The organism is Stenotrophomonas sp. GL_111 (assembly GCF_057835245.1).
The window spans coordinates 417501-530403 of record NZ_CM174421.1; the positions used below are offsets into that span (position 1 = coordinate 417501).

The 112903-nt window shown below is 65.9% G+C and carries 104 protein-coding genes and 3 rRNA genes (2 of these 107 only partly in view); 59 read left to right on the forward strand and 48 right to left on the reverse strand.

The window, feature by feature from the left end; all coding sequences use genetic code 11:
- From AC3IPM_RS01820 to rrf (AC3IPM_RS01830), 3 genes are all read left to right on the forward strand, one after another.
- Nucleotides 1–1783: ribosomal RNA gene (locus tag AC3IPM_RS01820) — 23S ribosomal RNA — on the forward strand (it extends 1096 nt beyond the left edge of the window).
- A 170-nt stretch (nt 1784–1953) separates the two neighbouring features.
- Nucleotides 1954–2068: ribosomal RNA gene (rrf, locus tag AC3IPM_RS01825) — 5S ribosomal RNA — on the forward strand.
- 134 nt (nt 2069–2202) lie between these two features.
- Nucleotides 2203–2317: ribosomal RNA gene (rrf, locus tag AC3IPM_RS01830) — 5S ribosomal RNA — on the forward strand.
- Between the two features lie 174 nt (nt 2318–2491).
- On the opposite strand, the gene AC3IPM_RS01835 is transcribed toward rrf (AC3IPM_RS01830), so the two are convergent.
- The 3 genes from AC3IPM_RS01835 to AC3IPM_RS01845 all read right to left on the reverse strand — a co-directional run bounded on the left by AC3IPM_RS01835 (nt 2492) and on the right by AC3IPM_RS01845 (nt 5147).
- On the reverse strand, nt 2492–2623 hold the full coding sequence (locus AC3IPM_RS01835; RefSeq protein WP_489302221.1) for a hypothetical protein: 132 nt from the start codon (nt 2621–2623) through the stop codon (nt 2492–2494).
- 83 nt (nt 2624–2706) lie between these two features.
- On the reverse strand, nt 2707–4431 hold the full coding sequence (locus AC3IPM_RS01840) for a M28 family metallopeptidase (protein WP_489302222.1): 1725 nt from the start codon (nt 4429–4431) through the stop codon (nt 2707–2709).
- Nucleotides 4432–4484: 53 nt separating this feature from the next.
- Nucleotides 4485–5147, reverse strand: a complete 663-nt coding sequence (locus AC3IPM_RS01845; RefSeq protein ID WP_489302223.1) for a DUF4097 family beta strand repeat-containing protein — start codon at nt 5145–5147, stop codon at nt 4485–4487.
- A 98-nt stretch (nt 5148–5245) separates the two neighbouring features.
- On the opposite strand from AC3IPM_RS01845, the gene AC3IPM_RS01850 reads away from it, so the two are divergent.
- Nucleotides 5246–6568 (forward strand): murein hydrolase activator EnvC family protein, encoded by a 1323-nt coding sequence (locus tag AC3IPM_RS01850; protein ID WP_489302224.1) that lies wholly within the window; start codon nt 5246–5248, stop codon nt 6566–6568.
- Nucleotides 6569–6704: 136 nt separating this feature from the next.
- On the forward strand, nt 6705–8228 hold the full coding sequence (locus tag AC3IPM_RS01855) for a S41 family peptidase (protein ID WP_489302225.1): 1524 nt from the start codon (nt 6705–6707) through the stop codon (nt 8226–8228).
- A 113-nt stretch (nt 8229–8341) separates the two neighbouring features.
- Here AC3IPM_RS01855 and AC3IPM_RS01860 read toward each other — a convergent pair whose 3' ends face one another.
- Nucleotides 8342–9034, reverse strand: a complete 693-nt coding sequence (locus AC3IPM_RS01860; protein WP_489302226.1) for a rhomboid family intramembrane serine protease — start codon at nt 9032–9034, stop codon at nt 8342–8344.
- A gap of 229 nt (nt 9035–9263) precedes the next feature.
- Between AC3IPM_RS01860 and AC3IPM_RS01865 the strand changes: the two genes are divergently transcribed.
- Nucleotides 9264–10607 carry an outer membrane protein transport protein gene (locus AC3IPM_RS01865; protein WP_489302227.1) on the forward strand — a complete coding sequence of 448 codons (1344 nt, stop codon included), beginning with the start codon at nt 9264–9266 and terminating at the stop codon, nt 10605–10607.
- A gap of 82 nt (nt 10608–10689) precedes the next feature.
- Here AC3IPM_RS01865 and AC3IPM_RS01870 read toward each other — a convergent pair whose 3' ends face one another.
- Nucleotides 10690–11649, reverse strand: a complete 960-nt coding sequence (locus tag AC3IPM_RS01870; RefSeq protein WP_489302228.1) for a GlxA family transcriptional regulator — start codon at nt 11647–11649, stop codon at nt 10690–10692.
- A gap of 95 nt (nt 11650–11744) precedes the next feature.
- Between AC3IPM_RS01870 and AC3IPM_RS01875 the strand changes: the two genes are divergently transcribed.
- Together AC3IPM_RS01875 and AC3IPM_RS01880 are read left to right on the forward strand one after the other, a co-directional pair.
- Entirely contained in the window at nt 11745–12137 is a 393-nt protein-coding gene (locus AC3IPM_RS01875) for a GFA family protein (RefSeq protein ID WP_489302229.1), read from the forward strand.
- A 237-nt stretch (nt 12138–12374) separates the two neighbouring features.
- Nucleotides 12375–13022, forward strand: a complete 648-nt coding sequence (locus AC3IPM_RS01880) for a hypothetical protein (RefSeq protein WP_489302230.1) — start codon at nt 12375–12377, stop codon at nt 13020–13022.
- A gap of 241 nt (nt 13023–13263) precedes the next feature.
- Here the strand turns inward: AC3IPM_RS01880 and putA are convergent, their stop codons facing one another.
- Nucleotides 13264–16488: a bifunctional proline dehydrogenase/L-glutamate gamma-semialdehyde dehydrogenase PutA gene (putA, locus tag AC3IPM_RS01885; protein WP_489302231.1), complete on the reverse strand. Its 3225-nt coding sequence runs from the start codon at nt 16486–16488 to the stop codon at nt 13264–13266.
- A 277-nt stretch (nt 16489–16765) separates the two neighbouring features.
- Between putA and AC3IPM_RS01890 the strand changes: the two genes are divergently transcribed.
- From AC3IPM_RS01890 to AC3IPM_RS01915, 6 genes are all read left to right on the forward strand, one after another.
- Nucleotides 16766–17242: a DUF2244 domain-containing protein gene (locus AC3IPM_RS01890; RefSeq protein ID WP_489303996.1), complete on the forward strand. Its 477-nt coding sequence runs from the start codon at nt 16766–16768 to the stop codon at nt 17240–17242.
- Between the two features lie 11 nt (nt 17243–17253).
- A complete protein-coding gene (gene coxB, locus AC3IPM_RS01895; RefSeq protein WP_489302232.1) occupies nt 17254–18186 on the forward strand; it encodes a cytochrome c oxidase subunit II in 933 nt (310 codons plus the stop codon).
- 64 nt (nt 18187–18250) lie between these two features.
- Complete coding sequence (gene ctaD / locus AC3IPM_RS01900) at nt 18251–19861, forward strand: cytochrome c oxidase subunit I (protein WP_489302233.1); 1611 nt, start codon at nt 18251–18253, stop codon at nt 19859–19861.
- 7 nt (nt 19862–19868) lie between these two features.
- Nucleotides 19869–20102 (forward strand): hypothetical protein, encoded by a 234-nt coding sequence (locus tag AC3IPM_RS01905; RefSeq protein ID WP_489302234.1) that lies wholly within the window; start codon nt 19869–19871, stop codon nt 20100–20102.
- A complete protein-coding gene (locus tag AC3IPM_RS01910) occupies nt 20099–20692 on the forward strand; it encodes a cytochrome c oxidase assembly protein (RefSeq protein WP_489302235.1) in 594 nt (197 codons plus the stop codon). The genes AC3IPM_RS01905 and AC3IPM_RS01910 overlap by 4 nt, the downstream gene beginning before the upstream one ends.
- A 20-nt stretch (nt 20693–20712) precedes the next feature.
- Complete coding sequence (locus tag AC3IPM_RS01915) at nt 20713–21588, forward strand: cytochrome c oxidase subunit 3 (protein WP_489302236.1); 876 nt, start codon at nt 20713–20715, stop codon at nt 21586–21588.
- A gap of 42 nt (nt 21589–21630) precedes the next feature.
- On the opposite strand, the gene AC3IPM_RS01920 is transcribed toward AC3IPM_RS01915, so the two are convergent.
- Nucleotides 21631–21849, reverse strand: coding sequence for a twin transmembrane helix small protein (locus tag AC3IPM_RS01920; protein WP_489302237.1), 219 nt, complete (start codon nt 21847–21849; stop codon nt 21631–21633).
- A 57-nt stretch (nt 21850–21906) separates the two neighbouring features.
- Here AC3IPM_RS01920 and AC3IPM_RS01925 point away from each other — a divergent pair, with 57 nt between their 5' ends.
- The 5 genes from AC3IPM_RS01925 (at nt 21907) to AC3IPM_RS01945 (ending at nt 26840) form a co-directional block, all read left to right on the forward strand.
- The gene (locus tag AC3IPM_RS01925; RefSeq protein WP_489302238.1) at nt 21907–22641 is read left to right on the forward strand and encodes an SURF1 family protein; all 735 of its coding nucleotides are present in this window, start codon (nt 21907–21909) and stop codon (nt 22639–22641) included.
- Between the two features lie 27 nt (nt 22642–22668).
- On the forward strand, nt 22669–23244 hold the full coding sequence (locus tag AC3IPM_RS01930) for a hypothetical protein (protein WP_489302239.1): 576 nt from the start codon (nt 22669–22671) through the stop codon (nt 23242–23244).
- A 10-nt stretch (nt 23245–23254) separates the two neighbouring features.
- Nucleotides 23255–24463, forward strand: coding sequence for a COX15/CtaA family protein (locus AC3IPM_RS01935; protein ID WP_489302240.1), 1209 nt, complete (start codon nt 23255–23257; stop codon nt 24461–24463).
- Between the two features lie 4 nt (nt 24464–24467).
- The gene (cyoE, locus tag AC3IPM_RS01940) at nt 24468–25361 is read left to right on the forward strand and encodes a heme o synthase (RefSeq protein WP_489302241.1); all 894 of its coding nucleotides are present in this window, start codon (nt 24468–24470) and stop codon (nt 25359–25361) included.
- A 744-nt stretch (nt 25362–26105) separates the two neighbouring features.
- Entirely contained in the window at nt 26106–26840 is a 735-nt protein-coding gene (locus AC3IPM_RS01945; RefSeq protein WP_489302242.1) for a hypothetical protein, read from the forward strand.
- A gap of 42 nt (nt 26841–26882) precedes the next feature.
- Here AC3IPM_RS01945 and AC3IPM_RS01950 read toward each other — a convergent pair whose 3' ends face one another.
- The 6 genes from AC3IPM_RS01950 to rpsU all read right to left on the reverse strand — a co-directional run bounded on the left by AC3IPM_RS01950 (nt 26883) and on the right by rpsU (nt 32084).
- Entirely contained in the window at nt 26883–27857 is a 975-nt protein-coding gene (locus AC3IPM_RS01950; RefSeq protein WP_489302243.1) for a bile acid:sodium symporter family protein, read from the reverse strand.
- A gap of 52 nt (nt 27858–27909) precedes the next feature.
- Nucleotides 27910–28380, reverse strand: coding sequence for a protein tyrosine phosphatase family protein (locus AC3IPM_RS01955; protein WP_489303998.1), 471 nt, complete (start codon nt 28378–28380; stop codon nt 27910–27912).
- A 74-nt stretch (nt 28381–28454) separates the two neighbouring features.
- Nucleotides 28455–30185 (reverse strand): DNA primase, encoded by a 1731-nt coding sequence (gene dnaG, locus AC3IPM_RS01960; protein ID WP_489302244.1) that lies wholly within the window; start codon nt 30183–30185, stop codon nt 28455–28457.
- 63 nt (nt 30186–30248) lie between these two features.
- Nucleotides 30249–31178, reverse strand: coding sequence for a YihY/virulence factor BrkB family protein (locus AC3IPM_RS01965; protein WP_489302245.1), 930 nt, complete (start codon nt 31176–31178; stop codon nt 30249–30251).
- 101 nt (nt 31179–31279) lie between these two features.
- Entirely contained in the window at nt 31280–31726 is a 447-nt protein-coding gene (locus tag AC3IPM_RS01970) for a GatB/YqeY domain-containing protein (protein ID WP_489302246.1), read from the reverse strand.
- Between the two features lie 142 nt (nt 31727–31868).
- On the reverse strand, nt 31869–32084 hold the full coding sequence (gene rpsU / locus AC3IPM_RS01975; RefSeq protein WP_002808376.1) for a 30S ribosomal protein S21: 216 nt from the start codon (nt 32082–32084) through the stop codon (nt 31869–31871).
- 167 nt (nt 32085–32251) lie between these two features.
- Here rpsU and tsaD point away from each other — a divergent pair, with 167 nt between their 5' ends.
- Nucleotides 32252–33277 (forward strand): tRNA (adenosine(37)-N6)-threonylcarbamoyltransferase complex transferase subunit TsaD, encoded by a 1026-nt coding sequence (gene tsaD, locus AC3IPM_RS01980; protein WP_489302247.1) that lies wholly within the window; start codon nt 32252–32254, stop codon nt 33275–33277.
- 11 nt (nt 33278–33288) lie between these two features.
- On the opposite strand, the gene AC3IPM_RS01985 is transcribed toward tsaD, so the two are convergent.
- Complete coding sequence (locus AC3IPM_RS01985; RefSeq protein WP_489302248.1) at nt 33289–33936, reverse strand: hypothetical protein; 648 nt, start codon at nt 33934–33936, stop codon at nt 33289–33291.
- Nucleotides 33937–34306: 370 nt separating this feature from the next.
- On the opposite strand from AC3IPM_RS01985, the gene folB reads away from it, so the two are divergent.
- The 4 genes from folB (at nt 34307) to AC3IPM_RS02005 (ending at nt 39008) form a co-directional block, all read left to right on the forward strand.
- The gene (gene folB, locus AC3IPM_RS01990) at nt 34307–34681 is read left to right on the forward strand and encodes a dihydroneopterin aldolase (protein WP_489302249.1); all 375 of its coding nucleotides are present in this window, start codon (nt 34307–34309) and stop codon (nt 34679–34681) included.
- Between the two features lie 3 nt (nt 34682–34684).
- Complete coding sequence (locus AC3IPM_RS01995) at nt 34685–35959, forward strand: mechanosensitive ion channel family protein (RefSeq protein ID WP_489302250.1); 1275 nt, start codon at nt 34685–34687, stop codon at nt 35957–35959.
- Between the two features lie 137 nt (nt 35960–36096).
- Entirely contained in the window at nt 36097–38271 is a 2175-nt protein-coding gene (locus AC3IPM_RS02000) for a glycoside hydrolase family 3 N-terminal domain-containing protein (protein ID WP_489302251.1), read from the forward strand.
- A gap of 101 nt (nt 38272–38372) precedes the next feature.
- Nucleotides 38373–39008 carry a hypothetical protein gene (locus AC3IPM_RS02005; protein ID WP_489302252.1) on the forward strand — a complete coding sequence of 212 codons (636 nt, stop codon included), beginning with the start codon at nt 38373–38375 and terminating at the stop codon, nt 39006–39008.
- Between the two features lie 82 nt (nt 39009–39090).
- Here the strand turns inward: AC3IPM_RS02005 and AC3IPM_RS02010 are convergent, their stop codons facing one another.
- The gene (locus AC3IPM_RS02010; protein ID WP_489302253.1) at nt 39091–40239 is read right to left on the reverse strand and encodes a PQQ-dependent sugar dehydrogenase; all 1149 of its coding nucleotides are present in this window, start codon (nt 40237–40239) and stop codon (nt 39091–39093) included.
- Nucleotides 40240–40415: 176 nt separating this feature from the next.
- Between AC3IPM_RS02010 and yiaA the strand changes: the two genes are divergently transcribed.
- A complete protein-coding gene (gene yiaA, locus AC3IPM_RS02015) occupies nt 40416–40853 on the forward strand; it encodes an inner membrane protein YiaA (RefSeq protein WP_489302254.1) in 438 nt (145 codons plus the stop codon).
- Nucleotides 40854–40875: 22 nt separating this feature from the next.
- Here the strand turns inward: yiaA and AC3IPM_RS02020 are convergent, their stop codons facing one another.
- The 6 genes from AC3IPM_RS02020 to AC3IPM_RS02045 form a co-directional block, all read right to left on the reverse strand.
- The gene (locus tag AC3IPM_RS02020; protein WP_489302255.1) at nt 40876–41223 is read right to left on the reverse strand and encodes a hypothetical protein; all 348 of its coding nucleotides are present in this window, start codon (nt 41221–41223) and stop codon (nt 40876–40878) included.
- A gap of 134 nt (nt 41224–41357) precedes the next feature.
- The gene (locus AC3IPM_RS02025; protein WP_489302256.1) at nt 41358–42656 is read right to left on the reverse strand and encodes an APC family permease; all 1299 of its coding nucleotides are present in this window, start codon (nt 42654–42656) and stop codon (nt 41358–41360) included.
- The gene (locus tag AC3IPM_RS02030; protein ID WP_489302257.1) at nt 42653–43429 is read right to left on the reverse strand and encodes a L,D-transpeptidase family protein; all 777 of its coding nucleotides are present in this window, start codon (nt 43427–43429) and stop codon (nt 42653–42655) included. The genes AC3IPM_RS02025 and AC3IPM_RS02030 overlap by 4 nt, the downstream gene beginning before the upstream one ends.
- A 15-nt stretch (nt 43430–43444) precedes the next feature.
- Nucleotides 43445–44293, reverse strand: coding sequence for a MurR/RpiR family transcriptional regulator (locus tag AC3IPM_RS02035; RefSeq protein WP_489302258.1), 849 nt, complete (start codon nt 44291–44293; stop codon nt 43445–43447).
- Nucleotides 44294–44371: 78 nt separating this feature from the next.
- Complete coding sequence (locus AC3IPM_RS02040) at nt 44372–45478, reverse strand: dipeptide epimerase (protein ID WP_489302259.1); 1107 nt, start codon at nt 45476–45478, stop codon at nt 44372–44374.
- A complete protein-coding gene (locus tag AC3IPM_RS02045) occupies nt 45479–46924 on the reverse strand; it encodes a C40 family peptidase (protein WP_489302260.1) in 1446 nt (481 codons plus the stop codon).
- 132 nt (nt 46925–47056) lie between these two features.
- Here AC3IPM_RS02045 and AC3IPM_RS02050 point away from each other — a divergent pair, with 132 nt between their 5' ends.
- The 9 genes from AC3IPM_RS02050 to hglS all read left to right on the forward strand — a co-directional run bounded on the left by AC3IPM_RS02050 (nt 47057) and on the right by hglS (nt 58009).
- Entirely contained in the window at nt 47057–48544 is a 1488-nt protein-coding gene (locus AC3IPM_RS02050) for a transglutaminase-like domain-containing protein (RefSeq protein ID WP_489302261.1), read from the forward strand.
- Nucleotides 48545–48587: 43 nt separating this feature from the next.
- Nucleotides 48588–51614, forward strand: coding sequence for a TonB-dependent receptor (locus tag AC3IPM_RS02055; RefSeq protein WP_489302262.1), 3027 nt, complete (start codon nt 48588–48590; stop codon nt 51612–51614).
- A gap of 50 nt (nt 51615–51664) precedes the next feature.
- The gene (locus AC3IPM_RS02060; RefSeq protein ID WP_489302263.1) at nt 51665–53263 is read left to right on the forward strand and encodes a serine hydrolase domain-containing protein; all 1599 of its coding nucleotides are present in this window, start codon (nt 51665–51667) and stop codon (nt 53261–53263) included.
- Entirely contained in the window at nt 53217–53951 is a 735-nt protein-coding gene (locus AC3IPM_RS02065) for a M15 family metallopeptidase (protein WP_489302264.1), read from the forward strand. Before AC3IPM_RS02060 ends, AC3IPM_RS02065 begins: the two co-directional genes overlap by 47 nt.
- Nucleotides 53952–54022: 71 nt before the next feature.
- Complete coding sequence (locus tag AC3IPM_RS02070) at nt 54023–54400, forward strand: hypothetical protein (RefSeq protein WP_489302265.1); 378 nt, start codon at nt 54023–54025, stop codon at nt 54398–54400.
- A gap of 220 nt (nt 54401–54620) precedes the next feature.
- Nucleotides 54621–55040, forward strand: coding sequence for an EF-hand domain-containing protein (locus AC3IPM_RS02075; protein ID WP_489302266.1), 420 nt, complete (start codon nt 54621–54623; stop codon nt 55038–55040).
- Between the two features lie 135 nt (nt 55041–55175).
- On the forward strand, nt 55176–55925 hold the full coding sequence (locus AC3IPM_RS02080; RefSeq protein ID WP_489302267.1) for an HAD family hydrolase: 750 nt from the start codon (nt 55176–55178) through the stop codon (nt 55923–55925).
- Between the two features lie 31 nt (nt 55926–55956).
- The gene (locus tag AC3IPM_RS02085) at nt 55957–56505 is read left to right on the forward strand and encodes a hypothetical protein (RefSeq protein ID WP_489302268.1); all 549 of its coding nucleotides are present in this window, start codon (nt 55957–55959) and stop codon (nt 56503–56505) included.
- A gap of 136 nt (nt 56506–56641) precedes the next feature.
- Nucleotides 56642–58009, forward strand: a complete 1368-nt coding sequence (gene hglS, locus AC3IPM_RS02090) for a 2-oxoadipate dioxygenase/decarboxylase HglS (RefSeq protein WP_489302269.1) — start codon at nt 56642–56644, stop codon at nt 58007–58009.
- 187 nt (nt 58010–58196) lie between these two features.
- Here hglS and scpC read toward each other — a convergent pair whose 3' ends face one another.
- Entirely contained in the window at nt 58197–59711 is a 1515-nt protein-coding gene (gene scpC, locus AC3IPM_RS02095; protein WP_489302270.1) for a succinyl-CoA:acetate CoA-transferase ScpC, read from the reverse strand.
- A gap of 320 nt (nt 59712–60031) precedes the next feature.
- Between scpC and glnE the strand changes: the two genes are divergently transcribed.
- Nucleotides 60032–62854 carry a bifunctional [glutamate--ammonia ligase]-adenylyl-L-tyrosine phosphorylase/[glutamate--ammonia-ligase] adenylyltransferase gene (gene glnE, locus AC3IPM_RS02100; protein WP_489302271.1) on the forward strand — a complete coding sequence of 941 codons (2823 nt, stop codon included), beginning with the start codon at nt 60032–60034 and terminating at the stop codon, nt 62852–62854.
- 138 nt (nt 62855–62992) lie between these two features.
- Here glnE and AC3IPM_RS02105 read toward each other — a convergent pair whose 3' ends face one another.
- The 5 genes from AC3IPM_RS02105 to AC3IPM_RS02125 form a co-directional block, all read right to left on the reverse strand.
- Complete coding sequence (locus AC3IPM_RS02105) at nt 62993–63547, reverse strand: queuosine precursor transporter (protein WP_489302272.1); 555 nt, start codon at nt 63545–63547, stop codon at nt 62993–62995.
- A gap of 75 nt (nt 63548–63622) precedes the next feature.
- Complete coding sequence (locus tag AC3IPM_RS02110; protein WP_489302273.1) at nt 63623–64144, reverse strand: hypothetical protein; 522 nt, start codon at nt 64142–64144, stop codon at nt 63623–63625.
- Between the two features lie 31 nt (nt 64145–64175).
- Nucleotides 64176–64682 carry a hypothetical protein gene (locus AC3IPM_RS02115; RefSeq protein WP_489302274.1) on the reverse strand — a complete coding sequence of 169 codons (507 nt, stop codon included), beginning with the start codon at nt 64680–64682 and terminating at the stop codon, nt 64176–64178.
- Between the two features lie 34 nt (nt 64683–64716).
- Nucleotides 64717–65580 carry a DUF2145 domain-containing protein gene (locus AC3IPM_RS02120; protein ID WP_489302275.1) on the reverse strand — a complete coding sequence of 288 codons (864 nt, stop codon included), beginning with the start codon at nt 65578–65580 and terminating at the stop codon, nt 64717–64719.
- A 36-nt stretch (nt 65581–65616) separates the two neighbouring features.
- Nucleotides 65617–66585, reverse strand: coding sequence for a mitochondrial fission ELM1 family protein (locus tag AC3IPM_RS02125; RefSeq protein WP_489302276.1), 969 nt, complete (start codon nt 66583–66585; stop codon nt 65617–65619).
- Between the two features lie 130 nt (nt 66586–66715).
- On the opposite strand from AC3IPM_RS02125, the gene AC3IPM_RS02130 reads away from it, so the two are divergent.
- From AC3IPM_RS02130 to AC3IPM_RS02140, 3 genes are all read left to right on the forward strand, one after another.
- Nucleotides 66716–67306, forward strand: a complete 591-nt coding sequence (locus AC3IPM_RS02130) for a malonic semialdehyde reductase (protein ID WP_489302277.1) — start codon at nt 66716–66718, stop codon at nt 67304–67306.
- Nucleotides 67307–67392: 86 nt separating this feature from the next.
- On the forward strand, nt 67393–68097 hold the full coding sequence (locus tag AC3IPM_RS02135) for a YceI family protein (RefSeq protein WP_489302278.1): 705 nt from the start codon (nt 67393–67395) through the stop codon (nt 68095–68097).
- Nucleotides 68098–68205: 108 nt separating this feature from the next.
- Complete coding sequence (locus tag AC3IPM_RS02140; protein ID WP_489302279.1) at nt 68206–69033, forward strand: hypothetical protein; 828 nt, start codon at nt 68206–68208, stop codon at nt 69031–69033.
- Here AC3IPM_RS02140 and AC3IPM_RS02145 read toward each other — a convergent pair.
- The 3 genes from AC3IPM_RS02145 to AC3IPM_RS02155 all read right to left on the reverse strand — a co-directional run bounded on the left by AC3IPM_RS02145 (nt 68984) and on the right by AC3IPM_RS02155 (nt 70870).
- A complete protein-coding gene (locus AC3IPM_RS02145; protein WP_489302280.1) occupies nt 68984–69421 on the reverse strand; it encodes a hypothetical protein in 438 nt (145 codons plus the stop codon). The two genes, AC3IPM_RS02140 and AC3IPM_RS02145, sit on opposite strands and share 50 nt — an antisense overlap.
- A gap of 58 nt (nt 69422–69479) precedes the next feature.
- The gene (locus AC3IPM_RS02150; protein WP_489302281.1) at nt 69480–70277 is read right to left on the reverse strand and encodes a siderophore-interacting protein; all 798 of its coding nucleotides are present in this window, start codon (nt 70275–70277) and stop codon (nt 69480–69482) included.
- 83 nt (nt 70278–70360) lie between these two features.
- The gene (locus AC3IPM_RS02155) at nt 70361–70870 is read right to left on the reverse strand and encodes a PadR family transcriptional regulator (protein WP_489302282.1); all 510 of its coding nucleotides are present in this window, start codon (nt 70868–70870) and stop codon (nt 70361–70363) included.
- A 506-nt stretch (nt 70871–71376) separates the two neighbouring features.
- On the opposite strand from AC3IPM_RS02155, the gene aceE reads away from it, so the two are divergent.
- A complete protein-coding gene (aceE, locus tag AC3IPM_RS02160) occupies nt 71377–74064 on the forward strand; it encodes a pyruvate dehydrogenase (acetyl-transferring), homodimeric type (protein ID WP_489302283.1) in 2688 nt (895 codons plus the stop codon).
- A gap of 214 nt (nt 74065–74278) precedes the next feature.
- On the opposite strand, the gene AC3IPM_RS02165 is transcribed toward aceE, so the two are convergent.
- The 3 genes from AC3IPM_RS02165 to AC3IPM_RS02175 form a co-directional block, all read right to left on the reverse strand.
- On the reverse strand, nt 74279–74833 hold the full coding sequence (locus tag AC3IPM_RS02165; protein ID WP_489302284.1) for a hypothetical protein: 555 nt from the start codon (nt 74831–74833) through the stop codon (nt 74279–74281).
- Nucleotides 74830–75459 carry a hypothetical protein gene (locus AC3IPM_RS02170; protein ID WP_489302285.1) on the reverse strand — a complete coding sequence of 210 codons (630 nt, stop codon included), beginning with the start codon at nt 75457–75459 and terminating at the stop codon, nt 74830–74832. The genes AC3IPM_RS02165 and AC3IPM_RS02170 overlap by 4 nt, the downstream gene beginning before the upstream one ends.
- A gap of 199 nt (nt 75460–75658) precedes the next feature.
- Complete coding sequence (locus AC3IPM_RS02175; RefSeq protein ID WP_489302286.1) at nt 75659–77542, reverse strand: DEAD/DEAH box helicase; 1884 nt, start codon at nt 77540–77542, stop codon at nt 75659–75661.
- A 311-nt stretch (nt 77543–77853) separates the two neighbouring features.
- On the opposite strand from AC3IPM_RS02175, the gene AC3IPM_RS02180 reads away from it, so the two are divergent.
- Nucleotides 77854–78792, forward strand: a complete 939-nt coding sequence (locus AC3IPM_RS02180) for an HNH endonuclease (protein WP_489302287.1) — start codon at nt 77854–77856, stop codon at nt 78790–78792.
- 53 nt (nt 78793–78845) lie between these two features.
- Here the strand turns inward: AC3IPM_RS02180 and AC3IPM_RS02185 are convergent, their stop codons facing one another.
- Nucleotides 78846–79061 (reverse strand): hypothetical protein, encoded by a 216-nt coding sequence (locus AC3IPM_RS02185; RefSeq protein WP_489302288.1) that lies wholly within the window; start codon nt 79059–79061, stop codon nt 78846–78848.
- Between the two features lie 334 nt (nt 79062–79395).
- Here AC3IPM_RS02185 and AC3IPM_RS02190 point away from each other — a divergent pair, with 334 nt between their 5' ends.
- Complete coding sequence (locus AC3IPM_RS02190; RefSeq protein ID WP_489302290.1) at nt 79396–79695, forward strand: SymE family type I addiction module toxin; 300 nt, start codon at nt 79396–79398, stop codon at nt 79693–79695.
- Between the two features lie 358 nt (nt 79696–80053).
- Here AC3IPM_RS02190 and AC3IPM_RS02195 read toward each other — a convergent pair whose 3' ends face one another.
- The 4 genes from AC3IPM_RS02195 to AC3IPM_RS02210 form a co-directional block, all read right to left on the reverse strand.
- Nucleotides 80054–81367, reverse strand: a complete 1314-nt coding sequence (locus AC3IPM_RS02195) for an XVIPCD domain-containing protein (protein ID WP_489302291.1) — start codon at nt 81365–81367, stop codon at nt 80054–80056.
- Nucleotides 81368–81394: 27 nt separating this feature from the next.
- Entirely contained in the window at nt 81395–82261 is an 867-nt protein-coding gene (locus AC3IPM_RS02200; protein WP_489302292.1) for a hypothetical protein, read from the reverse strand.
- Between the two features lie 143 nt (nt 82262–82404).
- Nucleotides 82405–83073 carry a hypothetical protein gene (locus tag AC3IPM_RS02205; RefSeq protein ID WP_489302293.1) on the reverse strand — a complete coding sequence of 223 codons (669 nt, stop codon included), beginning with the start codon at nt 83071–83073 and terminating at the stop codon, nt 82405–82407.
- Between the two features lie 141 nt (nt 83074–83214).
- Entirely contained in the window at nt 83215–84639 is a 1425-nt protein-coding gene (locus AC3IPM_RS02210; protein WP_489302294.1) for an XVIPCD domain-containing protein, read from the reverse strand.
- Between the two features lie 203 nt (nt 84640–84842).
- On the opposite strand from AC3IPM_RS02210, the gene AC3IPM_RS02215 reads away from it, so the two are divergent.
- Together AC3IPM_RS02215 and AC3IPM_RS02220 are read left to right on the forward strand one after the other, a co-directional pair.
- Complete coding sequence (locus AC3IPM_RS02215) at nt 84843–85763, forward strand: XVIPCD domain-containing protein (RefSeq protein WP_489302295.1); 921 nt, start codon at nt 84843–84845, stop codon at nt 85761–85763.
- Nucleotides 85764–85913: 150 nt separating this feature from the next.
- Nucleotides 85914–87053: a YncE family protein gene (locus tag AC3IPM_RS02220; RefSeq protein ID WP_489302297.1), complete on the forward strand. Its 1140-nt coding sequence runs from the start codon at nt 85914–85916 to the stop codon at nt 87051–87053.
- Between the two features lie 67 nt (nt 87054–87120).
- Here AC3IPM_RS02220 and AC3IPM_RS02225 read toward each other — a convergent pair whose 3' ends face one another.
- Nucleotides 87121–87534, reverse strand: a complete 414-nt coding sequence (locus tag AC3IPM_RS02225; protein WP_489302298.1) for a hypothetical protein — start codon at nt 87532–87534, stop codon at nt 87121–87123.
- A gap of 402 nt (nt 87535–87936) precedes the next feature.
- On the opposite strand from AC3IPM_RS02225, the gene AC3IPM_RS02230 reads away from it, so the two are divergent.
- Together AC3IPM_RS02230 and AC3IPM_RS02235 are read left to right on the forward strand one after the other, a co-directional pair.
- Nucleotides 87937–88590 carry a hypothetical protein gene (locus AC3IPM_RS02230; RefSeq protein WP_489302299.1) on the forward strand — a complete coding sequence of 218 codons (654 nt, stop codon included), beginning with the start codon at nt 87937–87939 and terminating at the stop codon, nt 88588–88590.
- A 10-nt stretch (nt 88591–88600) separates the two neighbouring features.
- Nucleotides 88601–89623: an XVIPCD domain-containing protein gene (locus AC3IPM_RS02235; protein ID WP_489302300.1), complete on the forward strand. Its 1023-nt coding sequence runs from the start codon at nt 88601–88603 to the stop codon at nt 89621–89623.
- A gap of 425 nt (nt 89624–90048) precedes the next feature.
- On the opposite strand, the gene AC3IPM_RS02240 is transcribed toward AC3IPM_RS02235, so the two are convergent.
- Complete coding sequence (locus AC3IPM_RS02240) at nt 90049–90951, reverse strand: class I SAM-dependent methyltransferase (protein ID WP_489302302.1); 903 nt, start codon at nt 90949–90951, stop codon at nt 90049–90051.
- A 207-nt stretch (nt 90952–91158) separates the two neighbouring features.
- Between AC3IPM_RS02240 and AC3IPM_RS02245 the strand changes: the two genes are divergently transcribed.
- A complete protein-coding gene (locus tag AC3IPM_RS02245; protein ID WP_489302303.1) occupies nt 91159–91860 on the forward strand; it encodes a hypothetical protein in 702 nt (233 codons plus the stop codon).
- 95 nt (nt 91861–91955) lie between these two features.
- Nucleotides 91956–92441, forward strand: a complete 486-nt coding sequence (locus tag AC3IPM_RS02250; protein WP_489302304.1) for an REP-associated tyrosine transposase — start codon at nt 91956–91958, stop codon at nt 92439–92441.
- Here AC3IPM_RS02250 and AC3IPM_RS02255 read toward each other — a convergent pair.
- Nucleotides 92438–92860, reverse strand: coding sequence for a hypothetical protein (locus tag AC3IPM_RS02255; protein WP_489302305.1), 423 nt, complete (start codon nt 92858–92860; stop codon nt 92438–92440). The two genes, AC3IPM_RS02250 and AC3IPM_RS02255, sit on opposite strands and share 4 nt — an antisense overlap.
- Nucleotides 92861–92965: 105 nt before the next feature.
- Between AC3IPM_RS02255 and AC3IPM_RS02260 the strand changes: the two genes are divergently transcribed.
- Complete coding sequence (locus tag AC3IPM_RS02260) at nt 92966–93319, forward strand: hypothetical protein (RefSeq protein WP_489302306.1); 354 nt, start codon at nt 92966–92968, stop codon at nt 93317–93319.
- Nucleotides 93320–93369: 50 nt separating this feature from the next.
- Here AC3IPM_RS02260 and AC3IPM_RS02265 read toward each other — a convergent pair whose 3' ends face one another.
- On the reverse strand, nt 93370–93753 hold the full coding sequence (locus AC3IPM_RS02265) for a MerC domain-containing protein (RefSeq protein ID WP_489302307.1): 384 nt from the start codon (nt 93751–93753) through the stop codon (nt 93370–93372).
- A gap of 67 nt (nt 93754–93820) precedes the next feature.
- Here AC3IPM_RS02265 and AC3IPM_RS02270 point away from each other — a divergent pair, with 67 nt between their 5' ends.
- Nucleotides 93821–95149, forward strand: coding sequence for a GTP-binding protein (locus AC3IPM_RS02270; RefSeq protein ID WP_489302309.1), 1329 nt, complete (start codon nt 93821–93823; stop codon nt 95147–95149).
- 253 nt (nt 95150–95402) lie between these two features.
- Here AC3IPM_RS02270 and AC3IPM_RS02275 read toward each other — a convergent pair whose 3' ends face one another.
- Both AC3IPM_RS02275 and AC3IPM_RS02280 read right to left on the reverse strand, forming a co-directional pair.
- Nucleotides 95403–97013, reverse strand: coding sequence for an ABC-F family ATP-binding cassette domain-containing protein (locus tag AC3IPM_RS02275; protein WP_489302310.1), 1611 nt, complete (start codon nt 97011–97013; stop codon nt 95403–95405).
- A 174-nt stretch (nt 97014–97187) separates the two neighbouring features.
- Complete coding sequence (locus AC3IPM_RS02280) at nt 97188–98090, reverse strand: LysR family transcriptional regulator (RefSeq protein WP_489302311.1); 903 nt, start codon at nt 98088–98090, stop codon at nt 97188–97190.
- Nucleotides 98091–98396: 306 nt separating this feature from the next.
- Here AC3IPM_RS02280 and AC3IPM_RS02285 point away from each other — a divergent pair, with 306 nt between their 5' ends.
- Both AC3IPM_RS02285 and AC3IPM_RS02290 read left to right on the forward strand, forming a co-directional pair.
- Nucleotides 98397–99587 carry an MFS transporter gene (locus tag AC3IPM_RS02285; RefSeq protein WP_489302312.1) on the forward strand — a complete coding sequence of 397 codons (1191 nt, stop codon included), beginning with the start codon at nt 98397–98399 and terminating at the stop codon, nt 99585–99587.
- An 88-nt stretch (nt 99588–99675) separates the two neighbouring features.
- Nucleotides 99676–100647: a polysaccharide deacetylase family protein gene (locus tag AC3IPM_RS02290; RefSeq protein ID WP_489302313.1), complete on the forward strand. Its 972-nt coding sequence runs from the start codon at nt 99676–99678 to the stop codon at nt 100645–100647.
- A gap of 13 nt (nt 100648–100660) precedes the next feature.
- Here the strand turns inward: AC3IPM_RS02290 and AC3IPM_RS02295 are convergent, their stop codons facing one another.
- Nucleotides 100661–102265 carry an EAL domain-containing protein gene (locus tag AC3IPM_RS02295; RefSeq protein ID WP_489302314.1) on the reverse strand — a complete coding sequence of 535 codons (1605 nt, stop codon included), beginning with the start codon at nt 102263–102265 and terminating at the stop codon, nt 100661–100663.
- A 249-nt stretch (nt 102266–102514) separates the two neighbouring features.
- On the opposite strand from AC3IPM_RS02295, the gene AC3IPM_RS02300 reads away from it, so the two are divergent.
- Nucleotides 102515–103288 carry a lytic transglycosylase domain-containing protein gene (locus tag AC3IPM_RS02300; protein WP_489302315.1) on the forward strand — a complete coding sequence of 258 codons (774 nt, stop codon included), beginning with the start codon at nt 102515–102517 and terminating at the stop codon, nt 103286–103288.
- Nucleotides 103289–103303: 15 nt separating this feature from the next.
- Here AC3IPM_RS02300 and AC3IPM_RS02305 read toward each other — a convergent pair whose 3' ends face one another.
- Nucleotides 103304–104827, reverse strand: a complete 1524-nt coding sequence (locus AC3IPM_RS02305; protein ID WP_489302316.1) for a tetratricopeptide repeat protein — start codon at nt 104825–104827, stop codon at nt 103304–103306.
- Nucleotides 104828–104963: 136 nt separating this feature from the next.
- Between AC3IPM_RS02305 and AC3IPM_RS02310 the strand changes: the two genes are divergently transcribed.
- Nucleotides 104964–107042, forward strand: a complete 2079-nt coding sequence (locus AC3IPM_RS02310; protein ID WP_489302317.1) for an NHL repeat-containing protein — start codon at nt 104964–104966, stop codon at nt 107040–107042.
- On the opposite strand, the gene AC3IPM_RS02315 is transcribed toward AC3IPM_RS02310, so the two are convergent.
- Entirely contained in the window at nt 107029–107415 is a 387-nt protein-coding gene (locus AC3IPM_RS02315) for a YciI family protein (protein ID WP_489302318.1), read from the reverse strand. The two genes, AC3IPM_RS02310 and AC3IPM_RS02315, sit on opposite strands and share 14 nt — an antisense overlap.
- Before the next feature lie 174 nt (nt 107416–107589).
- Nucleotides 107590–107964 (reverse strand): YciI family protein, encoded by a 375-nt coding sequence (locus AC3IPM_RS02320; protein ID WP_489302319.1) that lies wholly within the window; start codon nt 107962–107964, stop codon nt 107590–107592.
- A gap of 212 nt (nt 107965–108176) precedes the next feature.
- On the opposite strand from AC3IPM_RS02320, the gene AC3IPM_RS02325 reads away from it, so the two are divergent.
- The 6 genes from AC3IPM_RS02325 to AC3IPM_RS02350 form a co-directional block, all read left to right on the forward strand.
- Entirely contained in the window at nt 108177–108596 is a 420-nt protein-coding gene (locus AC3IPM_RS02325) for a YciI family protein (protein ID WP_489302320.1), read from the forward strand.
- A 38-nt stretch (nt 108597–108634) separates the two neighbouring features.
- Nucleotides 108635–109057 (forward strand): VOC family protein, encoded by a 423-nt coding sequence (locus tag AC3IPM_RS02330; RefSeq protein WP_489302321.1) that lies wholly within the window; start codon nt 108635–108637, stop codon nt 109055–109057.
- A gap of 28 nt (nt 109058–109085) precedes the next feature.
- Nucleotides 109086–109493, forward strand: coding sequence for a VOC family protein (locus tag AC3IPM_RS02335; RefSeq protein ID WP_489302322.1), 408 nt, complete (start codon nt 109086–109088; stop codon nt 109491–109493).
- Nucleotides 109494–109562: 69 nt separating this feature from the next.
- On the forward strand, nt 109563–110825 hold the full coding sequence (locus AC3IPM_RS02340) for an RNA polymerase sigma factor (RefSeq protein ID WP_489302323.1): 1263 nt from the start codon (nt 109563–109565) through the stop codon (nt 110823–110825).
- 153 nt (nt 110826–110978) lie between these two features.
- Entirely contained in the window at nt 110979–112118 is a 1140-nt protein-coding gene (locus AC3IPM_RS02345) for a hypothetical protein (RefSeq protein WP_489302325.1), read from the forward strand.
- On the forward strand, nt 112109–112903 hold the 5' portion of the coding sequence (locus AC3IPM_RS02350; protein WP_489302326.1) for a hypothetical protein. It continues 306 nt past the right edge of the window; the window shows 795 of its 1101 coding nt (coding positions 1–795); its start codon is at nt 112109–112111; its stop codon lies off the right edge, out of view. The genes AC3IPM_RS02345 and AC3IPM_RS02350 overlap by 10 nt, the downstream gene beginning before the upstream one ends.

Here is a 112903-nt window from a genome sequence, read left to right on the forward strand (position 1 = left end):
GTCTGCGGGGAAGATTTAACGGGGCTAAGCAGTGAACCGAAGCTTGGGGTGTGCATATTTATATGTACGCGGTAGAGGAGCGTTCCGTAAGCCGTTGAAGGTGGATTGAGAAGTCTGCTGGAGGTATCGGAAGTGCGAATGCTGACATGAGTAACGATAATGCGGGTGAAAAACCCGCACGCCGAAAGCCCAAGGTTTCCTTGCGCAACGTTAATCGGCGCAGGGTGAGTCGGCCCCTAAGGCGAGGACGAAAGTCGTAGTCGATGGGAAGCAGGTTAATATTCCTGCACCTCGCGTAAGTGCGATGGAGGGACGGAGAAGGTTAGGTGTACCCGGCGTTGGTTGTCCGGGGGAAAGGAGGTAGGTTTGAATCTTTGGCAAATCCGGGATTCTTTAAGACCGAGCACCGAGACGAGCCTTTAAGGCGAAGTCACTGATACCACGCTTCCAGGAAAAGCTCCTAAGCTTCAGCTTACGCAGACCGTACCGTAAACCGACACAGGTGGGTAGGATGAGAATTCTCAGGCGCTTGAGAGAACTCGGGTGAAGGAACTAGGCAACATGGCACCGTAACTTCGGGAGAAGGTGCGCCCTTTTTGGTGGCTCATGCGAGCTATAGCTGAAGAGGGCCGCAGAAACCAGGCCGCTGCGACTGTTTATCAAAAACACAGCACTCTGCAAACACGAAAGTGGACGTATAGGGTGTGACGCCTGCCCGGTGCTGGAAGGTTAATTGATGGGGTCAGCCGCAAGGCGAAGCTCTTGATCGAAGCCCCAGTAAACGGCGGCCGTAACTATAACGGTCCTAAGGTAGCGAAATTCCTTGTCGGGTAAGTTCCGACCTGCACGAATGGCGTAACGACAGCGGCGCTGTCTCCACCCGAGACTCAGTGAAATTGAAATCGCTGTGAAGATGCAGCGTTCCCGTGGCAAGACGGAAAGACCCCGTGAACCTTTACTATAGCTTTACACTGAACGTTGAGTTCGTCTGTGTAGGATAGGTGGGAGGCTATGAAACTGTGGCGCTAGCTGCAGTGGAGCCAACCTTGAAATACCACCCTGTCGTGCTTGACGTTCTAACCTGGGTCCATAATCTGGATCGGGGACCGTGTATGGTGGGTAGTTTGACTGGGGCGGTCTCCTCCTAAAGAGTAACGGAGGAGCTCGAAGGTACGCTCAGCGCGGTCGGACATCGCGCACTGTGTGCAAAGGCATAAGCGTGCTTGACTGCAAGATCGACGGATCAAGCAGGTAGGAAACTAGGACTTAGTGATCCGGTGGTTCTGTATGGAAGGGCCATCGCTCAACGGATAAAAGGTACTCCGGGGATAACAGGCTGATACCGCCCAAGAGTTCATATCGACGGCGGTGTTTGGCACCTCGATGTCGGCTCATCACATCCTGGGGCTGTAGTCGGTCCCAAGGGTATGGCTGTTCGCCATTTAAAGTGGTACGCGAGCTGGGTTCAGAACGTCGTGAGACAGTTCGGTCCCTATCTGCCATGGGCGTTGGAGATTTGAGAGGGGCTGCTCCTAGTACGAGAGGACCGGAGTGGACGAACCTCTGGTGTTCCGGTTGTCACGCCAGTGGCATTGCCGGGTAGCTATGTTCGGAAGCGATAACCGCTGAAAGCATCTAAGCGGGAAGCGCGCCTCAAGATGAGATCTCCCGGGGCACAAGCCCCCTGAAGGAACCATATAGACTATGTGGTTGATAGGTCAGGTGTGTAAGTACAGCAATGTATTGAGCTAACTGATACTAATGATCCGTGTGGCTTGACCATATAACCTCAAGTTGCCTTGGCCGACATGACATGTCGATAGATCCAAGTGCACGCTACGTCACAAGACCAAACGAGAGGCAGGCGCTTAAGCGCGTCTCTTTGTAAAGCAGGCATACCCTTGCCTGCTCCCTGCAAAGAGCCGTAGCCCAAAGCGACACTCCAACTGTCTCCCTGGTGAAATTAGCGCTGTGGAACCACCCGATCCCATCCCGAACTCGGAAGTGAAACGCAGCTGCGCCGATGGTAGTGTGGCCTAAGCCATGCGAGAGTAGGTCATCGCCAGGGTTTATACCCAAAAACCCCGCTGCTCATGCAGCGGGGTTTTTCTTTAATTGTAGGCACCCGGTTTTTGAAGGTGCCCACTTCTCGGAAGAGACCTCTGCTGAGCTGGCGCATTGATGCGCTGCTCCAACCGTCTCCCTGGTGAAATTAGCGCTGTGGCACCACCCGATCCCATCCCGAACTCGGAAGTGAAACGCAGCTGCGCCGATGGTAGTGTGGCCTAAGCCATGCGAGAGTAGGTCATCGCCAGGGTTTATACCCAAAACCCCGCTGCTCACGCAGCGGGGTTTTTCTTTGTGCGCGTGGAAATCACATCCGGTTGTCGGTAGGCCGGCGGGTGTGCGCTGGCGACCGCCGACTGTTCGGCGGCGCCAGGCTGTTTGCCCCGAAGCCTCGGTAGCGCCCGACCGTTGGTCGGGCGACGGCTCACCGCGCCGGGGTGTTCGCACAGAGCCAAGGCAGTGCCGACCAACGGTCGGCACCCACCGCATCCTCGAGGTCCACCGCATCCTCCAGGCCCACCGCAACGTCCATGCCCACCGTATTTTTGTCACCCACCGCGGTCCTGGCGCCGTATCACCGCGCGCAAAAAAAACGGCGCCCCGTGGGGCGCCGTTCTGAACCAGACGATCGAACGTTGCTTACTTTGCCGTGGCCGGCGTTGCAGCTGCCGCGGGCTTCATCATCGCGTCGCGGGCTGCCTTGAACGGGTTGCCGTCGTACCAGTTCGGCCAGCGGTCGCCGCCCGACAGTTCCTTGCCCACGCCGTACAACACCTGCAGGTCCTCGACGGTGCCATCGAGCTTCCAGCTGGCCGCGTCGTACTCGTCCTTCGGGCCGTGATAACGGTCGCGACCGTAGGCCTCGGCCGCCTTGCGGCCGGCTTCGACGCCGCCGTCGCGCAGGTCTTCACCGCCGTCGGCATACAGCGCCGGAACGCCCGCCTTGGCGAAGTTGAAGTGATCCGAACGGAAGTAGAAGCCACTCTGCACCGAGGTTTCACCGTGCAGGGTGCGGCCCTGGTTGGCGGCCAGCGGCTTGAGGATGTCTTCCAGCTCGGAGCTGCCAAAACCAGTCACGGTCATGTCCTTGGCGCGGCCGGCCACCGACATCGCATCGATGTTGATCACGCCGGCGATCTTGTCCAGCGGGAAGGTCGGGTGGCTGACGTAGTACTTGGAACCGAGCAGGCCGGATTCTTCCAGGGTTACCGCCAGGAACACCACCGAGCGCTCCGGTGCCGGCTGCTGATGCACCATCGCATCGGCGATCTCCAGGATGCCTGCCACGCCGGTCGCGTTGTCGATCGCGCCGTTGTAGATGTTGTCGCCCTGCTCACCCTCGTGCTTGCCCAGGTGATCCCAGTGCGCCATGTACAGCACGGCCTCGTCGGCACGCTTGCTGCCCGGCAGGACGCCGACCACGTTGCGCGACTGCTTCTCGGCGATGGTGCTCTTCAGGTCGAAGGAAACCTTGGCCTTCAGCGACACCGGCTTGAAGCCGTGCTGGCTGGCGTCCTTGTAGGCCTTGTCCAGGTTCAGGCCGGCATCGGCGAACAACTGACGTGCCGCTTCGGCGCTCAGCCAGCCCTGTGCGGGCAGGCGTGCTTCCGGATCATCCTTGGCGGGCAGGTCGTACTGGGGGCCGGCCCAGGAGTTCTTGACCACGTCCCAGCCGTAGGAGGCACCGGCCGTGTCGTGCACGATCAGCGCCGCGGCCGCACCCTTGCGCGCGGCTTCCTCGAACTTGTAGGTCCAGCGCCCGTAATAGGTCATGCGCTTGCCGTCGAACAGCTTGGCGTCTTCGGTGTGGAAGCCGGGGTCGTTGACGAACATCACCACCGTCTTGCCCTTCCAGTCCTGGCCGGCATAGTCGTTCCACTTCTGCTCCGGCGCGTCCACACCGTAGCCGACGAACACCAGCTCACTGGCGTCCACCTTCACTTCCTTCTGGCCACTGCGGGTGCCGATCACCATGTCGGTGCCGAACTTCAGCGCACGGCTTTTGCCGGCCTGGTCCAGGGTGAGCACGGTCGACTCATCGGCCGTGGTCTCGGTCATCGCCACATCCTGGAACCAGCTGTCACCATTGCCCGGCTGCAGGCCGATGCGCTGCATCTGGTCGCGGATGTAGTTGACGGTCAGCTCCTCGCCCTTGCTGCCCGGGGCACGGCCTTCAAACGCATCGGAGGCCAGGGTCTTGGTCAGCTCGGCGAAGTCGCCGGCGTTGATCTCCGAGGAGAAGGCGTGGCCGGCGGCGGCCGGGGCGGTGTCGGCCGCAGGGGCCGCGGTCGGTGCAGTGGCTTCGCCCTTGCACGCGCTCAGCGCGGCGGTGGCAGCGAGGCACAACAGAAGTTTGCGGGACATCATCGATTCCTGGAAGCAAAGGGCCGGTGCCGGGAGGCACCGGGAAGAGGGTATCAATCCTGCGGCGCAGCGTCGGTATCGAACGGCAGCGCCTGCGCACCACTGATGGCGCCGGTGTGCGCGCTGCGGTGCACGTACAGGGTCACCTCGCGATCGAACTGCAGGCTGCCGTTGACGGTGGCATTCGGGCCGATGATCACCCGCGGCTTGCGGCCCGGGGTAAGCGACAGGCTGAAGCTGGGCTTCTTGATCCGGATCCCGCCTTCCACCTGCGTACCCACGCCTACGGTGATGTCGCCATTGACCGTCTCGATACCACCGGACAGGCGCGCTTCCACCAGGCCGATGCTGCCGTTCACGGTTTCCAGGTCGCCGTCGATCTGCGTACCGCGGTCGGCAAAGATGCTGCCGTTCACGGTTTCCACATTGCCGGTGGCCATGACCTCGCGGCCGATGCGGACACTGCCGTTGACGGTGGAAATGCTGCCGGTGTGCGCGCGGTCGGCGACACGGATGCCGCCGTTGACGGTTTCGATGTCGCCAGCGACGGCGCCCTCGTCCAGGGTGATACCGCCGTTGACGGTTTCCAGATCGCCATAGGTCTGGCCGGTTTCGGCGCGGATGCTGCCGTTGACCTTGCTGATGCTCTCGTTGGCGAAGGCGGGTGCGCACGGCAGCACCAGGGCCAACAGCAGCGCAAGCGGAATACGTTTCATGGGAACCTCGTTGTGCAGGATGCGGCTGGCAGGCCGCCTACTGGGATGTCACCATGCATCGGTACAATCCGCATCTGCCTGAAGTCACTGGAAAGCCCTTGCGCCACAACGCCTTATCCTCACGCCGGAATAACAATCCGACCGCCGGACACCGCGGGTCGGTACTGCGGACCGCGTGGCGTGCGCTGTTGCTGGCGGTGGCCGTGTTCGCACTGGCCCCGGCCGTGGCGCAGAACCCCAAGGATGCCGAGCGCAAGCTGCAGAAGCTGCGCACCGAATTGAAGGGTGTGGCGCAGGAACGGCGTGCCCTGGAAGGGCAGCGCGGGCAGGCGTCGCGACAGCTGCGCGAGGCCGATGAGAAGGTCGCCCGCACCGGCCGCGTGCTGGCCCAGACCGAAACCGCCCTGCAGCGCGAAACCCGCGCGATGGACGAGCTGCAACGTAAGCGCACGGAACTGCAGACCGGGCTGGCCAAGCAACACGATGAGCTGGCCTCGCTGCTGCGCGCCGCCTACCGCGTGGGCAACAACGCACCGCTGAAACTGCTGCTGTCCCAGGACCGGGTAGCTGATGCCAACCGCACGCTGGCCTATCACCGCTATCTGCAGCGCGAACGTGCGCGGCGGATCCAGGCGCTGACCCAGGACCTGGCCGCGTTGCAGTCGGTGGAGGCGCAGATCGTCGAACGGCGCCAGGCGCTGGAGGGCACCCGTCAGCAGCAGAAGCAGCAGGTGGTGGCGCTGGCGACCGACCGCAAGGATCGGGCCGAAACCGTGGCCAGCCTGGACGAGCGCTACAAGGACCGCAGCGAACGCGAGAAGGCGCTGGGCCAGGACGCCAAGGCACTGGAAACCCTGCTGGCCAATCTGCGTGCGGCCGCGGCCCGCGCCGAGGCCGAGCGCCGCGCGGCCGCACGCCGTGCCGCCGCTGAAAAGGCCGCGGCCGAGAAGGCCGAACGTGCTGCGGCCGCCAGCGGCACGCGGCCGCCGCCGCGCGCTACCAAGACACCGCCTGCGGTGGCCACCGCACCGCCGCCGAAGGTGGGCGGGCTGGGCTGGCCGTTGTCGGGCAACCTGCTGGCCCGCTATGGCGGCAAGCTGCCCGATGGGCGCACCAGCAGCGGCGTACTGATCGGTGCCGCGGCGGGCAGCACGGTCACCGCGGTCGCCGACGGCACCGTGGTGTTCTCCGATTGGATGACCGGCTACGGCATGATCCTGATCGTCGACCACGGCAACGGCTACATGAGCCTGTACGCACACAACGACACCTTGCTGCGTGATGCCGGCGCGACGGTGAAGAAGGGCGATGCGGTGGCCAAGGTCGGCAACTCCGGCGGCCAGGGCGTCACCGCGCTGTACTTCGAACTGCGCCGCAATGGCCAACCGGTCGATCCGGGCAGCTGGCTGCAACGCCGCTGAGGGCGGCCGTGGCACAACCCCGGCCCAACGCCGGGGCGCCACGAGAGGCGGTATTCAACGGGAATTTATCGTGGCTTCGCGCATAATCGGGCCACGCACCCTGGTGCGCCCGTTTCCGCTCACACTGGAGTGCTTCATGCGCGTAGCCCGTTCCGCCACCTTGCTGCTGGCCCTGCTGCCTGCGGTGTCCTGGGCGCAGCAGACCGCCGAAGCGCCGGCACGCGGCGCCGATGCAGCCACCACGGAAGAGGCGGTGACATCGCGGGTACCGCTCGAAGAAATCCGCCGCTACGTGGCCGTGTACAACGCGGTGCGCGCGGCCTATGTCGATCCGGTCGATGACAAGAAGCTGATGCAGTCCGCCATCCGCGGCCTGCTGCTGGATCTGGATCCGCACAGCACCTACTTCGACAAGGAAGACGCTGAAGCCTTCGACGAACAGGCCACCGGTGCCTACGACGGCATCGGCGTGGAGCTGCAGCAGCAGCCCGACAACAGCAGCCTGAAGGTGATCTCGCCGATCGACGACACCCCGGCCACGCGCGCGGGCATCCTGGCCGGTGATCTGATCATCGCCATCGACGGCAAGCCGATCAGCGCCATCGAGGCGACCGAACCGCTGCGTGGCGCGGCCGGCACCAAGGTGGTGCTGACCCTGGTGCGCACCGGCAAGGCCAAGCCCTTCGATGTCACCGTGACCCGGCAGACCATCCGCGTCACCAGCGTGCGCAGCCGGATGCTCGAACCCGGCTACGGCTACATCCGCCTGAGCACGTTCCAGGCCGATACCGGTGCGGATTTCCAGAAGCACGTGGCCCAGTTGCAGCAGCAGGCTGGCGGCAAGCTCAAGGGCCTGGTGCTGGACCTGCGCAGCAATCCCGGTGGCCTGCTGACCGCCGCGGTACAGGTGGCCGACGACCTGCTGGAGAAGGGCAACATCGTCAGCACGCGTGGCCGCATCGCGATCAGCGACGCGCGCTTCGATGCCACCCCGGGCGACCTGCTCAAGGGCGCACCGGTGGTGGTGCTGGCCGATGCCGGTTCGGCCAGTGCCTCGGAAGTGCTGGCCGGTGCGCTGCGTGACAACGGTCGCGCACGTGTGGTCGGCAGCCGCACCTTCGGCAAGGGCTCGGTGCAGACCGTGCTGCCTTTGGACAATGGCGATTCGGTCAAGCTCACCACCGCGCGTTACTTCACCCCCAGCGGCAAGTCGATCCAGGCCACCGGCATCGTGCCCGATGTGCAGCTGCAGCCGGACAAGCAGCCGGGCGATGACGAACTGCCCGCCAGCCTGGCCGACTACAGCGAAGCCACCCTGCCCGGCCACCTGCGCGGCGACGAGGAAGGCGGCGATGGCTACAAGGCCGGTGCCGTGCTGTCCGGCGATGGCCCGATCAACGACGCCCTGGCCGAGTTGAAGCAGCCCGGTTCGGTCACCGCGCGACAGAAGGCTGAAGCCGCCAAGGCCGCGGCGCAGAAGAAGCCGGAAGAGAAGAAGCCGGAAGAGAAGAAGCCGGAAGAGAAGAAGCCGGAAGAGAAGAAGCCGGAAGAGAAGAAGCCGGAAGAGAAGAAGCCGGAAGAGAAGAAGCCGGAAGAGAAGAAGCCGGAAGAGAAGAAGCCGGAAGAGAAGAAGCCCGCCGAACCGGCTGCCAAACCCTGATTCTCCGGGGGTAGAGCCACGCCATGCGTGGCTGCTCTTCTCGGCGGCAGTGCAATTGCTGCCGTCTGCGGACACGTTCCAGCCACGCATGGCGTGGCTCTACCCGCTATGGGTCAGAACCCGTGCCGCTTGCGCAGGCGCCGTGCGATCGCGGCGCGCACGTACACGCCGTAGGCCAGGCCGAACGCGAAACCGGCGATGTGTGCCCACCACGCCACCATGCCGAAGGTCGGGCCGATGTAGGCGAACACCACCTGCAGCGCCGCCCACACGCCGATCAACAGATAGGCCGGGGCGCGCACGAATTCCAGGAACAGACCGAGCGGGATCACCACGCCCAGCCGCGCGCCGGGGAACAGTGCCAGGTAGGCCCCGATCATCGCCGACACCGCGCCGCTGGCACCGATGATGATCTGGTCGGGGCTGCCCATGGTGTAGATCGCGGTCAAGTTGGACACCGCGCCCCCCACCAGGAACAGCAGCATCAGCCGCCACGGCCCCAGCACGCGTTCGGCCGGCAGCCCGAAAATCAGCAGGAACACCAGGTTGCCGAGCAGATGCGACCAGTCCGCGTGCAGGAACAGCGCGGTGAACAGGCGCAGCACGCTGCCGTCCTGCAGGGTGGCCCACCAGTCCAGCGGGTGGGTGAGCCCGGTGGACAGCGCGCCCCAGTCCATCCACAGGCTGCGTCGGGCATCGCCCGGGCGCGAGATCGACCACAGGAAGGCCAGCCACAGCGTCGCGAACAGCAGCGGGGTGGCCCAGCGGAAGGCGGACTTCTTGCGGGAAGGGATCGACACGAACATGGGTGGCGCTAGCCTAGCGCGCTGGCCCTCCCGGCGGGGGATTGACGGGTTCAGCCTGAATAGCCACAAGGGCGAAGGCCGTTATTGTTTCATTAACCGGTCTGGGTATACTCGCATACGGCGTCGTATGTCGGGAGGGGAATCCGGCGCGTTGTCTCCACCCTGAGAGGGGCAGGGATGACGCAGGCGCGCGTTGCCCAACATCACCGCTTTCCGGAGAGAACCAACCATGCATACCGCTTCCACGCTCGCCCGTGTCACCGCCCTGGCCGTCGGCATCGCCGGTGTCCTGGCCGTCGGCCACGTCAACGCCGCCGCCTTCCAGCTGAAGGAAAACAGCGCCAAGGGCCTCGGCCGCGCATTCGCCGGTTCCGGCAGCGCCCAGGGCGACGCCTCGATCATCGCGGTCAACCCGGCCGGCATGCGCCAGCTGGAAGGCATGCAGATCCAGGGTGACCTGAGCGCCATCAGCTTCTCGGCCGAGTTCAAGGGTTCCGGCCGCAAGCCGACCGGCGCCCCGCAGACCGGCGGTGACGGCGGCGACGCCGGCACCATCGCACCGGTCCCGGCCGCGTACTTCCACATGCCGATCGGCGAAAAGGCCCACTTCGGTGTGTCGCTGACCGCCCCGTTCGGCTTCAAGACCGAATACGACAATGGTTGGGTCGGCCGTTACAGCGGCCTGAAGACCGACATGAAGGTCATCGACCTGGGCTTCGCCGCCTCCTACGACGTCAACCCGTACGTGTCCTTCGGCGCGTCGGTGTTCGTTGAACACATGACCATCGAGCTGAGCAACAACATCGACTTCGGCACCGCGCTTGCGCAGTCCCGCGTGCCGGGCTTCGCCCCGGGCAGCGCCGATGGCAAGCTGACCGTGGAAGGCGACAACAATGCCGTGGGTTGGACCGTCGGCGGCTTGTTCAGCCCCGATGAGAACACCCACATCGGTATCAGCTACCGCTCCAAGGTCGAGCACAAGATCACCGGCGGCGATGCCACCTTCGACGTGCCGGCCAACGCCGCTGCCGTGCTGGCTTCGGCCCAGCCGGGCCGCTTCGTGACCACCTCGGGCAAGGCCACCCTGACCCTGCCGGCCTCGGCCACCCTGAGCGTGACCCACAACGTCAACGACCGTTGGACCGTGATGGGCGACGTCACCCGTACCGCGTGGTCGACCTCGTTCGATCAGGTCACCATCGACTACGCCTCGGCGCAGCCGGACTCGGTGCTCGACTTCGCCTACCGCGATACGACCTTCGTCTCGCTGGGTACCGACTTCAAGCTCAATGACACCGTCACCCTGCGTGCCGGTGTGGCCCTGGATCAGACCCCGACCACCAGCGCCCACCGCGACGTGCGCGTGCCGGACACCAGCCGCAAGTGGCTGTCGCTGGGCGTGGGCTGGACCCCGTCGGCGAACATGGAATACAACTTCGGTTACACCCACCTGTTCACCAGCGATCCGGACGTGAAGATCGGCGCTACCGCCAACAACCAGGGCAACTCGCTGACCGGCAAGTACAAGGTCCGCGGCGACGTGCTGGCTGCGTCGTTCAACTACAAGTTCTGATCCACCGATCAGCACCGGTTGTTTGACCTGCAGAAGGCCCCGCGCAAGCGGGGCCTTTTGTTTTTTCGGCTTGCCGCCAGATTCAGCGCAGTTGGCGCGGGGTGGCGTTCAAGCGCCGGCGCAGCAAGCGGCGCAGCGCTGTCGGGTCGCGATAGCCGACCAGTTCGGCCACGCGTTCCACCGTGTAGCGGCTGTTCTCCAGCAGCGCACGCGCGCGATTCAACTGCACGCTGCGGATCAACTGCAGCGGCCCATGGCCGAGCGCGCGGTTGACCTGCCGCGACAACGTACGCGGTGACATGCAGGCCTGCGCGGCCAGATCGGCGACGCTGACCGCAGACGGCAGGCAGGCCTCGATATGCGCGGTGAGTGCGGCGATCAAGGCGTTGCCCTGTGCCATCAGCACCGGCACCATGTACGGCGATTGCAGTTGGCGACGGTCCAGCAGCAGCGCACGGGCGACCGCGTCGGCCAACGCTGGTCCGAAGCGTTGCCGCAGCAGATACAGCATCAGATCGCCATGGCCGAGCGCGGCACCGGCACTGATCACCGGACCATCGTCGATCACCATGTGATCCGGCTCGACCCGACAGCGAGGTTCCAGCCGCTGCAGGGCAGGCGCCAGCCACCAGCTGGTGGTCACCCGCCGTTGCGCGAGCAGACCGGCAGCCTGCAGCACGAACAGCGAGGCGCACGATGCCGCGATCCGGCCACCCGCTGCGGCATGCATCTGCAGGGCGCGCAGCAGCGGTGGGATATCGGGCGCGGCCAACCGCTGCGTGATCGCCTGCGCATCGTCCATGCCCAGCCCCGGCAGGATCCAGCACGCGCTGCCGTCGCTGTGCCGCGGCAGCGGTTGCACCCGCAGCTGCAGGTGCGCGCCCAGCGGTACCGGCCCGCGCGTCGGCCCGCAGATCGACCAGCGCGGTGCTGGCAGGCCCAACCGCGGCGCCAGCGTGGCCGCCGTGCCGAGCAGGTCCAGGCTCAACGCGACACTGGAGGCGAAGGCACCGGGCAGCACGATGACGGTGAAATCCTGCATTGGCCGATTGTGCACGAAAGCTGTCGAATCGGCCGCTGGTGGCCGAGGGGGAACAGGGCTTCAATGGCACCCCATCCTGCTTGCGGAGCCTGCTGATGACCCTTCATACCGGTGCATGTCACTGCGGGGCGGTCCGCTTCGAATTCGACGCACCGCCGGCGCCGGCGTTCGAGTGCACCTGCTCGATCTGCCACGCGCGCGGTGCGATCTGGCTGGGTTGCGAAGCTGCGCAGTTCCGCCTGCTGCAGGGCGAGGCGGCGCTCGGCGTATACCGCTTCGGCACCCGCACCGCGCAGCACTTCTTCTGCCTGCAGTGCGGGGTGGCGCCGTTCAGTCATCCGCGCCTGGCCCCTGGCCAGTGGGTGATCAACCTGCGCTGCGTGGCGGGTATCGATCTGGCCGCGTTGAAGATCCATCGCTTCGATGGGCAGCATTGGGAGCAGGCGGCTGAGGAATTCATGCGGGCGCGCGGCGTGACAGCACCCTAGCGGCGACCGGAGCACCGGCGGTGCCCATCGGCCCATTGCCCCCATCAGGCTGCACTCCCCAAGCTCGGCCGGGCAAGGATCGACCCGGTGGGCGGACGACTGACCGACCACGCTCACGTATGGGCATGGGCATGGGCCAATGGTCAGCAGCGCCGACTGCGCATTGATCCGACGACGTACAATCCCGCCCCGGCCTGCGCCACTGCAGGCTGTTGGTCAACTGACAAGGATCTGTACATGTCGTCTGTTCTGCTTCGTTCCACGCTGGCCATCGGGCTTGCCGCGCTGTCCTGCCCGGCCTTCGCCGCGGCTGATTTCGCCACTTGTTTCACCCTCACCCCGGGCGTGTCCTGGTCCAATGCCGATGAGACGATCACGATTGCTGCGACGACCTTCGCCGGCCAGGATGCGATCACGGTGACCAACGCCGGTGGCGGTGTCAGCAGTGCCACCGTGCACGACCGCAGTGGTCGCCAGCAGCTCGGAACGCTCCGCTACGGCATTTCGGCCTGGGGCGGCGATGCCAGCGCGCCGGTGATGACCGATACCTACAAGCCGGCCCCCACCTTCCCGCAGAGCGCGAAGCCGGGCGAGCGCTTCGTGTACACCGGTCAGGGCGAGCGTACCAACCACGCTGAAGGCAGTACCGCGCCGCTCGCCTTCGACGGCTTCTCCGACTACACCTTCGTGGGCTTCGAGAATCTGGAGGTCGAGATCGACTATCAGCCGCGGACCTTCGCCAATACCTGTCACCTGACGGCCACCGGCGATGGCAATCGCATCGAGGTCTGGTACGCGCCGGGTTTCGGCCGCATCAAGTTCCAGCGCTACAGCGGCGACAGCCTGCTGATCGGTGATGAGATCGAGTCGATCCAGGCCGAGTGACGTGGTGCGACCTGGGGCGCATTCCAGGTTGCTGGCCAACGAATCAGGTTCTTCTCCTCTATGCGGGAAAAGTCTGCGGCGCATTTTTGCCGTGTAAGGCCCCGCGGTGAAGAAGATGGCTGGGGCGCGGGCCCCAACGCTCGCCTCACACCCAGAACGAAGCCAGAGCAGTTGCCCCTGGAAGAACCCAAAAAAAAGCCCCGCTTTCGCGGGGCTTTTCATTGCCGCATGGCGTGGACGATCAGTCGCCCAGGGTCAGCAGCGACGCGTTGCCGCCGGCCGCCGTGGTGTTCACGGTGACGGTCTTCTCGGTGGCGAAACGCAGCAGGTAGTGCGGGCCGCCAGCCTTCGGGCCGGTACCCGACAGGCCCTGGCCGCCGAACGGCTGCACCCCGACCACCGCACCGATCTGGTTGCGGTTGACGTACACATTGCCCACGTTGATCCGCGAGGAAATCCGGTCCACGGTTTCATCGATGCGCGAGTGCACGCCCAGCGTCAGGCCGTAACCGGTCGCGTTGATCTGATCGATCACCGCATCCAGCTGATCGCCCTTCCAGCGGATCACGTGCAGCACCGGCCCGAAGATTTCCTTGTGCAGCTGGTCGAGGTTCTTCAGCTCGTACGCACGTGGCGCGAAGAACGTGCCGTGTGCGGCGGCTTCGCTGAGCTCGGCGGCGGCAATCAGGCGCGCTTCTTTCTCCATGCGCACGGCATGGTCCTGCAGGATCTGCAGCGCATCGGCATCAATCACCGGGCCGACGTCGGTGGACAGCAGGCCCGGGTCGCCGACCTTCAGTTCGGCCATCGCACCGGCCAGCATCGTCATCACCTTGTCGGCGATATCGTCCTGCACGAACAGCACGCGCGCGGCCGAGCAACGCTGGCCGGCCGAGGTGAAGGCCGAGCCAATCGCGTCCTTGACCAGCTGCTCCGGCAGCGCCGAGGAGTCAGCAATGAAGGCGTTCTGGCCGCCTGTTTCGGCGATCAGCACACCAATGGCGGCATCGCGTGCAGCCATCGCGCGGTTGATCGCACGCGCGGTGTCGGTCGAGCCGGTGAAGGCGACGCCGGCCACGCGCGGATCGGCGGTGAGTGCGGCGCCGACCGTGGCACCGTCGCCCGGCAGGAACTGCAGCACGCCTTCCGGCACGCCCGCGTCGAGCAGCAGCTTCACCGCGTAGTAGCCGATCAGGTTGGTCTGTTCGGCCGGCTTGGCGATCACGCTGTTGCCGGCGGCCAGTGCGGCGCTGACCTGGCCCAGGAAGATCGCCAGCGGGAAGTTCCACGGGCTGATGCACACGAACACGCCGCGGCCATGCAGCTGCAGTTCGTTGGACTCACCGGTGGGGCTGGGCAGCTTTTCGGCGTGGCCGAACTGCTCGCGCGCCTGCTTGGCGTAATAGCGCAGGAAATCCACGGCCTCGCGCACTTCGGCAATGCCATCGGGCAGGCTCTTGCCGGCTTCCTTGACGCACAGTGCCATGAACTCCGGCATGCGTGCTTCGAGCTGGTCGGCGGCGTGTTCGAGGATCGCCGCGCGGCTGGCGGCCGGGGTGCGGTTCCACTGCGGCTGCGCGGCCACGGCATTGGCCAGCGCCTTCTCCACAGTGGCGCTGTCGGCCGGCTGCCACTGGCCGATCACCTGGCGGCTGTCGGACGGGTTGGTCACATTCAACAGCGCGCCGGTCGGGTTCGCACCCGGCACCAGCGGTGCGGCGTGCCAGGGCTTCACGGCTGCGTTGAGCTGCTCGGCCAGGGCGCGCAGATCGTTGTCGTTGGCGAGATTGACGCCCATGGAGTTCTTCCTGTCATGGTTCTGGCTGCGCAGCAGATCGACCGGCAGCGGGATTTTCGGGTGCGGAACGGAATCGAACGAGGACACCGCTTCGACCGGATCGCGGATCAGGTCGTCGATGGCCACGCTGTCATCGGTGATGCGGTTGACGAAGCTGGAGTTGGCACCGTTCTCAAGCAGGCGGCGCACCAGGTACGGCAGCAGGTCTTCGTGCGAACCGACCGGGGCGTACACGCGGCACGGCACGTTCAGGCGATCGGCCGGCACCACTTCGGCGTAAAGGTCATCGCCCATGCCGTGCAGTTTCTGGTGCTCGTACTGGCCGCCCTTGGCGATCGCCTTCACCGCCGCGATGGTGTGCGCGTTGTGGGTGGCGAACATCGGGTACAGCGCATCGGCGTGGGTGAACAAGCGCTTGGTGCATGCCAGGTAGGACACGTCGGTGTTCTGCTTGCGGGTGAACACCGGGTAGGCGGGCAGGCCGTCGATCTGCGCGCGTTTGATTTCCGCATCCCAGTACGCGCCCTTGACCAGGCGCACCTGCAGGCGGCGACCGATGCGACGGGCCAGGTCGGCCAGGTAATCGATCGTGTACGGGGTGCGCTTCTGGTACGCCTGCACCACCACGCCAAAGCCTTCCCAGTTGGCCAGCGAGGTATCGCTGACGACGGCTTCGATGATGTCCAGCGACAGTTCCAGACGGTCGGTTTCCTCGGCATCCACCGTGCAGCCGATGCCGTAGGACTTGGCCAGCTGCGCCAGTTCGAGCACGCCCGGAACCAGGTCGGCCATCACCCGTGCACGCTTGGCGTGCTCGTAGCGCGGATACAGCGCCGACAGCTTGATCGAGATGCCCGGCGCGGCATTGACGTCGCCATCAACGCGCCCGCCGCGTGCCTTGTGATCGCCACCGATGGAGTGGATCGCACGGCGGTAGTCTTCCAGGTAACGCTTGGCATCTTTCATGGTCAGCGCGCCTTCGCCGAGCATGTCGAACGAATAGCGGTAGCTGGCGTTGTCGCCCTTGTGCGAGCGCGACAGCGCCTCGTCGATGGTGCGACCCATGACGAACTGGTGGCCCATGATCTTCATCGCCTGGCGCACGGCCAGGCGGATCACCGGCTCACCGACGCGGCCGATCAGGCGCTTGAAGGCACCGGGCACATCGGCGCGGGTGACATCGTTGATCTGCACCAGGCGGCCGGTCAGCATCAGGCCCCAGGTGGAGGCGTTGACCAGCACCGAGTCGCTGCCGCCCATGTGCTTCTTCCAGTCGGCATCGCCAAGCTTGTCGCGGATCAGCTTGTCGGCGGTGTCCTGGTCGGGGATGCGCAGCAGCGCCTCGGCCACGCACATCAGCAACACGCCTTCTTCGCTGCCCAGGTCGTACTGGCGCATGAAGGCTTCGATCGCGCCCTGGTCCTTGGCGCGCACGCGCACGCGGGCCACCAGGTCGGCGGCGGTGGCCTGCACCTGCGCCTGCTCGGCGGCGGGCAGGCGGGCCTGCTCCAGCAGCTCGCGCACGTGGCTGGCCTCATCCTTCATCCAGGCATCGGTGATGGCCTGGCGGAAGGCGGGGGGAACGCCCGGCAGCTCGGGGGACAGCAGCGGCGGGCGGAGGGCGCCGGACGAGGCCGGGGCGGGGGGAAGCGCGGAAGGTGCGGTCATGCCGGTCGGCTCGTGGAAAACTTGACCATTTTAATCGTTTTTTGGGCGTTTCGAGTGATTTCGATGCGCCTTTTGATTGCGCCCATAGCCTTTCATATAGCGGGATTCGGGCGGATCGCAGGGCTTGGCCAATAGTGTGCTGAATTCGGCAAATCGGCCGCTGATGTTGATGCTGTGTTGCAACATTTCGCAAAATGTGAATGGACCCTTGCTACGCGCTGGAGAGCAGGGCTACCATCGAGACGTTTCCCGCGGCAGGAAAAAACGCGGTTGCGACATGATCGAGGTGCTGTCAGCTCCGGACGGATCAGGAACGCAACTGCGGCTGCGTCCCCCACGGGCGCTCGATGCCCGGCAGTTCGTCCTGTTGTTTGCGGTGTTGGCGGGGGCGATGTGGTTGGTGGCCAGCCTGGGCTGGTTTGCCGGCAACGTGTTGGCCCCCTTGTTCGCGCTGCTGTACAGCCTGTTGCTGGCAGTGGCACTGCGTAGTGTGTGGCGTAGTGGTGAACGGCAGGAAGAAATCCGGGTAGTGCCGGCGTGCGTGGAGGTCATCCCCGTACCCGGGCAGGCGCCGGTGTTCAGTGCCCACCCGTACTGGGTGCGTCTGATCGCTGACGAAGAGAGTGTCCGGCTGGTGTCCAGCGGTCGGCAGGTGCAGGTAGGAGCTTTCCTCGCACCGGTCGAACGCCAGGCACTGGCCCTGAAACTAGAAGGCTTGCTAGCGGCCAGCGATGGCTGCAACCGACGACGCTAAGGGTCTAGGCAATGAAGCAATGCAGAAAGTGGGGCAGTTCGTTCGGAAAGACAGTGATGTGCGGGGCGGCGCTGCTGGCGCCGGCAATGGCGTGGGCCCAGGCGGCCGACCCCAAACCCTGGCAGCTGAACATGGGCAAGGGGGTGACCCAGAGCTCGCGGTTGGCGTGGGAATCCAACCTGTTCTCGCTGTGGGTCTGCACGGTCATCGGCATTCTTGTGTTTGGCGCGATGTTCTACGCCATGTTCAAGTTCCGCAAATCCAAGGGCGCGGTCGCTGCCACCTTCAGCCACAACACCAAGGCTGAAGTCATCTGGACCGTGATCCCGGTGATCATCCTGGTGGTGATGGCCTGGCCGGCCACCGCCAACCTCATCAAGTTCTACGACACCCGGGACTCGGAAATGACCGTCAAGGTCACCGGCTACCAGTGGATGTGGAAATACGAGTATCTCGGCGAGGATGTCACCTTCACCAGCCGCCTGGACCGTGAATCGGACCGGGTGCGGCAGAGCGGCAAGGTGCCCACCCGCGAGAGCAACCCGCACTACCTGCTGGATGTCGACAACCGTCTGGTACTGCCGGTCGATACCAAGGTGCGCTTCGTGATCACCTCCGATGACGTCATCCACGCCTGGTGGGTACCGGCGCTGGGCTGGAAGCAGGACGCCATCCCGGGCTTCATCAACGAGGCCTGGACCAACATCGAAACCCCCGGCGTGTACCGCGGCCAGTGTGCCGAGCTGTGTGGCAAGGACCACGGGTTCATGCCGATCGTGGTCGAGGCGGTGTCCAAGCAGGAGTTCCAGAAGTGGCTGGCCGAGCGCAAGCCCAAGCCCGCTGCCGAACCTGCACCGGCGCCGGCCACACCGGCAGCCACCCCGGAGGCCGCGCCTGCACCGGCGGCCCCGGACGCTGCACCGGCCCCGGCCGGCAACGCCTGACATCGAGCCGCCTGCGCCGGCTGGCGCAGGCGGGTACCAGCGTAATCAAAGAGGTGTAGTTGCGATGGCGCATTCCGCAGTTGACCACGACGGGCACCACGGGCATCAGCAGGGTTTCTTCGAGCGTTGGTTGTTCTCGACCAACCACAAGGACATCGGCACGCTCTACCTGCTTTTCAGCTTCATCATGTTCATCATCGGTGCGGCGATGAGCGTGATCATCCGTGCCGAGCTGGCGCAACCGGGCCTGCAGTTCGTCAAGCCCGAGTTCTTCAACCAGATGACCACCGTGCACGCGCTGGTGATGATCTTCGGCGGTGTGATGCCAGCCTTCGTCGGGTTGGCCAACTGGATGATTCCGCTGCAGATCGGCGCGCCGGACATGGCCCTGCCGCGCATGAACAACTGGTCGTTCTGGTTGCTGCCGGTGGCCTTCTCGCTGCTGCTGGTCACCCTGTTCCTGCCCGGTGGCGCGCCGGCCGGTGGCTGGACGCTGTACCCGCCGCTGTCGTTGCAGGGCGGCTACAACGTGGCCTTCAGCGTGTTCGCCATCCACGTGGCCGGCATCAGCTCGATCATGGGCGCGATCAACATCATCGCCACTGTGCTCAACATGCGTGCACCGGGCATCGACCTGTTGAAGATGCCGATCTTCTGCTGGGCCTGGCTGATCACCGCCTTCCTGCTGATCGCGGTGATGCCGGTGCTGGCCGGTGCGGTGACCATGCTGCTCACCGACAAGTTCTTCGGCACCAGCTTCTTCAACGCCGCCGGTGGCGGTGACCCGGTGATGTTCCAGCACATCTTCTGGTTCTTCGGGCACCCCGAGGTGTACATCATGATCCTGCCGGCGTTCGGCGTGGTCAGTGAAATCATCCCCACCTTCAGCCGCAAGCCGCTGTTCGGCTACCAGGCGATGGTCTACGCGGTGGCGGCGATCGCCTTCCTGTCGTTCATCGTCTGGGCCCACCACATGTTCACCGTGGGCATGCCGCTGGGCGGCGAAATCTACTTCATGTTCGCCACCATGCTGATCTCCATCCCGACCGGGGTGAAGGTGTTCAACTGGGTCAGCACGATGTGGCGCGGCTCGCTCACCTTCGAAGCGCCGATGCTGTGGGCCGTGGCCTTCGTGATCCTGTTCACCATCGGCGGTTTCTCCGGGCTGATGCTGGCGATTGTGGTCGCCGACTTCCAGTATCACGACACCTACTTCGTGGTGGCGCACTTCCACTACGTGCTGGTGACCGGCGCGGTGTTCGCGCTGATCGCCGCGGTGTACTACTGGTGGCCGAAGTGGACCGGGCGCATGTACAGCGAGAAGTGGGCCAAGTTCCACTTCTGGTGGTCGATCGTGTTCGTCAACCTGCTGTTCTTCCCGCAGCACTTCCTCGGCCTGGCCGGGATGCCGCGGCGTATTCCCGATTACAGCGTGGCCTTCGCCGACTGGAACCTGATCAGCTCGATCGGTGCATTCGGCATGTTCGCCACGCCCTTCATGATGGCCGCGATCCTGATTGCCTCGCTGCGCAATGGTGAGAAGGCTGCCGACCGTGCCTGGGAAGGCGCGCGAGGGCTGGAGTGGACGATTCCCTCGCCGGCTCCGGCGCACACCTTCACCGTGCCGCCGACCATCCGCCCGGGTGACCTGGCCCACGATGACGTGACCCACTGAGGCCGACATGCCCACCCACAGCACAATCGCCTCTTCACTCCCTTCCGGTAGCGCCGAGCCAAGCTCGGCGCAAAACAATGCGCCCCACACGGCAGCGCAGACACCGGAACACGAACAGGTCAGCACGGCGCGGCTCTACCAGCAGCAGCGCCAACGTGCCCAACGCACCGCCTGGAAGGTGGGCGTCGTGGCGGTGCTGGTCTACGTCGGCTTCATCCTGACCGGGGTGATCGGGCGATGAGCGAAACCCACACGGCCGCTCCCGCACGCACGGCGGGCCTGCCCCGGTTGATCGGGGTGGCGGTGGCCGTGTTCGTGCTGACGTTCTCGCTGGTGCCGCTGTATCGGATCGCCTGCGAGAAGGTGTTCGGCGTGCGCCTGGAACGCGGCCCCGGTGCGGCCGGTGCCAGTGCGGCGGCGGCCACCGGCAAACGCACCGTGCGGATCGAATTCGACGGCGGCGTGAACTCCAAGCTGCCCTGGGCGTTCCATCCCGAGCAGCTGACCATGGACGTGGTCCCCGGCGAGCTCAACGAAGCGCTGTACTACGCGCGCAATGACAGCGATCGCGCGCTGGTCGGCAGTGCGGTGCCGTCGGTGGCACCGGCCAAGGCGTCAGGTTATTTCAGCAAGACAGAGTGCTTCTGCTTCACCGCGCAGACCCTGCAGGCCGGTGAGAAACGCGACATGCCGGTGCGTTTCATCGTTGACCCGGATCTGCCGGCCAACGTGAAGACGATCACGCTGTCCTACACCTTCTACAAGAACGACGCGCTGTCCGCGCAGCTGGTTCCGGCTGCCGTGCCGGCCGGCGTGCGCGCAGCTCCCTGATCCGGACCGGACCCAAGACCATGGCCCAGCAAATCCCCGATGCCAACGTGTACTTCGTGCCCACGCACAGCAAGTGGCCCTTCATCGGTTCGATCGCGATGATGGTGACCATGGTCGGCGTGGCCAGCTGGCTCAACGATTCCAGTTGGGGCAAGTGGACCTTCTACGCCGGCATCGTGATGCTGGTGTTGACCCTGTTCTGGTGGTTCAGCGATGTGGTGCGCGAGTCGCAGGCCGGCAGCTACAACCGCCAGGTGGATGGCTCGTTCCGGATGGGCATGGTCTGGTTCATCTTTTCAGAGGTGATGTTCTTCGGCGCGTTCTTCGGCGCGTTGTTCTACACCCGCAACCTGGGCCTGCCGTGGCTGGCCGGTGAGGGCGACCGGGTGATGACCAACGAGCTGCTGTGGAGCGGTTATTCGTCGGCGTGGCCGACCAACGGCCCGGGCGCGATCGGTGGCCACTTCCAGACCATCCCGGCCTGGGGCCTGCCGCTGATCAACACATTGATCCTGCTCACCTCCGGCGTCACCCTCACGATCGCCCACCACGCGCTCAAGGCCGGTCACCGTCGCCAGCTGCTGGTGTGGCTGGGTATCACCGTGGCGCTCGGCGTGTTCTTCCTGACCCTGCAGGCCGAGGAGTACATCCACGCCTACAAGGAGTTGAACCTCACCCTGGGTTCGGGCATCTACGGGTCCACCTTCTTCATGCTTACCGGTTTCCACGGTGCGCATGTGCTGCTGGGCACCATCATGCTGAGCGTGATGTGGCTGCGCTCGGCGAAAGGGCACTTCACCCGCGACAACCATTTCGGCTTCGAAGCCGCCGCGTGGTACTGGCACTTCGTCGACGTGGTGTGGCTGATGCTGTTCCTGTTCGTCTACGTGCTGTAGCGTCGGTGCGACCGGAGCGCCGCACCGTTGCAGGTGCCGCGCTCAGCCGTTGATGCCGTGGGGCTTGATCCAGCCGCCGTAAATGCCGATAACCACCAGCACGATCAGCGCCACCGACACCGCGATGCGGCGGGTGAGCGCATTGACGGTGCGTTTGGTCTGGCCGCGATCAACCAACAGGTAATACAGCCCGGCGCCCAGATTCCAGACGATGACGATCAGAAACGCGATTACCAGCAGGGTCTTCAACGAATCATTCATGCGCGGCTCGATGGCAGGGCGGGTACGCCTATCTCACCGCGTTTTGCCAGCGTTGTCATGATGCGCAAGCACACACGCCTGATCGGCTGGGTTGCGGCAGTGGTGGTGATCATCGGGTTCGGCCTGCTCGGACGTTGGCAGCTGCAGCGCATGCACGACAAACAGGCATTGCTGGACCAGCAGGTGCCTGCACATGCCCAGGCCATGACGCTGGCCCACGCACTGGCCGCGCCGCCACGCCTGCGCTGGATCGAAGACCACGGACGCTATCTGCCCGGCACGCTGCTGCTGGACAACCAGACCCGCGACGGACGTGCCGGTTTCAAGCTGTACCAGCCCTTCGTAAGTGACGCCGGCGCGCGGGTGCTGGTCGACCAGGGCTGGCAACCGATGCCGCCGGACCGCGTCCTGCCCAGCATTCATCCGGTGCGGGGTGAGGCCCGCATCGTGGGGCTGTTGGCGCCGCCGCCGGCCACCGGGCTGGCGTTGGGGCCGGCGGTGTCGTCCACCACGCAGGTGCAGGTGTGGCTGGCCAGCCGGATGCCGCCCGACGAAGTGGCACGTGTGCTGTCACTGCCGCCCGGTAGCCTGCCCGATCGTGTGGTGCGCCTGGATCCGGCACTCCCCGGGGGCTACGCCCGCGATCTGGAGCTGTTGCCGAATACGCTGCCGCCCAGTCGCCACCTCGGCTACGCCGTGCAATGGTTCGGGCTGGCCCTGACCGTCCTGATCGTTGCGCTGGTGCTTGAACTGCGCTCGCGCCGTCGTCCCGCCCTCCCTGACCGACGCTGATCGGCCCAACATGAGAAAATGCCCCGCATGAATGCCACCTCCCCGGATCGGCTGCAGGCCCGCAATCGCGGCCGCTGGACCCTGATCGCCCTGTTTGGCGTGTTCTTCGGGGCGATGCTGCTGGCCGGCGTGCTGCGTTTCGCCGGGTGGCAGCCGCATGCGCACCGCAACAGTGGCCAGCTGCTGGAGCCGCCGGTGGATCTGCGCGCGCTGCCGCCGACCCTGGCCGATGGCCAGCCCTACCCATGGAACCCGGATGCGCGCACCTGGCGGATCCTGGTGGCGCCGTCGGCAAAGTGCGCTGCCGAGTGCGTCACTTTGTCGCAGGGATTGGGCAAGGTGTGGCAGCTGTTCGGCCATAACGCCGATAATGTCGAGATCCTGTGGCTGGGTACGCCGCCGGCCGAGGTCCAGGGTCTGCCCGCATTGCGCGTGCTGCGGGCCCAACCGGGCCTGCGTGCCGCCTTGCCCGCCGTGGATGACGCCGCCGGCACGCCTGTGTATGTGATCGACCCCAATGGTTTCGTGATCATGCGGCATGCACCGGGATTCGATATGGCCGGTCTGCGCAAGGACCTGGTCACGCTGTTGAAACTGAAGTGAGTCCTGTTTGATGAGCCCCACCGCGCGCCCGGCGCTGCACCGTAATTTCCATCGACTGGCGTGGTTCGCGCTGATCATGACCGCGAGCACCATCATGTTCGGCTCGTTCGTGCGCCTGTCCGATGCCGGCCTGAGCTGCCCGGACTGGCCGACCTGCTATGGCCGCGTCACCTGGCCGCAGCACGCCGAGGAAGTGATCGGCCACGAAGCGGCCAAGATCCGTCCGCTGGAAACCCACAAGGCATGGCGTGAGCAGGTCCACCGCTTCCTGGCCGGCGCGCTGGGTATCGAGATCCTCACCCTGGCACTGCTGGCCACGCGCCGCCGCCGCTGGGGCAGTACCGCGGTGGTCACCGCCTGCGTGCTGGTGGCCGCGGGCATACCGCTGTACATGATGGGCATGCACGTGTCGGCCAGCATCATCGCGCTGACCGGCGAGGTGATCTTGCTGATTGCCGCTTTGCGCTGGAACAACATCGACCTGGCACGTGCCGCGTTGCTGACCTTGGCCGTGGTGATCTTCCAGGCGCTGCTGGGCATGTGGACGGTGACCTGGCTGCTCAAGCCGATCGTGGTGATGGGCCACCTGCTGGGCGGCATGCTGATGTTCGGGTTGCTGGTGTGGATGGCGTGGCGGGCCACCCATATGCCGATCACCCTGGCCGAAGCGCCGCGCCTGACATGGCTGCTGCGTGCCGGCGTGGCCGTGCTGGTGCTGCAGATCGCGCTGGGCGGCTGGGTGAGCGCCAACTACGCCGCGCTCGCCTGTGGCGGCGGCAGCGCCTCGCTGGACAACTTCCCGCGTTGTGTCAGCCAGTGGTGGCCGCCGCACGACTTCAAGGAAGGCTTCACGCTGTGGCGTGGCATCGGTGTGGATTACGAAGGCGGCGTGCTCGATGGCGCGTCGCGTATCGCGATCCAGATGGCGCACCGCTTGATGGCGATCGTGGTGGCGGTGTACCTGCTGTGGCTGTCGGTGCGTCTGTTCCGGCTGCCGAGCATGCGTGGCTGGGCCAGTGCGCTGGGCGTGCTGGTGCTGCTGCAGATCAGCCTCGGCATCCTCAACGTGAAGCTGGCCGTGCCGCTGGAAGTGGCGGTCGCGCACAGCGGTGGTGCGGTGGCGTTGCTGTTCGTGCTGGTGACCCTGCTGGCGCGCCTGCGCGCGCCGGATGCGGACCCCCGGCCAGTGGCCGACGCTACTGTCGTGCAGGCGGGCTGAGGATATGTTCAGCAACTACCGTCAGTACTGGGACCTGACCAAACCCAAGGTCGTGGCCTTGATCGTATTCACCGCGCTGGTCGGCATGTTCCTGGCCATTCCCGGCGTGCCCACCGCACAGCAGGCGCTTGATGGCGCGCTGGGCTTCCTCGGCATCTGGCTGGCCGCATCGGCCGCTGCAGCGATCAACCAGCTGCTGGATGCGCATATCGACGCACAGATGGCGCGCACCTCCTGGCGTCCATTGGTGGTGGGCAAGGTCAAGCCGTGGCAGGTGCTGGTGTTCGCCAGCATCCTGATCGCGCTGTCGATGACCATCCTGGTGGTGTGGGTCAACGTCATCACCGCGGTGCTGACCTTCGCTTCGTTGATCGGCTATGCGGTGATCTACACCGTGTACCTCAAGCGGGCGACCTCGCAGAACATCGTGATCGGCGGCCTCGCCGGTGCCACCCCGCCGATGCTGGGCTGGGCGGCGATCACCGGCATGCAGGGGCCGTGGGACTGGGCGTATGCCTCGTTGCTGGTACTGATCATTTTCATCTGGACCCCGCCGCACTTCTGGGCGCTGGCGATCTTCCGTCGCGAGGATTACGCCAAGGCCGAGATCCCGATGCTGCCGGTGACCCACGGCGTGGTGTACACCCGCAAGTCGATCATGGCGTACTCGATCGTGCTGGCCATCGTCAGCATCCTGCCGGTGGTGGTGGGCATGAGCGGCCTGTTCTACCTGGGCGGCGCGATCGTGCTCAACGCGGTGTTCCTCTGGTACGCCTGGCGCATGCTGAACCCGCCGGATGAGCTGTTCTCGATGAAGATGTTCGGCTATTCCATCGTCTACCTGATGGCGTTGTTCGCCTTCTTGATGGTGGACCATTGGATGTTGCCCTGGTTGTAACCCTCAGACAGCGCGGCGGGTGGATGACGCCGCACCGACCAACGGTCGGTACCTGACGGGGTCGGCGGACCCTCATACGCTCCGTAGGTCACAGCTGTTGGTGGTGACATGCGCAGGACCTACTGTCCGGCGCGCCCACCCGCATCGCCGTATTGGCCATGACGATCCTGTCACTGCCGTGCGGTGATACCTCTGTGCACCCTTTGGCGAAGGTATTTGATCGGAATATCGTCGGGATATGCCTTGTTCAAGTGTCCGCTACTCATCAATGTTTGGTGAGTTGGAATGCAGTGCCGCTCTTGCGATCAGCCTGCGGCGTACACAGGTGTCGCGAGGTGACTCGCCAACACGTGAGGGAGCGACATTGAAATCAATCAAACGCCTTGGCGCCGGATTGCTGTTGATGGTCGTATTCGGGAACGGGGATGCCATGGCAGAGGCAAAGGCCATAAGTCGAGCGAACTGTCTTGGATTCGTCAATGAGTCGATAACTTACGACAGACCGCAGTTCAGAAGCATTCAAGGCTCCGCAGCCAGCAGACATATCCCGGTGGGGGCCATCCAGGAAAAGCATGTGCTCGGCGCGCCGAACAATGGTGGCTTCTCCTGGCGGTTCAGGGCAGGTGATCAATCAGACCCGGAGCGAATGCTCGTGCGTGGATATCACACCTGGATACTCAACAGGGTTGTACACACGCGAAACACCGCAGCCGTCGACTGCAGCCTGACCGAGTGGTGATGCATATGAAAAAGCTCTCAATCATGCTCACGCTGCTTGCATCGCTACATTCGGCCCATGCCAAGGCAGAATCCGGTGATGCGGTCGGTCAATGGCTCCATGAGCGCGCCATGCGGGCTGCTCTCAGTGACGATCAGCCCGGTTCCAGACAGAGCAGCGAAGCGGGAACCTATCGGATCGTGCCGCTCGCCGATCTGGACGCTCCAGATGCGGTAAAGCAGGCCTTCGGCATCCAGATCGCGCGCAGCCGGGCCGGCGTGGTACGCGTCCCTGCTGGGGTCATTCCATCGCAAGCCGAAATGCTTGCAGCCTTGCCCAAGGCGCAGCGCGCCGATTCGGTTCTCCGCCAGCGGCTACCCAGTCCGCCCAGCAACCTGCAGGGCACGGTGCTTGGTGTTGCTGAGGTGATCGGCATGGAGCCAAGCGGTGCGCTGGATGGGATCAAGTCTTCCGGTCTTACCCGCTTCTATCGATTGAACGATGTGGGCATCGTTGCCTTCAACGAGGAGAACTTCCGCGTTCCAGGTACAACCATCGAGGTCATTGAGGAAGCGCAGAACGCCTCCGTCAACGGATCGCCTGCGCAGCTCGACATGACCGTGGATGGGCAAGGGCATGGACAGGTGGTGCTGGCATGGGCCGCGGGAGACAAAGCGCTGAAGCTGACGGCAACCGGGGACGGCGATGTGGAGCGCAAGGCGCGGGTGCTGCAGGATATCGCTGCAGCCATCATGGACTGAACATCAGCACGGTGCTCGGGTAGAGCCATGCATGGCATGGCGCTACCTTTTGGGGTCGCGCGCGTAGCGCTGGGCGATCATCGCGCAGACGATCAGCTGGATCTGGTGGTAGATCATGATCGGCAGCACGATCGCGCCGAGGCTGCCGCCGGCGAACAGCACTTTGGCCATCGGCACGCCCGTCGCCAGGCTCTTCTTGGAGCCGCAGAACAGGATGGTGATCTCGTCCTCGCGGTTGAAACCCAGCCGGCGGGCGATGAAGCGGATGGTCGGCATGGCGATGCCGAGCAGCACCGCCGCCACGATGGCCACGGTGAACAGCGACAGCAGTGGTGTCTTGCTCCACAGCCCTTCACTGACGGCTTCGCCGAAGGCGGAATAGACCACCAGCAGGATCGTGCCCTGGTCGGTAAAGCGCAGCAGCGCGCGCTGCTTTTCCACCCAGCCGGCAATCCAGGGGCGCAGCAGGTGGCCGGCCACGAACGGCACCAGCAACTGCAGCATGATGCTGATGATGGCGTGCACCGGGTTCTGCATGCCGCCTGCGGTACCGGCCATCAGAGCGAGCAGCAACGGGGTCAGGAATACGCCGAGGATGCTCGACAGCGAGGCGCTGCACACCGCAGCCGGCACATTGCCGCGCGCCATCGAGGTGAAGGCGATGGAGGACTGTACGGTGGAGGGCAGCGCGCACAGGAACAGCACGCCGATGTACAGCTCCGGGGTGAGCAGCCAGCCATCCAGCGGCTTGAACAACAGTCCCAGCAGCGGGAACAGCACGAAGGTGCAGGCCAGGATGGTCAGGTGCAGGCGCCAGTGCAGCAGGCCGGCCACGATCGACTCGCGCGGCAGGCGTGCGCCGTGCAGGAAGAACAGCGCGGCGATGGCCACGTCGGTGACATCGTCCAGCACCATGGCCGCCGCGCCGTGCATCGGCAGGAAGGAGGCCAGCAGCACGGTGCTGAGCAGGGCGAGGGTGAAATTGTCCGGCCGCAGCCGCGACCACCAGGGTTTCATGCGCGGCATGCTCCTGTCATCGGGAATAGGGAAGGTTGAGGCGCGCGCTGGTTCAACGCGCAGGCGCCTGTTCGAGCAGGGCGCGGGTGGGCGCTTCCAGCGAGGTCATGCCGGCATCGCGGCCGAACTGCAGGGCCTGCTCTACCGAGGCGCCATCGCGCGCCTGCAGCAGCGCCAGCAGGGCGCCGGCGCGGTTGCCCGAGGCGCAATGCACCAGCACTGGGCCCTGGCTCTGCGCCAATGCGGCGCGCAGTGCGCGTGCATTGGCGTCGGTGAGGCCGGCAGCGCCAGCCACGGGAATGCGCACGTAACGCAGGCCCAGGCGTTCGGCCGCGGCGGTCTCATCGAAGCCGCGATTCTCGGTGGGTTGGCGCAGGTCGATCACGGTGCTTACCCCGGCATCGGCCGCGCGCTGCAACTGGTCGGGGCTGGGCTGGCCGGCGCTGTAGAGCTGCGGCCGTGGCTGCGCGAAGGGCAGCTCCGTGGCCCCGGCGGGCAGGGCCAGCGCAAGCAGGGCGGCGATAACACCAAGGCGGGAGCGGCGGGCGACCGATGCAGCGGGATTCACGGTGGGAGATGCCACGGCTGCTCCGTTGATTAGAAGCGGATGGTGCTGCGCGCCTTGAGAAGTTCACGCAGTTCGTACTTGTCAGTATCGTCCAGACCCTGCTGGCTCTGCTTTGCCTGAAGCTCTTCCAGACGTTGCATCAACAGCTGTTTTTCCAGCTGGGCCACCGCATCGTGTAGTTCCTGGGTCCACATCGCCTCGTCGCCGGGCTGGCTCTGCGCGGCCAGCTTGTGCAGGGATTCCTGCTCCTCGCGGCCCTCGAAGTGCTCCAGCAGCGCGCCGGTGCTGATGTCCGGGCGTTGTTCGACCAGCTCCAGCAATTCCAGCAGCAGTTCGATGCCGGGCAGGCGCAGGCCGTTGAAGTGATGGCCTTCCAGGGTCATCGCCAGCGACGGCTGCTGCAGCAGGATCGCGATGGCGGCGCGCACCAGGCTGCGCCTCTGCGCCGGTGCCACGCTGCGCAGCGGCGGGCGCGCACCGGGCGTGGCGCTGCCGGGCTTGCTGGCCAGGCCGGTGAGCGTGCCCAACTGCTGCTTCATCAGGTCGCCGAAGGCGCCGTCGGGAATCTGCGCCAGCATCGGCTTGGCCCGCTCGGCCAGCCGTGCCTTGCCATCCAGCGTGCCGAGGTTGATCTCGCGGGTGAGCTCGTCGAAGAAGAACTGCGACAGCGGCGTGGCCTGCTTCAGGCGTTCGTCGAAGGCCTCGCGGCCCTCCTTGCGCACGATGGTGTCCGGGTCTTCGCCATCGGGCAGGAACAGGAAGAACGCCTGGCGGCCATCCTTCATGCGCGGCAGCACCGACTCCAGCGCACGCCAGCCGGCGCGGCGGCCGGCGGCGTCGCCATCGAAGCAGAAGAACACGTCCGGCGCGTTGCGGAACAGCAGCTCGGCGTGCTCGGGCGTGGTGGCCGTGCCCAGCGTGGCCACCGCCTGGGTGACCCCGAACTGGAACAACGAGACCACGTCCATATAGCCTTCAACCACGATCAGCCGTTCGATCTTCTGGTTGGCCTGGCGCACCTGCCACAGGCCATACAGCTCGCGGCCCTTGTGGAACAGCGCGGTCTCGGGCGAGTTCAGGTATTTCGGCCCGTCGTCCTTCTCCATCACCCGGCCGCCATAGGCGATCACCCGGCCACGGCGGTCGAAGATCGGGAACATCACCCGGTCGCGGAACTTGTCGTAGACGTGGCCACGGTCGTTCTTGGAGAACAGCCCGGCACGGTCGAGCAGCTTCATGCGCCGCTCGTCCTTGCCCAGCGCGTCCTTCAACGCGCTGTAGCCGTCGGGCGCATAGCCGATGGCGAAGCGGGTGCGGTTTTCTTCGTCCACGCCGCGCTGGTCCAGGTAGGCGCGGGCCTTGTCGCTGCCCTCCAGCGATTTCTGGAAGAAGCGCGTGGCCGCATCCAGCGCCGAGTACAGATCGCGGCTGTCGTCTTGCTGCTGGGCGGTGCGCGGCTGGGTATCGCGCGGCACTTCCATGCCCACCCGCTTGGCCAGCTCGTCGACGGCGTCGAGGAACTCCAGGCGGTCGTAGTTCATCAGGAAGCTGATCGCGGTACCGTGCGCGCCGCAGCCGAAGCAGTGATAGAACTGCTTGGTGGGTGAGACCGTGAACGACGCCGAGCGCTCGTCATGGAACGGACAGCGTGCCGAGTACTCCTTGCCCTGGCGCTTCAGCGGCACGCGGCTGCCCACCACCTCGACGATGTCGGAGCGGGCCAGCAGGTCGTCGATGAATGCGTCGGGGATTCGGGCCATGGCAGCAGGCGCGCGCGCGAACGGCGGGCGCGTCGGGGATTCTCGGGAACGGTGGAGAGTGTACTAGGGTGTGGCCGCTTCGGTGCCGATCCCGGCCTCGGCAAGGTGGGTCCGGGCCCGTTGCCGCTCGTCGATCACGGCCGTCATCAGCGCGCCGACGAAGAAGGTCACGGTGGCGTAGTAGATCCACACCAGCAGGATCACCAGGGCGCCCATCGAGCCGTAGGCGCTGCCCGGGGCCACCGTGGCGATGTACAGGCCGATGGCGTAGCGGCCGAGCGCGAACAGCACCGAGGTGATCACCCCGCCGATGAAGGCCTGGCGCCAGGCCACGCGGCGGTCGGGCAGGTAGTGGTAAAGGAAGGCGAAGGCCACCGAGTACAGCAGCAGGGTGGTCAGGTAGCCCACCGCCGGCAGCACCGAGGGCAGGTGCGCGAAGGTCACCTGCAGGGCGGTGGTGGCGGTCATCGACAGCAGCAGCACGAAGCCCAGCGCCAGCACCACGCCGAAGGAGAACACGCGCTTGCGCAGCCACGCCACGATGCCGTCCAGGCGCTGGGCGTCGGTGTGGAAGATCCGGTTCAGGGCGTTCTGCAGCTGGGCGAACACCGCGGTGGCGCCGATGAACAGCAGCAGCGTGCTCCAGACCCCGGCCAACGAGCCGATGTCCGGCTGGGTATTGGCATTGCTGAGCACCGTGGTGGCCACGCTGGCGGCACTGCTGCCGGCAACGTCGTTGATCTGGGTCAGCAGGGCCTGCTGCGCGGGCGGATACAGCGACGCAGTCAGCCACAACAACAGCACCAGCAGCGGTGCCATCGACAGCAGGGCATAGAAGGACACCGACGCGGCCTGGGTCAGGACGTCGATTTCGACAAAGCGTTTGGCGACGGCGGCCGGCAGGCTGTGCTGCAGGCGTCGCGCGTATTTGCGCAGCGCGGGCGGAACGCTCTGGAGCGTTTCGTCGGCGGGGGTGGGGATCTGTTCGGCCATGCCACTGGTTTTAGCAGGCGGTGCTCGAAGGCACGGTGAAGCGTGGGCGGTGTGTGCACCGCGGTGACCGGTAACGACCGTGGGTCGTTACCGGTGGCACATCAACCGGCGAGCTGCTGCTTGACCAGCTTGGACACCAGGCCCATGTCGGCCTGGCCGGCAAGGCGCGGCTTCAGTGCACCCATCAGCTTGCCGATGTCGGCCGGGCTGGCCGCGCCGGTTTCGGCGATGGCGGCCTGGATGGCGGCGACGATTTCCGCTTCACCCAGCTTCGCCGGCAGGTACTGGTCGATGATCACGATTTCCTCGCGCTCGATCGAGGCCAGGTCTTCGCGGTTGGCGGCTTCGAACTGGCTGACCGAGTCCTTGCGCTGCTTGACCATCTTTTCCAACACGGCCAGCACGGCGGCGTCGTCCAGCTCGATGCGCTCGTCCACTTCACGCTGCTTGATGGCGGCGTTGATCAGGCGGATCACGCCCAGGCGGTGCTTCTCGCCGGCCTTCATGGCCGTCTTCATGTCTTCGATGAGCTGCTGCTTCAGGCCCATGGGGCACCTCGGTATCGGTGGAAAAGGGAAGGTGGAACGACGCCCTGACGACGCCGGAACGCAAAAAGCCGGCTACGCTCGCGCGTGCCGGCTTCGACTCCGTCGCGACAGGCCAGGCCTGCCGCATCGAAGTTGCGTTCGATCAGTACAGGCGCTGACGCTTGGTGACGTCGCGCGAAGAGCGACGCAGCTGACGCTTCACAGCAGCAGCAGCTTTACGCTTGCGCTCCTGGGTCGGCTTTTCGTAGAACTCGCGCTTGCGGGTTTCGGCCAGCACGCCGGCCTTTTCGCAGGTGCGCTTGAAGCGACGGAGCGCAAACTCGAAGGGCTCGTTCTCGCGGACTTTAACGCTGGGCATGGAATCTCCGGGACACAGTAGAACCGGGTCACGCCCGGTGAGAGCCGCACATTATAGCGGCGACAAAAGAAGTTGCAACCCACCCCGGCAAACTTCTTGGCCACGGGTGGTGTCAGATGGGCTGGCGATAGCGCTGCCGGGGCCTCAAGGGGTCCATAATACGCGATATGCGAGTCCTCGGTATTGAATCTTCCTGCGACGAAACCGGCGTGGCGGTGTACGACACCGACCTGTCCGGCACCGCCGCCCTGCGCGCCCATACGGTCTACAGCCAGATCGCCCTTCACGCTGAATACGGTGGGGTGGTGCCTGAACTGGCCAGCCGCGACCACGTGCGCAAACTGCTGCCGCTGATCCGCCAGACCCTGGCCGAGGCCGGGATGCGCGTGTCCGACATCGACGGGGTGGCCTATACGGCCGGCCCGGGCTTGGTCGGCGCGTTGCTGGTGGGGGCTGGGGTGGCGCGTTCGCTGGCCTGGGCGCTGGAGGTGCCGGCGGTGGGCGTCCACCATATGGAAGGCCATCTGCTGGCCCCGTTGATGGAAGACGACCCGCCGCAGGCGCCGTTCGTGGCCCTGCTGGTGTCCGGCGGGCATACCCAGTTGGTGGCGGTGGACCGGATCGGCCAGTACCGGCTGCTCGGCGAGACCCTGGACGACGCGGCCGGTGAGGCCTTCGACAAGACGGCCAAGTTGATGGGCCTGCCCTACCCGGGCGGCCCCCAGTTGGCGGCACTGGCCGAGCGCGGCACGCCAGGCAAGTACAGGTTCACCCGCCCGATGACCGACCGCCCGGGGCTGGACTTCAGCTTCTCCGGGTTGAAGACCCAGGTGCTGTTGGCCTGGCGCGACAGCGACCAGAGTGAGCAGACCCGCGCCGACATCGCCCGCGGCTTTGAAGATGCGGTGGTCGATACCTTGGCCATCAAGTGTGAGCGCGCGCTGGATGCGGCCGGCACCGATGTGATCGTGGTGGCCGGCGGCGTCGGCGCCAACAAGCGCCTGCGCGCCAAGCTGCAGCAGATGGCTGCCCGCCGCGGTGGCCGCGCCTGCTTCCCGCGCCCGGCGCTGTGCACCGACAACGGCGCGATGATCGCCTTCGCCGGCGCGCTGCGCCTGCAGGCCGGTCAACACAACCCACCGCAGGTGCAGGTCACCCCGCGCTGGGACATGGCGACGCTGCCGGCGGTGTGAGCCCTGGCGGGTCAGCACGGCCGGTCGCGCAGCAATACGCTGACCGGCTCATTGCGCAGCATCCAGCGTGCAAGGTCCGGGCAACGGCGCCCGACGATACGCATGACGGTGTCCATGTCCTCGGCCAGGTCGCGCCCGAGGATCGGCTCGTGATGGGCGATCCGGTTGCGCAGCTGCCGGACCCGGTGCAGATCGACATGCATGCGTGCCCGCATGACGTGCGGCGGTGTCGCCGGATCCATGCCGGGCAGGACCCGGTGCAAGGCGGGGGACCACAATCCCTGGTCGAAGCGCTGAGTGAACATGTGTTGCCAGAAGGCAAAGCGCAGCGCCGCCACCACCGCACTGGTGGTGGTGAACTTCGCTGCGGAATGCCGAAGCTCGTCGCGCGCGTTGTAGCCGGCTGATGCACCGGGCAGGCTGGCCAGCAGGCCCGGTTGCCAGGGCCACTGCGGGCCATGTTGATGGGTGAGGGCCTCATCCACGGCATTGCGCGTCACCACCTCGCACAGATGCAGCAGTGGCAGGAAGGCGCTGCCCACGCGCATGTTCCAGCAGTACAGCTCGAAGGGGTGTGCCGTGCCGTTGGCCATCGCCCGCTCGAAGGTCTGCATCCGGGCAGCTGAAAATACGCGATGGAGGAGCTGGCGGTCGCGCACGTGGCTTCGCACTGGGGAGGACGTTGGAGCTTAGGAAGTCCGCTTGCCGCAGACGATCGGGGAAGTGCGGAATCGCCATCGAAATGACGGATTGAACGGTGAGTACCGATGTGGCTTTTGAATCACGCAAGGTCGCGTTGAGCTGCCGGTCGCAATACGCGCTGACGGCGGTTGACCCAGCAGGACTGGGGGGCTACGGTGCGCTCGTGTGCCGCCGGGACCAGCTGATGGGGAAACCCATTTCCCCCGGGGACAGTGGTGGTAAGCAAAGGGCCCCGTACGGGGCCCTTTGTCTTGGTGCCGCCCTGCGTTCCCGGCACATTCCGGACCGGGCCGTTACCATGGTCGCCATCTTCCACGTGGCATTCCTATGGACAAGGTATTCATCGAAGGGCTCGAAATCGATGCCCTGATCGGGATCTACGACTGGGAACGGCGGATCCGCCAGACCCTGCGTTTCGATCTGGAAATGGGGTTCGACAACCGCCGGCCCGCGGCCAGCGACGACATCGCCGATACCCTCAACTACAAGGCGGTCAGCAAGCGCATCGAGCAGTTCGTGCGTGAGTCCGATTTCGGCCTGGTCGAAACCCTGGCCGAGCGCATCGCCGAGATCGTGCTGCGTGAGTTCAAGGTGGAATGGCTGCGGCTGAAGCTGAGCAAGCCCGGTGCGGTGCGGGGTGCGCGCGCGGTCGGGGTGATCATCGAGCGCAGCGCGACGGCGCCGGCCACGCAGGAGTCCTGACCGATGGTGGATGCGGTAGTGGCAACGCGCTGGCTGGATGATCTCCAGCAGACCCTGCAGCCCTGGCCCTGGGCGTACACCACCGTGGTGCTGTGCGCGTTGGCGCTGGCGGCCTGGCTGGCCAACTTCGTCACCAAGAAGATCCTGCTGCGCGGCCTGCGCCGGCTGGTGGCGCGCCTGCCCGGCAGCAGCGCCGGCACGGAGGGTGGCAACAACCTGCGGGTGATTTCGCGGTTGTCCAACGTGGTGCCCAGCCAGGTGATCGCCGCCGGCATCGTGCTGGTGCCGGACCTGCCCCCGGAGCTGGTGAAGTTCATCATCGGCGCCTGCCAGGCCTGGGCGGTGCTGACCATCGCGCTGGCGGTCTCGCACGCGCTGGATGCGGCCAACGATCTCTACGAACGCCGCCCGGACGCGCGCAACAAGCCGATCAAGGGCTACCTGCAGGTGGCCAAGATCGTCATCTTCGTCATTGCCGGGCTGTCGATCGTGGCGACCCTGGCCGGGGTGGACCTGCGCTACCTGGTCACCGGGCTGGGCGCGGCCACCGCGGTGCTGATGCTGATTTTCCAGGACACCATTCTGTCGCTGGTGGCCAGCGTGCAGATCAGTGGCGATGGCCGCATCCGGATCGGCGACTGGATCGAGATGCCCAGCCAGAATGCCGATGGCGATGTGATCGATATCGCGCTGCATACGGTGACGGTGCAGAACTTCGACAAGACCATCACCACCATCCCGACCAAGAAGCTGGTGACCGAGTCGTTCAAGAACTGGCGCGGCATGCAGGAAGCCGGTGGGCGCCGGATCAAGCGCGCGCTGTACCTGGACCAGCACAGCGTCGGCTTCGTGGATGCGCCGATGCTGGCCCAGCTGGAGCAGTTCGCGGTGCTGGGCGACTACCTGCGCGAGAAGCAGGCCGAGCTGCAGCAGTGGAACGCGCAGCTGCAGGCCAAGGGGGTGGCGGCGGTGAACGCACGCCGGGTGACCAACCTGGGCACCTTCCGCGCGTATGTGGAGCGCTACCTGCAGCAGCACCCGGGAATCCATACGGACATGACGCTGCTGGTACGGCAGCTGCAACCCACCACCCAGGGCCTGCCGCTGGAGGTCTACTGCTTCACCCGCAGCACCGATTGGGGTGCCTACGAGGGGGTGCAGTCGGATGTGTTCGACCACCTGCTGGCGATCCTGCCGGCGTTCGGGCTGCGCGTGTTCCAGGAATCCAGCGATGCGATGTTGATGGCCGGGCAACAGCGCCTGGCCCTCGCAGAGTAAGCTCCTGTGCCCCTGTTGCCGTGCTCGCGGCGGCAGGGTTCTTCCCGCCGGGAAGAAAAATGAACGTCAAAATCATTCACAACGGGCCCGGGAACGCTAGAATCCCGGCCTTGTAAACGTTTTCATAAGGACTGCCGGTGGCCGCCGATCGCATCGAAACCCTCATTGCCCAGATGACCGTCGAAGAAAAAGTCGGCCAGCTGGGTGTGTTCGCCGACATGGTCCGGCCGTTCGCCCCGGATGTGAACCCGGAAGCCAACGTCAGCAATGCCGACCAGGTGCTGCAGCAGATTCGCGAGGGCAAGGTGGGGTCGCTGTTCAACGGCGTGGGCGTGGAGGCCGGCCGGCGCATCCAGCAGGTAGCGCTGGAGGAGAGCCGCTTGGGCATCCCGGTGATCCTGGCCGCCGATGTCATCCACGGCATGCGCACCGTGTTCCCGATCCCGCTGGGCGAGGCGGCCAGCTTCGAGCCGGACCTGGCCGAGCGCACCGCGCGCGCCACCGCCGTGGAAGCCACCGCGGCCGGCCTGCACTGGACCTACGCGCCGGCGGTGGACATCGCCCGCGACCAGCGCTGGGGCCGGGGCGCCGAGGGTGCCGGTGAGGACGTGGTGCTGGGCTGTGCGTTCGCCGCCGCCCGCGTGCGCGGCTTCCAGGGCCCGGACCTGCGCGCGGCCGATGCGCTGCTGGCCACCCCGAAGCACTTCGCCGCCTATGGCGCGGTGATGGCCGGCATGGAATACAACATGGTGGACATCTCGCCGCAGACCCTGCGCGATGTGCACCTGCCACCGTTCAAGGCGGCCTTCGAGGCCGGCGCACTGACCGTGATGTCCTCCTTCAACGACATCAACGGCGTGCCCGCCAGCGCCAACGCCGAACTGCTCACCGACATCCTGCGGGGGGAGTGGCAGTTCCCGGGCGTGGTGATTTCCGATTACACCGCCGACATGGAGCTGGTCGCGCACGGCTATGCCGCCGACGACCGCGATGCCACCGCCAAGGCGTTCACCGCCGGGCTGGACCTGAGCATGCAGAGCGGCTTCTATGCCGAGCACCTGCCGGGCCTGGTCGAAAGTGGTGAAGTGCCGATGGCCACGCTGGACGCATCGGTGCGCCGCATCCTCAAGTTGAAGGAAGCGATCGGCCTGTTCGAGGATCCGTACCGGTCGCTGGACCTGGACCGCGAAGCATCCACCGCACACATCGCCGCGCACGACGCACTCTCGCGCGATGCCGCACGGCGTTCGATCGTGCTGCTCAAGAACGACAACGCAGTACTGCCGCTGAAGAAGACCGGGCAGAAGATCGCGCTGATCGGCCCGTTCGTGCAGGACCGCGACAACATCGAAGGCTGCTGGACGCTGTTTGGCGACAAGTCGCGTTACGTGAGCTTGGAAACCGGCGTGCGCGCGGCGATCGGCGATGCGGCACTGCTGGAAATCGTGCCCGGCTGCGAGCTGGAAGCGGCCATGCAGGACGGCATCGAACAGGCCGTGGCCGCCGCGCTGCGCGCCGATGTGGTGGTGCTGGCGCTGGGCGAACCGCAGCGCTACAGCGGTGAAGCACAGTCGCGCGTGGAGATCACGCTGCCGCCGGCGCAGCAGGCCTTGGCCGAGGCCGTGGCGATGACCGGCAAGCCGCTGGTGGTGCTGCTGCGCAATGGTCGCGCGCTGGCCCTGCAGGGCGCGGTGCGCAATGCACAGGCCGTCGCGGTGACCTGGTACCTGGGCACCCAGACCGGGCATGCCGTGGCCGATGTGCTGTTCGGCGACTACAACCCGTCCGGGCGCCTGCCGGTGAGCTTCCCGCAGGTATCGGGGCAGCAGCCGTTCTTCTACAACCACCCGCGCACCGGTCGCCCGGAGCTGCCGACCATGTCCGAGTTCAAGGCGCGCTGGCGCGAGATCCCGAACGCGGCGCTGTACCCGTTCGGCCATGGCCTGGGTTACACCTCCTTCGGCTACGGCGTGCCGCAGCTGAGCAGCGCGCAGCTGGGCTGGGACGACACCCTGACCATCACCACCACCTTGACCAACACGGGTGCGGTTGCCGGTGAGGAAGTGGTGCAGCTGTACATCCACGACCGCGTGGCCAGCCGCGTGCGGCCGGTGCGCGAGCTCAAGGACTTCCGCAAGATCGCGTTGCAGCCGGGGCAGAGCACCGACGTGCAGTTCAGCCTGGACCGTCATGCGCTGGGCTTCACTGGCCGCGATGGCGTGTTCCGTGCCGAGCCGGGCCAGTTCGAGCTGTGGGTCTGCGCGTCCTCGGCCAGCGGCGAGCCGGTGATCTTCGAGCTGCTTGCCGGCTGAGGTAGCGATTCGGGTGCCGGCCAGTGGCCGGCACCACCGTCATCGGCGGCTGACGCGGCTGCCGTTAGGCTGGCGCCCTTGTGACATCGACGGAGCCGAACATGCGCCTGATCCCCCTGCTGTTGCCCACCCTGCTGCTGGCCGCCTGCGCGCAGCCGGCACCGCCGCCGGCGGCCGATGCGGCCGCTGCTTCAACGGCGGCACCGACCACCACCGCCACGCCCGGTGAAACGGTGCCTGCTGCCGGGCTGTCGCCGGATGCGGTGAATGCCGGCCCGGAGCCGGCGGCCGATGCCACCGCGCCGGCGTCTGCGGGCGCCACGTCCGAGGCGTCCGACGCCATCGACACCGAAGGCGAAGAGGGTGCGGGCAATGCCCGCGACCGCATTGAAAGCCTGCTCGGCGACGCCGATGCCTACGAGACGCTGTTCAACGACCTGCAGCGTGCCGTAGCCGCCAATGACGCTGCGGCCGTGTCGGCATTGATGCGCTACCCGTTGCTGGTGCATGTGGGCGGCAAGAAGCGTCATGTTGACGATGCGGCCACGTTCAAGCGCGAGTACAACCAGATCGTCACCCCGGCGATCGCCAAGGCCATCGCCGCGCAGACCTTCGACGGGCTGTTCGTGAACTGGGAAGGCGCGATGATCGGCAGGGGTCAGGTCTGGATCGGCGGCAAGTGCCTGGATACCGAGTGCACCCGCTCGGAGGTCAAGGTCATCACCGTGCAGGATTGATTGAGGGGGAGTGCCGACCAACGGTCGGCACTCACCGCATGAACCATCGCACCTGTGGGTACCGACCGTTGGTCGGTACGCCCTACGCCTTCGGGCTGAGCTTCAACAGCCGCCCGTTGCTGCCATCTTCCAGTAGCCAGATCGCACCGTCCGGGCCCTGTTCCACCTCGCGGATACGCTCGCCCATGTCGAAGCGCTCGGCCTCGCGTGCGTTGTCGCCATCGAAGGCCACGCGCACCAGCGCCTTGGAGGACAACCCGCCGATGAAGCCGCTGCCCTTCCAGGCCGGGAACTGCGTGCCGGTGTAGATGATGAAGCCGGCCGGTGAAATCACCGGCGTCCAGGTCACCTTGGGCGCGGCGAACTCCGGGCGGGTGCTGTGGTCGGGAATGTCGCGGCCATCGTAGTGATTGCCGTTGGAGACAACCGGGTACCCGTAATTGGCACCGCGCTGGATCAGGTTCAGCTCATCGCCACCGGCCGGGCCCATCTCGTGCACCCACAGTTTGCCGCGTGCATCGAAGGCGATGCCCAGTGCATTGCGATGGCCCAGCGACCACACCTGTGCGGCCACACCGCCCTGCGAGGCGAACGGATTGTCGGCCGGCACGCTGCCGTCGTCGTTGAGGCGGATGATCTTGCCGAGGTTGCCGCCCATGTCCTGGGCGGGATCGAATTTCTGGCGCTCGCTGGAGGTGATCCACAGCTTGCCATCCGGGCCGAACGCCAGCCGGTGACCGTAGTGGCCCTGGCCTTCAACCTTGGGCGTTTGCCGCCAGATCACCGTGAGATCTTCCAGCGTGCCGCTGCCATCGGGCTTCAGTACCAGCCGGCCGCGCGCCACCGCCGCGCCGCGCGTGTCGCCTTCGCCGGCTTCGGCGTAGCTCACATACAGCAGCTGGTTCTTGGCGAATCCCGGATGCGGCAGCACGTCGCCGAAACCGCCCTGGCCGCCATAGGCCACCTTGGGCAGCCCGGTGATGGCGGCACTTTTCCCGCTGCGCACGTCGAGGTGCTTCAGCGCACCGCGTTTCTCGCTGACCAGCAGGCTGCCATCGGGCAGGAAACTCATCGCCCACGGTTCGTTGAAGCTGGCCACGGCAGTGACGGTGAACGGCCATTGGGCCTTGGCCACCACCGGTGCGGCGGCCTTGTCGGCGGCAACGCAGGCCGTGGTGAACAGCGGCAGTGATAGGCCGACGGCGAGCGAGAGCAGGAGTTTGTGGGTCATGGAGGATCTCCGGGTGGGGATGCGATGGCCAGGCATGGTTGTACACCATGCCCATCAACACCGCGTGGACCATACGTCACTGCCCGTAGGCGGCAGCGGCCGGATCGGCTAACGTTGGCCCCGGTCGCCCGTGGGGCGGTCTGTGCGGACCACCGCCATCAAATGGAGTTTGAACAATGAAGCCACAGGTACACAAACCGTCTCCCGCTTTCATCGCCGCCTCGTGGACCGCGCTGCTGCTCGGTGCCGTGGCCTACCTGGTGGGCCTGTTCAACGCCGAGATAGTGCTCAACGAGAAGGGCTACTACCTGACTTTGTTGCTGTTCGGTCTGTTCGCCGCCGTGTCGCTGCAGAAAAGCGTGCGCGACCGCGTCGAGGGCATTCCGGTCAGCGGCCTGTACTACGCGCTGTGCTGGTTCGCGTTGCTGGCGGCGTTGATGCTGTTGCTGGTGGGCCTGTGGAATGCCACCTTGCTGCTCAGCGAGAAGGGCTTCTACGGCATGGCCTTCGCGCTCAGCCTGTTCGGTGCGGTGGCGGTGCAGAAGAACACCCGCGACCTGATGGCCGCAGGTGACAGTGGCCGCGACATCCCGCCGCTGCCCAGCGGCGAGTAAGTCGCCCGGTGTCGCGCGGTGCTCAGCTGCCGCGCGGCACGCCCCGGTCCAGATGGGACTGGCGCAGCGCGGTGGACTCGTCCCAGCCCGGGCGCACCGCATTGCGCGCCTGTGCCCAGGTCAGTTTGCTCTTGCCACGTTCCTGCGCCCAGCGCGTTTCCAGTTCGGCTTCAACCTGTTCGTAGGCACGGATGACGTCATCGGCGCGCGAGTAGTGACCGAGCTGATAGGCCGGTTCGTAGTCGTCGAAGAACTGGCTGTTGTCATAGTACGGCTCGCTGGAAAAGCGCTCGCGCCAGTAGTCCGACACCGCCTGTCGCGGTACGCCGTCTTCCGGCACCCGGCCGGGAATCTGGTAGTTGGTACTCATGCTTGGGCTCCAATGTAGGGGAGCTTTCACCGTAGCAACGGCGCGGTTAACGCAACGGGCCCGGCGGGTGAATGGCGCATCAAACGCCCACCGTGCCGAGCCCGACGACAAATCCGATCACATGTCGCGTGCGCTCAGGGCACGTGGTCCTTGCGCGGCAACTTGTAGATCACCGCACCGACCAGGAAGGCCACGGCCGCCGCGGCAATGTTCTGCCAGCTCGCACTGGCGAACAACGCCAGGCACAGCAGCAGCGCCAGTACCGGAATCACCGGGCCACCGGGCAGCTTCAACGCGCCGGGTCGGTCGCGGAAACGGCGGGCCAGTACCAGTACCGCCGCAGCGGTGCCGATGTAGGCGAACAGGCGCGTGGTCATCGACAGCAATGCCAACTGCACGAACGAACCCGACAACGCCAGCACCAGCGCGATCAGGCCCTGGGTGACGATCGCCGCGGCCGGGGTGCGGAAGCGCGGATGGATACCGGCCAGCAGTTTGGGCCCGTAGCCATCCCGCGCAAGCGCGAACAGGAAGCGCGGGCCCATCATCATGGTGTTGCTGTTGGTGCCGAGGATGGAAATGGTGGCACCCACGGTGAGGATCAGCGCCAGCGCCTCACCGCCGAAGTTCGACGCGGCATCGGCCAGCGGCGTGGCCGAGCTGGCCAGCCCGGCCAACGTACCTTGGGCCACCAGCTGCACCGCGCCGTAGATCACGGTGACGCTGATGATCATGGTGATCAGCGCGAACGGGATATCGCGGCGCGGGTTCTTGTACTCCCCGGCGGCGGCCGGGATGTTCTCGAAACCGGCGTAGGCGTACAGCAGCAGCAACGCCGCTTCGCCCATGCGCTGCAGGTCGTGCGGATCCGGGCGCACCCCGGAGAAGGCCAGGTCCATGTCCATGTAGAACGCGCCGATGGCCACGAACAACAGCAGTGGCAGCAGCTTGCCGATCACCAGGATCACCCCGGTGCGTGCGGCCGAGCGCACACCGGCCACGTTGACCGCGGTGAGGAACCCCAGCGACACCACGATGATCAGCACGCGGCCGAGGTCATGCCCGGCCCACGGCCAGAAGCGCGCGACCGCATCGGCCAGTGCGTTGCTGAGCGCGGCCGCCGAGCTGATCCGGGTGAGCCAGATCATCCAGCCGATCTCGAACCCGGCGAAGCGACCGAACGCCTCGCGCGCATACAGATAGCTGCCGCCGGGCTCGTCGAAATAGCTGGCCGCCTGCGCGTAGCACAGCACCAGCAGCGCCACCAGGATGCCGGCAGCGACGACGCCCCACAGGCTGAACGGCCCGAGCAGGGCGACCGTGGCGGCAGGCAGCAGGTAGATGCCGCTGCCGATCACATCGTTGATGGACAGCCCGACGATCTGCCAGCGGCTGACCGCGCGTTCCAGTTGCGGATCGGGCGGGGTGCTCATCGCTTCGCTCCGGTCAGGGCCGGCAACTCCCATGCCCCCCGCAGGTCGTGGTACTCCTGCTTCGGCATCAGGACGAAGGCCGCGCGCGTATCCGGCTTAAGCCAGGCCAGCAGGGCTTTCATATGCCGGGGTTCCATGGCCGTGCAGCCGGCGGTGGCCTCGCCCGGCTTGCGCCAGAGGTGGGCGAAGATGCAGCTGCCGCCGCCGGGCGTGCGGCTGCTGTTGTGCTCGATCACGAAGCCCTCGCGATAGCGCACATCGCCTTTGTTGTGCAGGTCCAGCCGCATCGGCTCAGTGGAACCTTTCACCGCGGCGGCACCGACGTCTTCCGCATCGACGATGCGGTTGTAGAAGAGCGAATCGGGTACGTCCATGCAGTAGTGTGTGGCCTTCATTGGCCGGTACGGCATCGCGCTGGCGATCTTCGGCGCGTAACCGAACGCCGGGCCGATCTCGAAGATGCCGGCGGGGCTGCGACCGTCGCCCTCCCTTTTCTCTGGCCACTGGTTGTGCAGCGACGCACGGCCCATACCCCATGCACTGCCGTTGCGCCCTACTGCCACGGTGAAGGCGGGGCCGTGCGGGCGCCAGGCGTCGCCGGCACTCTTGCGCTCATAGGCCTGCAGCCGGCCCTGGGTCGCAGACCAACTATCGGTGACCACTACGATGGCCTGCTTGCTGCTTGCCATCGGCGGCAAGGGGGTGAGCGCAGCTGCAGGCAGTGCAGCAGTGAACGCGGTGAACGCGAGGACGGAACGCAGCAACGGCAGCATCGTGGACTCCGGCAATCAGGTGTCGATCAGGTGTTCGATCCGTTCCAGGTTCACCCCGAGCTGGCGGTGGCGGTCCGGGTTGGCGTGGCACAACAGCACGAAGACAAAGTCCAGCAGGGACTGCAATGAAGAACGGTACAGCAGTTGTGCCACGTGCGGCGCCGGGTCGTGCGCGCACAGCACCAGGCTGGCATCGGCATGCGCGCGCAGCGGGTTGGCGCTGTGCCGGGTGATCGAGACCACCTTGCCGCCCATGTCCTGGAACTGGCGCGAGAGCTGGAACAGCTGCGGCAGCTTGCCGAACTCGGAGAACACCAGCATCACGTCATTGGCGCGTGCCGCCGACAGGTTGGCCATCATCAGAATCGGGTCGGCGTGGTGCACGGTGAGCATGCCCAGCAGCGACAGCCGCATGGCGAACTCGCGCGCGTACAGGCCGTCATCGCCCAGGCCGTAGACGAACACCTTCGGCGCGGCGTCGATCAACTGCACGATGGCTTCGACGTCGGCCTGCGGGTTGGCCAGCCGGGTTTCCTCTTCGGCGGCGGCCTTGCTCAGGCGCAGGCGTTCGGCGATCCGGGTGTAGTCCTCGGCACCTTCCGATACAGGCGGCCGTGTCTGTGGGGAGTTCCCGGCACGGGCGACCGCCTCGCCGATGGAGTACTTGAGATCCGGATAGCCCTTGAAGCCCAGCTTCTGGCTGAACTTGACCACGCTGGACTGGCTGATGCCCAGCGCGCTGGCCAGCTGCTGTGACGAGTAATCGCGCAGCAGATGGGCGTTGTCGAGAATGAAATCGGCGATGCGGCGTTCGATCGCCGACATGTGGTCACGCTCGGAGCGGATTTTCACCAGGGGCGGCATGGAGGAGCATCAGGTCCGTTATAGACAGAGAGAATACGCAATGTGCGGGGTAGAGCCACCCCACGGGTGGCTGCACCGTCACCACCGCGGCGGCGTGATCATCTCCAGCCCACGCACCTCGGTGATGCCCAGGCCTGGCGCGTCGCTGATGGTGATCTCCGATTCGTTGAAATTCACCCCGCCCGTGACCGGGTTGAACTGGCCCAGCGATGGACCGTCCAGGTCCACCTTGGTGATCACCTCGCTCTTGGCCACGGCCAGGTGCACGGCGGCCGCCACGCTGATGCTGGATTCGATCATGCAGCCGATCATGCACGGCACGCCGTAGATGGCGGCGATGTCGGCGATGCGGATCGCGTTGGAGAGCCCGCCGGTCTTCATCAGTTTGATGTTGATGATGTCCGCCGCGCGCTGCTGGATCAGGTCGAACACCTGGCCCGGGTTGAACACGCTTTCATCGGCCATCACCGGCGTGTTGACCCGGTCGGTGACGTACTTCAGCCCACTGATATCGGCGGCCTTGACCGGCTGCTCCAGCAGCTCCAGCACCACACCGGCCTCTTCCAGCGTGTGCATCGCATGCACGGCCTGTTTGGCGGTCCAGCCCTGGTTGGCATCCAGGCGCAGCAGCGCGCGGCCCTGCACGGCGGCGTGGATGGCCTTGACCCGCTCGATATCCAGCCCGATGTCCTTGCCGACCTTGATCTTCAACGACTCGAACCCGCGCTCGATCGCCGACAGTGAGTCGGCCACCATCTTGTCGATGTAGTCCACGCTGATGGTGATGTCGGTGGTGATCACCGGGTCGCCACCGCCGAGCATCTGGTACAGCGGTGCCTTGTGCAGCTGTGCCCACAGGTCGTACACGGCGATTTCGACCGCGGCCTTGGCACTCGTGTTGCGCTCCAGCGCCGACTGGATCAACCCGCACAGGTGGTTGAGGTTGGCCACGTCCTGGCCGATCAGCCGCGGCTTGATGAAGGTGGTGATGGCCTCGATGATCGAGCCGTGGGTATCACCGGTGATCACCGCCGTGGCCGGGGCCTCGCCGTAGCCGGTATGGCCGGTGTCGGTGCGGATCAACACCACCACGTCCTCGACGGTGTCCACGGTGCGCAGCGCGGTTTTGAACGGGGTTTTCAGCGGCACGCGCAGCATGCCGAGTTCGATGTCGGTGATCTTCATTCAGGGGGTCTGTGGCCGGATGCGCTGGATGTTGGTGATGCGGTCGATGTAGCTGGTGGTATCGCTGGCCATCATCGGCTCCAGCGGGGTCACCGACACGCCGTTGAGGTGGGCCTGCACGCGCTTGCCATCGGCCCCGAACCAGCTGCCACCGGCGGTGTCGTGGATCATCCAGGTGCGGCCGTCGAGATGACCGATGGCGACCATGACGTGGCCAGGGATGTAGACCAGGTCGCCGACCTGCAGCTGCTTCACCGCCGCCTCGCGCTTGGCCTTGCCGTCGCCGGGCGCGAATGCGATGCGGTCCAGCGCCGGGCTGACTGCCTGCGCGCTGGTATTGCGCGGTACCAGCACGCCGAAGCTGCGGTAGATCTCCGAGACGAAACCGCTGCAGTCGCGGGTGCCGTAATCGTGGCCCCAGCCGTAGCGTTCACCGAGGAACTTGAAGGCCTGGGTGAGCAGGTTGCGCGGGGTCAGCGCCAGGTAGTCGGCGGCGCTGTCCTGCGCGCGTGGCAGCAGCGCCGGCAGCAGCGACAGGCTGCCATCGGCGTTGCGCACCGGCAGTTGCAGCACGTGCGCGGCATGCGCCTGCTGGCCGTTGACGGGCTTGTCCTGCGGCCAGTCGGCGATCACCGGCAGACGCACGCCCATTTCCAGTTGCAGCCGAGATACGCGCGGCTCTTCCGGGGTATGGGCGGTGAACGCGGTGGCGCCGGTGATCACCCGGTATGGCCCGTGCTGGCCGTAGCCGAGCACGGTGGCGGCATCGCCCAGGCCGACGAAGCGCTTCTCGATCCAGGCTGCGTAGCGCTCGCTGGTGATGAACAGCCAGTGGCCGTCCGCGCTTTCATGTAGCACCGCCACCGCATCGCCGGGGAACAGCGCCGATTCCTGCAGGCGGTCGATGTCGGTATCGCCGGCGGTGGTGAATACCCGCAGCGCGGTAGGGAACGCACGCAATGCCGCGCGCTGGGTCACCAGGCCGTACTGCAGCGGGCGCTCGGCCGGAATGGCCTGCAAGCCGAGATTGGCCTTGGTTTCGGCCTGCTGGCTGCTGCTGATGGGCTGGCCGTCCTGGCCAAAGGTGGCCTTCTCCGGCCATTTGGACAGCGCCTGGATGCTGGCCAGTACCTGTGCACGCGGCAGGGTGGCGGGCAGGGCGCGCAGGTCGTGGAGAGAGCGGTCTTCGGCGCGCATCCGCGCGTTCTGCGCGGCGATGCCGGCGCGGTCGAGGATGACCCGGTCCGGGTCGGGCAGGCGATCGGCCCAGAACGATGGCGCCAGGTAGGCCTCGCGCAGCCCGATCACGCCGCCGAAATCGGCTTCGGCCGGGGTACGCGGGGCGTCGGCGCAGACGCTGCCGGCCGCGCCCGCCAACAACGCCAGCAGCAGCGCGCGGGCCAACCATGGGGACCGCGCGGGGCGGTGGTGGGAAGCCAGGATCATCGAGCGGTCACCCTCCTCGGAAGCGTCAGGAATATTTATTCCTTTTTGCTGCGAATGCAAGAATAAATTATTGACGCGCTCTTCACCCCGTGTTACACAGCGATTACCACCCGCGCGTTGGGAAGTGTCGCTGTGGATCTCGCTGCACGCAAACCCCGTTCTTCGCAGACCGTCGCCTGGCGCGCCGTGGCATGCCTGTTGCTGGCGTTGCCGCCGCTGGGCGCATCGGCGCAGACGCCGCTGCCGGTGCTGATCGTGCAGATCGACCGGGGGGAGTTTGCTGCCGCAGATACACAGATCGAGGCCGCCCTGCACGATGCCACGCTGAGTGTCGCGATGCGCCAGGACTACGCGTTCCAGCGCGAACGCATGCGCCGCATGCGGCTGGATTTCAGCCTGGATGCCGATGCCGCCAAGGCGCAGCTGCGTAAACAGATCCCCGATCTGCGCGAGGACGAGTTCGCGCGCTGGGATGCGGCTGGCCTGATCGAACACCTGGACATCGATGGACAGCGCCGCTACTTCAAGCGTGCACCGGCCAACCTGTTCCGGGTCAGTGCCGAGGCCCGTGCCCGGCGCGCGCCCGGCGTTCCACTGCCGGTGGACGGGCCCTACGAAAAACTCGGGCCGCACCATGAAGAGATTGTCGCCGCCGCGCGTCCGCACGGTGCGACCAGCCTGGTGCCGCGCCGCGTGGACGTCACCCAGTCATTGGTGGTCAAGGCCGACGCCGTGCCGGCCGGTGAAACCATCCGCGCCTGGATTCCGTATCCACGTGACATTCCCGGCCAGCAGCAGGACATCCACTGGACGTCCAGCACCCCCGAGGGCGCGCGCATCGCGCCGCCAACCGCGCAGCAGCGCACCGCCTACCTCGAACGCAAGGCCGTGGCCGGTACGCCCACCACGTTCGAGATCCGCTACGCGCTCACCGTGTATGCGCGGCATGTTCCGATCGATCCCGCGCAGGTACAGCCGACCCCGAACGACCCGGCATTGCAACCCTATCTGCGCGAACAGGCGCCGCACGTGGTGTTCACGCCGGCGCTGCGTGCGTTCTCGCAGCGCGTACTGGACGGTGAAACCCGCCCGTACCAGATCGTGCAGAAGCTGTTCGATGCGGTTGACCGGATTCCCTGGGCCGGCGCCCGCGAATACGCGACGATCTCCAACATCAGCGACTACGCCCTGCATGCCGGCCACGCCGACTGCGGCCAGCAGACCCTGCTGCTGATCACCCTGCTGCGCCTCAACGGCATTCCCGCACGCTGGCAGTCGGGCATGGTCTATTCCGACGATGCGGTGGGCTACAACAACCTGCACGACTGGGGTGCGGTGTACCTGGCGCCGTACGGCTGGGTGCCGATGGATGTCACCACCGGGCGGCTGGACAGCCCGCAGCCGGCGCTGCGTGATTTCTACCTGGGCGGGCTGGATGCCTACCGCATCGCCTTCAACGATGACTTCGCCCAGCCGCTGGTACCGGCCAAGCAGCACATGCGTTCGGACACGGTGGATTCCCAGCGCGGTGAGGCCGAATGGTCTGGCGGCAATCTGTACTTCGATCAATGGAACTACGACTTCCAGTCGCACGTGGTGCCACTGGAGGCAAAGCGGTAAACGGCGGTATCCACGATTCCATATCTGCAGGAGAGAGCAGGGAATGAATGCGAACAAGTTGAAGCGGGCCGCGCTGTGCGTGGCTCTGGGGGCCTGCCTGGGGGGCTTGCTGCCGATGGCGGCGTCGGCGCAGAACGTCAGCGGTGCGGTAGCCGGTCGTGCCGCGGCGGGTGATCAGATCACGGTGGTCAATGCGGGCACGGGGCAGACCCGTACCGTCACTGCCGGCGCGGATGGCAGCTACCGCCTGGGCCAGTTGCCGGTGGGCGACTACCAGTTGCAGCTCAGCCGCGAGGGCAGCAAGGTTGGCGAACCGGTGGCAGTCAGCGTCGCGGTGGGCGGTACCACCACGGTCAATCTCGGCAGCGGCGGTGGCGTGGTCAATCTCGACGCACTGCAGGTGGTGGGTACCCGCGTGATCAACCGGGTCGACGTCTTTTCCACCGAGACCTCCTTCAACGTCAACCGACAGGAGCTGGCACGCCTGCCCGTGGCGCAGGACCTGGCGTCGGTGGCACTGCTGGCACCGGGCGTGGTCGGCGGCAATTCGTCCTTCGGTGGCTTGTCCTTCGCCGGCTCGTCGGTGGCCGAGAACGCGGTGTTCATCAATGGCCTGAACGTCACCGACATGTACACCCGTCGTGGCTTCTCCAGCGCACCATTCGGCTTCTTCAGTGACTTCCAGGTCAAGACCGGCGGCTATTCGGTCGAGTTCGGCCGCTCCACCGGTGGTGTGATCAATGCGGTGACCCGCTCAGGCACCAACGAGTTTGAAGGTGGCGTGGAAGTCACTGCCGAGCCCAGCGCCTGGCGCTCCAGCGGGCGTGACCACTTCCATCGCGATGGCACGGCGCATTCCTATGCCAGCCGCGACGACAACTCCTTCTTCAAGACCAATGTCTGGGGCTCAGGTCCGATCATCAAAGACAAGCTGTTCCTGTTTGCGATGTATGAAGACCGCAACGACAAGGGCCACAACACTTCCTCCGATGCGCTGACCTGGTTCGACAACAAGGCGGACAACGGTTTCTGGGGTGCCAAGCTGGACTGGAACATCAACGATGACCACAGCCTGGCCCTGCTGGCGTTCTCCGATGAAGGCGAGATCACCAACGCGTCCTACAACTACGACTGGGATGACGCGGAAATCGGTGCCTATGGTGGCGACTCGGTCACCGAGACCGGCGGCAAGAACTGGTCGGCGACCTACACCGGCCACTTCGGTGAGACCTTCACCGCGCGCGCGATGATCGGCGAGAACAACCAGCGTGCCTTCACCCGTTCCTCGCTGGATGAAGCCTGCAGCCCGGTGTTCACCGACGCCACCTACGCCACTCGCCTGTCCAAGCTCAACGGCCTGCGTCCGGGGTGCCACCCCACCGGCGCGGCCGTAGCCGAGCGCGATGACACCCGCGAAGTGGCACGGCTGGACTTCGAGTGGCAGCTCGGCGAGCACCTGCTGCGCTTCGGCGTGGATCGCGAGCTGATGACCACCAAGCAGTCCACCCGCTACCCCGGTCCCACCCAGCTGAGCTACACCGCCTACGTGGCGCGCCCCGGCGATGAAGTGTGGGATGGCGCGGGCGCCTACGTGCCGGCCGGTGTCACCGAAATGCTGCGGGGGCGCAATCGCGTGTCCGGCGGCACCTTCGAGACCGAAGCAAACGCCTTCTACCTGGAAGACATCTGGAACATTACCCCGGACCTGATGTTGAACCTGGGCGTGCGCTGGGATCGCTTCGAGAACCGCACCGCCGATGGCGATGCCTTCATCAAGATGGACGACCTGATCGCGCCGCGTGTCGGCTTCTCCTGGGACATGAAGGGCGATGGCAGCACCAAGCTGTTCGGCAACGCCGGCCGCTACTACCTGCCGGTGACCAACAACATCAACGTCAACTTCGCCGGTGGCCTCACCGACGAGTACTCCTACTATGTGCTTGAGGGCTGGCAGCAGCAGGCCAATCCGATTACCGGCGCGCCCTACATGGCGCCGATCATCGGCCAGCAGATCGGCCCGACCGACACCCGCATGAACACCGGTGCGGCCGACCTTCGCCAGAGCGTGGACAAGGACCTCAAGGCGGTCTACCAGGACGAGTACATCCTGGGCTTCCAGACCATGATCAACCAGGCCTGGTCGTGGGGCGTCAACGCTACCTACCGGCGCATGACCCGCGCGCTGGATGACATGCGCATCAACTACACCCCGTGCGGCCCAACCCCGAGCACGTTGTGGCCGATCGCCAATCCCGGCGAGAGCCTGACCATCTGGGGCGATTCCAGCATCGGCTGTGCCGAAGAGGGCTGGATCACCATCGATACGGCCAACAGTGGCTATCGCAAGGGGGGCAGCGGCGAGGTGGTGGGGTATTCCAAGCCGCGGCGGACCTACAAGGCACTGGAATTCCAGATCGACCGTGCGTGGGACGAGAAGTGGATGTTCAATGCGTCCTACCTGTGGTCGCGCAGCGATGGCAACTTCGAAGGCCCGGTCAATTCCGATACCAACTACGGCGATACCGGCATGGTCCAGCATTGGGATCATCCGTCCAACAACCAGCGCTACGGGGTGCTGTTCAACGACTTCCGCCACCAGTTCAAGTTCCGCGCGGCGTATGCGCTGAATGAGCAGTGGTCGTTCGGCACCACCTTGCAGGTGCAGTCCGGTGGCCCGATCACCGCCTTTGGCGTGATGTGGCCCAACGACACCGTCGCCGGTGGCAGTACCTCCAGCGAAGGCAGCGGTGGCGGTACCGGCTGGCTGTGCGTGGCCAACTGTTCCGGGCCCTACAACCAGCGTCAGTTCGAGTACTCCCCGCGCGGTGCTTTCGGCCGCCTGCCTTGGACCTGGACCATGGGCGCCAACATCACCTGGCGCCTGCCGGTGGATGGCATTGATCTGAGCGCGCGGCTGTCGGTGTACAACCTGTTCAACAACCAGACTGTCGTCAACGTGCACCAGCGCTATGAAAGCCAGCCCGGCCAGGTGCGTGAGAACACCTTCAACACCGGCACGCGTTGGCAGTCACCGCGGTACACGCAGCTGATGGTGACCTGGAACTTCTGACCGCAACGCCGGCAGGCCCGCACGGGCCTGCCGGAACCCAAGGGCGCAGCATGCTGAACATCGCGCGGACATCGGCACGCCGGCAGGGCCACTGGGCCCTGTTGGTTCTAGCTTTTGTGGTCTGCCCGGCCACCTGGGCCGTCGATGCCACGTCACGTACTGATGCTGACGCCGCCGCGTTCGCGCAGATGCTCGATCAGGTGGTTGAGCACGAACACCTGCCCGGGGCTGCGATGGCCGTGGTACAGGAGGGCCGCAGCGTCTTTGTCGGCACGCGTGGCGAGCGCCGCGCCGGCAGCGGCGAGGCCATCGATGCCGACACGCTGTTCAAGATCGCCTCCAACAGCAAGGCCATGACCGCCGCGCTGCTGGCGCGGCTGGTGCAGCGCGGCGCCCTGCACTGGGATGACCCGGTGCGCCGCCATCTGCCGCAGTTCCGCATGTACGACCCGTGGGTGAGCGAGCACATGCAGGTTCGCGACCTGCTCATCCATAACAGTGGGCTGGGGTTGGGGGCCGGCGATCTGATGCTGTGGCCCGAACCCAATGCCTTCACCCGCCAGGACATCATCGCCGGGCTGGGCCACCTCAAACCGGTCACCAGCTTCCGCAGCGGCTACGCCTACGACAACCTGATGTATGTGGTGGCCGGCGAAGTCGCGGCGGCAGCGGGGGGCAAGCCGTATGACCAGCTGCTGCGCGAGGAAGTGTTCGTCCCGCTCGGCATGCAGCGCTGCCAGGTGGGCGCTTGGTCGGTGGCCCAGGTGGGCAACGTGGCCCAGCCGCACGCCCGCCGCGAGGGACGCAACGTGGTTACGGCTGCCGATGACGAGATCAGCCCTGACCTCACTTCGATGGCCGCCGGTGGCATCCGCTGCAGTCTCAACGACATGACTCGCTGGATGCAGGTGCTGCTGGATCCCGGCCTGGTACCGGACTGGCTCGACGCACAGCAGCGCCGCGCGCTGTGGACCGCGCACATGCCCATGCCGCTGGGCGAGCGCCAGCGCCGTTGGGACAACGCGCACGTTGCCGCCTATGGCTACGGCTGGCGCCTGTCGGACCTGGACGGGCAATGGAAGGTCGCCCACACCGGCACGTTGTCGGGCATGTATTCCTCGGTGGCGCTGCTGCCCGATCGACGGGTGGGCGTGGTGATCCTCATCAACGCCGAGGCCGAGGATGCGCGCACCGCGCTGATGCAGGCCGCGCTCAAGCACTACACCGCACCGCAGGCCAACCCCGGCGTGCTCGACTATGCACGCCAGCTGCAGCGCGAACAGCAACAGCAGGCCAAGGCCGGGCACGTGCGTCCGGATACCCGTGGTCGCCGCCCCGCCAGCGTGCAGGCCACCGCGGTCTGGCAGGGACGCTACCGCGACCCGTGGCTGGGGCTGGCCAGCATCTGCCCGCAACAGGGCACCCTGCGCTTCAGCGTGGACAAGTCCCCACGCCTGCAGGGGCAGGTGATGCAGCTCGGTAGCCGCTGGCTGCTGCAGTGGGATACCCTCGGAGCCGATGCCGAGCCTTGGCTGCAGGTACAGCCGGGGTCCCCGCCTACGCTCACGCTGAGCGCCATCGACCCGGATATCGACTTCAGCTATGACTACCAGGACCTGCATTTCACCCGTATCGGCGATTGTCCGTAGCGCGTTGCTGCTGGCCGTGCTGGCCAGCGGCGTCGCCCACGCGCAGCCGGTGAAGATCGCGTTGGTGCGTACCCCCGAGCAGGCCGGCCTGGTCGAGATCCGCAGCCTGGCACCGGATATCGTGCTGGACATGCGCTACGCCGGCCCCAACAACTTCACCGGCCGCGCGGTGCCGGGCTACGAGGCTGAGAAGTGCTACCTGCTCAAGCCCGTCGCGCGCGCATTGGCCGCGGTGGAAAAGGACCTGCGCGCCTCCGGCTTTGGCCTGCGCCTGTTTGACTGCTATCGCCCGGCGCAGTCGGTGCAGGCCTTCGTCGACTGGGCGCACGACCCGCTGGAACAATCGCGCAAGGCACTGCAGTACCCGGGGCTGGACAAGCCGGCGCTGCTCGGCGGCTACATCGCCGAGTCCTCCGGCCATAGCCGTGGCGCCACCGTGGACCTGACGCTGCAGGACTGCCGCAGTGGCAACTGCAGCGCGCTGGACATGGGCACCGACTTCGACTTCTTCGGCCCGCGCGCGCATACCGACGCTTCCGACATCACCCCCATCCAGTACCGCAACCGCCAGCTGCTGCGCCAGGCGATGGAACGGCAGGGCTTTGCGAACTACCCGCTGGAGTGGTGGCACTACACCCTCAAGCCCGAGCCGGACCCGTACACCGCCTACGACGTGCCGGTGCGCTGAGCGCAGCTGCACCTGGCCGGCCCGCCATGGCGGGCCGCTACACTGTGCATCGCCCTCTCGACCGGACCACGATGAACCTGCCGCTGCACTTTGGATTGCTGGGCACCCTGGAAGCAGGCCTGATCGCGTTCGTGCTCGGTCTGCTGGTGTATGCGCTGTGGCATCGGCTGTGTCGCTGGGCAGACTGGTCGGCCGGCCACGCCATCGGCTGGGCCTGTGTAATCGCCGTGATCGGCGGTGCCGGTGTGGACGCCTGGAACCTGTTCTACATGGGCATGGTGCGGCTGGAGTCGCCGCTGTATGCGCGCCTGTTCCTGGCCACCATCCACGATCCCAACGAACTGGGCTCGCGGGTGGTGCTGGAAGTGGCGGGCGCGCTCGCCGGTGTCGCGTTGGGCTGGGTGATGTTCAGTTCGCGCTCAGGCGAAAAAAACGCCAACGAACCCTGAGGTTTCGTTTGGATCCGGTTAAATCCGGGGCCATTGAATGCGCGTCTTACTACCCGCTCACCTGCACATAACCAAGCGGGTAATCGACGCGCCTGCGCAGCGGGTTAAGACCGTGTGCGGATGCCGATCGCAGCGCAATGTCGATTCACAAACAGGTTGGCAGGGTGGAGGCCGTGCGGAGACAACGACCGTGCGAGACCCCTTCAAGGAGACCACCCCAATGACGATTCGCAACCGCAAGCCCCTGATCGCCCTGATCATCGCCGCTGGCAGTGTGTTGGCCATTCCGGCGATGGCCCAGTCGGCCAAGCAGAGCGCCGCGCAGGCACAGAACCAGGCCGCGCAGGCCCAGCAGGCTGCCGCCCAGGCCGGTGATGCGGCAGATTCGGCCGCAGGCGCTGCCGCCCAGGCTTCGGCGCAGGCCAACGGTGGCGGTGGCCAGACCTGGGCCAGCGTGGATACCGATGGCAACGGCAGCATCAGCAAGCCCGAAGCGCAGGTCAACGCGGGCCTGTCCCAGGTCTTCGACCAGGCCGACACCAACAAGGACGGGGAACTCACCCCGGATGAGTACAAGGCGTATGTGGCCGCCCAGCAGGGCAAGGCCGCCAGTGGCAGTGGTGCCCAGCCGGGCCACTGAGCCGGCACCGGCATGAAACCGTAGCAGGCAAGGGCAGACCACCGCTGGACACCGGTGGAACGCAGTGAGGGGGAAGGGCGGCTTCGGCCGCCCTTCTTTTAGGGATCGGCACGCCACAGTTGCTATCCTTGGCCGATGATGACTTCCATGCCTGCGCCCACCGGCGCCATCGGCCTGGTCGGTTTTGACGGTGACGACACGCTGTGGAAGAGCGAGGACTATTACCGCAAGGCCGAGCAGGATTACCTCGACATCCTGTCGCGCTACATCGACGTGCACGACACCCAGACCGCGCGCCATCTGCTGGAAGTGCAGCAGCGCAATCTCGGTGTGTTCGGCTACGGCGTGAAGGGCATGACCCTGTCGATGGTCGAAGCGGCCATCGAGATCACCCAGCAGATGATCAGCGCACGCGACCTGCAGCAGATCCTGGATATCGGCCATGACACCCTGCGCCACCCGGTCGAGTTGATCGACGGCGTGCGTGAGTCGGTCAGCGACATCGCCCGCGACTATCCGGTGGTACTGATCACCAAGGGCGACCTGTTCCACCAGGAAGCCAAGATCAAAATCGCCAATCTGCGCGACTTGTTCCCACGCATCGAGATCGTGTCCGAAAAGGACCCGGAAACCTACGCGCGCGTGCTGGAAGAATTCGACCTGCCAATCGCGCGCTTCTGCATGGTCGGCAATTCGCTGCGCTCGGATATCGAGCCGGTGATCACCCTGGGCGGCTGGGGCATCCATACCCCCTACGCGGTGACCTGGGCGCACGAGACCCAGCACGGCGTGGCCGACGACGAGCCGCGCATGGTGGAAGCCCCCACCGCTTTCGATTGGCCGCAGGCCCTGCGCGCCATCGAAGCCAAGGCGGCACAGGCCTGACCGGCATGCAGCGCCGCAGCGGAATCGCCCGATGATCCTGCGCGCGCTGCTCGTGCTGATGTTGCTGGCGCTGCCCTTGGTGGCCAGCGCGCAACAGACGGCGGAGAAGTCCGAGGCCTATGTGGTCGATACCGGCGATGCCTGGGTGGACGACCAGCTGCAGGACATCAACCATTACGCCGAGCGCTACCCGGACAGTTTCCTGGACGAGGTGGCGCGCTATGCCGGGGTCTCGCGCGGTTACATCGCCGCGCTGATGTACACCCACGGTTGGCAGGCCGGCGACATCTATTTCGCCTGCTTCTGGGCCAAGGCCATCGCGCGTTCCTGCCGTGACAGCGTGCAGGCCTGGAGCCGCGCGGTGCCCGACGAGGGCGAGCCCAAGCGTTGGGAGCGCGTGGTGGCCGGGTTGCCGGTCACCCCCACCAACGCGCACTGGCGCACCCTGCGCCACGCCATCGTGGCCAGCCATGACCACTGGGACCGCCCGGTGAAGCTCGATGCCACCCTGCAGCGCCAGCTCGGCAACCGCGCCGAGCGCGAACGGAACGCCGCCACCGCCGAATCCAAGCCCAGGTAGCGCCACGCCATGCGTGGCTGCACGCCCTCCCGTTGAACCGTGGCCTTTGCTGCTGTGCAGATCGCCGTCCGCCGCCGCCTCGGCGACAATGCCCAACTGCCGCACCTTCCCCCCGTGATCCGTTGCCGAGTACGTAATGAGCGCCGACCGTTTCGTTTCACCCGACGATATCCGCAGCCTGTTCGCCCAGGCGATGTCCACCATGTACCGCACCGAAGTGCCGCTGTACGGCACCCTGGTCGACCTGGTGGCCGAGATCAACGATGCCGTGCTCACCGCCGATCCGGCGCTGGTGGCACAGCTGGACCGCACTGATGAACGCGCGCGCCTGGACCAGGAACGTCACGGCGCCATCCGCGTCGGCACCGCCGAAGAGCTGGCCACGCTTGGCCGCCTGTTCGCGCTGATGGGCATGTACCCGGTGGGCTACTACGACCTGTCCGTGGCCGGCGTGCCGGTGCATTCCACCGCGTTCCGCCCGCGCACCGCCCAGGCCCTGTCGCGCAATCCGTTCCGCGTGTTCACCTCGCTGCTGCGGCTGGAACTGATCGACAACGTCGCCCTGCGCGAGGAATCCGCGCGTATCCTGGCCCAGCGCTGCATCTTCACCGATACCGCACTGGCGCTGATCGAACAGGCCGAGCGCGACGGTGGATTGAACGAAACCGACGCCCGTCGCTTCGTCATCGAATCGCTGGAGACCTTCCGCTGGCATGGCGATGCCACCGTGTCGCTGGCCACGTATCACGCGCTGCATGATGCGCATCGGCTGATCGCCGACGTGGTCAGCTTCCGTGGCCCGCACATCAACCACCTCACGCCGCGCACGCTGGATATCGATGCGGCGCAGACCGGCATGCTTGCGCGCGGTATCGATGCCAAGGCCGTGGTCGAAGGCCCGCCGCCACGGCGTTGCCCGATCCTGCTGCGCCAGACCAGCTTCAAGGCGCTGCAAGAAACCGTGCACTTCCCCGATGGCGACGCCGGCGATGCCGGTACCCACACCGCGCGCTTCGGCGAGATCGAACAGCGCGGCCTGGCGCTTACCCCCAAAGGCCGCGCGCTGTACGACCAACTGCTCGCCCAGGCGCGCGACAGCGGCGGTGCCGGCAGCACCGGGCAGGACTATCCCACCCGCCTGGCGGCTGCGTTCGTTGCCTTCCCGGATGACCATGCCACCCTGCGTCGCGAAGGCCTGGGTTATTACCGCTATGCGCTCACCGACGCGGGCCGCGCGGACCCTGCGGCCGTGGGCGAGCTGCCGGCCGAAGCGCTGATCGCCGCCGGGCTGGCCAGTGCCGACCCGATCGTCTACGAAGACTTCCTGCCGGTCAGTGCCGCGGGCATCTTCCAGTCCAACCTGGGCGGCGAAGAGCAGCGCGCGTATGCCGCGCATGCCAACCGCGAGGCCTTCGAACAGGCATTGGGCTTGAAGGTTGAAGACGAGTTCGCCATCTACGACCGCCTGCAGGCCGAATCGCTGGCGACCCTGCGGGCCGCCTGACGGCTACGCATCACCGGCCACGCTGCGGAACCGTCTGATCGCCCGTATCACCGACCATGCTGCGGGCCGCCTGATGGTAGTGCCGGCCGCTGGCCGGCTCCACGCATCACCGGCCGCAAGCACGGACTTGCGTTTGGGGGGCATGAAGAGCCGGCCAGCGGCCGGCACTACCGGGATGCGTTTCGCGTCACGCCTTCATCGTGCCCGTATCCAGCCACCGCTGGTGCCACGACAGCGCCTCGGGCAGCAGGTGCGGGGTGTGCTTGCCGTAGCTGTCACGGCTGGCACGCTCGAAGTAATCATTGAGCTGGTCGCGGAAATCCGGGTGCGCGCAGTTGTCGATCACCACCCGCGCGCGCTTGCGCGGCGGCAGCCCGCGCAGATCGGCCAGGCCCTGCTCGGTCACGATCACCGACACATCGTGCTCGGTGTGGTCCACATGGCTGACCATCGGCACGATCGCCGAAATGGTGCCGTTCTTGGCCGTCGAAGGGCTCAGGAACGCGGACAGGAACCCATTGCGCGCGAAGTCGCCGGAACCGCCGATGCCGTTCATGATCCGGCTGCCCATCACGTGGGTGGAATTGACGTTGCCGTACAGGTCGGCCTCGATCATCCCGTTCATGCCGATGCAGCCCAGGCGACGCACCAGTTCAGGGTGGTTGGAGATCTCCTGGGTGCGCATGATGATGCGCTCGCGGTAGAAGTCGATGTTCTCCTTGAACGTCTCGTTCGCCTGCGGGCTCAGCGCAAAACCGGTGCACGAGGCATAGCTCAGCACGCCATCGCGGAGCAGGTCGAGCATGCCGTCCTGGATCACCTCGGTGAACGCGCTCAGGTCGCGGAAACCGCTCTTGGCCAGGCCGGCCAACACCGCATTGGGAATGTTGCCCACGCCGCTCTGCAGCGGCAGCAGGTTGGCCGGCAGGCGGCCCTTGGCCACTTCGTGCTGGAGGAAGTCGATCAGGTAGGCGGCGATCTGCTCGCTGGCGGCATCGATCGGACTGAACGGGCTGTTGCGGTCCGGGCCGTTGGTGCGTACCACCGCCACGATCTTGTCCGGGTCGCAGCGCAGCGCGGTCTCGCCGATGCGGTCGTTGGCATGGATCAGCGGAATCGGCTTGCGGTGCGGCGGCAGCGCGGTGCCGTAATAGATGTCGTGCATGCCGTCCACGCCGGCCGGCTGCCACTCGTTGACCTCCACGATCACCTTTTTGGCCAGGTCCAGCCAGGTCTTGTTGTTGCCCACCGAGGTGGAGGGCACCAGCGAACCGTCCTCGCGGATCGCCGAGACCTCGATCACCGCCGTGTCGATCTCGCCATAGAAGCCGAACCACACATGCTGGGCCACGTGGCTGAGGTGGATGTCGATGTAGTCCAGCAGGCCGGCGTTGATGCGGTTGCGCGCATCCGGGTCGCTCTGGAACGGCATGCGCATGGCGATGCCATCGGCCTTGGCCAGCGCACCGTCCAGCTCCGGCGCGGTGGAGGCGCCGGTCATCAGGCTGATCTGGAACGGCAGGCCCTGGGCGTGCACCGCCTCGATGCGCTGGGCCAGCGCGATCGGCACCGCCTTGGGGTAACCCGAGCCGGTGAAGCCGCTCATGGCGACGGTTTCACCCGGCTGGATCAGGGCGGCGGCAGCTTCGGCGGAGACAACGCGGTCACGCAGACGCGCGTTTGCAATGCGATCGACAGACATGACGACAACGTTTCTGGGGGGATCTGCATTATCGGCGATCCACGCCGGGGCGGGTGTGCGACCAAGGTGGGATGGCGTTTGCACGATCCAGGTCCCTGTTCAGCTGAGCGATGAACTTCTGTACCCGCAAGTTTCGTTTTGCAGTGCAGCGTGCAACTTATCGGCCGACCCTAGAAGATCGACCTGCATCCCGACGTGGGGGAGGGAGCAGAGCCCGCTGGCAGTTCGCTGCAAGCGGGCTTTTTTATGTCTGGCGTCCTGACCCGGGCGCGCCGATGGGCCTGCCGCCGCGGCACGCGCCCGCCCTGCATAATCCCCGCATGCCGATTACTGCCGACGCCGTCCCCGCCTCCCTCGTTCCCCTGGTTGACCGCGCGCTGGCGCGCCTGGCCCTGTCGCTGACCGAGGGGGGGCACTGGCCGCCTGACGCCGACGTGCTCGACCGCGTGCGCCTGCTGGCGATCACCAGCGATTTCGCCATCGACACCCTGTGCCGTCAGCCGGCACTGCTGTCGCATCTGGCCCAGCCGGACTGCCCGCCGTTGCCGCCGCCCGTGCTCGACCCCCAGCAGCCCAGTGAGTGGCCGCAGCGCCTGCGCCGCTACCGCACCGCCGCCTCCACCCGGCTGATCTGGCGCGACCTGGCCGGGCTCGACGACGTCCCGGCCACCCTGGCCGGCGCCACCGCGCTGGCCGAAGACTGCCTGGGCATCGGCCTGGCCGCGCTGGAGCAGGAGTTCGCCGGCCGCCACGGCGTGGTCAGAGCCGCCGACGGCAGCGCGCAGCAGCTGGTGGTGTTCGGCCTGGGCAAGCTCGGTGGGGGCGAGCTGAATTTCAGTTCCGACGTCGATCTGGTCTACGCCTATCCGCAGGGTGGCGAGTCCGATGGCGCCCGCCCGTTGGCGGCCGAGGAGTACTTCGCCCGGCTCGGCCAGCGCCTGGCGCGGCTGCTGGATGAAACCACCGTGGACGGCTTCAGCCACCGCGTCGACCTGCGCCTGCGCCCGTTCGGCAGTGCCGGGCGCGTGGCGCTGTCCTTCGCCGGCATGGACCAGTACTTCCAGCGCGAGGGCCGCGACTGGGAGCGCTACGCCTGGCTCAAGGCGCGTGCGGTGGCCGGTGACATCGCCGCCGGTGAAGCCTGGCTGCAGACCCTGCGCCCGTTCGTCTACCGCCGCTACCTGGACTTCACCGCGCTCGACGGCCTGCGCGAGATGAAGGCGGCGATCACCGCCGAGGTGTCGCGGCGCGAGATGCACGACGACATCAAGCGCGGCCCAGGCGGCATCCGCGAAATCGAATTCCTCTCGCAGGCGCTGCAACTGATCCGCGGTGGCCGCGAAGCCAGCCTGCGCGAGCGCCGCCTGCTGCACGCGCTGCCGGCGCTGGTGGCCTGCGGGCAGATGGCCGCGCAGGATGGCGAGGACCTGCTGCACGCCTACGCCCACCTGCGCCGCCTGGAAAACCGCCTGCAGATGCTGCGCGATGCGCAGACCCACGCCCTGCCCACCGATCCCACCGACCGCCTGCGCATCGCCTGCGGCCTGGGCTACCCGGACTGGGATGCGCTGTTGGCTGCGCTCGACGTGCAACGCGAGCGGGTCAGCACCGAGTTCGCCGCGTTGCTCGCCCCGCGCGCCGGCCAGGCCGCCCCGGACGCGCTGGCCAGCTACTGGCGGGGCCTGCCCGATGGCGGCCATGCCGAGGTGCTGGCCGACGCCGGTTTCCACGACCCGCACAGCGCCGATCAATCGCTGCGTGATTTCGCCCAGTCGCTCGGCGTGCGCGCACTGTCGGACAACGCCCGCGCCCGGCTCGACCGCGTGCTGCCCGCACTGCTGCACGCCGCCACCCGCTCACCGCAGCCTGACGCCGCGCTCAAGCGCGTGCTCGGCCTGTTGCAGGCCATCCTGCGCCGCACCAGCTACCTGGCCCTGCTCGACGAACAGCCCAGTGCGCTGGCGCGGCTGGTCGACGTGCTCGCGCGCAGCGCGCTGCTGGCCGAGCGCCTGGCCGCCTATCCCTTGCTGTTGGACGAACTGCTCGACGTGCGCGTGTCCGGGCCGATGCCGGATGCGGCGGCGATGCAGGCGGAGTGCAATGCCGCGCTTGCCATCGATGACCCGGAAGGCGCACTGCGCCTGCTCAACGAAACCCGTTTGGCGCTCAGTTTCCGCATGGCGCTGGCCGCACTCGATGGCCGCCAGCATGCCGTCGACAGCACCCGGCAGCTGGCCGAGCTGGCCGAGGCCGTCGTCGTCACCGCACTGGCGATGGTGCAGGCGGACATGCAGCGCAGCCATGGCGACATCCCCGGCGGGCGTTTCGCCATCATTGGTTACGGCAGCCTGGGCGGGTTGGAGCTGGGCTTCGGCTCGGACCTGGACCTGGTGTTCCTGCACGACCACCCGGCCGACCAGGAAAGCAGCAACGGCCCGCGCCCGCTCGATCCCAGCCGCTGGTACGCGCGCCTTGCGCAGAAGGTGATGGCCTTGCTGGGTGCGGTCACCGCGGCCGGCCGCCTGTACGACATCGACGTGCGCCTGCGCCCGGATGGCGGCAAGGGCAGCCTGGTGTCCTCGCTGGCCAGCTACACCGACTACCAACGCGAACGCGCCTGGACCTGGGAGCACCAGGCCCTGGTGCGCGCGCGCGGCATTGCCGGCGATGCCAGCCTGTTGGCTGATTTCGAACAGGTGCGCAGCGACACCTTGGCACGCCCGCGCGACGCCACGGTGCTGTACACCGACGTGATCAAGATGCGCGCGCGCATGCGCGCCGAACTGGACCGCAGTGATGCCGGCCGGCTGGATCTCAAACAGGGCACCGGTGGCATCGTCGACCTGGAATTCCTGCTGCAGACCGGCGTGCTCGACAGCGCCGCGCAGCATCCGCAGCTGGTGCAGCCGCGCGACACGCCGCGCCTGATCGACGCGTTGGCCGACATCGCCTGGCTGCCCGGCGGCACCCGTGATGGCTTGCACAGCGCGCATGCCGCGCTGCTGGATGTCGGCCTGTCGTGCACGCTGGACCGGCGCCCGCGCCTGGCCGCCCCCACACCGGCATTGGAAGACGCGCGCGCCATCATCAGCGCCGCCTGCGAAGCGGCAGGCCTCCCCTTCGAGTCCCCACCCGGGGGGTAGAGCCACGCCATGCGTGGCTGCCCTTCGTCCAGCACCGCGAAGCCACCCATGGGGTAGCTCTACCACCAGCACATGGGATGCATTGCGGGTGTCCACATCACCGCGGGGTAGCGCCACGCCATGCGTGGCTGCCCTTGCCTACACCGTGCGCGGCGCCATCCGCCACAGCAACGCGCGGAACGGGGCCAGCAGGAATACGCCAATCGCCAGCTTCACCGCGAGGTCGCCCGCGGCCCAGCTCACCCACGGCAGGCTGGAGCCGGCAAAGGCGATGCTCCAGAAAATCGTCGTATCCAGCGTCGCGCTGCAGGTGGTGGCCACCATCGGCGCACGCCACCAATGGCCACGGCGCAGCCGGTCGAACACGGTGATGTCCAGCAGCTGCGCGGCGATGAAGGCCAGGCACGAGGCCACCGCGATGCGCGGGGTGGCGATCCAGATCGACAGCAGTACCGCCAGCGCGAAACCGGCCCAGGCCACCTTGCGTGCGGCCTGCGGCCCAAACCGACGGTTGATCAGGTTGCTGACCAGGAATGCCACCGGATAGCTGAAGGCGCCCCAGGTCAGCCAATCGTTGATCGGGTACTGCACCAGCACGTTCGAGCCCAGCACCACCGCGCCCATGGCCAGCACCGCCAGCAGCAGCGCGCGCACGGTCAACGGGGCAAAGGCGGGGGAAGGACGCACAGGCATGGCGCACCGGGGAAGGCGGGGAAGCCGCGGATTATCCCGGCTGGGGCGGCGCAGGGCCACCCCGGCCCGGTTCACTTACCAGCGTTCGCTCAGGTTGCTGGCCGCCGCATCGGCGGTGGGCAGGAACGCCAGCGGGGTGCCATTGGCCGCCGCCACCGTCCAGCCGGCCCCAGCGGGGGTCGGCTCGAAGGCCAGCACGTCGCCCACCGTTACCTCGGCGGCCGGGTTGTCCGGGCGCGCCGGCCAGGCCAGCACGGCCAGCTCCCCAGGCGCCTGCGGGTTCTGCAGGGCCACCTGGTAGCCGCCATCGGCCAGGTGCTCAACACGCTCCACGGTCAACGGCGGCAGCGGCCCGGCCTTGGTGCCGGTCGCATTGGCAAAGCGCGCGCGGCGCTCGGAGCCCTTGCGCGCCTTGTTCAGCCCGGCCGAGGTCAGCCAGATCGGCGCGGTCACCACCGCCAGGCTCGCCACCGAGGTGATCAGCACGCTGCTGGCCACCGGGTGCTTGCTGCTGGGGTAGACCTGCGCCTGCGCGCTCGGCGCATGCAGCACCAGGGCCAGCATCGGGGCCAGCGCCAACATCGATATCCGTTTCATCTGCTTTCTCCTGAAAAAGGTGGGAGCCGGGTTACCACTGTTCGCTCAGCTGCCCGCTCGCGGCCTGCGGGGTGGGCAGGAACGCCAGCGTGGCGCCGTCGGCGGCGGTCACCATCCAGCCCGCCGCCTGGGCGGTGGGGGTGAAGGCGAGCATGTCGCCCACCTTGAGCTGTGCGGCGGGGTTGTCGGCGCGGGCCGGCCAGTTCAACAGCGCGTTCTGGTCCGGGGCATCGGGGCGCTGCAGCGCCACGTGGTAGCCGCCATCGGCCTGGGCCTCCACCTTCTGCACGGCCATCGGCGGCAACGGTGCGGCCTTGTCCCTGGCGGGCGTGTCACGCCGCGAGGCATCGCCGACCTTCTTCGCACCCGCGGCCACCAGCAACACCGGCGATGCCGCCACGAACGACACGGCATACACACTCACCACCGCGCTCACCGCCGAGGTGTTTTCGCCGTTGCCAGCCGCAGCGGGCGTCGCGGTGGTCAACTGCAGGCCGAGTACGGCGATGGCCAGCGCAGATACGTTCAACAGTTTCACGGTAGGACTCCTGGGTAGGGAAAGGGCAAGCCGTTCAAGGCTTCGGTGCGGAAATACCGGCGACCGCCACATGCGGTACCGACAGTTCCTGTTGCAGCCCCTTCTGCTGCTGCAGGAAATCGAACACCGATTCCACCGTCACCACCGAATAGTTGCCCGAAATGCGCTCGCTGGCCGGATGGTCAGTCACCGCCGCATTGGGTACGAAGAAGCGTGCGCCCAACCGCTTGGCCACGCCGATATGCAACGTGCTGGGTTGGTAATCGTGCTGCTTCAACCAGCCCTGCACCTGGGTGCGGTTGACGATCAGCGTGCCGTCCTGGTTCTGCGCCAGTGCGGCCGCCAGCACCTCCAGCACCCACTGGTTGGAATTCTGGTACTCGGTGCGGAACGGATACGCCACCACGCTGTAGCGCGCTTCATGCAGCGCACGCGCCTGGATGCCGGGCTTGGTCAGCATCGCCTTGAGCGTGTCGCGCACGGCCGGCGTGGGCACGCCGATGCGCAGATCGGTATGGCTGGAGGTTTCACCAATGAACGTGGCCACGCCTTCGCGGAACAACTGCGATTCGGCCGTCTTGCACGGATTGAGCAGGTGTACGGCACGCCACTGGCCATCGTCTTCGCGCAGCAGGAAGGCCATGTGGCTGTGGCGCAAGCCGTACTTGCTCAAGTCCTGGCCGCCGCGTGCGATCAGCACCACGTCCACGCCGTCCAGCGCATCCAGGCGTTCGCTGGCATCCAGCGCCACATCGAACATCGAAGCCAGCGCCGCCGGTGTGGGGTAGCGCTCGATGCATTGCGGTTCGGCCTGTGCGATCGACACCGTGCCGAGCAGGCCCGCACACAGCAGGAGGCGACGCAGGCGGATCAGCAGAGCGGGGCGGGGCACATCCATGTCACAGGTTCTCCTGCGGCACCGGCCGCCGCCGCATCATACCGACAGCAGACGCTCGCCAACCTGTACGGCAATCCGGGCGGTCTCGCGCAGCGGTTCCATCCGCCCTTCGGTGTGCCAGTCCAGCCAGCGCGTCTGCAAGCGGCCGCGTGCATGCAACGCCTGCTGGAAGCGTGCCAGCCGCCCCTGCGCCTGTGTCGCCAACGCCACCGCCACCGGCATGCGCGTGGCGCAGGCCTCGGACAGCAGGTTCACCGAATCCGGCGACACCACCACGCGGTTGGCCCAGCCCAGCAACCCGGCATACGGGTTCACGCCATCGCCGCCATCGCCCCAGATCACATGCGGCACGTCGGCGAAGGCACTCCGCAGTGCGCCGACCAACGCGGGCGGAGTACGCCGTGACGTGGTGGCCAGCAGGCTGCCGCCCTCGGCGCGCAGCTGCGCGGCCAGTTGCTGAAACACCTGCACCATGTCCGGCTCATGCCAGGGCGCATGCGGGGTGGGGCCGCCCACCAGCAGCGCGGTGCGTGGCCCGGGCAGTTCACTGAAGGTGGCAAAGGCTGCGCGGCCGCAGGCCAGCCAGTCATCGTTGACCGGGTTGAGGCTGCCCAGCAGGGTCAGCACGTTGTCGCCGCGCAGGCGGTCGTGCTCGGGCACCACCAGCAGGTCCCAGTGGCGGGTGCCCAGGCGCGGGTCGAGAATCTGCACCACCTTGCTGCCGCGTCGGCGCAGCTCGCGCAGCGCCCCGGCCGCCTGGCGGCCACAGCCGATCGCCAGCGGTGGCGGCTCGGCCGCCAGCAAGGTGAACGCCTCGCCGTAGCCCTGGGCCGCGCCCGGCAACCAGCGCGGCGCCACCCAGCGCCAAGGTGCGCGCGGGCGCAACACCAGCGGGCGATGTGCACCCAGCTTCAATGCAGAAGCCAGCGCCACCGCCTGCCGGACATTGCCGGCACGGCCGTCGGTGATCGTCCAGGGCGGACTCCATCGTTTCACGTATGGCATTAATTCGTTTCAGTCAGGCTGGGTGTTGCAACTGTCACGACACTCTACACTGCCAGCCTTCGCCCATCGCGAGACCGTTCTGCCCTGGCAGCCGGCACCGCGCAGGTTCCCCCTTTTCTCTGGAGGCTTCATGTCCCACGTACTCGACGATGCTGCGCTTGACCAGTTGTTCCGTACCGCCCGCACCCAGAATGCCTTCCTCGACAAGCCGGTCGAAGACAGCCAGCTGCAGGCCCTGTACGAACTGCTGAAGTGGGGCCCCACCGCGGCCAACTCCAGCCCGGCACGTTTCGTGTTCGTGAAGTCCGCTGAAGCCAAGGCCAAGCTCGCCCCGGCTCTGTCCGAAGGCAATCACGACAAGACCCTGGCCGCCCCGGTCACGGTGATCATCGCCTTCGACGAAGACTTCCACGAGAAGCTGCCCTTCCTGTTCCCGCATGCCGACGCCAAGTCCTGGTTCGACGGCCCGCGCGAAGGCCGCACCGAGTCCGCGTTCCGCAACGGCAGCCTGCAGGGCGCCTACCTGATCCTGGCCGCGCGCGCGCTGGGCCTGGATGCCGGCCCGATGTCCGGTTTCGACCCGGCCAAGGTCGACGAAGCCTTCTTCAAGGGCACCACCGTGAAGGCCAACTTCCTCGTCAATCTGGGTTACGGTGATCCTTCGGGCCTGTTCCCGCGGCTGCCCCGTCTGGCCTTCGACGAAGCGGCCCGCATCGAATAAGCGTTACCGCCGGATCTGGCCCGTCCGTGCGGACGGGCTGTTGCCTCACCTTTCCTTATTCCCTTTGCATTCGAGAGAGACCTGACATGACCGTGACCCGCAAACTGCTGTTGCCGCTCGCCCTGACCCTGGCCATCGCCGCCTGCTCCAAGCCGGCTGAAGAAGCTGCCGCCCCGGCCGCCGATGCGCCGGCCGCTGCTGAAACCGCCCCGGCCGCTGCTGCTGCCGACGCTGCTGCTACCCCGGCCGCCGCCGCCATCCAGATCGCGTCGGGCACCTACAAGCTCGACCCGAGCCACACCGACGTGCTGGCGCAGTGGAGCCACTTCGGCTTCTCGCACCCGACCGCCCACTTCGGCGCGGCCGAAGGCACCCTGGTGTATGACGCCGCCGACGTGACCAAGTCCACCGTGGAAGTGAAGCTGCCGCTGACCGGCCTCAACAGCTTCACCGCCAAGTTCGACGAGCACCTCAAGAGCGCCGACTTCTTCGACGCCGCCAAGTTCCCGGCTGCTTCGTTCAAGAGCACCAAGGTCGAAGCCAACGGCACCAACAAGCTCACCGTCACTGGCGATCTGACCATCAAGGACATCACCAAGCCGGTGACCCTGGATGTCACCATCAACGGCGGTGGCGAGCACCCGATGGCCAAGGTGCCGGCCGCGGGCTTCGATGCCACCACCACCATCAAGCGCAGCGATTTCGGCGTGGGCGCGTACGCCCCGAACGTCAGCGATGAAGTGAACATCCGCATCACCACCGAAGCCACCGGCGAAAAGCCGGCTGCTTGATCGGCGTCACTCACTCGTCGTGAGATGAAGCAGGAAGCCCGCCGCAAGGCGGGCTTTCTTTTACTATCCCTGCTCCGCGCGCAACACCGCGCACTCAGGAGCACCCCCGTGCAAGACGCACACTACTGGCTGATGGAATTCTGGACCGGCCTGAGCCTGCTCGACCTCATCGGCGGCAGCCTGCTCGGCACCGTCATCGGCCTGGCCCTGGGCATCGCCACCTGGCGCGCGCTGCATCGCCGCGGCTGGCTCGCCCGCAACAACCGCTGGCACCATTGGGGCATTGCCACCTATGTGGTCATCCTGCCGCTGCTGTTCACCGCCACCGGCCTGCAGCTCGGCTTCGTCGCGGGTGCGCAGCGCGCCCTGTACAAGCAGATCGATCATTTCCAGCCGCACCTGCAGACCCTGGTCAGCAGCTGGCAGGCCGATTTCGAGCGCTCACTGGACGACCGCAGCCTCGCCGCGCTGATGCGCAGCGACGCCACCGTGCACGACGTCGCCCGCGATGCCGTCGATAGCTACCTCAGCGCACATCCGTTGCCCGGCGCGGCCTACCTGCAGGGCGAGGGCTGGGTGATGCATTGGACCCGCAGCGGCCTGCAGCGCCTGCGCGGCGCGCTGATGTCGCAATGGGTGGAAGACAGCCTCACCCAGGAAGCCGGCCGCAGCGGCGTGGACAAGAAAGTCTTCCGCGAAGCGCTCGGCATGCGCATGAACGAACTGCTGCACACCCAAGGTGTGATCCGGCTGCTCAAGGCGCAGCTGGGCAGCATGATGCCGGGCATCTACTTCGGCCTGCTGCTGCCCCTGATGATCGTGATGGCGCTGGTGCTGCTGGAAATCTGGCTGTCCACCCGTCAAGGCTGGCGCCGCACCGCGCAGCTCACTGCGCCGACAACTGCCCGGCCAGCTTGCCCAACCACAGCGTCGTGAAGTCGGTGGGCGTGCGCCGGGCCGGCGCCGTCATCCCCGAGTCGCGCAGGAACGCGTGCGTGGCCTGGGCGTAGTTCTGCCGGGCAATCAACGCCGCCTGCTTCACCGACGCCTGCTGCTTGCGCAGCTGCACGATCTGCAGGCTCGGCTTACCCGGTACGGCGTACTTCTGGTAACGGCGCAGTTCGTCGGCCACCAGGCGGATATCGGTGTTGGCCTGCAACAGCGCCACCTGCGCCTGCGCCAGCGGCACCAGGGCGGTGCGCAGCGGCACGATGTCCGCGCCTACCGAGGGCACCAGCGTGGTCAACGCCGCATCCAGGGCGGCATCGGCGCGCCCGGCGCGGTCGATCAGGTCGGTCAGGGCCGAAGAAGAAGCTGCTTGCATGGAAAAGGGCACCGGCCAAAACGCGATTGTCGCATCCGCGGCCGGTGCCCGTCGCGGCTCAGTCGCCGTCGTGCTCGTCGGCGTGGGCCTTCCAGTAGCCGGTCGAGCGGATCCAGTCCTTGGGCACGCCCAGGTGGCCCTCGATGTACTTGCGCATCATCCGCGCCCGCCGCGATTCGGTAGCGATCCAATAGAACGTATCGCCGTCGGGCTGCTCGAAATCGGTCAACACGTCCTCCAGCAGCGTGCTGGTGGCCGCATCGAACCCGTTGCGCTCCAGCCAGGACACCCGGATCCGGTCGTCTTCCGGCAGGTCCTGGCGGTCGTCCGCCTCGGGAATCTCGATATACACATCGGCCTGCGCCCCGGCCGGCAGCGTCTCCAGCCAGCGGCTGATCGCCGGCAGCGCGGTTTCATCACCGATCAGCACGTAGGTGTCGTAGTCCGGCGCGGTCATGTGCGAGCCGCGCGGCCCGCCCACTGCGATGGCGTCGCCCGGCTTGGCGTTGGCCGCCCAGCTCGAGGCCACGCCATGGCCGTGCATGACGAAATCCAGCGCCAGCTCCAGGGTTTCCAGGTCCCACCAGCGCGGGGTGTAGTCGCGCGCCGGCGAGGGCGTCTGCCCTTCCGGGTAGCGCGGGCCTTCCGGGGTCATCGTCGGCACCACGAACTGGCCGTCCGCATTGGGGAAGAACAGCTTCACGTGGTCATCCGGCGAGGGTGACACAAAGCCCTCCAGCGCTGGCCCGCCCACGATCACCCGGCGCATGCACGGGCTGATCTCCTCGGTGCGCAGCACCTGCAGCGGGCGGAACTTCACGGTATGACGCAGCAGTTTGTTTTCGTGCAAAGCCATGGGGGGCACCTGTATTCAATGCGCCGCGGCGCGGCGAAGGGGGAAGACCTGGCTGGCGGAGGCGGGCTGGGTCAAAGCAGAAATCATGCGGTACGGCCCTGTGCGCGGACGGTGGCGGCCGCCTCGCGCAGCGCCTGCGCCACCGCGGTGGCGTTGTCCTCGTGCCAGCGGCCATGGCAGTAGGCCAGGGCGTGTTTCAGTTCGCGCAGCGCCTCGCGCACGCTCGGCGGCAGGTTGGCCTTGGTGATCGTGCGCGCGCTGTCGCGCACCCGGCCCAGCGCCGCGTCCACCTCTTCGCGCTGCGCGGCCAGTTCGGCCAGGCCCAGCGCGCTCAGCTGGTAGCGCTTGCGCCCGGCGTCTTCCACCGCGCCCACCCAGCCGGCCGCCTCGAACTGCGCCAGCACCGGGTAGATCGAGCCCGCGCTGGGCGTATACACCCGCACGAACATCTCGCTGATCAGCTGGATCAACTCGTAGCCATGGCGCGGCTGCTCGGCCAGCAGCGAAAGCACCAGCAGGCGCAGGTCGCCGCGGCTGAGCGGGCGTGCGGTCAGCGGGCGGGCAGGGCGGTCGAGGTCACGCGGAGCGGTCATTTCGATATATCGAATGAAGTGACGGAACGATATATCGAAAAGTCGCTGGGGACCAGCAACTGAAGACGCACGGCAGGGATGCGTTCAGGTCAATCCGCCGCGCCCGGCCATGCCCGGCTGGCCGCGCAGCGCACCGCAATTCCCATGGTCGGCCGCCCCTCACCACCGCGACGGTGCGTGCCCCGCATGGAACGCTCCGGCCCCAATCCCCTCGCAGCAGCGGCGTCCCGCGCCCGCAGCCGCCGGGCAGCAGGCCCTCAGCGCCGCCGCCGCACCCTTGTCTCCCCTGTCCCGCTGCCGCATTCCGGTCATCGCGCACCGCGAAGCTGAAACCGCGTATGGAGCTTCAAGGCAGCGCCAACCCCCTGTCGCCCCGTGTCCCTGCGGACAGCCCCTGCGACTTCCATACGCACCCGTAGCGAAGTAAGCAAACCCTATGGTGCGCTACACTTTGCGGCTAGAAATCTAAAACAGTCGCGCGCGTGCGTGCGGTCATGGGAGCGCAAATGAACTGGTTGAACGAGGTGCTGAGCAACGACCCGAATCCTGTGGAAACCCAGGAATGGATCGAGTCGCTGAAGGCCGTTATTGATGTCGAGGGCCCTGAGCGCGCGCATCAACTGTTGGAAGGCATGGTGGAACTGACCCGTCGTTCGGGCGCCTATCTGCCGTTCTCTCCCACCACCGAATACGTGAACACCATCGCGCCGACCCTGGAGGCCAAGAGCCCGGGCAACGCCGAACTGGAATGGCGCATTCGTTCCATCATCCGCTGGAACGCGATGGCCACCGTGGTCCGCGCCAACCGCAAGCCGGGCGACCTGGGCGGCCACATCGCCTCCTTCGCCTCCGGCGCCACGCTGTATGACGTGGGCTTCAACCACTTCTGGCGCGCCCCGAGCGACAACCACCCCGGCGACCTGCTCTTCATCCAGGGCCACAGCGCCCCGGGCATCTATGCGCGTTCCTTCCTGGAAGGCCGCATCGATGAGCAGCAGCTGGACAAGTTCCGCATGGAAGTCGACGGTGGCGGCCTGTCCAGTTACCCGCACCCGTGGCTGATGCCCGATTACTGGCAGACCCCCACCGTGTCAATGGGCCTGGGCCCGCTGGCCGCCATCTACCAGGCGCAGTTCCTGCGTTACCTGGAAAACCGTGGCCTGATCGAGAAGTCCGACCGCAAGGTGTGGTGCTTCATCGGCGACGGCGAGAGCGACGAGCCGGAAACCCTGGGCGCCATCGCGCTGGCCGGCCGTGAAGGCCTCGACAACCTGATCTTCGTGGTGAACTGCAACCTGCAGCGCCTCGACGGCCCGGTGCGCGGCAACGGCAAGATCATCCAGGAACTGGAAGGCGTGTTCCGTGGCGGCGGCTGGAATGTGATCAAGCTGCTGTGGGGCGGTTACTGGGATGCCCTGCTGGCCAAGGACACCAACGGTGTGCTGCGCAAGCTGATGATGGAAACCGTCGACGGCGAGTACCAGAACTGCAAGGCCTTCGGCGGCGCCTACACGCGCGAGCATTTCTTCGGCAAGTACCCGGAAACCGCTGCGATGGTCGCCGGCCTGTCCGACGACGACATCTGGCGCCTCAACCGGGGTGGCCACGACCCGCACAAGGTGTACGCCGCCTACCACGAGGCCGTGAACACCAAGGGCATGCCGACCGTGATCCTGGCCAAGACGGTCAAGGGCTACGGCATGGGCAGCGCGGGTGAAGCGCTCAACCCGACCCACCAGACCAAGAAGCTGGATGATGAAGCCGTCAAGCATTTCCGCGACCGCTTCAACATCCCGGTGACCGACGCGCAGCTGGCCGATGGCCAGGTGCCGTTCTACCACCCGGGCCCGGATTCGCCGGAAGTGCAGTACCTGCAGGAACGCCGTGCCGCCCTGGGTGGTTACCTGCCGCAGCGCCGCCGCAAGGCCACCAAGAGCTTCAACGCACCGAAGCTGGAAACCTACGAGCGCCTGCTCAAGAGCAGCGGCGAGCGCAGCTACTCCACCACCATGGCCTTCGTGCAGAGCCTCAACATCACCCTGCGCGACAAGGAGCTGGGCCCGCACATCGTGCCGATCGTGGCCGACGAAGCCCGTACCTTCGGCATGGAAGGCCTGTTCCGCCAGATCGGCATCTACGCCCCGTTCGGCCAGAAGTACAAGCCGGTCGATGCGGACCAGCTGATGTTCTACCGCGAAGACCAGAGTGGCCAGGTGCTGCAGCAGGGCATCAGCGAGCCGGGTGCGATCAGCTCCTGGATGGCCGCCGGTACCAGCTACTCGGTCAGCAACGTGCCGATGCTGCCGTTCTACATCTACTACTCGATGTTCGGCTTCCAGCGCGTGGGCGACATCGCCTGGCAGGCCGCCGACATGCGAACCCGTGGCTTCCTGCTCGGCGGCACCGCCGGCCGCACCACGCTGAACGGCGAAGGCCTGCAGCACGAAGATGGCCACAGCCATCTGGCCGCCGGTGGCATTCCCAACGTGCGCAGCTATGACCCCACCTTCGGCTTCGAAGTGACGGTGATCCTGCAGCACGGCACCAAGGCCATGATGGAAGACCAGATTGATGAGTACTACTACATCACTCTGATGAACGAAAACTACACCCACCCGGAAATGCCGGAAGGCGCGGCCGAAGGCATCGTCAAGGGCATGTACCTGCTCACCGACGCCGGCAAGCCGAAGAAGGGCGAGCTGCGCGTGCAGCTGCTGGGTTCGGGCACCATCCTGCGCGAAGCCATTGCCGCGGCCGAGCTGCTGGAGAAGGACTTCGGCGTCACCGCCGACATCTGGAGCTGCCCGAGCTTCAACGAACTGCGCCGCGATGGTTTCGACGCCGAACGTTGGAACCGCCTGCACCCGGAAGACACCCAGCGCAAGGCGTTCGTCACCGAACTGCTGGAAGGCCGCCAGGGCCCGGCCATTGCCGCCACCGACTACGTGCGTGCCTATGCGGACCAGATCCGCGCGTTCGTGCCGATGCAGTTCACTGCGCTGGGCACGGATGGGTTCGGCCGTTCGGACACGCGTGCCAACCTGCGTCGCTTCTTCGAGGTTGACCGGTACTACATCGCGCATGCGGCCATTGCGGCGCTTGCGAAGGATGGGAAGATGACCGGGAAGGATGTGGCCCGGGCGATCAAGCAGTACAAGATTGATCCTGAGAAGGCTAATCCTGTCGGGGTTTGATTTTTAGCTAGCTGATTGACGTGAAAAGGGCGGCCATAGGCCGCCCTTTTCTATTGCTAGTTACCTGGGTTTGATAGCGACAAGACCTGGGTGTTGTCGATTTCTCATTGCTCAGCAAGGTACCGACGTTTCTCCCGGCCTGAGTCGAGACAAGGTTGAGAGACTGACACCATGAATCTGACCGGCCAGCTACTCACATGCCGTAGTCCAGGAGTCAACTCGGTAAGCGGTCGCTTGAATCTTCATTCATTCCGCCAGCATGCGAAGCAATAGCATTCTCAGCAAATGACGGTGATCCGGCGTTCCACATTATCTCCAGCAATGTGGCTTCATACTTGTTGTTGAAGGGCCTCGTGCCCTGCGCATGCATGAATTCCTTCAGCGCCGCTGTCATCGCCTTGAACTCTCCATATAACGGCTCGGCGCTCTGTAGGTGCTCAATGAAGTATCCCCATTGCGTGTCATTGATGATCCCTGAGCTACCTCCAGCGTCCCGTATGTACGCAGCAGCATTCTGATAGTTCGTCACTCCTCGCCTATCGATCCCCGCGCACATGACGTACGCCTTCGATATCAGAACTGGGGGGTGTTCCTTGAGCTTTGCCGCCACATAATCAGCGAACGAGGTATCAGCATCTGGCCCGGATCCCGGTGCCTTGAGAAAAGCGAACACTTCGTCCATCTGCTGCGCGGTCAGACCAAAGCCATCATCCTTGCGTGCTGTATCGAACGCTACGCGAGCGAAGTCGTCGAATGTGAACTTCGTCATAGCGCAGGCCACGCTCTCGGCGAGGACTGTACAAATACATCCGCAAGGACGGCAATGCCCAGTGGCGAAACCGGCAGATTCCTTGAAATGGGTATGCCGACTGCTGTCAGTGCAGCGGTCGTTGTGATCACCTTGTAGCGCATATTCTCCTCGCTGTCGGGCTGGCCCGCGTAGGCCAGGGCCATACCCCTAGCAAGCCCTCGCAAGAATGATAGATCGTCACCTTCGTGGCGGATGGCCCGTTTCAAATCCAACACTGAGGCAACAAGCCAATCGTGACCAAGGTCGAAGGTGAAGATCCACTCTCTGTGGCCTGCCGCATCGACCAGTGCGTCGGGTCCCAAGAAGCCCAGCCGCCAGGTCATTCGCTGATTGCGATAGAACGCGAACTGGTACTCCGTGACTCGTACGCCATTGGTCAGCGTATCCATTTGAATTCTTGGGTGGGGGATCACGAGCCCTGACGCGGGGTCGAAGGCCGCGCCCGCGCGGAACTGAAAATCAAGTGCTTCTAGAGCAGCGTCAGCAGCGGGCTGGCCGGCTGTATCTCCGGCGGACGAGACGGGCCCCAGTTCGGAACGCTGGTCCCGTGAGAAGAGACGATTGGAAAAGCGTTTGATCAACATCTACTGAGTCCTATTGTCTGTCCATGACGGCCGCCGGCGCCCTGAGGGTTGCAGCGCTTGCTTCCCGTGAACTAGCGCGAAGTGACCCACATCTTCCTCCTTTAGGCGATGCTGGACTGAGAGCACCATCTCTCTTTCCCTCCTAGCAGGGGCGCCGGCTCTTTCGGAGCGCAGATCTTCAGCATGGCCCTTGAAGGGGTTAGGCGACCAGTCGGCGCCTAACCTCCTTGACGGCTGAAGTCAGTCGCTCGGTAACCTCCGTTGTAGTGTGATGAAGCATGACCAAACCACTCAGCGCGCGGGTCATCGCGACATAAATTAGCTTTGCCTCTTGTCGAAGTTCATCAGCACTGAGGGCATGGCTACTGCCAATCTCGCAGAGACCTGGAAGGAAAACCGTTTCAAATTCGAGCCCCTTGCTGGAGTGCATAGTCATCACTGTGACGGCAGGTGGACCATCAAAGAGTGACCTCTTGTTGCCTTCGGTCATCAGTCGAACAGGAAGTTGACGTTTCATCAGTTCACGCGTGACGAGATCCGCAAGCGCTTTCCGTCGGCAGAGAACGGCGAAGTCATTTGCATCAGCACCATCAGACAGGGCATCACTTACGCGCTGTGCAATGATCTTGGCCTCATGCCAAATGGACGTGGCATCAATGATCTCGGGTACATCTCCACGACGTCCGGCGCTCTCAGGTGCTACAACCGGAACGTGATCCTCATCGGCTTCTTGAGCGGTTAAGAGCTCATTGGCAAATAGCTTGGCTGTCATCAGCACTTCTAGAGTATTTCGATAGTTGAGCCGCAGGATGGTGGTACGGCCCTGCGCCTGAATACCCACGCTTGCGAAAGAAAACTTCCGCCGATTTGCTCCGCCATAAATGGTTTGCGCATCGTCATACAGAAGAAGTACTGCGTTTGTCTCGGGATCTACCATCTGTGTGACCAGCTTCAGCCAGTCTGGCTCAAAGTCATGACCTTCATCGATAAGGACAGCACTATACTGGGCCCTAGGGATAGCATTGCTCTCAACGCCGCCAATTACACTGTCAACTAACTGGCGAAGATACTCGCCCGCGTCCTTCTGTGCAGAGGGCTTCTTGATCGCATAAGCCGTCAGTTGATCCTGGCACCAGCCATGAAAGTGGCGAACAAACACCTTGTCGATAACCCCGTGTGACGCAACCATCTGCTCCAATCGACTTGCGAGGGTCTTGTTGTAGCAAAGAACGAGTACGGGCTTTTCATGCTGCTTTGCGAGCTCAAGACAACGGTAGCCAAGGATCATGGTTTTTCCAGAACCAGCGACGCCGTGGATGACCCTATGGCCATTTCCTAAGGAGCGTGCAAGCTGTTCTTGCTGCAGGTCCATCACCCGTATCAAGTCAGGAATATCCAACTGTTGTGGTGCAGCCTTACCTTCTATGTCAAAGAGGCGGCTCTGTGTTGGTTCCCCGATCCGTAGCTGAGGAAACAGGTGCCAGCGTATGCGCTCAATCTGAGGAAGGCTGAGGTTGCAGTTGAACGACACGGAGAACATGTCCCAGAGGCGGGCTTGAAACGCCTCCCCATCAATACTCTCGGTCATCTCGTCCCGACAGATGACCTGGTTTGGGCGGATGTAGTGGCCGAGCTCAGCTTCATCAAACTGAGCTCGAGTAATGTTCGTGAGCACAACGCCGTGGCCCCAGGGCACGAGGATCTGCCCCGCCCGAGCGGTGTGTTGAGGGTGTCTAAGGATGGGGTCAGTCTGAAGAATGCTGACGACCTCAATGGCATAGTCCCGAGCTTGGCGCAAAGGATTGGCAGTGACCTTCTGGCCTTGCTCAGTTCTAATCACCGCTCTATCTGGATCTAACTCAGCGATTGTGTCCCATCTCCAGTCTTTCACTTCGAGCACTAATACCCCACGAGCAGGATGAAGGACAATGAAGTCAGGCCTTCGCTGACGAGGGCCAACCGGGACATCGAACCAACACACGTAGTCGTCCTCCAGCTTGTCCTCCAGGCGCATTGAGAAGCGTTTTTCGCCCGAGGTCATACGGTTGAGACAGCTGCTGCGCTGCGGAATAAGTGTGGCCATTTCTATCCTTGGTGGCGCCGTCACTTGAACGGTGCTTGGCTTGTTCCCGGGGCGACAGGTTGGCTGCGCCGAGTCTCTCAGCTATATCGGCCGATCCATAGAAATATTCAGGCCCATCTGCCGCTCCATCCCGTTGCTATCAATCTACGTTGAATCCGCCGTTGCACTGCCGCTTCTAGCGGTTCAAATAGTCTGAAAGTGTGCAACGTCGAAGCTCACCACTCCAGGTCATGTTCGTCGCGCCAATAGGCAGGTACTATCGAGAGCCGGCCAGACCATAGGCTATCCGTAGGTGTTGCCCTGGAGGGCGAATGAAGTACTGGTGGGTAAATCAGAACCTGACCTACAAGCATGAGGTCCACGGCAGCTACCTGTGGTCGCCCAAGCGCACAAGCGACAACAGGCGAAATACGTTCTACGACAACATGCAGCTGGTTCAGCCTGGCGACGTCGTGTTCTCTTTCGCGGATACCTACATCAAAGCCGTTGGTGTGGTAGACGGGCCTCATGTATCTGCCCAAAAGCCCGCTGAGTTCGGTAACGCCGGGAACGCGTGGGGCTTGGAAGGTTGGTATGTTCCTACCATTTTTCACAAGTTGCGCCATTCGATCCGGCCAAAGGACTTCATGCCGGACCTTCTGCCCTTCCTGCCCGCCAAGTACTCGCCACTTCAGCAGAACGGAAATGGCAATCAAGGTGTCTACCTCGCGGCAGTCCCCGAGCAGCTTGCGAATGTGTTGATTGGGTTGCTTGGTCTGGAGGCGCAAGAAGTCTTGCAGCGGGCGACCAAAGCAGGTCAGTTGAGCGACAGCACAGCTATCGAGCAGGTACTTGCCGACGGAGAGCTGCCCGTCACGCAGCGGAGTCAGATTATTCAAGCCAGGATTGGCCAGGGTCTTTTCAGGTCACGAGTCGCCGAGATCGAACTCTCATGTCGCGTGACAGGTATTCAAGACGAGCGCTTCTTGATCGCAAGCCACATTAAGCCATGGTCAAAGAGCAGCAACGCTGAGCGCCTTGATGGCAACAACGGTCTGCTGTTGACTCCCCACATCGATCGCTTGTTCGACAAGGGCTATTTGACGTTCGAGAATAATGGGCGGGTACGCTTCAGTCAAAATCTACCGGCGCAAGTGCGTCTGGCATGGGTTCCCATTGTGGAGACGGACCCGAAGCAGTTGAGTGAGAATCAGCGGCCCTACATGGAGTACCACCGGGATGTCGTATTCCAGCAGCCAATAGGTGCGTGATCAGCGCAGGGCATCTTCGGCCAATATATGACTGGTGATTCTCTGGTCATTTCTCAACTGTTGAGCACCAGCCTCGGCGGCGGCCAAAACGTATCCACCCGACAAAGCTCATAGTCCTCCCCAAACGCCAGCGCAGCCTCCCTGGCCGGCAAGTCCGAGTAGCACTCCAAGAGGTACTGATCCATGCCCGCATCCGCATGGTCGATAGCGAAGAAGCCCAACATGGCCTCGTCGAACGCCTCAAGCCAATCCCCGTCAATCCTGGTCATCTGTGGTCCTCCCGATAGGCCAGAGAGGATGCTGCCACCCCGTCCCAAGGCCCGCGACTGAGTCGGGCCAGTTGCGTCGCACGGTAGACGCCGCCAACCAACCCCCGCCAGATCAACAGGAACAAGCGATTTCCCATCCTCCGCACCAACGCGCATGGTGTTCATCGGAGCGTAGAAACTCTTCTAGCAAGACAATGTTGGACGTCCCCATGTCGGGAGGGTGGCTAATACAACACCCCCTGTGGAAATACGCCCGCCGGTTCTTGCTAGACGGTTTCTAACCTCCCGACGCCCTTGCCATCCCGGCAAGAGCAAGCCCTGCAGGAGGTCCAACATGTTGACGCCGTGGGAAGACGAACCCGATGACGCGCGCCCCAAGCGCAAACCCTACGCCCGCCCCGCACGCAGCTACCGCGTAGGCGCGCTGACGTACCCGGACCGCGAAGAGTACGGTCCCACCGAGATTGTTCCCTACCTCAAGCTGCGCGGTCGCTGGCTGGACAAGCTCGGCTTCGACGTAGGCGCCCGCCTGAAGGTGGAGGCCACGCATGGCAGTATCACTCTCACGGTGGTGGAGCGGCCGGTGGTGGTGCCCCCGAAGATCCCCAGGAAGCTGCAGCGCAAGACGGCCTGAGTGGCGCGGCGTGCCTGCACGTCACTGCGCGGCAGGTGCCGTGCAGATGTATATCCAATTTCATAACCCAGCAGTGGGAGCGACTCATGAACGAGCGAGTCTTCATGCAGTTAGAGATGGACCGCGGGCTACGCGCCCGCTTTCAGCAGGCTACGGCGCGCGAACATCGCCCGGCCGCACAAGTGATGCAGCAGTTGATGCGGGAGTATGTGGTTCGGCATTCGGACCCGGGAGCTTGCTTGCCGAGTGAAGATAGGGACCTGGAAGCGTTGGCGCACAGGCAGCAGGGATGGGGATGCTGCCCGTTCGGTACGGAGTGAGCAGGCGGCGGTGAGGGAAGCCCGCTGAAATAGCGGGCTCACCCCATCCGCACGCTGCGCGCCTCCACGTCCCGTTGCTCCTGCTGGCTGCGCTGCTCGTCCTGCATGGCCACGGCGCGCTGCTCCTGCCCCACCGTCTCCAGCCGCTGCAGCGATTGCTCCACCGGCGTCTGCACGGCCTGTACGGTTTCCATCGCGGCGCGGCGGTGTGCCGGGTCGGCGAGGTCGCCCTGCACCACGAAGACATTGCGCCCGGCGGGGCCGTCCGGGGTAGCGTTGCTCATCACTACGTGGTCGGCCCGCTCCAGCTTGTTCTCCACCGCCAGTGCGGTGAGGCTGGCGGTCAGCCGCTCGCTGTTCTCGTCAAAGCTGCGCCCGTAGCGGGTGTCGAGTGCCGACACCTGTGCGCGGATCTGCTGGTAGAGCGGGTAGTGCGCATCGCCCGGGCGAAGACCAGCCAGCCGGGTGTCCTGCTCGTTCGCAGGAAGGTCGTTGAGCACTACTTTGGGCGTTTCGATGCGCTCCCGATAGGGGTCGTCCTGATGGAACTGGGTTGCCTTCTGGTTGCGCTCCAGCCGCACTTCCCGGGTGTCGTTGAGCTGCTCCAGGACGCCCGGATTGCGCTCGCGCAGGGGGATGCCACCCTCGGGGTGGAAGTGCCAGGTGCCGGCCTTCTCGTCGTAGGAGTGGAATGCACTGCGAACGCCAATGACATTCGGGTCCTTGGTGGGCAGGGCCTGGTGGGCCATCGCCAATTCATAGCCGCCCAGCTTGGCGACGTAGGCGGTGGCCTGCCCCCAGGGCATGGCGGCATAGGCATGCCCGGCGGTGTTCCATGCGCGTGCCGTGCCCAGCTTGTCGTTGTTGAGCATCTCCTTCCAGACGTTCTCTGCGGCGTCCTCGCTCAGGTTCTTGCGGGTGGCTTCAAGCAGGATGCGTGGGGTCCAGCAGTTCGGGTCCAGGCCATGCTGGGAGAAGGCCTTGTCATGGGCAATCTGTACATCGCGGCCAGGGAGGTTGAGCGCCAGGTCTGGCTTTCCTGCGCCCATCCAATACACGCGCCGGTCAAGGTCGCGATCGAGCAGGGTTTGCCCAAATTGTTCCCATTGCCGCTCGGTCAGTACAAGGTTCTTAAGCTGGGGATTGCGATCATTCTGGTCACTGGCTTCCAACTGCGCGTAGGCATTGGCTACCTGTCCGGGGAGGTTGTCATTACGCACGACACCCAGTGCCAAGAGCCCATACCCATCAGAGCCTTCCTTTTGGGCCAGGTAGTTCCAATACAACTCCCGGTTTCCTTGGCCAGCATACTTCTGCAGGATCTCGATGTCCTTTTGATTCAAGCCACTCATGTGCTGTTCCTCCTGAACATTGCCCGATTACGGCATTTTGTAGCGAGCCAGCGCAGCGCGGGTGGCATCTTCCATCGCCTTCCAGTCTTTCAGTAGCACGCGTGGATAGAACAGCGTCACGGCAAGATTGTCCTTGCTGTCCACAAAGTAGTGCGTACAGGAAGCAACCACAGGGGCGCTATCTGGAACGAGCGTGTCTCCTTCAATTACCAGCCCTTCGCGGCCGTCCTGGGGCTGGTCACACTTGATGAACGTTGCCAACTGGCCATCGTTTGTACGCGCGATGTACCACTCCACCTCAACGCGTGCGTTGCGGGTCACGGATTCTCCGAACTGCTCCTCGTAGTCTTTGGAGAACAACGCCATGCGGCTCTCGTCAATCACATACGGTGTAAGGCCGAACTGCTGTACGTCGGCCTTTCGCAGGTCCAGCCGGCGGCGAGGGTCCATGCGATTGACCGAGCCTTCTTCAGTTGTCGTCTCCGTGCTGGTCAAGCGCGGCAACAACGCGCTGGCGGAAATGGCATCCAGGTAATCAATCGACGCCGTAATCGCCCGGTGATGCTCATCCATGCTCCGCGACGACCGCGTACCCGGCGGCGCCGCCTGCAGCCCCGGCCACATCAGCGTCAACGCCACACCGCCGCCAATGGACGGACCAATCTGGTCGTCATACAGGTTGGCCGGGAACGCATAGCGATGCGGGCCAAGTTTGGCCACTACCGGCGCGGTGGTGTAGGTGTAGCCGTCAATCGTGCGGCGCTGGCTCGAATCTTCAGACATGGCAGCTTCCTTCTCTCCCTTTTCCGTGGGTGGGGCCTTGGCACAAGCGCTGGCGCTCACAGCGAACGCCACTGCAAGTGCGAGGCAGCGGCCTGATGACATCACGCTCATGGGGCCATTCCATTGCTCGAATTGATGCCAACTATAGGCAAAGTGCCGCCAACGCTCCAATAACGGCGTCACTGTTCCACTCGTCATGGTCGATTCCGACAGCTGCGCACAGGCGGCACGCGCCCGCTCACCACCGCGCAGGCTCAACGTCCAGTTACAAACGGGTCGCCCTGGCAGCGGAAGAACTGGCTGTCATCGCAGGGCCACATCGCGGCCGGCACCTGCTGCTTCACGTCGAAGCGATCATCGGCCCAGACCAGGAAACCGCCGTGGACGAAGTTGCCCTGGTCGAAGGTGCGTGCATCTTCGTGGAGGTGACGGTCCGGGTCGGACTCGGCAATCCAGCGGACCACGGGCACCTTGTCCAGCTGCAGGGTGAGCGCGAACAGCTCGCTGGCCCCTTGGGCGGTGTAGGTGGCCATGGTCTCGGCATTCGGGACGCCGCCGGTGGCCAGGATTTCTGCGGTCACATCCACCGGGGCCGCAGTGCCCTTGGCGATGTACGCGCGCATGCCTGCGGTGGTTGCCGGGCAGCCGTTCAACTGCACGAGGTAGCCGGTGGTGTCGCCGCTGCCGGCGAAGGAGCGGATCCAATACGTGAACCCGGGGCCACTCTTGTCGGTGGCCATGAAATCGGTGCGGCCGCGCGGGCCCGGAATAGTGAACACCTGCGCTGGGGCCGCGCCGTCAACCTTGCACTGCAGGTGCTCCAGCATCTGCTTGGCCGCGGCGGGCAACGCGGCATAGCTGCCACCACGCCGCGCACTGCCGGAGGCCTCGGGCAATGCCGGAAGGCCGTGATCCGCAGCCACCGGCTCAGTCGGTGCGGAAGCGGCGGGTGCGAGAGGCGCGGTCGTAGAAGGCGCAGCCTTCTGCGCGGCCGGTGCACACGCACTGCACGCCAACAGCACGGCCAGGGTTCCAAGCGATTTCAAGGAAGAAATGACCATGGCTCAGCGGCCACCCATTGCCGGGGCTTCGTGCTGCTGCGCCGGCGCGTTCTGCGTGGGCATCGGCGCGGCTTGTTCGCGGCTCTGCTGCTGTAACTGCTGCAGGCTGGTTTCCACCGGGGTCTGCACCACTACGGCGGCATTCACCCCAACGCGCTGTGCGGCAGGATCCGCCGCAGCGCCCTGCACCAGGAACAGGGTTTCGCCGGCCGCGCGGCCACCGGTGGCGTTGCTGGCCACCACCTGATCCACGCGGGTGATGCCGTTGGCTTTGGCCTCGTGCAACAGCACCAGGCTGTAGTCGTCGGCATGCGTGGCGTAGCGCCCGCCCATGGCTTGCAGGCGTGTGCTGATCTGCTGCTGCAGGGCATGGTCGGGGTGGCCGGGCCGGCGCGGGTCTGCGGCCGGATCGACCACGGCGTGCGGGTCCAACGTGCGCGTCTGGCCAGGTGCCACGGCGGTCAGCACGTACTGCCAGCGGTCTTGGCCGGGGGTACCGCGCACGGTGCGCACGAAGTTGTCGTACTCGCCGCCGCCAATGGTCTGGCAGCCGGCGGAATCGGTGTTGCGGCCGCTGCCGCGATGGATCTTGAAGGTGTCGTTGAGGTCCTGCACGCCATGGGTGTCGCGCGCATCGAACCAGCCATCGCCGTTGCTGTCGCGCTCCACGCGGTTGGCACCGGCGGTGACCGCGGCCGTGGTGGGGCGCAGCGAAAACTCATCGGCATGGCCGTGGTACGGATGGGTGGTGGCGCGCATTTCCGTGGTGCCTTCGGCCAGCCGCCCCATGTCCTTCACGCGGTCGCCGTTGACGTCCTCGCCCTCGGTCTTGGTGCGCGCCTGGACGTTGCCGAAGCCCGGGCTTGCCGGCGTGGTCTTGGCGTGGCCGTCGTACTGGGCGGTGGGCTCGGTGGTGGCCTGGTTGAATTCCTGTGCGTGGCGCCCGCCCTGGGCGTCCTTCCACAGCACCACGATGCGGTCGTCGTAGACACCGCGGCCACGCGATTCGGTGGTGCGGTTTTCATCGCGCAGGCCAAGGATCACCCGGTTATGGGTGGACATCGCATCGTTCGCGGCCGTCTCGCCGCGCGTGGCCACGATGCTGCCGTACACGTCGTACTGCTGCGCCTGGGTGAGCGGTGCGGTCTCGGCTTCGGTGGGCATGCGCGGCGGGCGTGAGGCCGCTTCCAGGCGTGTCAGCATGGGGTTCACTGCGGCGGCATCGGCGGCCGCCACAGCGCCGGGTTGGCGCAGGCCGGTCAGCTCGGTGGCTGCGCGCGCCGATACGTAGCGGTCCAGTGACTCCTGCACCACGGCGCTCTGGCCGCTGCGGAGCGCCTCCAACCGGGCGGCGGCCTGGGCCCCTTGCTGTTGCTGCAGAAGGGCGACCACTTCATTGGCCGACGCGTTGATATCCAGCTCGGGCATGGCTCTGTCCTTGAGGTGCGTGAGGGCGTGGTTCGAGCCTACTCCGCCCGGGATGAGGCAGCAATTCACGTCCGCCCCGGGCTATGCCATCATCTGGCGGCAACGCCTGCCGCCCCATGCTGGAGCGGCACTGCAGCGGGGAACTTCGCGGGTTGTGCTTCGTGAAGGGCTGCAGACACGCCTCGATGGGAAGGACCCGCACCATGGCTCAGCGCTACACCGTTTCGATCCATATCGCCGCACCCGGCACGCCGCTCAAGGGCGGTACCGCGTCGCTGGCCGGCTACATGTTCCTGGTGCTGGCTGGCAGCCACGGCGCGCCTGAAAGCTACGGCTTCGCGCCGCGGGCAGATTTCCAGGCCAGTGGGCTGGGCAGGGTGCATGGCGATGACCTGGAGGTGTGCCGCGATCCGTACTACAGCCGCACCCTGGAGATCACGCAGCAGCAGTACGACATGCTGCACGCATTTACCGAAGACCCGCAGCGGCACGGCTTCGATATGCGCGCGCCGATCGTGATCCACAGCAGCGCCGATTTCGTCCGCGCCGCACTCGACCACGCCGGCCTCCACCACAAAGCGGCGCACGATGACCGCGACCCGGAAGGCGAGTTCGAGCTGCTGCTCAATGTGTCGGAAGTGCAGAGCATCAGCGCACCGTTCGCGGGCAGTGAATTGAATACCGAGGAGCACAATCCGGTGCCGACCCATGCCGGTTGGCACCGCACCCGGCCAGGCCGCGCCCAGGACATGGGCGCCCCACGCCCGCCTGTTGCTCCGGTGGCGCAGACTACGGCGCCCACGCCTACAGACCCCGCCCATCCCGACCATCGCCTGCTGTCGCAGCTCAACAGCAAGGTGGCCGAGCTGGACGCGGCCAACGGCCGCACCTTCGACGCCACCAGTGAGCGCATCAGCGCCAACCTGCTGGCGCTGGCCAAGCAGAACAATCTCTCGCGCGTGGACCATGTGCTGCTCAGCGAGCGCACCCGCAACACGCATGCCGCACAGAACATCTTCATCGTGCAGGGCGACCGCGACGATCCCGGTCACCGCCGCGCCAGCATGCCCACCGAAGTGGCAGCCAAGAAGGCCGACGATGAGGGCGGCGGGCGCGGCAAGTAACGCCGGCAGCGCGAAGCGCGATCCGCCCGGGCCTGTTAACATGCCCGGGCCATAGCCAGCCTGCCCCAGCGCCGACAAATGCAGGGCCGGCCGTTGTTCAACGGCCCCGCGAGCCAGGACACCCTCCCGTGCCCATCCAAGGACGCTCGCATGTACTCTCGTTCCCTTCTCCGTTCGGCCACCCTGGCCCTCGCCGTCAGCCTGTGCCTGGGCACCCCGTCCGCGTTCGCCGCTGACAAGGCCGCCCCGGCCGCTGCATCCGCTGCGGTGCAGCGCCAGGCCATCGCCCAGGGCCTGTATGAGCTGGCTTACAGCCCCAAGCAGAACGCCGTGTTCGTGGCTTCCTCGGGCGGCTTCGGCGATGACGCCGGCCCGGCCCAGGTGCTGCGCCTGAACCCGACGACGCTGGCCGTTGAAACCGCCATCCCGCTGGAGCGCAAAGGCTTCGGCGTGGTGCTCGACGATGCCAACAACCGCCTGTACGTCGGCAACACCGTGGACACGTCGGTGACCGTGGTCGACACCGCCAGCAACAAGGCGATCGGCACCGTGCAGCTGATGGAAAAAGTGGTGGGCAAGGACGGCAAGGCCTCCTACACCCACGACCTGCGCGAACTGGTGGTGGATGCTCCGAACCACCGCCTGTACGTCACCGGCCACTCCGGCGATGGCAGCGTGCTGTTCGTGGTGGACACCCAGTCGCTGAAGTTGATCAACACCATCCCGGGCCTGGGCAATGCCAAGGCACCGGGCCTGGCGCTGGATGCCAAGGCCAAGCGCGTGTACACCTCCAACCTGCTGGCCGAAGTGGTGGTGGTGGGTATCGACAGCGGCAAGGTGGATGAGCGCTTCAAGGTGAGCGCCGAGCAGCCGATGAACATCGCGTTGGACCCGTCCGGCAAGCGCCTGTTCGTCACCGACCAGGGCTCGGAGATGATCCGCAAGTACCAGGCCAGCAGCTCGGGCTTCGCCTCCAAGCACCCGGGCCAGCGCGTGCTGGTGCTCGACCGCAGCACCGGCAAGGAACTGGCCAGCATCGCCACCGACGCCGGCCCGCTCGGCATCCTGCTGGACGCACCGCGCACACGCCTGTATGTGACCAACCGCGAAGCCGGTACCGTTACCGCGTACAACAGCGATACCTACAAGCAGGTGGCCACCTACGCGGTGCCGACCCACCCGAACAGCCTGGCGCTGGATGCCAAGAACAACGTGTTGTATGTGTCCGTGAAGAATGGCGACAGTGATGCGAAGGGCAGCGAGGAAAGCGTTGCGCGGATCGCGCTGTAAGGTTTGATTGGCGTGATGTAGGACAGGCGCCTGCGGTTTGGGCGCCTGTTCGCGTTTGGGAAGGCCATTAGCGTGGCGGCGTCACCGAGGTGTTCCAGGCGCCGCCGGATATCTCATGCTCCAGAACATCCAGGATCACCTCGTCTGGCGCGGGTCCGCCTCCGCGTTCACATGTCCAGCCGGCTCCGTCACCGTAGGTGGTGGACTGTCCACTTGAAGGTTGCATTCCACTAATCTCACACAGCGCCAGGTGGTAGAGCTTTGTGACGTTTGATTGAAGCTCGTACGCGTAGATCAATCCACCATCAGCGGAAGGGACCAGGCGTTGCTCGATTTCCACTGTTCCGCCGTTGAAGTCCGGCCATTCGATGGTTTTCAGCACTGTTGTGGCTTCGCCTTGCACCGCGGGATGTGCATGCGCAACGGATTCGGTGGCCGCCGCTCCGGTGATTAATGCAAGCAGCAGTCCAACAATCTTCATGGGACACCTCCTTCCACCTGGCTAGTAGGAGGTGAATCATCGTTGTTCGGTGCGGGAGAAAACGCGCCGGCCATTGCAGTTGGCGTGTTCTCAGATCGTTGTTCCCAATGCAAACGGCAAGGTCGATTGCAGCTGAAGATGCAAGTCTTCATGTTCCCCACTACCTTGAACCGAAGTCTGGCGAGTCAGCGCCAACGAACATCCCGTGCGGCTTCTGGCCGACGATGCCAGCCGAGGTAGGTACGGTGCAGCCGGGGCCAATGCGGGGTGTCGGCAAGACAGGGTGATTCCCGCGTACGTAGAACAGGCCGTAGGGGTAGGGTTTTCCTGATTTAGCAAGAGGATCACGTGAATCAGACTATGCTCGTGACCCAACTGGGTAAGCAATGACGAGGCGATGGAATGTCGATTGTGAGAGTACGCAAGCCATTGTCAGCGTTGACTCCGTTGTTGCTCGGCGTCGTCGTTGCCTTGGCCGCTTGTTCGCCCACCGACCCGCAGACACAGGTAGGCAACAACCTTCTCGAGGAAAATGCGATGGTGCGAGCAGAAGTGCCCCAGACGACGGCGGTCCAGCTCTCCGCTGTTGGGCGGGCGGGCGAACTGGCATTTTCTGTTCCATCTGCAGCGCAGGGCGAAGGACGCGGCTTGACTATCGGTTTGCTGCTATCTGCGGCTAACACGCAAGAGCTGCTCAGTCAGGTTGATGCCTTGACGGTCTCAGCTTTGCAGCTGCAGGCACGTCTTTACCGCGTGGAGGGGCAGTCCAGCACGGATTTACCCCTTTATGCTCAAAGCAAGAGTAGCCAGGCGTTCGTGACGTTGGGCGCGGAAGGCGATGCTCAAACTCTCTCTTTGGTGGATGTGGATGTGTCTGAGCTGGAGGCAATGGGTATGGTTCGTGCGGACGCACCTTACCGTACCCTGGGCATCGCCTGGACCGATCCGCTGCCGCCAGGCAACTACCGATTGACAGTGGACGTCAAGCAAGCTGGAGCTGTACCGACAGGCCTGGATGCCAGGCTGCTCATGGCGCACTCCTATCTTGGAAAATAAGGATGCTTGTATGGACAGGAAGTACACCGTAACGATCTATGTTGCTGCACCAGGAACACCATTGGCCCAGACGCCCGGAAGCACCGAGAAGAAGACCTCCACGGCTGGTCATGTCTACTTCCAAACATCAGATGGCAATAGCGATCAGAGTTTTGGTTTCTCTCCAAAAAAGGAAGGTAGCGTGCGTGGGCCCGGCCATGTGACATACGGTGATGTCGATCATTACCAGTCGCCCTACTACGCCCGTACGATCGAGATCAGCAAAGAGCAGTACGAAAAGTTGAATTCGTACGGCAACGCGCCGGCTGAACACAAGTTCGATATGCACTATAACGGTGCAAGCAACAGCTGCATCGATTTCACCTGGAGCGCACTGAACCATGCCGGCCTGCATCGCAGGAATGTGTTCGGACATGAGAGTCGGGAGTACGAAGGTTCACTCAAGCCGCTCGACAACAAGCGCGATATTGAAGGGATCGCCCCGCCCTTTCCGAACAGCCCGCTCAACAAGGAAACCCACAACAAGATGCCGAGTCGGACGCTCTTGCAGTGGTACCTCTCGGAGAATGGTGAGCCGTTCCCGGACGCATCCAGCAAGGCCGTCGCGGCAGTGCTGCCGGATCTTGGCGAGAAAGACAAGGCAATGCTCGATCAGCTCCGTAGCAAGGTAGGGGATCTCGATGCAGCGAATGGACGTAGCTTCGATGCTACCAGCGAGCGCATCTCGGCCAGCCTGCTTGTTCTGGCCAAGGACATTGGTCTCAGTCGCGTGGACCAAGTGCTGTTGAGTGAAATGACAACGGATGCAACTGCTGCGCAGAGCATATTCATCGTCCAAGGCGAGCGCAGCGATCCTGCTCAAGTCCGTGCTTCGATGCCCACCGTATTGGCCGCACAGACACCCGTTGAACAATCGATAGAACGCGCTGGTGCGATTGATCAGGCGCAACAGCGTGCGTCGACTCAGGACGTCAGCCAGCAGGATCGTTCGCTTGCTGAGCAACACGACAATCCTTCGCGTCGCATGGGCTGAAGAAGTCCATCCCCGCCGATCTCAGCCGAGCTCGTACTTTTCAGCGCTAACCCAGATCCTGCACAGCCCCCACCTGGGCCAGCTCCCCCTGCTGCCACGCCATGCAGTTCGCACAGCGCGCCGTCCCCGCACCCGCACGCAGCGCAGCCCGCAAGGCCGGGTGCGATCCCAGCCCATGCAGCAACAACGCCACGGCCAAGCCGCAGCACTGCCCGTCGTCAGGCGGCGGGGAGGTGCACGTGGGGGCAGGGGTATTTGGCTCGACATGTTCCATTTGTCACAGCCCCCATCATCGGCATCAATGCACGAGGGGAACTATCAAGTCGAGCCGTCTCACAGCGTGAGACGGAGCCCACCGTTCGTCGGGTAACAAGGGCTTGCGAGGACAGCCCCGCGCGCGCGGGGCGTGTCCGAACTATGGCGCCTCAGCGCTTGATCGCCAACACCCCGTCCAGCGCCAGCTCGGCCTTGAACCCGGCCTTCTCCAGGCGCTTGGCCACTTCACGTGGCACATCGCGGCCACTGGTGAGTTTGTTCGGCGCGCCGGTGTAATGGAACATGCGCCCGCCTTTGCGGATCACCCGCGCCAGCTGGTCGTAGAACACCTGCGAGTACAGCTCCCCGGCAATGCCGAAGCGCGGCGGGTCATGCAGGATGGCGTCCATCGAGCTGCTTTCCAGTGCTTCGATGGCCTGGGAAACATCGGCGAGGGTCAGCGACAACCGGCCGCCACTGCTGGCTGCCTCCGGGTCTGGCGACCACGGGTTCACGGTGCGCAGCCACAGCACGTCCGGGTTCTTTTCGAACGACTGGATGCGGGCTACCCCGCCTTCCAGGCAGCAGGCGGCGAAGTAGCCCAGTCCGCCACAGGTATCGAGTACGGTCTTGCCGGCCGGTGCGATCAGCGCGACCTTGCGGCGCGCGTCTTCATACGGCGAGACCTGGGCGCTGGGCAGCATCTTGATGCCGTCGATCTCGAAGGTGGGAGCGTCCCATTCGGTGGGCACCAGCTTGATCAGGGCCGAGCCGAAGCGCGAGACCGCCAGGAATTCCTCGCCATCCCAGTAATACAGGGTGCGGTCCTTGGTCTTGCCCGGGTAGTCGTAAGCCTGGCCCTTCCAGTGCCATTGGCTGGCACCCAGGGTGGCGGTGCCGGTGGTGCGGCCGAGATCGAGCGAGCCGGTCCATTCGGTATGGCCGGCATCGCGGGCACGGGTCAGCGCCTCGGCGAGCGGGCGGGTCAGCAGGGGGCCGGTGTAATGGGGCAAGGGAGTGGGGGCGCCGGTACTGCGGGGCAGTGCGGCGACGGGCAGCCAAGGGGTGGGCATCGTACCTGAGATGGCGCGAAGGCGGCCTCCGATGCCAGCAAGGGGGTCGGGTGCCGGTTGTATAGTGGGGCTTCGGCAGGCCCGCTCCGCCGCTCCTGGAACCTGTGTATGCGCCCCCTCCTGCCTGTTGCTGTCCGCTGTGTTGGCCTGGCCCTGATCACGTGGCTGGCCACGGCGTGCAGCGGGCGTTCGGAGACGGCACACCCGGTGTCGGTGCAGGACGTGCAGTCCATCGAGATCCGCTACCAGTCTCTCGGCGGACATCAGCCCGAGGAGGTGCATCGCCTGGTGCCCGGCTCCGGGCGGCGCAGCTTCGTGCGGCGTTCCTCCTTGCAGACGGCGGCCGGTGAAGCGGTATCAAGCGAGCGTGTCCCGGCGCAGCGGGTCAGTGAGCTGCTGTGGGCGATGTCGGCTCCGGCGTGGTCGCGCGCGCGCGGCGTGGAGCGGGTGGCGCGTCGCTTCCATCCCGCCGGGTTGATCGAGCGGGCCAAGCTGGATCCGCAGGCGGAGGCGCGGGGGTGCACCGCCGAGGCATTCGATCGCCAGCTGCGGACCCGGTTGCGCGGCGGCGCATTGCATTCGCAGTTGGACGCGTACTACCTCGCGCGCACCGAACCCACGGAGGTGGTGCCTTCGATGCTGGTGGTGGTTGAGTATCGCGATGGCACGTCGCGGGTGTTTTCATCGCACTCGCCGCGGTTGCAGATGCTGCCGTGGATGGCGGCCGAGCCGGATGCGCCGAACGCTGCGCCCACGCCCAACTGGTCGGTTGCGGTGAGTCAGGCGGTGCAGCGCGTGCTGCCTCCTGCATCGAAGGCAGCGGCACGTTTGCAGCTACGCGAAGATCCGATGCTGGCCGGCAACATTCTCGCTGCGGCGGAAAAGGCATGCACCGCCGCAGCACGATGAAGGGGCGTTGCCTACAGCACCACCCGTAGTGAGCCGACGCGGTACTGCATGCCTGTCTGATGGCGACGGATGCAGCGGATTCGCACACTGCGGCCATGTCCCAGCAACCGCACCCCTGCCAGCCCGGCACCGCGTACTTCTTCAGCGCACACCTTCGCGATGGCCATAGCCGGCTGCTGGTGGAGCAGGCGCGCGGCCTGCGGTTGGCCTTCCGCGTGGTGCAGCAGGCACGGCCCTTCCGCATCAATGCAATCGTGGTGCTGCCCGATCACCTCCATGGTGTGTGGACCCTGCCCGATGGCGATGACGACGGCCATCGTCGCTGGACCCAGATCCAGGCGATCTTCGACCGGCAGCTGCCGGGCATGCCGCCACGCGCGGTGCTGCGACGCGACCGCAGCATCCTGCGCCCGTTGTGGCACAACGGCTTCCGCGAGCACCGCATCATCGATGCCGAGGACCTGCAGCGGCATGTGGCGTACGTGCACGAGAACCCGGTGAAGCATGGGCATGTACGGGACGCAGCGGCGTGGCCGTTCAGTTCGATCCACCGCAGTGGGGAGGGGGAGCCCGGCCGTTAGCCGCAGTTGACCTTGAACACCGGCCCGGCACCGATCAGGACCAGTGCCATGAAGTCGCTGTCCTTGGCTTTGCCCTTCAGCGTGGCGCCGGGGTTGAAATGGAAGATGCCGAAGCCGCCGCTGGGGCGCACCAGGGCTTTGTCGATCTGGGCCGCATCGTTCTTGAAGTAGCGGGCGATGTCGGCGCGCGAGGACACCTGCAGGGCGGTGGGGTCGCGTTGCCACTGGTCGTCGCGGTTGAAGGAGACGAAATACTGCCCGCGCAGTTGCTCGATCCGGAACTCCGCAGGCTTGCGCGAATGGGTGGCGTAGCAACCGAGCAGGGGATCGGAAGAGAACACGCCCGCGCCCTCGCTTTGGTTGCGGCAGGCACCCAGTAGCAACGGGGACAACAGCAGCAGGCAAGGCAGTGCGCGCATGGCGGGTCCTGGCAGCGGGTACTGCGGCAGTGTGACGCAGGCGGTGGCAGTGTGCTGTGCAGGAGAGGCGATGGTGTACGGTGAAGGCGAAACGGGGAGCTCGCCATGCAGCAGAACACGCCATTGATTCCATCGCCGACGCACACCGACACCGTATCGCCGCCGCGACCGGTCGCCGTGCTGCGCGGGCCTTGGCTGGGGCTGGCCAGCTTCCTCGGGCTGCCCTTGGGCGGGCTGGCCGGCTATCTGATCCGGCTGGCTACCGACAGTTCAACCGTGGGTGTGGGCACTACCGGTGCCACGGCGATTGGCGTGCTGGCGGCGGCGGTGATCGGGCTGATCGCTACGGTTGGTTCACGGGTACGCCAGGAGCGCTGGCCGTGGTTGGGTGTAGTCGGCGCGGTGCTCAGTGCCACGCCGTTGGCGATGTTTATCGGGGCGATGCTGCTGCACCGCTGAGCCGCGCCAGATCGGCGGTCAGCGCTGCCCTCAATCTCGCAGCGACGGCTCTACCCCACGCATTGCCGATGGCGCCGCCAGGCATTCCAGACATGGGTGCTGGCCAGCAGCAGGCTGCCGGCAACGGTCAGGGGCGTTTCGGCGCCGTGGCCGGGCCACCAGCCCAGGGCGCCCATCAGCAGCAGCGTCAGGCCGGCGGCGGCACCGACCAGGGCGGCCGGTGGCAGCGGCTGCTGCCGATGCGCACGCCATAGCGCGAAGCCGGTGAGGGGGGCGGCGATGCCGACGAACACGATGTGGACCCATTCGGCCTGCGCCCAGACCCCGAACAGGGGCAGGGCAGCGGCCAAGAGCGGGAGCGCCAGGCAGTGCAGCAGGCACAAGGTGGACAAGGTGATGGCGCCGGCGTCGAGCAGGCTGGAGGAGGGCTTCATGGGGGAGGGTCTTGATCGGTCAATGTTATATAGTAACATTTCATCCCGCCTCTGATTGCGCATCGCCATGACCGCCATTGCTGCTTCCGAAGACACCCGCCTGCCGGTCACTGTGCTGTCCGGTTTCCTGGGCGCGGGCAAGACCACCCTGCTCAACCAGCTGCTACGCAACCGCGAGGGACGGCGCGTGGCGGTGATCGTCAACGACATGAGCGAGATCAACATCGATGCGCAGCTGGTGCGCGATGGCGGTGCGGCGTTGAGCCGCACCGAGGAGACGCTGGTGGAGTTCAGCAATGGCTGCATCTGCTGCACCCTGCGCGACGACCTGCTGCAGGAGGTGAAGCGGCTGGCCGGCGAAGGCCGCTACGACTATCTGCTGATCGAATCGACCGGGATCGCCGAACCCATGCCGGTGGCCGCGACCTTCTCGGTACGCGATGAGGAGGGGTTCTGCCTCAACGACATCGCACGGCTGGACACCCTGGTGACGGTGGTGGATGGCCAGCAGTTCCTGGCCGATTTCAGCTCGACCGACCGCCTGATCGACCGTGGCCAGCAGGCCGGCGAGGACGATGTGCGCGGCGTGGTGGATCTGTTGGCCGAGCAGGTGGAGTTCGCCAATGTGATCGTGGTGAGCAAGTGCGATCTGGTCGACGATGACGTGCTGCAGTCAACCATGGCGGTACTGCGCGCGATGAATCGCGATGCACACCTGGTGCTGTCGCAGCACGGTGATGTGCCGCTGTATGAAGTGCTGGATACCGGCCTGTTCGACTTCGTGCGCGCGCAACTGTCACCGGGCTGGATGCAGGCGCTGCGTGGCGAGCACACGCCGGAAACCGAGGAGTACGGCATCACCAGCTTTGTGTACCGGGCGCGCCGGCCGTTCCACCCGCAGCGCTTCGCTCAGTTGTTGGCGGATGGGTTGGGGCCGGTGATTCGCAGCAAGGGCTTCTTCTGGCTGGCCAACCGCATGGACTGGGTGGGCGAACTGTCCAGTGTCGGCGCCGCTACCCGCACGCAGGCAGCAGGCTTCTGGTACGCCGCACGTGAGCGCGCCGAGGCGGGGCTCGAAGACACCACGCCGCTGCTTCCGCCGGCGCAGGTACCTTTCACCGATGTCGGTTGGGCTCGTCAGCAGACAGGCTGCTGGACGGCAGCGCTGCCGGAAATACATGAGGTGGGCGATGCCGGGGAGTACCAGGCAATGCGCCGGATGTGGCACCCGTGGTGGGGCGATCGCCGCCAGGAACTGGCGGTGATCGGGGTGGCGATGGATGAGCATGCCGTGCGCGCCGAGTTGGACGCTTGCCTGCTGGACGATGTGGAGATGCGGGCGGGGCCGATGCTGTGGCAGTTGTTGCCGGATGTATTTCCGGCGTGGTCGCGATGAGGCGCAGAGCAGTGATGCATGGCATCGCTCTACCCGGTCATCGCATCGGGTAGAGGACGGCCAGCGCGCATGCGTGTCATCGCGTCGGGTAATGGAACGGCGTCGTGGACGTACGTGATCGCACCAGGCAATGAAGCGCCGACGCGCGCGCACGGCATCGCCCCCCGGTAGTGCCACGCCATGCGTGGCAGCACCGTCACCACCCGCATCACCAAAGCAACGACCAAACATCCGGTGAATCCGCCAACGCCCCCTACACCGGCGTCAACCGCCACCCGCCCTCACCCGCATCCAGCCAATGGGTCAGCTGCACCGCCTCCAACAACGCATCATCATGCGAGACGATGAGCAGGCTGCCATCGTACTGGTTGAGCATCTGCTCCAACGCGGCCAGCGACGGCAGATCGAGGTGGTTGCCGGGCTCGTCGAGCAACAGCAGATGAGGGGCTGTCTGCGCATACAGCAGGCTCGCCAGCGCCGCCTTGAGCCGCTCGCCACCGCTGAGCGTGGCCAGCGGGCGCAGGCTGCGCTCGGCATCCAGCCCGAGCAGGGCCAGCCGGGTACGCAGGTCGGCCACATCGGCAGTGGGATGCGCGCGCTGCAACAGCGCCACGGCCGAATCCTCGGCCGGCAGCGTCGACAGTGATTGATCGAGCAGGGCCACGCCGGCGGCGACGTCGACCTGGCCCGAGACCGCAGCAAGCTGGCCGGCCAGCACCCGCAACAGCGTGGATTTGCCGCTGCCATTGCGCCCGCGCACGCCAATGCGCTGTCCGCGCTGCACGATCAGGTCGATGCGCTGCCACGGTGGCGACACCCACGGCAGCACGGCGTCCGTCAGCGCAGCGACGCGCTGTGGGCCGTGTTGGCGTTGGCCGGGCACCCGCATGACGATGGCCTCCGCCGCCTCCACATGGGAAGCGGCATCACGCACGCGGGCGTCGGCGTCGGCCTGGCGCTCGGTCTGCTGCGCCTGCCAGCGGCCAATGCTGTGTTCGCTGCGGTTCTTCATGCCACCGAGCAGGATCGGTGCCTGGTTGGCGGTGCGGGCATGGTGCTGCGCACGCGCCTGCCGGTGCTCCAGGCGTTCGCGTTGTTCGCGCAGTTCGCTGTGGTGCTGGCGACGCTCGCGCTTGCGCAGGGCCAACAGCTGTTCGGCAGCATCGCGTTCGGCCTGCTTCTGCTGTGCATACAGCGCGTAGTTGCCGCCGTAGCTGCGCAGCCCGGAAGGGGAGAGTTCGACGATGCGCTGCATCTGCTGCAGCAGCGTGCGGTCATGGCTGATCACGATCAGGCCGCCACGCCATCCAGCCAGTGCTTCGAGCAGACGTGCACGGTGGGTAGCATCGAGGTGGTTGCTGGGCTCATCGAGGATCAGGCCATCGGCATCGGACAACAGCGCACCCGCCACCGCGACCTGCATCGCCTGGCCGCCGCTCAAGGTGGCGGCAGGCTGCGCTGGATCCAGCGCAGGCAGGCCGAGCAGGTGCCACTGCGCCTGCAGCTGCTCGCGCAGGTTCCAGCGTTCGCCGATGCAGGTGAAATCATCGGGGTCAACGCTGCCGTTTTCGACCCGGGCCAGTGCGTCCAGCAGCGGGCCGACGCCGGCGAGATCGGCGATACGGCCGGCCGGTACACCGCTGTGCTGGGTGAGCAGGTGGATGCGGCCCTGGCGTTGGATCTGCCCACCCGTGGGGGACAGCGCGCCGGTGAGCAGACGGGCGAGCACGCTTTTGCCGACACCGTTGCGCCCGACCAGGCCGGTCGGGGTGGTGTCGAACTGTGCGGAAATGTCAGGGAACAGCACTCGGCCGTCGGGCAGGGTGTGGGTCACGCGATCGAGCGTGAGCGAAAATGCGGTCATGCGACCTCCAGGGATGCCGTGGATACCTCCGCGCACGTGCGCGGGAAGCAGTCAGGGCCGTCAGCAGACGGCAGGCATCAATGGCGCATGTAGGCATACCTCATTACTCAGGCGACTGGCTGTCGCGTGGTCAGTATAAATCCGTACGCCCGGACGGCACTGAACGCGCGCTGCTCAGCAGCTGACCCCGGTCAGGCGGGCGCTGACGAAATCGATGAACACCCGCAGCTTGGGCAGCACGTGGCGGCCGGACGGCCACAGTAGATAAAACGTGCCGCAGGCGTGGATCTGCTCGGGCAACACGCGCACCAGGCGGCCATCGGCCAGCGCGTCGCGCACCGAGTGCTCGGGGATGTAGCCGATCCCGCGCCCGGCCAGGGCGAAGGCGAGGCGGGCTTCGATGGTGTTGCTGACCATCGACACCGGCAGTTCCATCGGTGCGCTGCCCGGTTCACGCGGCAGCGGCCACGGTTCCAGCTTGCCGGTGCTGGGGAAGCGGTAGTGCAGGCAGTCGTGCTGCAACAGGTCGGCCGGGGTGCGCGGGGTGCCGCAGCTGGCCAGATAGGCCGGCGAAGCGACCAGGTAGCGCGGGAATACACCGAGCCGGCGCGCGCTCAGCCGCGAGTCGCTGGGTTCGCCGACCCGCAGCACCGCGTCGAAGCCTTCTTCGATGACATCGACCAGGCGGTCATCGAAGTCCAGCTCCAGGCGGATGCCGGGGTAGGTGGCCATGAACTCGGACAGGATCGGCAGCGAAAGATCGCCCACCAATGGCAGACCCAGCCGCAGCACGCCACACGGCGCGGCGGCCTGCTGGGCCAGCTCGGTGCGGCCGGCATCGAGTTCTTCGAGGATGCGCCGGCAGCGCAGCAGGAAGCGCTCGCCCTCGGCGGTGAGGGTGACGCTGCGGGTACTGCGATGGAACAGGCGCACGCTCAGGGCCTGTTCCAGCCGGGCCACGCTCTTGCCGGTGGCCGAGGCGGAAATGCCGAGCAGGCGCCCGGTTTCGACGAAGCTGCGGGTGTCGGCGACGTGCACGAAGGTCTGCAGGTTGCCCAGGTTGTCCAGTGCCGACATCGCTGCCTCCAGGGGGAAGCGGCCACTCTAGCCCGATGGTGCGGGCTGGGAATGCCTGCAATGGCACGCTGTGGTGCAGTGCCGGTGCGCATGGGGTGCATCCCTTGCTGGGCCGGGGTCTGCAGGCATTGCGGACCATGCGGTCCTGAATGTGCGGAGCGCCGCCTGGCTTTTTGTCGGTGGGCGAGCGGCCGAGGATGGCGCTCCTTTCCTGCGGACCGCCCCCATGTCTTTCACCGTACCCGCCCTACCGCCCCGACCTTGCCACGGCCCACGTCGACCGACCCACCGCGTGGAGCGGTCCGCATGAGCGGCGCGGTTACCGCCATCGCGCCGGGCACCACGACCCGGCTGCCGCTGGGCGGGCTGCTGGCGCTGGCCTGCGCCGGTTTCATCACCATCCTTACCGAGGCGCTGCCGGCCGGGCTGTTGTCGCCGATGAGCCAGGACCTGGGCGTGAGCCGCGCGCTGATCGGGCAGCTGGTGACCATCTACGCGCTGGGCTCATTGGTGGCGGCGTTGCCGATGACCGCGCTGACCCAGCGCCTGCCGCGGCGGCCGCTGCTGCTGGCCGCGATTGCCGGCTTCGTGGTGGTGAACAGCCTGACCGCGCTGACCCACCACTACACGGTGATGCTGGTGGCGCGCTTCATCGCCGGGATCAGTGCCGGGCTGCTGTGGTCGCTGGTGGCCGGCTATGCCAGCCGCATGGTGGCCCCGCACCTGCAGGGCCGCGCGATCGCCGTGGCGATGGTGGGAACCCCACTGGCGTTGTCGTTGGGGATTCCGGCCGGGACCCTGCTCGGGCAGACGATCGGGTGGCGCTGGGCGTTCGCGTTGATGTCGCTGCTCAGCGTGGGCCTGCTGGTGTGGGCGCGGCTGGTGTTGCCGGCACTGCCCGCACCCGGGCACGGCGCGCGGCAGAAACTCGGTGCGGTGTGGCGGCTGCCGGGCATGCGCGCCGCGCTGTTGACCATGTTCCTGTTCGTGCTGGCGCACAACGTGCTGTACACCTACATCGAACCGTTCGCCGCCTTGGCCGGCGTGGTGACCTGGCTGGATCGCCTGCTGCTGGTGTTCGGGGTATCAGCGTTGCTGGGCATCTGGATCACCGGGGTGTGGGTGGACCGCTGGCTGCATGAGCTGGTGATCGCCAGCACCGCCGGCTTCGTGCTGGCCGCGCTGGCCTTCGCGGTGTGGCCGCATTCCACCGTGGTGCTGGTGCTGGGCACGGTGGTGTGGGGCATCGCCTTCGGCGGTGTGCCAACGCTGTTTCAGACGGCGGTGGCGCGCCGTGCCGGGCCGGCCGGGGATATCGCGCAGTCGTTCGTGGTGACCGGCTGGAACCTGGCGATCGCCATTGGCGGGGTGGTCGGTGGGGTGATGCTGGAAACCGTGGGCGAGCGTTGGCTGCCGGGCGTGTTGCTGGTGCTGCTGGTGCTGACACTCGCCGTCGTGATGGGGCGGCCGCGGGCATGGCAGCCTGCGCTGCAGTGAGGCGTGGGGGTTGCCGCGGACCGTTGGCGGCAAGCCAGCGTTGGGGCCGGCGTTATGCTGTGACCTTGAACAGCGGCGGGAGCCGGGTGTGCGCAATGCGAGGCGGCGGTGGTGGGGGCTGGGTCTGGTGTGCCTGGCCGGGCTGGTGCAGGCGGCACCGGATCGGCGGATCGCGCTGACCATGGACGACCTGCCCTGGCAGCGGCTGGAACAGCGCGAGGAACCCGAGCTGGCCGAGCGCTACGCGCAGCTGCTGGCTGGCCTGCGTGCGGCGCACGTGCCGGTGGTGGGATTCGTCAACGAAGCCAAGCTGGAACAGGATGGACAGCTGCAGCCGGTGCGGGTGCAGATGCTGCGCGACTGGCTGGATGCCGGTTTCGAGCTCGGCAACCACACCCGCGGCCATGTCGATCTGCATGCGGTGGGCATGGCGGCGTATCAGCAGGACATTCTTGATGGAGAACGCACGCTGCGCCCGTTGCTGGCCGAGCGCGGCCAGCAACCGCACTGGTTCCGCCACCCCTACCTGCGCGCCGGGCAGGACCCGCAGCAGCGTGCGGTGCTGGCCCGTTTCCTGGAGGCGCATGGCTACCGCATCGCGCCGGTCACCATCGACAACAGCGACTGGGTCTGGGCATTCGCCTATGACCAGGTACGCACCGTTGAACACGATCCGGTGCGGCGAGAGGCGCTGCTGCGACAACTCCGACGCGGCTACGTGCCCTACATGCTCAACAAGCTGGACTACTTCGAGCAGCAGTCGCAGCAGTTGCTTGGGCGGCTGCCGGCGCAGGTGTGGCTGATCCATGCCAACGCGCTCAACGCGGCCTGCGTGGAAGAGCTGGTCGCCGCGACGCGTCGCCGTGGCTACCGCTTCGTCGGGCTGGCGCAGGCCCTGCAGGATCCGGCCTACGCGCATGCCGACGGCTACAACGGTGCCGGTGGGGTCAGCTGGATCCACCGCTGGGCCATGGCCGAGCACAAGCCCGACAGCTTCTATGCCGGCGAGCCACCGGTCCCGGCATGGGTGAAGGCGTTGGCGGATCGCGAGGGCGAGTGAACGCGATGACGACTCAGTCGGGGATGGCGCTGTTGGGGTTCTGCATGTCTTCGCGGGCCTTGCCGTACTGCTCGCGACGCTGCAGGTGGAAGGCCATGAATTCGGCCGCGGGCAGCGCCTTGGAGAACAGCCAGCCCTGGCCGAACTCGACCTGGCGTGCCTGCAGGTAGGCCAGCTGCGCGGAGGTCTCCACGCCTTCGGCCACGGTGAACAGGCCCAGCGTCTTGGCCATGTCGATGATGTGCGAGGTGACCGGGCTGGTGGCGCTGTCGGTGCCGATTGCATCGATGAAGGATTTGTCGATCTTCAGGGCGTCCAGCGGCAACTGCTGCAGGTACTGAAGGCTGGAGTAGCCGACCCCGAAGTCATCGATGGCCACGCAATGGCCGGCACGACGGGCGATGGCCAGTGCGGTGCGCGCGCGCTGCACATCGATGAAACCGCGCTCGGTGGCTTCCAGCCAGATCTGCTGCGGGTGGATGCCGGTGCCGACCAGCTTGGCCGACAGCACCTTGAGCGCGCGCCCGCTGCTGACATCGCCCGCGGAGAGATTGATGGCGATGTGCGCGCTGCGGTCCTGCACCAGCAGTTCGCGCATGTCGTTGATGACGTTCTCGATCACCTGGTCGGTCAGGGCTTCGATCAGCCCGTTTTCCTCGGCCAGCGGAATGAACAGGTCCGGCCGGACCATGCTGCCGTCGGGCCGGCACCAGCGCACCAGCGACTCTGCCCCCACGCAGATGCCGGTGTCCAGTTCGATGATGGGCTGGTAATGCATGAAGAACTCGCGCCGCCGCACGGCGGTGGCCAGCTCACCACGCAGCGACAGCCGCCGCCGCGACAGCCACACCACCAACGCGACGGCACCGGCCGCACCGAGCACGCCCAGGGGCAACAGTTGCCAGAACTGCTGGTGGAAGCTGGCCAGCAGATGGGTGCGTGGCACGGTGGCGATGGCCAGCCATTCCTGGTCCTGCGCGGTGGCAAACAGGCTGTTGTCGTCCATGCCGCTGTGCGGGTCGCGCAGCAGGCGCAGCAGCAGCTGCTGGTCGGGCAGCTGTTGCTGGGCGATGACCCGGCCGTCGGGGCTGGCCACCGCCAGCCGCACGTTGCGGTCGGTGATGACATCCACGAAACGCTCCGGGTCCATCAGGATGTCGTGGTTGCCCAGCTGCAGGGCCAGCAGCGGGACGGTGCCGTTGCCGGCGGCCGGATGCACATCCAGGGTGATGCCGGCGCCGTCGGCGGTGACGTGTGCCGGCGCGGGCTCGGCGACATACGTTTCCTGCACTCCCCAGGACGTACAGCGCAGGCGGCCTTCGGCGAAGTAGCCGACCTGCTCGGCCGAGTGGGTGCTCAGGGTGAGCGCGCGCATCAGCTGGATGTGTTCGGGCGAACAGGGCGCGGCCTTGCTCTGGTTGAGCAGGCGCAGCGACTGCAGGCCGGCAGTGTAGGCGCGGTGCGCGCGCAGGAGGGTGCGCTCGGCGGTGAGCTGCAGGCGCGCCTGCTCGGCGTCGGTGGCCCGGCTCCAGGTGACATACACCAGGCTGGCGATCGGCAGGAAGGCACCGAGCAAGGCGAACACCACGGCGACAGCGATGATCCTGGTGCGGTTCAAGCAGACCTCGGTGCTGTGGTGGGCCTGTCCTTGGCCGGGTGCGCTATCTGACCATCTGGCGGCCGGGAATGGAACAGGAATTCCACCGAGTCCGCTTCGGAATTGTCCTAATGTCGGGATGGGGACGGGACGGGAAGGTGAAACCGTCAGGGCCGGGGAGACGGGGAGGGCGCGGCGGGCGTTCACCTTCGGTTCGCGGCCGCGGCCGGATGATCGCGCCGCACGACTGACGTGCCCCGAACCGAGCCGATGAAACCGACCCTGCCCGCCGTGCTGGCCCTGTTGTCGTTGCTGTTGCCCGGGGTGGCTTCGGCGCGCACGGTGTACCGCTGCGTGCAGAACAACACGGTCAGCCTGGCCACCGCGCCGGAGCCGGGCTCGAAATGCACCGCGCAGCAGCTCGATGACAACGTGGTACAGACCCCGAACCTGTGGGGCAACATGGGTATCTTCAGTGGCACCCTGTACGAACGCGAGCAGGACGGTGCGCTGGTGTATTCCACGCGCAACCTGCCCGGCTCCCGGGTGTTCCTGAAGTTCACCATGGCCACGCCGCCGGGTGAGCCGGCGCACGAGGGCCTGGGCAAGGTCGGGGTGCCGCAGTTGAACCGGCATGCCAAACAGTTCAAGGCCGCCGCGCGCGCCACCGGGGTGGACGATGCCTGGTTGCGGGCGATCGCGCATGCGGAGAGTGGCTTCGATGCCGGTGCGGTGTCGCCCAAGGGCGCACAGGGCGTGATGCAGCTGATGCCCGATACCGCCACCGAGTACGGGGTGGCCGACCCGTTGTCGGCCGAGCAGTCGATCAATGGCGGTGCGCGTTACATGCAGTCGCTGCTGCGCCGCTACAAGGGCGACCGGACCCTGGCCGCAGCGGCCTACAACGCCGGGATCGGCGCGGTGGCCCGCTACAAGGGCGTGCCCCCGTATGCCGAAACGCTGGCTTATGTGGAAAAGGTCAGCGCGCTGTACCAGCGCTACCGCGAGGCGATGGGGTTCAAGCTGGAGACCCCAGCGAAGTAGCCGCCGGGGCGTGGCTCAGCGCGCGGAATCCTCGCCGAACACCGGATAGCGCTCGCTGCGCCCGACCTGCTTCAAGGCCGCCTGCACATCACGTCGCTGGGTCAGCGCGAGCCAGCGCTGGTCGCGGATGACGTCGCCGGGCAGCGACGGCGGCGCACTGCGCTGCTGCAGCACCAGCAGCGCTTCGCTGCGCGCATAGGGCGACTGCAGGCGTGCGATCAGGCGCTCGGCGGCCAGATCGAGCTGGTTGTCCTCGAGCAGGGCCTCGATCCAGTTCTCCCGCGACACGGCTTCCATCGCCTGCAGCTGGCGGCGCGCGCGATCGGCCTGGGGTGCATCGTCGAGCTGGCGGTAGGCGAGGAAGCGCACCCACTGCCGCACGTTCTCGCCGAACGGGCTCAGCTCGGTGGTGAAATCGACCGTGGCCAGCGCTTTGTCAGGCTGCTGCAGGGCGCGGTACCAGTTGCCCAGGTTGAGCCGCTGGCTGACGTTGTCCATGCCCATTTCGTTGAAGCGTGTGGCCAGTTCCAATGTCGTCAGCGCAGCGTCCATCCGGCCCATCCGGCGCTGGGCGATGGCGCGGATGTTCAGCAGCCAGGCGACGTGCTCGGAGCCTTCAAAGCGGCGCGGGGTATCGGCATCGTTTGCGCGGCTGGCGGCAGCATCGGTCAGCGCGAGTACTTCTTCGTTGTCGCCGACCTCCAGCATCGCGTCGGCGAGCTGGGCCATTGCCTGCAGGGCGTCGGTGGCCAGCAGCGACTGCACTCTGGCAGCGTCGACCTGCCGGCGGGCGGCTTTCACCGGGTCGAAGCGTTCACTGCTGCGGTCGATGTAGGCATCAAAGCGCTTGTCGCTGCGCAGGGCGATCAGTTCCATCGGCGTATCGATGCGCGCCAGCGTTGCCGGAATCAGCGCAGGCTGGCCAACCTCGGCCTGCAACACGGCCAGTTCGCGCCAGCGGTAGGCCGGCTCGATGCCCTCGGGTTTCCATTGCCGATCAAATAAAATCTGCAGCAGCGCCAGCTGTTCGGCGGGATGATCCTCCAGCGCCTGCAGCAGCTGCGCGGCCAGACCCGCACGGACGTCGCCGACGAACTGCTCTGACTGCTGCAGCGACCGGGTGATGTTGCGGGCACCGCTGGCGGCATCGCCACTGTCGGCTTCAAGGACGCCGAGCAGGAAACGCATGCGCGGGTCGTCGGGCGTTTCACGCTTGGCCGCCTCCAGCCAGCGCCGTGCGCTGTCGGCATGATTCACCTTCAAGGCGGTCCAGCTGGCCTGCACATGGGCGTCGGTACGCGCTTCTGGCGGCAAGGCGGAAAAGCCGGGGTCGAGCAGCAGGCGCTCGAACGCGAACAGGGCGCCAAGGGTATCGCCCTGCTGCGCCTGTTCGGCAGCGGTCTGCAACGCGGTGAGCAGGGCCTGCGAAGCAGTCTCCTCGCGGTCGACCTGGGCGGCGGTGTTGGCGTGTGCCGGGACGCTCCCGGCCAGGCCCAACACAAACAACAGCACGGCGGTGTGGCCTCGGCTGCGCAACATGGGGCGATCCTTCCCTGGAATGTGCAGGGATTGGACCCTGCTGCGCGCCACCACGCAAGCCCTGCCGACAACGAAGAGGGTTTGCAGGACCGTGGTGAAGCCGTATCGTCGATCCCCTTCGACAGCAGGAGCAGGCATGGGGCGCAGGACGTGGGCGGCGATGGGCGTAATGGTGGTGACCGCAGGGCTGCTGGCATGGAGTTTTCTGCGCGAGCCGGAAAGCCCGAAGGCACCTCCCGGTCCACAGCCCACCGCGCTGGCCTGGCAGGCGCAGATTGCCGCCGTGGCTGGCGATGGCATCGGCGGTTTTGCCGATGGCGCGCCCGCGAGCGCCCGCTTCGCCGATCCGTATGCCTTGGCCCGCGATGCACAAGGCGTGCTGTACGTCGCCGATGCCGGTGACAACAACCGCATCCGCCGGATACATCCCGACGGGCGCGTGGATACGCTGGCCGGGCAGGGCGAAGGCTGGCGCGATGGACCGGCACTGCAGGCGCAGTTCAACACGCCGTCAGGCATCGCGGTGGACGCAGCCGGCAGCGTGTACGTGGCCGATACCGGCAACCATGTGATCCGCAGGATCGGCCGCGATGGCACGGTCAGCACGCTGGCCGGTGATGGGCTGCGCGGCTTCAACGATGGCCCGGCCGCGCAGGCGCGCTTCGATGCACCGATGGGGGTGGCGGTAGATACCGGTGGCCGGGTATTCGTGGCCGATACCTACAACGACCGCATCCGCGTGATCGAGACCGACGGCCAGGTGCGCACGCTGGCCGGTGGCGAGCGGCCGGGCAACGTGGATGGCTTCGGTGCCGAGGCACGGCTGGATACGCCGGTGGCGCTGGCGCTGGATACCCACGGCAACCTGTTGATTGCCGATCTGTACAACAACGCGATCCGGCGGCTGTCGCCCGACGGCATGCTGCGCACCCAGGTGGGCGACGGTGGCCTGATCAACGGGCCGTTGTCGGTGGCGGTGACCCACGATGATGTGCTGTACGTGGGGGATACCGGCGGGCGGTTGGTGCAGGTGTCCACCCAGGGCCACCAGACCGCCCTGCTCGGTGGCGAATCGCAGCCGCGGATGGCGCGGCCGAGCGGACTGGTGATGGACGCTGACGGCGCCTTGATCGTGACCGATGCCGCGGCCTACCGCGTGCACCGGGTAAGCCCGCTGGCGGTGGGCGACGTGCCCGCCCCGGCGCTGGTGGGCCCGGCCGCGGATGCACCGTTGCCGCGTACCGAAGGACGCTGGCCGCTGGCGCCGCAGCAGGGCTGGCACGAAGTGGTGGGCACGCTGGGCGAAGTGCGCGGTGACTTCAAGGGCGAGAGCCGCCACCACCTGCACGGTGGTTTCGATATCCGCGGTGATGTCGGCCAGACCGTATTGGCGATCGCCGATGCCAAGATCAGCAGCCCGACCGCGACCTGGTCGGTGGGTGGCCAAAGCGAGGGGCTGGCCTTGGACAGGCTTGCCTACATCCATATGAAGGTGGGCCGCGATCCGGCCGACCGTCCCTTCGACCCGCGCTGGCAGGTGCTGCTGGACGAGGAGGGCAAGCTGCAGCGGATGCGCGTGCGGCGCGGCAGCCGCTTCCTGGCCGGCGAACGGCTGGGCAGCATCAACCGCATGGCACATGTGCACCTGAGCGTGGGTGCGAGTGGTTTCGAGCGCAACGCGGTGGCGCTGGGGTTCACCGGCTACGCCGACAGCGTGGTACCGCGGATCACCGACGTCGGGCTGCTGGACGACCGCGACCAGCCGCTCACGGCCGGTACCGACGGACGCATCACGTTGGCGCGGACCGGACCGGGGATCCAGATCGTGGTGGAAGCCTGGGACCAGGTGGACAACAACCTGCCGCGCCGCCGGCTGGGCCTGTACCAGGTGGGCTACCAGATCCTGGATGCGCAGGGCCAGGCGTTGCCGGGCTACGAACAACCGCGCTTCAACATCGTGTTCAATCGCATGCCGCCCCGCAACAGTGCCACCCGGGTGGCCTATGCACCGGACAGCGGCATCACCGTGCACGGCAGTGCGGTCACGCGCTTCCGCTACCTGGTGACCAACACGGTACGCGATGGTCTGGTGGAAACCGGGCGCTGGCGGCCCGATGCATTGCCGGCTGGCGACTACGTGATCCGTGCCAGTGCGCGCGATTTCAGCGGCAATGAGGCGGTGGGGCCGCGTGAGTTGAAGATCACCCTGCGCTGAAGTGCCCGTACACCTGGGCAGACAGCGCGCGTACTTCGATGCTGCCAATGTCGACCCAGGGAAACTCCTGTGCGATGCGCAGTGCTTCGGCGTGGTCGCAGGCATCAATGACGTTGACGCCGACCAGCAGCGTGCCAGTCCGCAAGGCATGATCGCGTGCCAGTGGACCATGGCTGATCCGGGTATGGCCGTCATGGGTGCGCACGGTGGCGGTGTCGGTCACCGGGCCCGGAGGGTGCGAGAGCAGCAGGATGCCGCAGGCCTGCAGGTCATCGGCATGTTGCCGGGAGGCGGACAGCAACCGTTGCTGCGCTTCGTTGGGAAGAGCGCGCAGCCGCCCTTCGTCGACATGTACCGTCAACAGGAATCGCATGGTGGATCTGCTCCTGGGCAAAGAGGGAGTCATGATGACCCGCCTCGCGTCGGAGGTCTGATGCAAAACATCAATCGAATCGCTGTCCGTGCCGTTCGCGCCGCGAAGTGACCGAACCGCAGCGATTCTTCAGCCAGTAGGTTGGATGCGGTTCAAGTTGCCGTGGCGTATCGGTCAGGCGCCGACGCGTTCGCGCTCGGCGTCCATGTCGGCCAGCGGGCGCACTTCGATGCTGCCGAACCGCGACCACGGGAACTGGTGCGCGATGCGCATGGCCTCGTCGAGGTCGCGGGCGTTGATCAGGTTGAAGCCGGCCAGCAGTTCATGGGTTTCCGCGAACGGGCCATCGGTGATCCGGGCCTGGCCCTGCCGCGTGCGCAGGGTGCGCGCGCTGGCCACCGGTTCCAGCTTCTGCGCCAGTACCAGGGTGCCGTCGGCCTGCAGGGCATCGGCATGCTGCAGGCAGTCGTGCATCAGGCGGTCGTATTCTTCTGCGGGCAGGGTCTGCAGCAGGCCCTCGTCGATATAGATGATCAGCAGGAATTGCATGGCCGGGCCGGTCGTGGACAGGGGGGCTCAATGATGCCCCAGGCGTGGCCGCAGCGGTGTTGCAGCGCCGCACGACGGGCCTGTTCAGGCGGATCGCGGTGGCAGGCTGTCGCGATCGGAATTTATTTTTGCGGGCGTGTCGATTTCCGCTTCACTGCCACGTCGTAGGTAGTGAAGGGCCCGGCGTACGGGCTGCCGATGAGGACACCCTGATGAAAGTGATCGTACTGGTAAAGGCCGATGCATCCACCGAGGCCGGCCAGATGCCGACCGAGGCCGAATTCCGCGCCATGGGCGCCTACAACGAACAGCTGGTGCAGGCCGGGATCATGCTGGCCGGCGAGGGCCTGCACCCCACCTCGCGCGGCCGTCGGGTGGCCTTTGGCGATGCCACCCCGCGGGTGATCGATGGCCCGTTCGCGGAAACCCGTGAGCTGGTGGCAGGCTTCTGGCTGTGGCAGGTGCGCTCGCTGGACGAGGCTACCGAATGGCTCAAGCGCGCGCCGTTCGGGCCGGGCGTGGTGGTGGAGCTGCGGCCGATCTTCGGCATCGACGATTTTGGCGAAACCTTCACCCCCGAATTACGCGCGCAGGAACAGCGTCTGCGCGAGCAGATCGGCAGTCCGGACTGAATTCCCCCAACCCGCAGCACCCCCCTGGAGCACGACCCATGAAACTGATCCCGTTCCTCAACTTCAACGGCAAGACCCACGAGGCGATGGCCTTCTACGCGCAGGTCCTCGGTGGCAAGGTTACTTCGGAGCTGAAGTACCGCGACATGCCGCCGATGGAAAACACCGAAGGCTGTGGCGAGATGCCGCCGGAAACCCTGGACCATGTCGCGCACAGCCAGCTGGAAGTGGGCAGCGCGGTGATGATGGCCGCCGACAGCCCGTCCGGCCCGGGTGAGAACAGCACCACGATCAACATCGATGTCGACTCCGTCGAGGAAGCCGAGCGTGTGTTCAAGGCGCTGGCCGAGGGCGGCGACATCAAGATGCCGATCGGCGAAACCTTCTGGGCGCACCGCTGGGGTTTCCTGATCGACCGCTACGGCAAGCCGTGGATGGTCAATTGCATGAAGCAGCCCTGATCCCCAACCAACCAAGGAAGATTCAACCATGACCGCTTCGCCCCAGATGATCTTCGTCAACCTGCCGGTGCGTGACCTGGAGGCCTCCAAGGCCTTCTTCGCCGCACTGGGATACACCTTCAACCCCACCTTCACCGATGAGAATGCCGCGTGCATGATCATCAGCGACAGCATCTTCGTGATGCTGCTGGTGGAGACGTTCTTCACCGGATTCACCACCAAGCCGATCAGCGATGCCCGCACCTCCACCGAGGTGATCACCTGCCTGTCGGCCGACAGCCGCAAGGCGGTGGATGTGCTGGTCGACAAGGCGCTCAAGGCCGGTGCCAGCGAGCCGATGCCGGCCCGCGACTACGGTTTCATGTACCAGCGTGGCTTCCAGGACCTGGACGGCCACCTGTGGGAAATCGCACACATGGACGGCGAACCGGGCTGAACCGGGCAGTGCCGGTGGCCTGAGCGCGGCGCTTGTGCGCCAGGGCCCGGCAATGCTCTGATCGGCGCCATGGACAACGCGCTCTCGCAACGACTGGATACCCTTTGGCGCATGGAAGCGCCGGCCTTGATCGCACGCCTGGCGCGGATGCTGGGCGGTGATGTCGGGCGTGCCGAAGAACTGGCCCAGGACACCTGGCTGGCCGCGCTGGAGCGTTGGCCGGCACAGGGTGTACCCGACAACCCGGGAGCGTGGTTGATGACCACTGCACGCAATCGCGCCATCGACGTGCTGCGCCAGCACCAGCGCGTGGCCGGGCAGCACGCCCTATGGGGCAGTGAACTGGAGCCGCAGCCGTTGCCGTCGCCCGATGACAGCGATGCACTGCAGGACGATATCGGCGATGACCTGCTGCGGCTGATGTTCGTGGCCTGTCACCCGGTGCTGTCGGCCGATGCACGGGTGGCGCTGACCCTGCGCCTGCTCGGCGGGTTGACCACCGACGAGATCGCCCGCGCGTTCCTGCAGCCCGAGCCGACCATCGCCCAGCGCATCGTGCGGGCCAAGCGCACGTTGGCGCAGAAGCAGGTGCCGTTCGAGGTACCGCGGCAGGCCGAGCTGCCCGAGCGCCTGGCCTCGGTGCTGGAAGTGATCTACCTGGTGTTCAACGAAGGCTATACGGCCAGCAGTGGCGATGACTGGATGCGCCCGGCGCTGTGCGAGGAGGCACTGCGGCTGGTGCGCGTGCTGGTGGGCCGGCTGCCCACCTGGCCGCAGGTGCACGGGCTGTTGGCGCTGATGGAACTGCAGGCTTCGCGTGCGGGCGCGCGGGTGGATGCGCAGGGCAACCCGATCCTGCTGCCCGAACAGGATCGCAGCCGTTGGGACTGGCTGCAGATCGGCCGTGGCCAGGCGGCGCTGCAGCAGGCCATCGCCTTGGGCGGTGTGGATGATCCGTATGTACTGCAGGCCGGCATCGCCGACTGCCATGCCCGTGCACGCCGCGCGCAGGACACCGACTGGGCCGGCATGGCCGCGCTGTACATGCGGCTGTCGCAGGTGCAGCCCTCGCCGGTGGTCGAGCTCAACCGCGCGGTGGCGATATCGCGTGCGCAAGGGGCGGCGGCGGCCTGGCCACTGGTGGAGCAGCTGGCCGCCGATGGCCGCCTGCAGGACTACGCACCGCTGGCAGCGGTCCAGGCCGACCTGCTGCTGCAGCTGGGCAGAGCCGATGATGCCCGGCAGGCCTTCACGCGTGCCGCCGGGTTGACCAGCAATGCACGGGAGCGGGCCTGGCTGCTGGCCCGGTCCGAGGCCCTGGCGAAAGGCTGACGCAATCGCATCTTGCTCCGGCTTGGGGGAGGGGCTATCGTTGCGCCCATTCACGAATCCGGCCCGGCACTCCGCCTGGGTGGGGCACACAAGGACCGCAGGACGATGTTTTCAGGGAAGAAGCGAGCTCGCGCGCCGCGCGCGTGGCTGTGGTTGTGCGTTATCGCCTTCGCCACCAGTGCCCATGCCGCCGACAAGTCGCAGCAGGTCTACTGGGCCGGCTTTGCGTTCACCGGTGAGGCTACCGCGCGCAATGAAGTGGCCCCGCACAGTACCCGTGTGATCGAGCAGCGCGGCGCCGAAGCGCTGAACCAGCAGCTCGGCGCAGCCCTGCGCCGGCAGCCGCCGGCCAACCTGCAACTGATCAGCGACCAGCTGGCCAAGCTCGACGGCACCACCAGTGCCACCGTGTTGGCGGCAGCGCTGGACCGTGAGCTGGTCTCGGTGGAGCCGATCGGCGACCAGTACAAAGTGCTGGTGGAAGTGGCGCTGCAGGCGCTGTTCTTCGACTTCCGCGAGCGCCAGGTGATCGCGTCGTACCCGCTCACCCTGCAGCGCATCGACCTGCTGGAATACCGACCGGACGACGACGAGATCAACGCCATCGTCGCCGACCTGCTGTACGGCGGCGCCGACACCGGTCTGCCCAAGGTGCTGGCCAAGACCCTGTCCACCGCGCAGCTGCCGAACGCCTCGGTACGCCGCCTGCAGGTGGGCGCGGTGACGCTGTCCGATGCCGCCCGCGCCAAGTTGCCCAACCCGGCGCTGGAAGGCCCGTTGCGCGCCACGCTGGCGCATGAACTGTCCAAGACGCTGTCGTCCAATACCGGTATCGGCCTGCTGCCGCCGGCCACCGGCGAGGCGATCGGCGGGGCGATGGCCGCGCGCTTTGCCGACGGCAAGGTCTACCAGCTGAAGATTCCCGAGCCCGACTACGTGATCAAGCTGCAGCTGGATGCGATGAAGAGCGGCGTGGTCAACGAAACCGCCGCGATGAAGACGATGCTGTTCGGCGCCTTCTTCCAGGTTTCGGTGATCGAGCCGTTCTCCGGCAAGGTGTTCTTCGACCAGCCGCTGCGCAAGGGTGCCACCAAGGTGGTGCCGGTGACCCAATGGCAGGTCGACCAGTGGTCGGCCGGCTATGAAACCGTGCTGGCCGGGCTTGATGCCTTTGCCGGCGCCGCGGCCAAGCGCGCCGATTCGCGCGCCTGGCTGGACGAACAGAAGCCGGGCGGACGCCCGCTGCAGCAACAGACCCAGGCCCTCCAGGAGTTGATCAAATCATGTCGTTGATTCGTGCCGTTCTGCTGATTCTCATTGCGCTGATGGTGACCGCACCGGTCGCTGCGCAGACCGCCAGTTCGCGTGGCATGGGCTCGGCCAGCTATGGCCTGCGCCTGAGCGCGGACACCCGGGCCCAGGCCTTGAACAAGGCCAAGGTCAACGCGCTGGAGGCCTACATCGCCGAATCCGGCGCGGCCAAGCTGCGCCTGTTCGAAGCACGCCGCGCCGAGTTCATCGGTGAAATCGACCGCTACGTGCTGTCGGCGGTGCCGCTGTCGGAGAACGAAGACAAGAAGGCCAAGACCTACACCGTCAGCGTCCGCGCCGAAATCAACACCACCTTGCTGCAGACCAAGCTGGATGCCGGTTCGGCCGTGGCCGGTGCGCGCAGCAATGAGCGTTCGCTGCTGACCTTCCTGTTCATGGCGCGCTCGCAGGACACCGTGCAGTCGTTCCAGGACAAGGAATACCGTCGCGTCGACGCCAGCCGCAGCTATGACGAGAAGACCCGCGAAGGCGACAGCTTCCGTGGCAATTCGGTGAGCACCAACGGCAGCATCAACCAGAATGCCTCGGTCTCGGTCACCTCCGGTGGCAGCACCACCGCGCGCAGCGACAACATCAGCTGGAAGGTGGCCAACGCCGCCGAAGTCAACACCGCCATGACCGGTGCCTTCAGCAGCGCCGGCTATGAAGTGGTTGAAGCGGAATACGTCGAAGGCGAAAGCCGCGGCCTGCTCAGCATCGAGCGCATCCGCAAGGACTTCAGCACCGGCAACGACCTGTCCGCTGCC

Coding starts and splice junctions, on each gene's coding strand:
- AC3IPM_RS02030 (WP_489302257.1), bottom strand. CDS start 43,429: ATGCTGCCGTTGCTGCGTTCCGTCCTCGCGTTCACCGCGTTCACTGCT.
- coxB (WP_489302232.1), top strand. CDS start 17,254: ATGAAGCAATGCAGAAAGTGGGGCAGTTCGTTCGGAAAGACAGTGATG.
- AC3IPM_RS02165 (WP_489302284.1), bottom strand. CDS start 74,833: ATGACGAAGTTCACATTCGACGACTTCGCTCGCGTAGCGTTCGATACA.
- AC3IPM_RS02270 (WP_489302309.1), top strand. CDS start 93,821: ATGACCGCCATTGCTGCTTCCGAAGACACCCGCCTGCCGGTCACTGTG.
- AC3IPM_RS02250 (WP_489302304.1), top strand. CDS start 91,956: ATGTCCCAGCAACCGCACCCCTGCCAGCCCGGCACCGCGTACTTCTTC.
- hglS (WP_489302269.1), top strand. CDS start 56,642: ATGAGCGCCGACCGTTTCGTTTCACCCGACGATATCCGCAGCCTGTTC.
- AC3IPM_RS02035 (WP_489302258.1), bottom strand. CDS start 44,293: ATGCCGCCCCTGGTGAAAATCCGCTCCGAGCGTGACCACATGTCGGCG.
- AC3IPM_RS01945 (WP_489302242.1), top strand. CDS start 26,106: ATGAAAAAGCTCTCAATCATGCTCACGCTGCTTGCATCGCTACATTCG.
- AC3IPM_RS02055 (WP_489302262.1), top strand. CDS start 48,588: ATGAATGCGAACAAGTTGAAGCGGGCCGCGCTGTGCGTGGCTCTGGGG.
- AC3IPM_RS02325 (WP_489302320.1), top strand. CDS start 108,177: ATGAAAGTGATCGTACTGGTAAAGGCCGATGCATCCACCGAGGCCGGC.
- AC3IPM_RS02005 (WP_489302252.1), top strand. CDS start 38,373: ATGCGCCTGATCCCCCTGCTGTTGCCCACCCTGCTGCTGGCCGCCTGC.
- AC3IPM_RS01905 (WP_489302234.1), top strand. CDS start 19,869: ATGCCCACCCACAGCACAATCGCCTCTTCACTCCCTTCCGGTAGCGCC.
- AC3IPM_RS02340 (WP_489302323.1), top strand. CDS start 109,563: ATGGACAACGCGCTCTCGCAACGACTGGATACCCTTTGGCGCATGGAA.
- ctaD (WP_489302233.1), top strand. CDS start 18,251: ATGGCGCATTCCGCAGTTGACCACGACGGGCACCACGGGCATCAGCAG.
- AC3IPM_RS02280 (WP_489302311.1), bottom strand. CDS start 98,090: ATGTCGGCACTGGACAACCTGGGCAACCTGCAGACCTTCGTGCACGTC.
- AC3IPM_RS02275 (WP_489302310.1), bottom strand. CDS start 97,013: ATGACCGCATTTTCGCTCACGCTCGATCGCGTGACCCACACCCTGCCC.
- AC3IPM_RS02065 (WP_489302264.1), top strand. CDS start 53,217: ATGACTACCAGGACCTGCATTTCACCCGTATCGGCGATTGTCCGTAGC.
- AC3IPM_RS02145 (WP_489302280.1), bottom strand. CDS start 69,421: ATGCAAGCAGCTTCTTCTTCGGCCCTGACCGACCTGATCGACCGCGCC.
- AC3IPM_RS01920 (WP_489302237.1), bottom strand. CDS start 21,849: ATGAATGATTCGTTGAAGACCCTGCTGGTAATCGCGTTTCTGATCGTC.
- AC3IPM_RS01970 (WP_489302246.1), bottom strand. CDS start 31,726: ATGGGCCTGAAGCAGCAGCTCATCGAAGACATGAAGACGGCCATGAAG.
- AC3IPM_RS02300 (WP_489302315.1), top strand. CDS start 102,515: ATGAAACCGACCCTGCCCGCCGTGCTGGCCCTGTTGTCGTTGCTGTTG.
- AC3IPM_RS02105 (WP_489302272.1), bottom strand. CDS start 63,547: ATGCCTGTGCGTCCTTCCCCCGCCTTTGCCCCGTTGACCGTGCGCGCG.
- AC3IPM_RS02335 (WP_489302322.1), top strand. CDS start 109,086: ATGACCGCTTCGCCCCAGATGATCTTCGTCAACCTGCCGGTGCGTGAC.
- AC3IPM_RS01845 (WP_489302223.1), bottom strand. CDS start 5,147: ATGAAACGTATTCCGCTTGCGCTGCTGTTGGCCCTGGTGCTGCCGTGC.
- AC3IPM_RS02070 (WP_489302265.1), top strand. CDS start 54,023: ATGAACCTGCCGCTGCACTTTGGATTGCTGGGCACCCTGGAAGCAGGC.
- AC3IPM_RS02080 (WP_489302267.1), top strand. CDS start 55,176: ATGATGACTTCCATGCCTGCGCCCACCGGCGCCATCGGCCTGGTCGGT.
- AC3IPM_RS02305 (WP_489302316.1), bottom strand. CDS start 104,827: ATGTTGCGCAGCCGAGGCCACACCGCCGTGCTGTTGTTTGTGTTGGGC.
- AC3IPM_RS02195 (WP_489302291.1), bottom strand. CDS start 81,367: ATGAGTGGCTTGAATCAAAAGGACATCGAGATCCTGCAGAAGTATGCT.
- AC3IPM_RS01880 (WP_489302230.1), top strand. CDS start 12,375: ATGTCGTCTGTTCTGCTTCGTTCCACGCTGGCCATCGGGCTTGCCGCG.
- aceE (WP_489302283.1), top strand. CDS start 71,377: ATGAACTGGTTGAACGAGGTGCTGAGCAACGACCCGAATCCTGTGGAA.
- AC3IPM_RS02185 (WP_489302288.1), bottom strand. CDS start 79,061: ATGACCAGGATTGACGGGGATTGGCTTGAGGCGTTCGACGAGGCCATG.
- AC3IPM_RS01875 (WP_489302229.1), top strand. CDS start 11,745: ATGACCCTTCATACCGGTGCATGTCACTGCGGGGCGGTCCGCTTCGAA.
- AC3IPM_RS02320 (WP_489302319.1), bottom strand. CDS start 107,964: ATGCAATTCCTGCTGATCATCTATATCGACGAGGGCCTGCTGCAGACC.
- AC3IPM_RS02255 (WP_489302305.1), bottom strand. CDS start 92,860: ATGCGCGCACTGCCTTGCCTGCTGCTGTTGTCCCCGTTGCTACTGGGT.
- AC3IPM_RS01915 (WP_489302236.1), top strand. CDS start 20,713: ATGGCCCAGCAAATCCCCGATGCCAACGTGTACTTCGTGCCCACGCAC.
- AC3IPM_RS02020 (WP_489302255.1), bottom strand. CDS start 41,223: ATGAGTACCAACTACCAGATTCCCGGCCGGGTGCCGGAAGACGGCGTA.
- AC3IPM_RS01860 (WP_489302226.1), bottom strand. CDS start 9,034: ATGTTCGTGTCGATCCCTTCCCGCAAGAAGTCCGCCTTCCGCTGGGCC.
- yiaA (WP_489302254.1), top strand. CDS start 40,416: ATGAAGCCACAGGTACACAAACCGTCTCCCGCTTTCATCGCCGCCTCG.
- AC3IPM_RS02190 (WP_489302290.1), top strand. CDS start 79,396: ATGTTGACGCCGTGGGAAGACGAACCCGATGACGCGCGCCCCAAGCGC.
- AC3IPM_RS02110 (WP_489302273.1), bottom strand. CDS start 64,144: ATGAAACGGATATCGATGTTGGCGCTGGCCCCGATGCTGGCCCTGGTG.
- folB (WP_489302249.1), top strand. CDS start 34,307: ATGGACAAGGTATTCATCGAAGGGCTCGAAATCGATGCCCTGATCGGG.
- AC3IPM_RS01855 (WP_489302225.1), top strand. CDS start 6,705: ATGCGCGTAGCCCGTTCCGCCACCTTGCTGCTGGCCCTGCTGCCTGCG.
- AC3IPM_RS01925 (WP_489302238.1), top strand. CDS start 21,907: ATGATGCGCAAGCACACACGCCTGATCGGCTGGGTTGCGGCAGTGGTG.
- AC3IPM_RS02230 (WP_489302299.1), top strand. CDS start 87,937: ATGTCGATTGTGAGAGTACGCAAGCCATTGTCAGCGTTGACTCCGTTG.
- cyoE (WP_489302241.1), top strand. CDS start 24,468: ATGTTCAGCAACTACCGTCAGTACTGGGACCTGACCAAACCCAAGGTC.
- AC3IPM_RS02310 (WP_489302317.1), top strand. CDS start 104,964: ATGGGGCGCAGGACGTGGGCGGCGATGGGCGTAATGGTGGTGACCGCA.
- AC3IPM_RS01840 (WP_489302222.1), bottom strand. CDS start 4,431: ATGTCCCGCAAACTTCTGTTGTGCCTCGCTGCCACCGCCGCGCTGAGC.
- AC3IPM_RS01870 (WP_489302228.1), bottom strand. CDS start 11,649: ATGCAGGATTTCACCGTCATCGTGCTGCCCGGTGCCTTCGCCTCCAGT.
- AC3IPM_RS01910 (WP_489302235.1), top strand. CDS start 20,099: ATGAGCGAAACCCACACGGCCGCTCCCGCACGCACGGCGGGCCTGCCC.
- AC3IPM_RS02315 (WP_489302318.1), bottom strand. CDS start 107,415: ATGCGATTCCTGTTGACGGTACATGTCGACGAAGGGCGGCTGCGCGCT.
- tsaD (WP_489302247.1), top strand. CDS start 32,252: ATGCGAGTCCTCGGTATTGAATCTTCCTGCGACGAAACCGGCGTGGCG.
- AC3IPM_RS01995 (WP_489302250.1), top strand. CDS start 34,685: ATGGTGGATGCGGTAGTGGCAACGCGCTGGCTGGATGATCTCCAGCAG.
- AC3IPM_RS02075 (WP_489302266.1), top strand. CDS start 54,621: ATGACGATTCGCAACCGCAAGCCCCTGATCGCCCTGATCATCGCCGCT.
- AC3IPM_RS02285 (WP_489302312.1), top strand. CDS start 98,397: ATGAGCGGCGCGGTTACCGCCATCGCGCCGGGCACCACGACCCGGCTG.
- AC3IPM_RS02060 (WP_489302263.1), top strand. CDS start 51,665: ATGCTGAACATCGCGCGGACATCGGCACGCCGGCAGGGCCACTGGGCC.
- AC3IPM_RS01890 (WP_489303996.1), top strand. CDS start 16,766: ATGATCGAGGTGCTGTCAGCTCCGGACGGATCAGGAACGCAACTGCGG.
- AC3IPM_RS02330 (WP_489302321.1), top strand. CDS start 108,635: ATGAAACTGATCCCGTTCCTCAACTTCAACGGCAAGACCCACGAGGCG.
- AC3IPM_RS02150 (WP_489302281.1), bottom strand. CDS start 70,277: ATGGCTTTGCACGAAAACAAACTGCTGCGTCATACCGTGAAGTTCCGC.
- AC3IPM_RS02240 (WP_489302302.1), bottom strand. CDS start 90,951: ATGCCCACCCCTTGGCTGCCCGTCGCCGCACTGCCCCGCAGTACCGGC.
- AC3IPM_RS02175 (WP_489302286.1), bottom strand. CDS start 77,542: ATGGCCACACTTATTCCGCAGCGCAGCAGCTGTCTCAACCGTATGACC.
- AC3IPM_RS02200 (WP_489302292.1), bottom strand. CDS start 82,261: ATGAGCGTGATGTCATCAGGCCGCTGCCTCGCACTTGCAGTGGCGTTC.
- AC3IPM_RS01965 (WP_489302245.1), bottom strand. CDS start 31,178: ATGGCCGAACAGATCCCCACCCCCGCCGACGAAACGCTCCAGAGCGTT.
- AC3IPM_RS02215 (WP_489302295.1), top strand. CDS start 84,843: ATGGCTCAGCGCTACACCGTTTCGATCCATATCGCCGCACCCGGCACG.
- AC3IPM_RS02260 (WP_489302306.1), top strand. CDS start 92,966: ATGCAGCAGAACACGCCATTGATTCCATCGCCGACGCACACCGACACC.
- AC3IPM_RS02040 (WP_489302259.1), bottom strand. CDS start 45,478: ATGAAGATCACCGACATCGAACTCGGCATGCTGCGCGTGCCGCTGAAA.
- AC3IPM_RS02085 (WP_489302268.1), top strand. CDS start 55,957: ATGATCCTGCGCGCGCTGCTCGTGCTGATGTTGCTGGCGCTGCCCTTG.
- AC3IPM_RS02125 (WP_489302276.1), bottom strand. CDS start 66,585: ATGCCATACGTGAAACGATGGAGTCCGCCCTGGACGATCACCGACGGC.
- scpC (WP_489302270.1), bottom strand. CDS start 59,711: ATGTCTGTCGATCGCATTGCAAACGCGCGTCTGCGTGACCGCGTTGTC.
- AC3IPM_RS02180 (WP_489302287.1), top strand. CDS start 77,854: ATGAAGTACTGGTGGGTAAATCAGAACCTGACCTACAAGCATGAGGTC.
- AC3IPM_RS02135 (WP_489302278.1), top strand. CDS start 67,393: ATGACCGTGACCCGCAAACTGCTGTTGCCGCTCGCCCTGACCCTGGCC.
- AC3IPM_RS02225 (WP_489302298.1), bottom strand. CDS start 87,534: ATGAAGATTGTTGGACTGCTGCTTGCATTAATCACCGGAGCGGCGGCC.
- AC3IPM_RS02265 (WP_489302307.1), bottom strand. CDS start 93,753: ATGAAGCCCTCCTCCAGCCTGCTCGACGCCGGCGCCATCACCTTGTCC.
- AC3IPM_RS01935 (WP_489302240.1), top strand. CDS start 23,255: ATGAGCCCCACCGCGCGCCCGGCGCTGCACCGTAATTTCCATCGACTG.
- AC3IPM_RS01930 (WP_489302239.1), top strand. CDS start 22,669: ATGAATGCCACCTCCCCGGATCGGCTGCAGGCCCGCAATCGCGGCCGC.
- AC3IPM_RS02025 (WP_489302256.1), bottom strand. CDS start 42,656: ATGAGCACCCCGCCCGATCCGCAACTGGAACGCGCGGTCAGCCGCTGG.
- AC3IPM_RS02170 (WP_489302285.1), bottom strand. CDS start 75,459: ATGTTGATCAAACGCTTTTCCAATCGTCTCTTCTCACGGGACCAGCGT.
- AC3IPM_RS01865 (WP_489302227.1), top strand. CDS start 9,264: ATGCATACCGCTTCCACGCTCGCCCGTGTCACCGCCCTGGCCGTCGGC.
- AC3IPM_RS02210 (WP_489302294.1), bottom strand. CDS start 84,639: ATGCCCGAGCTGGATATCAACGCGTCGGCCAATGAAGTGGTCGCCCTT.
- rpsU (WP_002808376.1), bottom strand. CDS start 32,084: ATGCCCAGCGTTAAAGTCCGCGAGAACGAGCCCTTCGAGTTTGCGCTC.
- glnE (WP_489302271.1), top strand. CDS start 60,032: ATGCCGATTACTGCCGACGCCGTCCCCGCCTCCCTCGTTCCCCTGGTT.
- putA (WP_489302231.1), bottom strand. CDS start 16,488: ATGACCGCACCTTCCGCGCTTCCCCCCGCCCCGGCCTCGTCCGGCGCC.
- AC3IPM_RS02235 (WP_489302300.1), top strand. CDS start 88,601: ATGGACAGGAAGTACACCGTAACGATCTATGTTGCTGCACCAGGAACA.
- AC3IPM_RS02045 (WP_489302260.1), bottom strand. CDS start 46,924: ATGATCCTGGCTTCCCACCACCGCCCCGCGCGGTCCCCATGGTTGGCC.
- AC3IPM_RS02220 (WP_489302297.1), top strand. CDS start 85,914: ATGTACTCTCGTTCCCTTCTCCGTTCGGCCACCCTGGCCCTCGCCGTC.
- dnaG (WP_489302244.1), bottom strand. CDS start 30,185: ATGGCCCGAATCCCCGACGCATTCATCGACGACCTGCTGGCCCGCTCC.
- AC3IPM_RS02130 (WP_489302277.1), top strand. CDS start 66,716: ATGTCCCACGTACTCGACGATGCTGCGCTTGACCAGTTGTTCCGTACC.
- AC3IPM_RS02120 (WP_489302275.1), bottom strand. CDS start 65,580: ATGGATGTGCCCCGCCCCGCTCTGCTGATCCGCCTGCGTCGCCTCCTG.
- AC3IPM_RS02010 (WP_489302253.1), bottom strand. CDS start 40,239: ATGACCCACAAACTCCTGCTCTCGCTCGCCGTCGGCCTATCACTGCCG.
- AC3IPM_RS02155 (WP_489302282.1), bottom strand. CDS start 70,870: ATGACCGCTCCGCGTGACCTCGACCGCCCTGCCCGCCCGCTGACCGCA.
- AC3IPM_RS01950 (WP_489302243.1), bottom strand. CDS start 27,857: ATGAAACCCTGGTGGTCGCGGCTGCGGCCGGACAATTTCACCCTCGCC.